Origin of the sequence: Bradyrhizobium sp. i1.15.2 (assembly GCF_040548425.1) — a bacterium.
Taxonomy (GTDB): Bacteria; Pseudomonadota; Alphaproteobacteria; order Rhizobiales; family Xanthobacteraceae; genus Bradyrhizobium; species Bradyrhizobium canariense.
Map to the genome: position 1 here is coordinate 1 of NZ_JBEPRQ010000028.1, position 96,074 is coordinate 96,074.

Here is a 96,074-nt window from a genome sequence, read left to right on the forward strand (position 1 = left end):
CGAACATGACGACCACAAGATCGCCCCTCAAGGATGAGCCGGGATGGCCGATACATACGTCAAAACCGAATTTCGGTAAAGTGGAATATTTTTGCGGCGGCGGATTGACAGGGGGAGCGACACAGCAAGATCCGGTAGCCCGGATGGAGCGCAAGCGTAATCCGGGGTTTTCGCTAGCTAGCCGCACTAGCGGCCCCGGATTGCGCTGCGCTCCATCCGGGCTACGAAGCCTCACTCCTTGGTTCGCACTGGCGTTCCGTCCGCCCCACGGGCCGCCTGCGACAATCCGAGTCCGCCGCGGACATAAAGACGCGACAATTGCGAGGCTTGTCGATTGCCCCTGCCCTGCTTCCCCTCCCCGGAGTTCCCATGTCCTCTGCCGATAGGCCGGCGACACGCCTTGCGACCAGGCTTGCCTTTCTCGTCGCGGGCTTCGGCATCGCGTGCTGGGCACCGCTGGTGCCGTTCGCGAAGGCGCGGCTCGCCGTCGACGACGGCATCCTCGGACTGCTCCTGCTCAGCCTCGGCATCGGCTCGGTCGTCGCGATGGTTCTGACCGGCGTGCTGAGCGCGCGCTATGGCAGCAAGCCGATCATCATTGCGGGCGGGCTCGGTCTTGCCCTGGTCCTGCCTCTGCTGACAATCGCGAGCTCGTCCATGACGCTCGCGCTGGCACTCTTCGCATTTGGCGCCGCGCTCGGCTCCGTCGACGTCGCCATGAACATCCACGCGGTTGAGGTGGAGCGCGCCGCAGGACGTCCGCTGATGTCCGGCTTCCACGCGCTGTTCAGCATCGGCGGCTTCGCCGGGGCCGCGCTGATGACCGCACTACTCTCGCTGCAACTCGGCGCGCTCGCTTGCACGCTGATCTGCTCCGTCCTGATGCTGATCGCGATGCTGGCGGCGTGGCCGCGGCTGCTTCGCTCTGTGCAGGTACAGGAGGGGCCGTTGTTCGTGCTGCCGCATGGCGCCGTGCTCCTGCTCGCGCTGCTTTGCGCCATCACCTTCCTGGTCGAAGGCGCGATGCTCGATTGGGGCGCCTTGCTCGTCATCGGCGCGGGTCTCGTTTCCGAAGCGCAAGGCGGGATCGGCTACATCGTGTTCTCGGTAGCCATGACGATCGGGCGGCTCGGCGGCGACGCCGTCGTCGCACGCGTCGGAGACCGCACGACATTGTTCTGGGGCAGCCTGATTGCGATCGCGGGTTTCGTGGTCCTGCTCACGGCTCCCGTCGTGGCGGTCGCCATAGCCGGCTTCCTGCTGATCGGCCTCGGCGCATCGAACGTCGTACCGGTGCTGTTCCGCCGGGCGGCGAGGCAGACGGTGATGCCCACGGGGCTCGCCGTTGCGGCGATCACGACCGCCGGCTATGCTGGCGTTCTCGTCGGCCCCGCCGGTGTCGGCTTCGTCGCACGCTTTGGCGGATTGCCGATGGCGTTCTGGCTCCTGGCCGCGCTGATGGGCCTCGTCACGCTGACGGCGCGCATGGTTACGCGCGCCGACGGCTGAGCGGCCTCACAAATTGCTCAGCCCGATCGATTTGATCAGGGGCGCGAGGCTTGCGGATGTGGCCTCGACGATGCGCTGGAATTTGTCCGGACTTGAATCGTTGTCCGGCTCCATGCCCTGGGCGCGATAGCTCGCCAGAAGCGCCGGTTCGGCCATGGCGAGCCGCGTCGCCTGCGCGATTCGGTCGATGATCGCATCGTCGGTGTCCTTGGGCGCGAACAGACCGAACCATCCCTCATACCGGATGCCGGGCATGCCGGATTCGACGGCGGTCGGGATCTCCGGCGCGCCGCTCAGCCGCGTTTCGGTGGTGACCGCGAGCAGCCTGACTTTCCCCGCTTGAGTCAGCTGCTGCAATTGAACGGACATGACGGCAATGACGAGCGATATCTGGCCGCTGACGAGGTCGTTGGTCGCTTGCGCGATGCCCCGATAGGGCACGTGGACGATGTCCAGCGCGCCGGCCTGCTGCTTGAAGGATTCGCCGACCAGATGGTTTCCGGTGGCGATCCCCGGCGTGCCATAGGACAGCTTTCCCGGATTGGCTTTCGCATAGGCGATCAACTCGCGCAGGTTTGCGGCGGGCACCGAAGGATTGACGGCGAAAACCAGCGCGCTGTTGATCAGCCGGTAGATGGCGCGGAAATCGCCAACCGAATATCCGGGATTCGCCGACGTCATGGGAATGATGACCTGCGTGCTGCCGTTACCGAGCAGCAGCGAATAGCCGTCGGGCTCCTCGCGTGCGACCGCCGCGGTCCCGATGGCGCCGCCCGCACCGCCGATATATTCGACGAAGGTCGGCCCGAGCAGCGACGGCATCCTGTCAACCCAGGGGCGCGCGATCTGGTCACCCGATCCACCGGGTCCGTAGGGAATCACCAGGCGAATGGGACGAGACGGATAGTCGGCGGCTTGTCCGCTGCGGGGAAGCGCGGCGAGCGCCGCTGCGCTTGTCAACGCGTGCACGAATTGTCGCCGCGTGAAAGAGGCCATGCTGGAAATTCCGGAAGTCGGCAGTCGATGTGGTGGCGGGACCGGCTCCCGGACGATGCCATCGCAGCAATCCGGCATCACAGTCAATGCTCCATCCGGGCGAGCCTCGGCGTCATCGCATTGTCACATCGGCCTAACTCTTTACTTTCCAAGCACAATTTCGCGAGCGAGCCGACCCAAGCCGTCCACGCAGGGCTGCCAGCCCTGCCCACTGCTTTCGGCCAGTTTACTGTACGCCTCGTTCTGGTAGACCAAAAAGTAATACCTTTTGACTCCCTTCGAGGGGGCGATGGCGCGTGCCAGATCGTAGCGAAGACTCGGCCATTTCCTTTGGGCCATTTCGACTGTTTCCGAAGTCCCGGCTCTTGGAGAAGGAGGGGGCGCCGCTTCATGTCGGCGGCCGCGCGCTCGACATTCTCATCTTCCTTGCCGGACGCCCCGGAGAAGTCGTCGACAAGAGAGAGCTGGTCAAGCGCATCTGGGCCGGCGTCAATGTCGACGAGGGCAGTCTGCGCTTCCATGTCGCGGCGCTGCGCAAAGCGCTCGGCGATACCGGCAAGTCGGCCCGTTACGTCGTTAACGTGCCGGGCCGCGGCTATTGCTTTGTCGCCTCGTTCGCTCAAGCAGCTGCGCCAGCCGCCCCGCTCGCGGCCGAAACCGCCCCTCCCCGCTCCCTGCCCGCTCAGCTAACCAGGATGGTCGGCCGGGAAGATGTCATCGAGAAGATCTCGAACGGACTTTCCCTCTATCGCTTCATGACGGTCGTCGGCCCGGGCGGCATCGGCAAGACCTCGGTCGCCGTCACCGTCGGGCATCGCCGCTCCCAGGATTTCGGCGGGCGAGTCTTCTTTGTCGATTTCGGTCCGCTGAGGGATGCCAGTCACATCGCGACCACCATTGCTTCGGCGCTCGGACTGACCATCAGCGCGGAAGATCCGACGCCGGCCCTTCTGACTTTCCTCAAGATCGGCCCGGCCCTGCTGATCTTCGACAGTTGCGAACATGTGCTGGATCAATTGGCGCCTCTCGTCGAGCACATCGTTCGCGAAGCACCGCAGCTTCGTGTTCTCGCAACCAGCCGCGAGTCGTTCCGGAGCGAAGGCGAGCGGATTTTCCGGCTGTTCCCACTGGATTGTCCGCCCGAGCGCGAAGGGCTTGCTGTCGACGAGGTTCTTGCCTATCCCGCGGCTCAACTCTTTGTGGACCGCATTGCGCAGAGCTCGGGACCGTTTCAGCTCAGCGCAGAAGAGGCGCCCCTCGTCGCGAGCATCTGCCGGCGCCTCGACGGCATCGCGCTGGCTATCGAGCTCGCGGCGGGCCGCGTCAATGCTTACGGCATCGCCGGCACGGCATCCCTGCTCGACAGCCGCTTTTCGCTGCAATGGCGCGGCCGGCGCACCGCCGTGCCGCGGCACCAGACGCTCGCTGCGGCGCTCGACTGGAGCTACGACCTTCTGCCTCCCGTGGAGAGCGCCACGCTGCGACGCTTGTCGGTCTTTGCCGGGCCTTTCGCGCCGGAGGCGGCGGCAGCGGTCGCGTCCGGTGACGGCCTCAACGCATCCGAGACCCTCGAAGCAATCGACAGCCTGGTGACCAAGTCGCTGATCTCGCCGTCCGGCTCGCGGACGCTGCGCTATCGGCTGCTCGACACCACGCGCACCTATGCATACGGAAAACTCAACGAGCTCGGCGAAGCCAGGCAGTTCGCGCGGCGTCATGCCGAGCATTTTCGCGATTTATTCCAGCGCGCGGAGGCGGATATTTCGACGCCGCTGCCCGAATGGCTGAGCATCTATGGCGCGGAGCTGGACAATGTGCGCGCGGCGTTGGACTGGGCCTTCGGGCCCGACGGCGAGGCGACACTCGGCATCGCGCTGACGGCGGCCGCGATCACGCTGTGGGTACGTCTTTCACTGTTCGCGGAATGCCGTGAGCGCAGCAGAACGGCACTCGCAGCGCTCGGAGACACCGCCGACGATGACCGCATCCGCATGCAGCTCCTGTCGGCACTCGGCTGGTCGCTGATGTATGGCGAGGGCCGCGCGCGCGAGGCGCGGCCGATCCTCGAGACGACCCTCGAGCTGGCTGACAGGCTCGACGACAAGGATTTCCGGCTGCGCGCGCTCTGGGGCTTGTGCATCGACCAGTTCAACAACGGACAGTTCGGCAAGGCCCGTGCGCTCGCCGATCGCTTTGCGAACGCAGCGGCGAACTCGTCCGACAGGACCGACGTCATGCTGGGCGACCGGCTAATGGCCGTGGCGCTGCACTATCTCGGGGATCAGAACGAGGCTCGGCTGCGCATCGACCGGGTCAATGCATCGCTGCATGTGTTGGCGGAGAAGCCGAAGATCTTCCCGCTCGATCTGAGAATCTCGACCCAATATTTTCGAGCTCGCATCCTGTGGCTTCAGGGCCTGGCCGATCAGGCTCAGGCCCTCACCGCCAGGAACATCGAGGAAGGCCGCGCCAATGGCCACGCGCTGACCTTCTGCAGCGTACTCGGACAAGCCGCCTGTCCGATCGCCTTCTGGTCCGGCGATTTCGACGCCGCGCAGCGTCACGGCGCCGAGCTGCTCGAACACACCGAGCGCCACGCGATCCGGCTGTGGGGCCTGTGGGCTAGGGCCTTCAACGCCGCTGTCATGGTCAAACGCGGCGACTCGACCGGCCTTCCGCTGCTGCGCGAGGAGCTCAATCGCGCCGGCGATGCGCGCTTCCTGCCGCGTTTTCTGCCCCTGCTCGGCGAGCTCGCCGCGTGTTCCGGAGAGGCCGACCAGGTCGATCGCGGCCTCGACGTGATCGAGGATGTCCTGACCCGCTGCAACGACCGGCAGGAGCTCTGGTATCTGCCGGAGCTGATCCGCATCAAGGGAGAGTTGATGCTCAGGAGCACCCGGCATTCAGGAGACGCCGAGCCGCGCTTTCGCGAGGCCATGGACATTGCCGGCCAGCAAGGCGCGCGCTTCTGGGAGCTGCGAAGCGCGGTCAGCCTGGCGCGGTACATGATCGGCGCTGGCCAGACCAAGGAGGCCTTGGCAATTCTGGAACGCGCATGCCGGCCGTTCACCGAAGGTGCCGGCATCGCCGAAATCCGCAGCGCCCACGATTTGATCGAGCAGCTCCGAGCTTGACGAGTCGGCTGGCCGGCGCCGATTCATCCGGCGCGCGGAATGAATCCGGGCACGCCGGTCTCGACGACCGTGTTGAACCTGATGTTTGTCGTGATCTCGTCCCTCATCTCTCGCATGGCGTCTTTGGGCAAAGCCGAAATATCGAAGTTCTCCTGGATGCGCCGGGGATTGGTCGAAGTCGTCAGGAAAGCGGTGCCGCGCTGGACGGCCCACGCCAGCGCAATTTGGGCCGGTGTCTTGTGCAAACGCTCCGCGATGGCAGTGATCACCGGATCGGCCAGGACGTTCGGCTTCATCGCGTGCCCCAGCGCTGCAAACGCCTGCAAGACGATCCCGTGCTCTCGACAGAAGTCGAGCAGGTCCCACTCGGGAAGATACGGATGCGATTCGACTTGCACCATGGCGGGCCTGATCCGCGCGACCGAAACGATCTCGCGCAGCTTGTCCAGGGTGATGTCCGACAGACCGATCGACTTGCAGTGCCCCTCGTCGACCAGGCGCTCCAGCGCCCCCCACGTCTCCGCCAGCGTAACCCCTGAATCATAGATGACCCGACCGTGCTCATCTCTCGGATCCTGTTCGTCGCCGGGTTGAAAGGCAAAGGGCGTATGGATGATGTAGCAATCGATCTCGTCGACTTGCAGCCGCCGGCGACTGGCGTCGAAGGCAGGCCTGACCCGTTCCGGTCGATGATTGGTGTTCCATAGCTTCGTCGTAACGAACAGGTCCTTGCGCTGAAGCGTTCCCTCCTTGAACGTCTCCTGCAGCGCATCGCCGACCGCTTCCTCGTTGCGATAGCGCTCCGCGCAATCAAGGTGTCGAAATCCGGCCTCCAATGCAGCCTTGGTGGCCTGCCTGGTCACGAGCGGATCCGGAATGAGCGTGCCAAATCCCACCGCGGGAATCGTCCCGGATTGATGAGTTGGAATCCTCGTATAACGAAGCGTATCTGACGAAGTCATGCTCATACTCCTTTGTTTGTCCTCGGCTCCCTCAAAAGCGAGGGACGAGGTATTCGATGCGATGTCATTCCACGGCTCCAGGCGTTAACCGGTCGGCCGCGGCTTACGGAGAAAAAACACGAGCGGAATCACGACGAGCATGGCGAGCATCAGGATCTCGAACTGGTCGATGACCGCGACGGTCGCCGCCTGACGCGTGACCATGCCGTTGAGGGCGGCAAGGCTTGGCTTCGCGATCGGCCCCCCGACGAATGCAGCGACTCGGTAGGGCGTGAGGTTCTTTGCGAGTGCGACGTGCACAGCCTGCGTGTTGGCGTAGAAGAAGAGCTGGACCACCGCGATGCCGATGGTGCTGCCATAGAGGCGCGACAGGTTGATCAGCGCGCTGCCTTCCGGGCGGAGCTTCGGATCGAGCGTGCCGAACGCGGCCCTGGCGAGCGCGGGCAGCAACATGCCGAGGCCCGCTCCCTGGAGCAGGCCGGCCTCGACCACCGGCCGCCAATCCATCGCCGGTGAATAGCCAAGCATCAGCCAGTTGGCATAGACCACCAGCGTCATTCCACCCACGAGGAACGGCCGGTAGTCGATCTGCGCCGGGACCAGGCTCGTCAGCACCAGCGCTCCCACCAGCGCGACGCCGCGCGGAACGGTCATGTATCCGGTGGTGTCAACGGGGTAGTTGAGCAATTCCTCCAGCATCGGGGACGTCAGGGCCAAGGTCGGCAGCAGCACGAAGCCAACCGCGAAGGAGATGACCGTCGAGAGCACGAGATTGCGGTCCCTGAACAGCGCCGTGCGGAGAAAGTGCTCCTTTGTCGTCATGACGTGCACGACGAAGAGATAGAAGCCGAGCACGGAGGCGCCCGCCTCGATCCAGATTTCCGTCGAGGCAAACCATTCGAGGCGCTCCCCGCGGTCGAGCAACATCTGCAACCCTATCATGCCGACGGAGAACGTCGTCAGGCCGAAGAAGTCGAAGGGCTGGCTCCGCTCCGCCCGCTTCTCGCCGAGCAGCTGAGCCATCGTCAGGAAAATGAAGCCCGTCATCGGCAGGCTGAAATAGAAGATCGCGGGCCAGCCGTAATATTCGCTGAGCCAGCCGCCAATGGCCGGGCCGCTGCTGATGCCGAGCAGGGAGCAGACGGTCCAGGCCAAGTTCATGCGCGCATGTCGCGCCGGCGGTGTCGCCTCGAGCAGGATCGCCAGCGAGAGCGGCGCCAGCGGTCCGCTCGCCGCGCCCTGGAGGATTCGCGCCAGCACGAAGTGGATCGACGTCGTCGCCAGCGTGTCGAGGGCGAGACCCAACACGAAGATCGTGACAGCGGCCTGATAGACCACTTTCCGGCCGTAGCGTCCCGCCAGCCATTGCGTGATCGACATGGTCACGGCGCTCGCCGCGATATAGGAGGAAAACACCCAGCCGACCTCGTCATTCGCCATCGAGAGCGTCGCTTGAATATGGGGTAGCGCCGCGTTCGGTATCGAAATGTTGACGGCCTGCATGTAGGTCGCCATGAGTGCGGCCGCGGCGATCGCGTGATGACCGCCGGGCGCCGTGGTCGATGGAAGGGGCGTACTCATTTGCCCTCCGTTGCAGGCGCCGGTTGGAGCAGATGCGGCCAGCTGCGGCGATGGCCTGTATCGACCCGCGCCGTCACGCTGATGCCCGAGAACAATGGCCGGTTCGGATCGAGATCGTCGAGTTCCAGGCGCACCGGCAATCGCTGCACGACCTTGACCCAGTTTCCCGTCGCATTCTCGGGCGGCAGGAGCGAGAAGTCAGAGCCGGTCCCCGGACTCATGCTGACGATGTGCGCCTTGAACTTGCGATCCGGATAGGCATCGACGTCGATCGTCGCCTCCTGGCCCGGGCGCATGTGGGTCAAGCCGGTCTCGCGGAAATTCGCCTCGACCCAGACGTGCCGGCTCGACAGCAGCGAGAACGTCGTTGCCCCGGCATTGACGAAGCCGCCGATCTGGAGATCGTCCACCTTGGTCACGATGCCGTCGTCCGGCGCCGTCACGGTGGCGTAGGAGAGATCCAGCCGCGCACGGTCGAGCTGTGCCCTGGCCGCGCGAACGGTCGGATGACGGTCGACATCGATATCGGCATCGCCGTTGAGGGCAACGATCGTGTTGGCGATCTGCTGTTCGATCGACGCCATGCGGTGGCGAGCGACCTTCATGTCCGTCTCGGCCCGCTCATACACCGCGCGTGGCGTGAAGTCGGAGGCAACCAGCATCTTCTTGCGATCGAACTCGCGCTCGTCGAAGGTAGCCGTCTCTTTGGCCGACTGCAGCTCCGCCTGCTGCTGACGATGGGTCGCCTTGAGGGACTCGATCTGGAGCCGCGCACTTCCGAGGCGCGCCTCGGCCTGGTCGACGGCAATTTGATAAGGCTCCGGGTCGATGCGAAACAGCACCTGCCCCCGCCGGACGCGCTCGTTGTCGCGCACGGCTATCTCGACCGCCTGGCCGGAAACGCGCGCGTTGACGGTCACCTTGGCGGCACGCACGAAGGCGTCGTCGGTCGAGACATATTGCTCCTGCGCCAGATAGATGAAGGCGCCAACCACGGCCACCGCCATCGGCAGCGCGAGCATCAGCGGCAGCCGCTTGCCGAGCCCTGCCCCAAACCATTGCGCGGCAGCCTCGCTCGGGCGGAAGCTGCTGCCATCGCCGAGCCCGCCGGCGATTGGCGCGAAATCGAAACGCATCGGAAGATCCTCGGGTTCAATCTATTTAATAACGATCGTTACAAATATTGCACTCCAACGCGGCGATCAAGGCTGCGACCCTTGATTTTTATAACGATCCATACAAATATACGTGTAGAACAGGGCAACCGGGGTTCTGACGATATGGCACGGAAAAAGAGCGAAACGAGCCCGGCGCGCCGGGGACGGCCACCGGCCTACGACGCAGAGACCGCCTTGAAGCGGGCAACGGAGACGTTCTGGAGGACGGGCTATTCCGGTACCTCCCTGGACAAGGTCGCTGCCGCGACCGGGATGAGTCCGCCGAGCCTCTACGCGGTGTTCGGCAACAAGCATGCGCTCTACCTCGAGGCGCTCGCGCGTTATTGGGAGATCAGCCTTGCCGCGACGCGTGAGGCTCTCGCCGGGGACCATCCCTTGGACGAAGCGCTGATGCTGGCCTATGACGCGGCGCTGTCGATTTACTTTTCCGGCAAGGGAGCCGCGCGCGGCTGCTTCGTGGTGGGGACGGCGGTGACCGAAGTCGCCGAAGATGCCGCGATCCGGAGCAGCGTCGCGGCGGGACTGCGGATGATAGATGCCGATTTCGAAGCCCGCTTCCGCCTTGCGCAGGACAAGGGCGAGTTGAAGCGCGACGCCGATCCAGCGGCGCTTGCCATTCTCGCTTCAGCCACGATGCACACCATCGCCATTCGCGCCCGTGCCGGCGCCCGCCGCTCCGAGCTGAGGGAGATGGCCCGAAAAGCGGTCGATGTGCTCTGCGGATGCCGGCGGTGATCTCGCGGATTTCGGGCATGGCTCTCCCCGACAATAACGACGACCAGCTCTAGCCTGCCGCTGCAGCCCCGCGCCGCGGCAGTTTCCAGTCGGGGCGGATGAAGTGGCAGGTGTACCCGTCCGGATAGCGTTCGAGATAATCCTGGTGCTCCGGCTCGGCTTCCCAGAACTCGCCCGCGGGCGCGACCTCGGTCACGACCTTGCCAGGCCAGAGACCGGACGCCTCGACGTCTGCAATCGTATCCTTTGCGATGCGCTTCTGTTCGTCGCTGGTATAAAAGATCGCCGAGCGATAGCTCGTGCCCAAATCATTGCCCTGGCGGTTGAGCGTGGTCGGATCGTGGATCTGGAAGAAGAACTCCAGCATGGTCCGAAAGCTGGTCTTGGCGGGATCGAAGGTGATCTCGATCGCTTCGGCATGACCTTCATGATTGCGGTAGGTGGCATTCTTCACAGCGCCGCCGGTGTAGCCGACGCGGGTCGAGATCACGCCCGGCTGCCTGCGGATCAGATCCTGCATGCCCCAGAAGCAGCCTCCGGCTAAAACTGCGCGTTCCGTTGTCATATCTCCACTCCCAATTGATCCGTCTGTCCGTTCTGAATCCGTCGCATCCTATGCTTTTGGCGGCTCAGCCGAAAGCCAGGCATTTGTCCATCCAGCTCCTCTCGCGAGACGCAAGCTTCCAGAACCGGATGGAGACACAATGAGAGCGCGCCCTACGTCAGTTTAGCGTCGAGCGTGATTGCGGCGTTGAGCACTTTCGACACCGGGCAGTTCTTCTCGGCCTCGCCCGCGATGCGGGCAAAGCCGGCATCGTCGAGGTTCGGCACCTTGGCACGCAAGGTCAGCGCCGATTTGCTGATCTTGAAACCCTTGCCTTCCGGCTCGAGCGTGACCGCGGCTTCCGTCGAGAGTTCGTCAGGAGTGAAGCCGGCGAGCTGCAGGCCGAAGGCCAGCGCCATGGTAAAGCAACCGGCATGGGCCGCCGCGATCAACTCCTCGGGATTGGTGCCCTTCTCGTTCTCGAAGCGGGTCTTGAAGGAATAGGGCGTCGCAGCGAGCACGCCGGATTCGCTCGATAGCTGACCGGTCCCGTCCCGACCGGTGCCCTTCCAGACTGCTGTTGCCTTGCGGATCATCTCAATTCTCCTGGTTGATTTTTTGGCACCGGCGCTCGGTACCGAAGGAAAGCGACATTGGCACGACCGCTTGTCGCCAATTCCAACCGGCCGAGCGCCGCAGCGGTTCCGTCAAGTCCCGTTCCGAACGGGACTTGATTCTTGCTTTGACGCGTTTTCTTCACGCGAACCGGTATCCACTTCGCTCGAAAACGCTCTAGTTACCGATCTGTCCGACGTGGAAGCCGAGCCGGTTCTCGACGTCACCGGCGCGGTGGAAGCCGCGCGACATCAGCGCCTTGATGCGGGTCTGGCTCGCGGGGCGGCTGAGCGAGGCCAGGAACGCGTCCCATTCCGGCTTGATCTCGACATCCGGCGGCAGGCTCGCGACGTCGACGAGGCGCTTGGTCTCGGCAATCGCCTCCTTGTCGAAGGACGCGATGCGCATGGCCAGCGCCTCGACGAAGCCGTCGAGCTCGGCATCCGGCAGCGACCGGTTCACATAGCCGTAACGTTCGGCGAGATCACCGTGGATGTCATCGGCGCCGAGCAGAACTTCGAGCGCGCGGCCGCGGCCCATCAGGCGCGGCAACCGCGCCATCGGCCCGCCGCCGGGCACCAGGCCCGCACCGACTTCCCATTGCGACAGTATCGCCTTTTCGCGGCTGGCAAAGCGCATGTCGCTCGCGAGCGCCAGCTCGCTGCCGACGCCGGTCGCGCGGCCCCGGATCGAGGCAATCGAGACAACCGGCGCGCGGCTGAGACGCACCAGCATGTCGGGCAGTGCCTGCAGGCCGGTCGGCCCGGGCGGGATACGAAGCGAATCCTCCAGCGGCGCGAGGAAGTCGTAATGCGTGATGAAGAAGCCTTCCACGGCGCTGTCGAACACCACGACCTTCACCTCAGGATCGGTCTCGATCGCCGTGACGACGTCGTCGAGAAGCGGAAGCTGCTTGGGGCCGAAGATATTGACCGGGGGCATGTCGAAGGTGACACGCCAATACGACGGCAGCCGACGTTCCAGGCGGATTTGGTCGGTCGTGAAGGTGCGTTCGGGGCGGTTCATGATTGCATTCCTGTCTGTGGGGAAAAAAGAGAACGCGCGGAAGTGCGCGTCCCCGCAGGTCTCAGATCGACTGACGCAGCGGTCGGAAGGCGGTGCGCATTTCCGCGCAGAACAGCGCGGGCTGCTCCCAGGCGGCGAAGTGGCCGCCCTTGTCGAGGCGATTGTAGTGCATCAGCTTCGGATAGGCCTTCTCGGTCCAGCTGCGCGGCGCGGCGTAGATCTCGTCCGGGAAGACGCTGACGGCGACCGGGATCTTGATGTGCTTGGGCTCGAAGAACACCAGCTTGTTCTCCCAGTACAGCCGCGCCGAGGACACCGCGGTGTTGGTGAGCCAATAGAGCGTGATGTTGTCGATCACGTCATCGCGCGACAGCCCTTCCGTCTTGCCGTCGAACACCCGGGCGATCATCGCGGTGCTGCGCGCATCGTGGTCGAGCATCCAGGACGTGAGGCCCGCCGGCGAATCCACCAGGCCATAGAGCGTCTGCGGCCGGTTCGACATCTCGATGGCGTAGCCGAGACCGTGCTTGTAGAAATCATCGAGCTGATCGTAAGCGTAGCGCTCGTCGGCCGAGAGGTTCGACGGCCGCGATCCGCCGGGCTGAAGCGCCTTGGCGATGTCGTCCGGAACGGTCGCGGGCATGTTGGTATGGATGCCGAGCAGCTCGGGCGGCGCAATCACTGCCATCTGCTCCGTCACGGCATTGCCCCAATCGCCGCCTTGCGCGACATAGCGGTTGTAGCCGAGCCGCTTCATCAGCACGATCCAGGCGCGCGCGACGCGCTGGGGGTCCCAGCCCAGCTCCGTCGGCTTGCCGGAGAAGCCGTGGCCGGGCAGCGACGGGATCACGAGATCAAAGGCGTCCGCCGCCGTCGCGCCGTGTGCGGTGGGGTCGGTGAGCGGGCCGACGATTTTCATCTGCTCGATGATCGAACCGGGCCAGCCATGCGTGACGATCATCGGCAGCGCGTTTTCGTGACGCGAGCGAACGTGAATGAAGTGGATGTCGACGCCGTCGATCTCGGTGACGAATTGCGGCAAGGCATTCAGCCGCGCCTCCATCTTGCGCCAGTCGTAGTCGTTCTGCCAGTAGTTCACGAGTTGCTGCACCGTCGTCAGCTGCACGCCCTGCGATTGATCGACAACGATCTCACGATCCGGCCAGCGCGTCGCCCCGAGGCGGCGGCGAAGATCGACCAGATCCTGCTCGGGCACGCTGACGTGGAACGGGCGAACCGCCCCACTCACGCCAGCCTTGGCGGAATGCAGCGGCAACAGGCTCGATACGCTTGCGGCAACCGCGGTCATCGCGGCCTGGCTCAACAGTTGACGGCGGTCTGGATTGAGAATGTCGATACGTGCTTGCGTGGTCATGTTCGATCTCCCTGGCTTTGGTCGGTGACGCTGACCGAATTCGACATCAACGCCTCGGTTCGTCATGCAGAGAGATTGGCGCAGGCCCTGGCAATTTGCTCGTTATGGGTTGTTAGACCGCGTTAGCCGTTGCGAGCCGCGCGACGCCGAGCAGAGCAAGCGGCGATCCACGATGGTCGCCGCCAAAGCAACACGGCGCGCGATCAGCTCAGTCATCGCGCGCCGCGTCGGCTTGCATCAGTCGAGAAGCCGCCGTCCAGCTCAGGATGGCAGCGGCTGGCCCGCTTGCTCGCGGACGATATAGTCGGCATACCAATCGGCCCAGTTCTCATCGTGCCCGCCGGTCCCCTTTTCGTGCTCGCCATGTGCCACCGCCGCACGGCGCAGTGCTGCGGCCAGCGCGGCCTGCGAAGCGAATGTCGTGCCGTCGCCCGCGATCCGTCCCGGCAATCGCGTCGTGACCTCCTGGAACAGCCAGCCATTGCCGTCGGGATCGCTGAACGAGGCAAATGAGCCGTAGCTGCCACGCTTCGGGTCAGCACCGCTAACCCGAACGCTGCCGGAGAGATAAGGCTCGTCGGTTCCGGCGTGGACATCGCCGGCACCATGGAATGGAGCGCTGACCTCGATGCCGCGGCCGAGCAGATCCTTTCGCGCCGCCTCCAGATCGGAGACGATCAGGTACAAGCCTCGCGCCGAGCCCGGCGCTGCCGCGGTCACGTTCCTGCCGAAGATCACCGAGCAGGCCGAGCCTGGCGGCGTGAACTGGATCACGCGCCAGTCATTGCCGGAGGCAAAATCGGCGTCAAGTCGCCAACCGAGACGCGCGTAGAAGGCCTTGGCGCGATCGACATCGGACACGGGGATCACGATCACCTCGAGCCTCTGATCAATTCTAGGCGATGTCGAAGGCTTGCTCGCAGACTTGTTGGAAGGGTTCTTAGAAGACTTGGCCGCGGCGTCGCGGTCGATTTCGGTAGTGGCCATGTCGAACTCCCTGGGTTGGATCGAAGACGAACTTCAAGCAGCTGCGATCGGCATCACGATCGTTACACGTGTGCCGTCGTCTCCCGCCTCGCCCTGCAGCCGGGCGCGAATGCTGCGTGCGAGTCCTTCGAGAATCCGGCTGCCTGTGCCCTGAAGCGGCCCGGTCGCGCCGATCCCGTTGTCTAATACCGTGCAGAACCAGGCGCCGTCACGATTGGCTATCTCGATGCGGATCATTGCATCATTCCTGTTCGGGAAGGCGTGCTTGGCCGCATTCGTCACCAGCTCCGTCAGCATCAGCGCGAGCCGATGGCATTGCGATGCCGGTAGGGTCCCGTTTTCGATCGCCGCCTCGCAGCGGATGCCCGCGGGCTCCAGCACGGCCTCGGAAATCGCTCCGCACAAATTTTCGAAGAAGGCCGCCACCGGGATCGCCGTATGATCGTCATTGTCGGACAAGAGTTGATAGAGCCTGCCGAAGGCGACGATGCGCCGCTCGAGCCGGTCCGCGGCAAGCGACACGTCCCTGGTGCCTGCCCGGGTGAAATCGCGGCGGACTGACGCACCCAGTATCGTCAGCGTGTTCTTCATCCGATGGTGGGATTCCCGCAGCACGAGCTGCCAGTCACGCGACTGATCGTCTAAACTGGCCACAAGCTGAGATCGAACGACGTCGTCATTCGGCCGAGCGTTGATACCGGACATCGTCGCCTCCCCGTTGGAATTAACGTCAAACTCGGAACGGATACTGGATGCAGTTCGCGTGCATTGCTCGTTAGACGTTGCAAGATTTTGTTATGATGAGGGTGCGACGACCGGGACTCCAAGCCGTGAGCTGGGCGGTCAAGCACGCCGCCGGGCTGCCCCTATCGCTTCGCAAGATGCTCGCGTTTGAGTACAATTTGCGACGGATCGTCGCGCGCGACGGCCAATTGCCGGCGCCCCACGCGATTTCGCCACTTTCGGCCAGTTTACTCGGGGTTCCCTTCTGCTAAATCAAAGTGCAGAGTTCAGCTCTCACTGGAATGATTGGCCCGTGCCGGACACTAACGACCAGGAGTCGGCCATTGCTTTCGGGCCATTCCGGCTGTTCGCAAAGACGCGGCTGCTCGAGAAGGACGGCGCCCCGGTTCACCTCGGCGGCCGTGCGCTCGATATTCTCGTTTTTCTGGCCGAGCGCGCCGGGGAGGTCGTGGACAAGCGTGAGTTGATCCGGCGCGTCTGGGCCGACGTGAATGTGGACGAAGGCAGCCTGCGCTTTCACATCACGACACTGCGCAAGGCCTTGGGCGATCCGGGCGAAGGCTCCCGCTACGTCGTCAACGTCCCCGGGCGGGGTTATTGCTTCACGGCCGCGCTGCTCCGGGCTGCCCCATCGGAGAACCGGACCAGCCTGCCCGTCGCTGCGCCGCGCTCGCTGCCCTCGCCGCTCGCGAAGATGATCGGGCGGGACGATGCGGTCGCGAGAATTTCCGCCGAGCTTGCCTTGCATCGCTTCGTCACGATCGTCGGCCCCGGCGGGATCGGCAAGACTTCGGTCGCACTGGCGGTGGCGCATGGCGAACTCCAGGCCTTCGACGGCCAGGTGTGTTTTGTCGATTTCGGCGCACTCAGGGAGACGCGGCTCGTTGCGGGAACGATTGCGGCCGCGCTGGGCCTTACAGTCAATTCCGACGACCCGATGCCGGGGTTGCTGACATTCCTGCGCAGCCGGCGGATGCTGCTGGTCTTCGACAGTTGCGAGCACATCCTCGACGATCTCGCCCCCCTGGCCGAACGCATCGTCCGGGAAGCGGGCGGGCTGCATATTCTCGCCACCAGCCGCGAATCCTTCCGCGCCGACGGTGAGCGTGTCCATCGGCTGTTTCCACTGGATTGCCCGCCACAGCGCGACGGGCTCGGCATCGCCGACATCCTTGCCTATCCCGCAACTCAGCTCTTCGTGGAACGCATTGCAGAGAGCCTGAGCGAATTCGAGCTCAGCGAAGAGGATGCGCCGCTCGTCGCCGAGATCTGCCGTCGGCTGGACGGCATCGCGCTCGCGATCGAGCTCGCGGCCGGGCGTGTGAACGCCTACGGCATTGCCGGGACCGCCTCGCTGCTCGACAGCCGTTTCTCGCTGCTATGGCGCGGTCGGCGCACCGCTGTGCCGCGGCACCACACCCTGAGTGCGGCGCTCGCCTGGAGCTATGATTTGCTGCCGGCAAACGAAAGCGCAACGCTGCGCGGATTATCAACGTTCGTCGGGCCGTTCACCCTGGAAGCCGCGCTAGCGGTCGCGTCCTGTCAGGGAATTGGCGAGGCAGAAGCCGCCGAGGCGATCTCCAATCTGCTTTCCAAATCGCTGATCGCGACCTCGCCTGCGGAGCGGCGGCTGCGCTATCGCCTGCTCGACACCACACGTGCCTTCGTCGCGGACAAGCTCGTCGAGAACGGCGAAGCGGACCGCGTCGCACGCGCCCACGCCGAATATTTCCGCGATTTCCTGCGCGACATTGCGCTCAAATCCACGGGCATGCAGAGTGCCGGCGGCTTTCTTCCCTATGCCGACCACCTGCCCAATGTTCGGGCCGCGCTGACCTGGAGCTTTTCGGACGGCGGGGACCGAACGATCGGCGTGGATCTCGCGGCTTCGGCAGCCCAGTTCTTCCTTGAGCTGACATTGCTGACGGAATGCTACCGCTGGACCCAGCAGGCGCTGGCGTCCCTCGACGCGAGCGCGGTGGATGGCCGCAATGAAATGATCCTGCACGCCGCGCTCGGCGTCTCCGCGATGTTCACGCAGGGCAATACCGAAGCGGTCCGCTCGGCGTTCACGCGCAGTCTCCAGCTTGCCCGAGAGCTCCAGGATCTGCACTGGCAGCTCTGGCTGCTGCGCGGATTACACATCTACCTGACCAGGGTCGGGGATTTTCACGGAGCACTCGGAACCGGCGAACAGGGCGAGAGCGTCGCGCGGAAGCTGAACGATCCCGCCAGCACGCTGAACGTCGAATGGATGCTGGGCGTCGCCCATCATTTAATCGGCAACCAGGACAAGGCGGTGCAGCTCTGCGAGAGCGCGATGTTGCATAATCCCGGCTCGCAGCGGCTGAATATCGGGCATCTCGGCTATGACGACCGCATCGTCGCACTGGTGGCGCTCGCGCGCGGGCTTTGGCTCACCGGCCGGCCCGATCGTGCGATCGAGGCGTCCCGATACACCATTCGCGAAGCCGAGCTGCTCGAGCAACCGCTCACTCTCGGTATTTCCTTGATCTGGACCATCTACGTGTTCCTCTGGGTCGGCGACCTGGCGAATGCGGAAATCCTGATCGAGCGGCTGATCGATCATTCGGCGCGGCACTTCCTCGGCCCCTATCATGCGGTCGGCATCGGCCAGAAGGGTGAGCTGCTGCTTCGCCGCGGCGACGTCACCGCCAGCATCGAGCACCTCCGCCGCAGCCAGGCCACGCTGTACGCAACGCGACACCGGATCATGACGACGGTGTTTGCGACCGCGCTCGCGGAGGGACTCGTGGCGCAGAACCAGGCCGACGAAGCCTTGCAGACCATCAATGATGCCATCGCAGAGATCCCCGATCATGGCGAATCCTTCGACATGCCCGAGATGCTGAGGGTCAAGGGCGATATCCTCGCCCGATCGGGCAATGCCGCGGAGGCCGAAAGCTGCTTCCGGGACTCGCTTGATCTGTCACGCCGCCAATGTGCGCTCGGCTGGGAGCTGCGGGGGGCAATCAGTCTCGGCCGGTTCTGGCGCCAGGCCGGAAAAGCCGGAGACGCGCGCGCCCTGATCGCCCCTCTCGTCGCGCGGTACCAGGAGGGCTTCCAGACCCGTGATCTCGTCGCAGCCAGGGAGCTCCTTGCGGCGCTGAATTGAGTGTATCTTCAACGGGATACCGCAAGAATTTCCGCTCGCAACTCCTAACAACTTCTAACACGCCAAGCCGCATCCGCCCCGCCATGGTGCTGGCACTTCACGGTGGATATGGCGGGACATGGCGCTTCTTGACGATGTAATTGATGCCAGCGGCGGAATGGCCCGCTGGAATAGCTTGAGCCGGTTCACGCTTCACCTCTCCGTTGCCGGAACGCTGTTCTCCAGCACCGGACATGCCAGCGAATTCAAGGACGTGACGGCGGAGGGCTCGACCCGCACGCAGTCGGTCCGCTTCACCGGCATCACCGGAGGGGAACATTCCGGCTCGTTTCAGCCGGACGCGATCACGATCGAAAGCCTCGAGGGTGAGGTCCTCAGGACCTGGCGCAATCCAAGCCTTGCGTTCACCGAGGCCGGTTCGCCTACGCTGGCGGACGAACTGCATCTCGTCTTCTTCTGCGGCGTCGCGATCTGGAATTATCTGACCAATCCATTCCTGCTCGCCCATCCCGACGTGGTGGTGGAGGAACTGCCGCCGTGGCAGGAGAACAACGAGTCATGGCGGCGGTTGCGGGCGCAGTTCCCGCCGGGCCTGATCACGCTCGCGCCCGAGCAGATCTTTTATTTCGACGACAACGCGTTGCAACGGCGGGCCGATCACGATCTGTTCGGGATGAAGGTCGCACACTACTCCTGGGCCCATGACAGCTTCGGCGGCATCGTGGTGCCGACGCTCCGACGCGCGCAGACGCTGCGGCCCGACGGAACAGTGGTCGCCAAGCCCGTACTGATGGACGTCGAGATCTTTGACGCCGTCTTCGAGTAGCGGCCCGCGCGATTCGCTTCGAACTTCACCGGGCCGCCGGCTCGTTCAGCATGCGCCGTGCTGCAATGAGATCGGCGGTCTCGAACCCCTCCGTGAACCGGGCATAGGTTTGAGCGAGCTGTTCGAGCGGATTTTGCACACGCTGCCGGACTCGAAGCCGCGCCAGCGACATCTCGGCTCGCAGCCGCCAGGACAACGCGCCCTGCTGTTCGGAGAGCGAGATCGATGCGACAAGATCCGCCTCGGCCGCGTCGGGATTGCCGCCATGGGCCTCCAGCTCTCCCCGCAGACGGAGCAGCTCGGGCATGTCGAAGGCGCCGCCTTCCTGCTCGACCCGCAGAATGGTTTCGTGAAGAACCTGAATGCCTTCCGTCAATTGTCCCAACGTGACCAAGCCTCGAGACAGGTCCGCGGCGAACGCTGAGGCGTAGAGCTCGTAGCGATCGGCACGCAGGCGGGGAAGCGCGCTCCGCAACAGGTCGACGCCGTCGGCGATCTCGCCCCGAGCGATCATGCTCTGCGCTCGAAAACCCGTCGCGACGGCTTCGTAGGGCCCGAGTCCGTGCATGCTCGCATGCGCGGCCAGACGACCGATCATGGCCTCGACCGACGACCAATCGCCAAGCCAGCCGAACACCGAAGCGGACCAGCATAATGCGATACAATGCATGACCACGTCATGCGGCGCTGAAGCGCCGACCAGCGGCCGGATGCATTCAAGCGCACGATCGGGAAAGCCGCGCAGCCATAGCACGCGCGCAAGCGGAATCTGCGGTGTGCGTGAATAGGCGAAATGCCCGGGTTGGGTCCCGCGGAGCGCAGCGTCGTCGCGCAGGCCCTGGTCGAGATGGGCTTGCGCCGCGGCCTGGTCTCCGGCGAGGTGATATGACACGCCGAGCAGCGCTTTGCTCCCGGCGATCCCCGCGGTATCGCCGATGACGCGGGCAATCCGCTCGGCGTGAAGCGCAGTCGGCAACAGATGCCGATAGCGACCGGTCCGGCGGTAGAACATGTTGAGCCGGGACAACAACCTGAATGTGTTGGCGTGATCGGAAAGCGCTTCCGCTATTTCCAGCCCGCGCCTGAGCGCCGCTTCCGCCTGCTCGCTGTTGCGCTCGGTGAACATCAAGGCGTGACCGAGCGTCGACTGAAGTTCGAGCTCCCATGCGCCGCCCCGGTCGGCCTCGTCGAGCATTGCGAGGGCGCGATCGGACCAGATGCGCGCCTCGTTGAGCAAATTGAGTTCGACGAAGAGCCTTGTGCAGCTGCCGGCGAGCGGCACGCGCAAGCCGGCGCCCTCGTCGTTGGCATAAGCCCATTGCAGCGCCGCGCGGGCATCGGCGAGCAGGCTCGCGCGTTCCTGCAAACGTGAGGCATGATTGCTGCCCTCCTTATCCCTCATGCCCGCTTCGAGCGTGCATTGAACATAGAGAGCGTGACGGTGCGCGATCTCGGCCAGCTGTCCGCCGTCGGCCAGTTTCTGCAGGGCATAGGCGCGCGTTGCGTCGAGCAGCCGATAGCGCCGCGATGCGCCGTCCGGCTGGGTGGAAACCAGCGACTTCACCACGAGCTGCTCCAGCGCCTCGACTACGCGGTCCTCCGGCATCGCCGCCCCGGCCGCGATCGCTATCGCGCCCCTCAACGTGAAGTGACCTGCGAAGACGGCGAGGCGCTGAAATACGATCCGCTCGCTCTCGCCGATCAGACCGAAACTCCAGTCGAGCGTAGCGCCGAGCGTCTGCTGCCGCGGCGGCGCCGTTCGCCGCCCGCGCCATTCGAGCTGCAACCGGTTGTCGAGCAGTGCCGCCATCTCGCGCAGTCCATAGAGACCGACGCGCGCGGCAGCCAGCTCAATCGCCAGCGCGATGCCATCGAGCTTGCCGCAAATCCGGGCCAGGACTTCGGCATCCTCGTCGGTGATGTCGTCGCGATGCCCGGCCGCGACGGCGCGATCGACGAACAGGCGCACAGCGGGATAAGCCAGCACCTCGCCGGCGCTGAGGCGGGTGCCCTGCGGCGGACCAGGAAGCGAAACGAGCTCGAAAATCTGCTCGCCTTCCACCAGCAGCGACTCGCGGCTGGTTGCGAGGATGACGATGCCGGGCGCCGCCCGGTAGATGTTTTCTGCAAGACGCGCGACCTCCTCGATGACGTGCTCGCAGCTGTCGAGCACGAGAAGCAGCCGGCGGCCCCGCAGGAAATTGACGATGCTGGCCGAGGGATCATCATGGTGCACGACGAGGCCCAAGGCGGCGGCAACCGTGCTCGCGACCAGGGCCGCGTCCTTGAGCGGACCGAATTCGAGAAAATGGACATTGCCGTCGAAGCTATCGCACATCTCGTGCGCGAGCGCGGTCGCAACAGTGGTCTTGCCGATGCCGCCCGGCCCCCGCAGCGTGACGAAGCGATCGCGGAGCAAGCGCGCCGCCAACTCGGCCACGGCGTCCTCCCGCCCCACCATCCGGTCCAATCGGCGCGGCAGCGACGGTGGCGGCGCGGCCCTTTCAGGCACACGCGACGCCGGTGTAGCCACCTCCGCGCGCTCGCCACGCCGCACGGGCGCCACAAAGCAATAGCCCCGGCCCGGGATGTTGGTGATGTAGCGGGCACCATCCTTTCCATCGCCGAGCACCTTGCGCAGCTCCGCGACATGGACCCGCAGGCTGACCTCCTCGACGGAAAGTCCGGACCACGCATAGCCGAGAATTTCGTCCTTCGGGACCACTTCGCCGGCGCGACTGACCAGCAGGCGCAAAATATCCGTCGCGCGGCTGCCGAGCCTGACCGGCAAGCCATCCTTCTCCAGCAGCCGCGACCGAAGCGAAAATGGCCCGAACGCGACGGCATCGAGATCCAGAATCGCCGCGGTGTCGCTGCTGCGGGGGCCATGTCCTGCCGAGAGCTCGGTCACTTCTGACTCATCCTGACGGCCGCTCCATCGAAATGCGGCGCGACTATACCCCGCGCCAGTGCGAGGTCCAGCGAGGGCAAACCACGGAACTCACGCCGCCGCGTCGATCTCCACGCGATGTCCGGCGCTCTCCTATGTCGGGCCGGGGATGCGCAAATATCTGATAAATTGTACAAAAAGGACGCTTCCTGAGACGGGATGCCGCACCTGATGCGCTCCCACAAAAACTAACACATCCTAATCACCACTAACGAGCTTGCAGGTCAGCTCACGCCTATCCTCTCAACATGGAAAGCAGGGCTTTGTGCGTTTGCTGGTTGCAAACAGCGGAGAACGCCCGGAGAGGACGAACGATGTTGACCAATTTGCAGGCAAGTGATGCCTGGATTGAATTTCCGGGCGCCTCGGGGGATTGCGAGATACCTCAGGCAACACAAGCGATCATTCGCGAGCGTCAATGGCGTCAGGTCGATCCGCGCGCGGGGGTGGCCGCCAAGGACATCGCGATCTCGCGATGGGAAGACCCGCGGAGCACCTCGTCGCACGAAGCGACGACCCCTGAGGATCGCTATTTCGTCGGCATCGCCCTCAAGACCACGCGCGCGAAACTGACCCGGGATCGCCAGGTCATTTTCGACGGGACCATGCCCGCGGGCACACTGTATCTCACCGCGCCGTCGAAGCCCCTCGCCGTGCAATTCCAGTCGCCATGCGCCTTCTTGCACTTTTACATCTCCGCGGATCAATTTCCGGCACAATTTTCCGGGACCGAGGGATTGAATGACCTCGTCCTGTTGCGCGATCCGCTCGCAGCCGAGCTTGCCAAGGCGCTGATCGAACTTGGCGACGCCGCGGACCACGAGTTCACGCGCTGCATCGGCCAGACCCTTGCGATGCATCTCGCACGTCTGGAATTGCCACGCGCCAGGGTCAATGCCTTGCCGAAATGGCGGCTGCGGCGGGTCGAGCAATATGTCGCCGATCATTTCCACCGCTGCATTAGCCTGTCCGAACTCGCCAATGTCGCCGGCCTGTCCAGAATGCACTTTGCGGCGCAATTCCGCGCCGCGACCGGTTACCGGCCCCGAGAATATCTGCTCAATCACCGGATCGAGCACGCCAAGACGCTGCTGGCCACCACCGAACGGCCGCTGGCGGAGATTGCGCTTGCGGTCGGCTTCAGCACGCAGGCGCATTTTTCGACCGTCTTCAAGCGCATCAGCGATCAATCCCCGGCACGCTGGCGCCTCGCCAGCAAGGGCGAACGGCGAGAGGTGCAAGCACTCCCGCCGCGTCATCCTTTGACGGAGAGGGACTGGATCAGCGCAGCCGCGTAAGCATCCGCTCGCGCCCTCATCCTCCCGGGCCTGCGAGCCACTCGGGGCCGTCCCTGCCCCCACACAGGACGGCCCCTTTTTTTCTACACCGGATCGAAAGCCCGGATCGGCGGCAGATTGCCGGTGAACTTCTCGACCTCGACTGTCGTGAGCTGGCCGGTGCAGCCCTGCGCAAAGGACGAGGTGCCGACGTCGCGGGTCAGCACGTTCGGATTGCCGTGCACGCAGAGCGGCGCGTCGTCTTCGGGGTCCATCGGGTCGTACCAGGCGCCGGTCGGGAGCTGGACCACGCCGGGCGCGATACCGTCGGTGACGTGGACCGCGGCAAGACAGGCACCGCGCGCGTTGAACAGCCGGATGATGTCGCCGTCCTTGATCCCGCGCGCGTCAGCATCCCGCGGGTTCATGCGCGCGACCTCGCGGCCGCGATGCTTGGCGGCGAGCGAATGTCCACCGAAATCGAGCTGGCTATGCAGACGCGTCACCGGCTGGTTTGCGACCAGGAAGCACGGCGCCCCCGGCTTGGGCATGTCGGACTTCTCCAGCCAGACCGGATGGCCCGGACAATCCGCATCGCCATGACCTGCGATCTTGGCGGAGAATATCTCGATGCGACCGCTCGGCGTCGGCAAAGCGTGATTGACGGGATCGTCGCGGAAGCGGCGCAGCCGGCCGCCGTCGTCAGGCTGCTGCGGCACGACCAGGCTGCCGCGCCGCCAGAACTCTTCGAAGCTCGGCGCCTCCAAACCGCGCGCTTCGAGCGAGGCGCGGGTCGGCTCATAAAGATGTTCCAGCCACTGCCGTGACGTCCGCCCCTCGGTGAAGGGTTCGCGCGCGCCGAGACGGTCGGCGAGATCGGCAAAGATCTCGTAGTCGTCGCGCGCAAGGCCGAACGGCTCGGCGATCCGGTGCATGGCGACCATGAGGGGATCGTTGCTGGAATAGCCGATGTCTTCGCGTTCGAGCGTCATCGTCGAGGGCAGCACGATGTCGGCATGCCGGGCCGTAGCAGTCCATGCGAGTTCGTGCACGACCAGCGTGTCGACTTTCGCAAACGCCTTGCGCAGGCGATTGATGTCCTGGTGGTGATGGAAGGGATTGCCGCCGGCCCAGTAGACGAGGCGGATATCCGGATAGGTGCGCGTCTCGCCGTTGTAGCGATAGGTGCCGCAGGGCTTGAGCAGCATGTCGGCGATGCGCGCCACCGGAATGAAATCGCGGACAGCGTTGCGGCCCTGCCCCAATGTCGGCCCCGGCACGTCGTTGACGCGGCGGCCGTAATAGCCGATCGCCCCCAACGAATAGGCGTAGCCGCCGCCGGAGAGGCCGATCTGGCCGAGCGCTGCCGCCAGCACCATGCCCATCCACACCGGCTGCTCGCCATGCTCGGCGCGCTGGAGCGAATGGGAGACAGTAATGAGCGCACGCTTGCCGGCGAGCCGGCGCGCAAGTGTGCGGATCGTATTTGCGTCGACGCCGCAGATCGCTGCGGCCCATTCGGCGTGCTTGGGTTGGCCGTCGCTCTCGCCTGTGAGATAGCGCAGGAAGACGGGCCATCCCTCGGTGTAGCGATCGAGGAAAGCCTGGTCGTGCAGGTTTTCCGCGACCAGCGTATGAACGATGCCGAGCATCAGCGCGGTGTCGGTGCCGGGCACGCACGTCATCCATTCGGCGCCGGCCTCGACGGGCAGGTCTTCGCGCAGTGGGCTGACCAGGACGAACTCGCAGCCGCGGCGGCGCGCAGCTTCCATCGCGCCGCGCTCGACATGCTTGCTGATCGAGCCGCCTGCGACCATCGAGTTCTTCAGCGCCATGCCGCCGAACGCCAGCACGATGTCGGTATCGGCCGCGATCTGCTCCCAGGTGACGTTACGCTTGGTGATGTCCTCGTAGCCCGCCAGGATCTGCGGCAGCAGCACCGAGGACGCGCCGGAGGAATAGGAGTTCACCGAGCGCACATAGCCGCCCAAAGCGATGTTGAGGAAGCGATGCACCTGGCTCTGGGCGTGGTGGAAGCGGCCCGCGCTCGACCAGCCATAGGAGCCGCCGAACACCGCGCCGGGGCCGCGCGTCTCACGGATGCGTGCCAGCTCGTCGCCGAGCAGATCGAGCGCCTTCTCCCAGCTGACGGAGACGAATTCGTCGCGGCCGCGGCGATCGTCCGGACCGGGACCGCGTTCGAGCCAGCCGCGGCGGATCGCAGGTTGGGTGATGCGCGCCTGATGGCGCAGCGCGCCGGGAAAATTGCCGATGATGCCGTTCGGATCGGGATCGCCCGCATAGGCCCTGACCTCGAGCCCGGCCTCGCCTTGACGTGCCGAGAACACGCCCCAATGCGAGGTGTGCGGCTTGAAGCCGTCGGACAGGTCGAGGCCGGGGTCGGGGAAGCCAATCGTATCGTCCATCGTCGCATTCCTTGTTCCGGTCGCGGCACTGTCCCGGCCGCACCGATAACCCGGGTCGCAGTATAGCGATCCGCGCTTCGATGTCGTCGGGTCAGGGCCGGCGAAAATGCCGGGCGCTCGTGCAAAGATAGATTGGCGAACGTTCGCAGGGACGACCGGCGGCGATTTTTCGACCAATTTGTGCTTTTATTTTCAACGTCTTAGCCGTCTGCATTCGGGGCCGTGCGGTCCGTTTTCCGGTAAGACTTGGCGCGAGATCTCTTGCAACGACACTGACATTGAAATGTGCGATATGCCGCCCGTCACACACAACATCGGTCCCGTCATGATCAAGCGCGAATTGCCCTACGAAGGTCTGCTCCACGAAGTGGTCGAGCACAATGGCGTGCTTTACATCGGTGGAATCGTCCCCGAGGACACGAGCCTCGACATGTCGGGCCAGGCCAACGACGTCCTCGGGCAGTTGGCGCAGTTACTCAAGACCCTCGGATCCGATCTGAGCAACGTCTTGCAGGTGACCATCTACATGGCGAGCCTCAAGGAAAAGGCAGAGTTCAATGCGGCCTGGAAGGCGCATTTTGCAGAGGCTCATCTGCCGGCGCGCGCGGCAATCGGCGTGGCCGATCTCGGTCCTGGCGTCAAACTCGAGATCACGGCCATCGCCGCTCGACAATAGTGGCACGGAATCCGCTGATCGAGAGGTCCCGACGATCATCAAGCCTAGATGCGCGACGTGGTGCGGTTGAGGCAAGTCGAATCAGGAGGCGGCCGCTTGGTACAGGCACTCACGTAACCAAGCATGAGCTCCGTCCTCCTGATTGCGCGGATGCCACAGCGCAACGATGCGCGCCGGCGGCAGATCGAGCGGCGGCGATGTAAGATCGAGCTCGTGGGAAAATCGCATCAGAAAGCGTCGCGGAAGGGTGCAGATGCAGTCGCTGTGGGCAAGGATGACCGGCGCCAGCGCATAGGTTTGAATCGAGACGGCGACGCGTCGGGAACGGCCTAGCCCGGCGAGTGCGTCGTCGACCAGACCAGAAAAGCCGCCACCGTCGGCGGAGATCAACAGATGGTCGAGCGCGCAAAAACGATCGAGATCAAGCGGCCCGTGGCCGCGCGGGTGACCTTTGCGCTGCGCGGAGAGGAAGCTGTCCTCGAAAAGCGGGCGCTGCATCAGATCGCCGTGTGCCCCATCAGCCCCCGTCACCAGAATGTCGATCTCGCCCCGTTCAAGCCGATCGACAACGTCGCGCGTCGGATGGACGAAGGCTAGCCGCGCCCGTGCGGCCGTGGAGGTCAACCGCGCGACGAATCCGGGCGCCAGCGTCACGGCTGGATTCTCGTGGATGGCAACGACAAAGGTGCGCTGGCTGTGGACCGGGTCGAATACGGCCGGTCCCTCGACCATGCGACGGAGCTTGCCGAGCACGTCTGCCAGCTCCGCCTGCAGCTCCACCGCTCTCGTCGTCGGCACCACGCCGCGGCCCGCCGCCGCGGGCACGAACAAGGGGTCGGCAAAGACCTGTCGCAGCCGGTTCAATCGAGCCGATAGCGCGGGCTGACCGATGTTCAGGCGCGACGCCGCGCGCGTGACGTTCCGCTCGCGCAGCAGAGCCTCCAGGGCGAGCAATAGGCCGAGGTCGATCTCGGCGAGATCGGTGTCGTCGGCCAGCCGACCTGGACCGTGTTCCGCATCCGGCATCGGTCCTCCTCCGTTCAAAGCACATGATCGCGGCCGAACGAGCCGCGATGAGAGAGGTAGAGCCAAAATGGCGGTCTGAAAAGCTGGGCTGACCGCCTTTCGATATCGACGTCGTCGATGGGACCTATCGAGCCCACGGCCCTCCCGGCGGCGTGGTGCGCTTCGTACTTCCCGGTCACCGCGGCGCTGGCAATCAGGCCGGCTCAGCCACGACCTGGAGTGGAGGACCTTGATGACGCAAGCGACGAAAACCTATCGCGTTGGCGATGCAGCCGTCACGCGGATCGATGAATTGCGGCTTGCCGCATTCAAGTTCGGCGCCCTCTATCCTGACGCCGAACCGGATGCGCTTGAGCGCCATCGCGACCGGCTCGAGGCGGGCTCGTTCGATCCTGCAACCGGCACCTTCATTCAAAGCATTCACAGCTGGCTGGTCAAAACCCCGCACCACACGATCCTGATCGACACGGCGACCGGCAACGACAAGAACAGGCCCGACATCCCGCCGCTGCATCGTCTGAACGAGCCGTTCCTGGCGCGGCTGGCGGCGGCGGGCGTCACCCCGGAACAGGTGGACTACGTTCTGCTCACGCACGTCCATGCCGACCACGTCGGCTGGAACACGCGCCTGGTCAACGGTCGCTGGATTCCGACATTCCCGAACGCAACCTACGTCTTCTCCGGGATCGAGCAGGCCTATGGCGAGAGCCTCGCGGCGGGCACGGAGCCCACAGGGGCAGCCCGCCCCGACCCGGCGCTCGGCCCGGCGGCGCGCAAGCCGGCCGACCGCGTCTATGACGACAGTGTGCGGCCGGTGATCGAGGCCGGCCTTGCCAAGCTCATCGCAGTGAATGGCGACGAGCTCCTTGAGGGCATCTCTTTCATCCCGACTCCCGGCCACAGCATCGATCACGCGTCGATCCGTCTCGTATCCCGCGGCGAGCAGGCGCTTTTTGCCGGCGACGTGATGCACCATCCACTGCAGGTGTATGAGCCTTCGCTCAATTCCTGCTTCTGCGAATTCCCTGAGGCCGCCTCGCGCTCTCGCGCCGCCGTCCTCGAGGACGCAGCCGAGCTTGGCGCAACCGTCTTCACCACCCATTTCGCACAATCGTCCGTCGGGCGCATCGACTGCCGCGGCGATCGCTTCGCCTGGCAATTCGTCTGATAAAGGAGACCGATCATGGACCAGCAAACTTACGCGCAGGCAGACGGATCCGACATCGTGGTCGAGGATCTCATGATCCCGAGCGACACGGCCGGCATCTCGCTTCACTTGCGCAACAAGCGAACAGCGGCGCTCAAGACGTTTTCCGCCGAGCGAACCATCCTGATGATGCACGGCGCGACCTATTCGTCGGAAAGCCTGTTCGATGTGCCGCTCGATGGCATCTCCTTCATGGATTATCTCGCCGGGCACGGCTACGACGTCTTTGCACTCGACGTGCGCGGCTATGGCGGATCGACGCGTCCGCCCCAAATGGACGCGCCGCCGGAGGATTCTGAGCCGATTGTGCGCACGGAAGTCGGCGTGCGTGACCTCGCCAGCGCAGTCCAATACATCCTGAAGCAGCGCAACATCACGCGGCTCAATCTGGTCGCGATGTCCTGGGGCGGCTCTGTGGCCGGTGCCTACACGGTAAGCAATAACGATAAGATCGTAAAGCTGGCGCTCGTCGCGCCACTGTGGTTGCTGAAGGGCCCGGCTCCGATCGATGCGGGCGGCCGCCTCGGGGCCTATCGCCACGTCCCTGTTCTGGACTTCAGGGAGCGCTGGCTTTCGGCAGCACCGGAAGCAGCGCGATCAAGTCTCATCCCGGAAGGTGGGTTCGAACTCTGGGCGGACATCTCGCTCGCAACAGACCCACAGGCCAGCGCAGGAGCTCGTCCGCTCATGCGTGCCGTGAACGGCCCGATCCTGGACATCCGCGAGTACTGGGCCGCCGGCAAGGCCCTTTACGAGCCCAGCGAGATTCGCGTGCCGGTGTTTCTGGTCCACGCCGAATGGGACCGCGACGTGCCCATCGGCTCGGCACAGGACCTCTTCCTCTCACTGAAACAGGCGCGATATCGGCGATGGGTCGAGATCGGCGAAGGCACGCACATGGTTCTGCTGGAGAAGAACCGGTTGCAGGCGTTCGACGCGATCAACCAGTTTCTCTCGGAACAGTATGAGCATGACTAGCGCGATCTTCGCGCGGATCCCGCCGCGAGAACACAGGTGCCTCGCCCGAATCAAACCGACACGAGATCTCCGGTTTCCGCTGCGCGCTTGACCGCGTCGATCACCCTGAGCGTTTTTAGCCCTTCGTGCCCACTCACCACAGGCGTGGCCGTGCCGCAGATAACACCACAGAAATTTGCGATCTGCAGGCCAAGCGGGTCTTCCTTCTCATATCTTAGCTGCTCGCGCTCAATCGGCGCCCACCAACTGGCCTTGCTCGGATGATGCCATAAATCGAGTTGCGGAATAGCCAGCGATGCCCGCGTGCCGCCGATCTGGTAACACGCCTCCTGCGTACGACTGTAGGCTGGGTTCTCACCGGCGGTGAATTCCCAGCTCCAAGGCGACTGGATGGTATCGGAGACATTGACCGTTCCCAGCGCGCCGGAGGCGAAATGCAGGATCACCACCGCGGTCTCTTCAACGCCATTTCCGCGCAGCCGATTGGATTGGGCAGCCTGCACCGCGACGATATCGCCGCACAGATACCGCAACAGGTCGATATCGTGGATGAGATTCAGGAAAATGGGGCCCGCTCCTTTCTCGCGGCGCCAGGACACTTCAAAATAATCGTCCGGCTTGATCAACCAGAACATGCCATGCACCGATACGATCTGACCGAGCCCGCCACTATCGATCTCCGCCTTGGCGCGTTGGATCATCGGGCTGTGGCGGCGGTGGTGGCCGGTTAGCAACGGCACGCCCGCCCGGTCGGAGGCTTCGACCAACGCCTGTGCAGCAACGACATCATCCGCTAACGGTTTCTCGATCAGCGCCGGGATGCCCGCAGCGATACAATCCATGCCGTTCGCCACGTGCATCTGGTTGGGGGTGGCGACGACCACCCCGTCGGGCCGACTTTCGGAGAGCATGTCCCGAAAGGACGGAAACCAGTTCACGTTCAGCGAAACCGCCAACTCTCGTGCTGCCGGCGTCGGATCGACGATCGACGACAGCACCGCCTCCGGCCGCGCGAGAATATGTTCAATATGTCGCTTGCCGATGAGACCCGCTCCCATGACCGTCAGGCGGATGGGTGCACTCATGCGATTCTATACCTTCTTCTCATCGAGCAGCTTGGCCACGCGACGCAAGCCGAGCAGATAACCCTGAGTGCCGAAGCCTGCAATAACGCCATCAGCTCGTTTGGAAACGAACGAGTGGTGGCGGAATTCCTCGCGCTTGTGCACATTGGAAATGTGCACCTCGATCACTGTCCCCTCGAACGTGTTCAAAGCATCCAGGATGGCGACTGACGTATGGGTGAAAGCCGCGGGATTCATCACGACGCCGACAGCCGTCTCGCGTGCCTCGTGGATCCAATCGATCAACTCGTATTCTCTGTTCGACTGGTGAAAGCGTAGCTCCAGAGCGAGCTCCGTGGCTAGCCCCCGACAATCTCGCTCCACATCCGCAAGCGTCTCGTGGCCATAGATGTGGGGCTGACGCTTGCCGAGCAAATTGAGATTTGGCCCGTTGAGGACGTAGACAAGACGACTCATGGAATAACTCCGTTCAGTGATGGGCTAGGATCTCGCCAAGGAACTGCTTGGTGCGAGCGTGCTGCGGATTGCGGAAGAAAGCGTCGGGCACACCTTCTTCGATGATCTGCCCTTCAGCCATGAAGATGACGCGGTCGGCGACCTGGCGGGCAAAACCCATCTCGTGGGTGACGCAAATCATGGTCATGCCGTCGTTGGCGAGACCGATCATCGTGTCGAGCACTTCCTTGACCATTTCCGGATCGAGAGCCGAGGTCGGTTCATCAAACAGCATGACCTTGGGCTGCATGCAGAGAGCACGCGCGATCGCAACACGTTGCTGCTGACCGCCCGAGAGTTGAGCCGGATACTTCTCGGCCTGCTCACCAATGCGCACCCGCTCGAGATATTTTCGCGCGGTCGCCTCCGCATCGGTCTTGCCGATGCGGCGCGCGCGAATGGGCGCGAGCATGCAGTTCTGCAAGACCGTCATATGCGGAAAAAGGTTGAAGCTCTGAAAGACCATGCCGACATCCTGACGCACGACATCGATGGCCTTGATGCTGTCGTCCAGCCGATGACCGTTCACCACGATACTGCCCTGCTGGATCGCCTCCAGGCGGTTGATACAGCGTATCAGCGTCGACTTGCCCGAACCGGAAGGACCGCAGAGCACGATCTTTTCACCTCGGCGCACAGTGAGATCAACGTTGCGGAGAGCCTGGTACCCGCCGTACCATTTCTGCACGCCCTTCATTTCGATCAGGATCTGGTCCTGCATGGATTCGACCTCCGTTATCGGACGACGGCCAACGCGCCCAGCGCGTCGGCCGCTTGCAGTGACTATTGAACTGTGAACGGAACTCCGGGGACTGAGTCGGGGAAGATTGGCACGGGCGCCTTCATCCACTTGGCGTAGAAACCGGCCAATTTGCCATTGGACTTGATCTGGTCGATGAATTTGTTCGCCGTCTCGTTCCACTCCTTCTCTCCCAGGCGCGTGCAGGCCCCGTTGTACAAGGCGGTGAAGTGAAGCTTGGGCTCGAACCCAAGTTCCGGCTTTGCAGCGTTCAGACGCTGCGGGTAGAAACTGTTTGCGCCGACCGCCTGCACCTGACCCGAGAGCAGCGCCTGGATCGTGGCCGCGTCATCATCAAACCTGCGGATTTCGGCGCCCGCAGGAGCATTATTGGTGACTTGGGTGTCCTGCGTGGAGGAGCGTGGGACGCCGATAACGTACTTCCCCATATCGGCATTACTGTTGATCGGAGTTGCCTGGGCAGCGACCAGTGTAATCTCATTGGCAACATACGGTTTGGAATATTGTACCGCCTTCGCGCGCTCGGGCAGCATGGCCATGGTCGCGAACAGAATGTCCACCCGGCCTGTGGTCAGCGCCGGAATACGGTTGGCCACCGCCAGCGGGACGAACTCGGCCTTCACGCCGAGATATTCAGCGAAGGCGCGCCCCATGTCGGCATCGATCCCATCCTGCTTTCCCGAGCTATCGACATAGCCCCAGGGCGGATTATCGCCCTGAATGCCGATGACGACGACGCCCTTCTTCTTCACGTCCTCCAGCGTGCCCGCCTGCGAGCCGCCTGCGACAACGATGGCCGCGAGCGTCAGCAGCGCAATGCCGAGCTGGCGACGATTGAGCGAAAACAACATGAGTATCTCCTCCTGGTGATGGCTGTGTTTGATTGAGTAGGTGCGCCGAACCTACCTTTGACCGGCCAGGGCGAGCCTGGCCTCCACCCGACTGCCCCACCATGAGAGTGGCCAGCAGAGGATGAAATACATTGCGCCGACCACACCGAAGACGAGCAACGGCTGGTAGGTCTGGTTCGATACGATTTGACCGGCGCGGGCGAGTTCGATGAAGCCGACGATGGCAGCGAGCGAGGTGCCCTTGATGAGCTGCACGAGATAGCCGATGGTCGCCGGCAGCGCGATGCGAATGGCTTGCGGCAGCACGATGTCGCGCATGCGCGCGGAATAATGCAGACCGAGCGCCATTGCGGCCTCGGTCTGACCGCGAGGCACGGCCTGGATTGCGCCGCGCCAGATCTCGCCGAGAAAAGCCGAGGCGTTGACGGTGAACCCGATCGCGACCGCAACGAATGCCGACAGCTTCAATCCGAGGAGCGCCAAGCCGTAGTACACCACGAACAGTTGCAGCAGCAGCGGTGTCCCCTGGAAGATTCCGATATAGATCCGGACTATCCATTCCACACTCGTGCGACCGCAGGTGCGCAACAGTGCGACGACCAGGCCGGCGGTACAGCCACCGACGAATGCAACCAGCGTCAGGAGTACCGTCCATTGCAGACCACGCAGGAGGAAGCCGAACTCGGGAAGGCCGAAATGCGGTGTCATGATCTGTGCTCCTCAGCGCGTCGGATATGAGAAGAAGCGGTGAGAGATGATTGCGAAGCCCGCCATCAGCAGCCAGGAGATCGCGAGGTAGAGGAAAGTGACGAAGAAATAGACCTCGAAGCTGCGGAATGTGTCGCTTTCGATGCGCTGCGCCACCGACGTCAATTCATAGGCGGACACAGCCGAACAGATCGACGAGGTCAGCGTCAGCATGATGAACTGTCCCGTGAGCGAGGGATAGATCGCGCGAAGCGCGGGCTTGAGTACGATGGAACGGAATACCTGCCCTTTGTGCAGTCCGAGCGCGTAGCCGGCCTCGATTTGCCCTTTGTGAATCGATTGCACGCCGCCGCGGATGATCTCGATGGCGTATGCCCCTCCGTTCACACCGAGCGCAATAATGGCGGTGGCAGTCGGATTGAGCTTTACCCCGACGAGTGGCAGTGCAAAGAACAGAAAGAAGATCTGCACCAGGAACGGCGTGTTGCGCACGATTTCGACGAAGCCGATCACGATGGCGCGCAACCAGGCCGCCTTCGCATCGCGGGCTGCGACGCCCGCGACGCCGATGATCATTGCGAGCGTCATGCCAGCAAGCGCCAACCCCAACGTCCCCACGCAACCCCACAGCAACGCGGGCATTGCGTGCCAAACCACCGAGAAATCGAGCGTGTAGCCCATCTTGCGTTTCCTCTCGGGCGTTGTGCGTACCGCTCGCCCATCGGCCGGATGTCATCCTCCCAGGGATGCGAAAGTTGCGAAGAAGACGTCTGGATCAGGCGAGACGCCCGTGAACAGGCGGAATGCTTCGGTGCCCTGGAAGATTGCCATTCCGCCACCATCGACGGTGCGGCAGCCGAGGGTACGCGCCGCGCGCAGCAGCGCGGTCTCCAGCGGGAAGTAGATGATCTCAGCGACCCAGAGACCGGAACAGAGCATTGCCAGCGGCAGCGGCGTTCCCGGATACTTGTCCATGCCAATGGGCGTCGCGTTTACAATTCCGTCTGCGGCAGCCACGGCCGCTGCGACATCCCGGCCGACCCTCAAGCGCCCTTTGACAAATCGAGAGGACAAGCCGTCGACCACGCTCTGCGCCTTGGCCAAGTCGACGTCTATGATGGTCAGTTCCTGCACGCCAAGCTTCATGAGCGCGAAAGCAACCGCCGCGCCCGCGCCGCCTGCGCCGAATTGCACGACACGACCGAGTGGTGCACCTTGCATGCTGCGGCGAAAATTCTCGGCAAAGCCGAACCAGTCCGTGTTATGGCCGGTCATCCGGCCCTTTCTGACGACCACGGTGTTCACAGCGGCAAGCGCCTCCGCGTCGGGCGAAAGCTCGTCCAACAGTGGAAGGATCGCCTGCTTACAGGGATGGGTCACGTTCAATCCGTCAAAGCCCATCCGCCTTGCGGCCGTGAGCAATTCCGGTAACGCTTCGACCCCGAGGTTCAACTCGACCAGATCGATCTTCTTGTAGAGATAGCGGATGCCAGCGGCGTCTGCGGCCGCTTCGTGCATGGGCGGCGTGCGAGACGCCGAGATGCCGCTGCCGATCAGGCCGACGAGAAAACTGGGTTTGGGATGCATTGTCGGCGTCGTCCGTCAGCTCAATGGGACAGTCAATTCGGCGATGATCTGGGCCGTGCTCGGTCGGACGCCACGCCACCAGACAAAGGCTTCCGCCGCCTGCTCGACCAGCATGCCGACGCCGTCAGCCAACTTGGCCACGCCTTCAGTGCGGGCCGCTTGCAGAAAGGGAGTCAATCCTTTGCCATAGGCAAGTTCGTACGCCAGCTCCGCGCCCTGGAAGACATTGCTCGGAAGCGGCGGCATTTCACCTCGCAGGCTGGCAGAAGTCGCGTTGACCACGACGTCATAGCCCTCGGCAAGGTCGGCCAGTTCAGCGTAGCCGCTCACGATCAGGGGACCACAGCCGGCAAACTCTTCGGCCAATGCCACGGCTTTGGACAGCGTTCGATTGACGAGAACCAGCTCGGACGGTTGCTGGCGCAGAAACGGCAGTAACGCGCCACGTGCCGCTCCCCCAGCGCCGAGCATCAGGACGCGCCGGCCAACCATTTTGACGCCGAGATTGGCAGTGATGTCACGCGCCAGGCCGATTCCGTCGAAATTCTCGGCAATGATCCGATCGCCCTCGAACTTCAGGCAGTTTGCGGCACCTGCGCGTTGGGCGCTCTCTGAGAGCTCATTTGCATAAGCGAAGGCATCGAGCTTGAACGGGGCGGTGATGTTCAGCCCCTTGGCGCCCTCCGTCCGGAATTGATCAACCCGTGCGCTGAAGCCATCGATGGGCCCCTCGATCGCCTCATAGACGAGATCCTGTCCCATCATTTTGGCGAAAGTGCCATGGATGAAAGGTGACTTGCTGAAGCCGATCGGATTGCCAATCACCGCATAGCGATCGCTCATCGCTCACTCCTGCACTGCAGCTTCGTTGTAGAGCACGCCGTCGCGCACCATCGCGTCGACGGCTTCGGCCGACAGTCCCAGCGAGACAGCAATGCGACGATTGTCCTGTCCAAGCAGTGGCGCCGGAGTGCGCACCGTGGTGTCGCAATCGGAAAACCGGAACGGCAGGTTCGGCAGCGTTACCTTGCCGAGCACCGGATGCTCCTGCTCGACCAGCATGCCGCGCGCATGGATCTGCGGATCCCTCACGACCTCTTCGATGGTCTGCACGGGAGCGGACGGCACACCTGCTTCCTCGAGTGCCGCAAGACACGCATCTCGAGACGGCTGCGATAGCGTCCAATTGCGCACAATCTCCATGGCTTCAGCATAATGGGCGTTCCGCGCGGCGGGCTTGGCGAAACGCTCGTCCAATGCCAGCGTGTCTCCTCCAATCAGGCTCGCCAATCGTCGCCACGCATCATCGACTTGCGCAGCGATGACAAGATTGCCGTCCTTGGCCGGAAAGACGCCGTAAACTGTCGAATCCGGCTGTCCGCTGCCGGTTTGCTTCGGCAGGTCAGCGCCGCCCGAGAGGAAGTAACGCTGAACCGCATAGTCGTGCATCGAGACCATGCAATCGTACAGCGCCAGATCGATATGTTGGCCGCGCCCGGACGACGCACGGCCAACCAGCGCCGCATTGATAGCAGCGACGCCATGAATGCCAGTGTACATATCGGCCAGCGGCATCCGCAGCAGCGGCGGCGGTTCGCCGGGATTGCCCAGTTGCGCCAGCGCACCCGACATCGCCTCTGCGATCAGGCCGAAGCCCGGACGATCGGCATAGGGACCGGTATGGCCATAGGCGGAGACCGAGCAATAGATCAGCCTCGGATTCCGCGCTGATAGTGCTTTGTAACCGAGACCGAGACGTTCGAGTGCGCCGGGTCGGTAATTCTCGATGAAGACATCGGCCGTGTCGACCAGCTTCATCATCATGTCGAGACCACGCTCGTCGCGCAGGTCGATGCAAAGTCCCTGCTTCCCCATATTCTGCTGCAGGAAGTAGCCGGATTGTCCGTCCTTGAAATATCCATGGGCCCGGCCTGCGTCGCCCCCCTTTGGGCGCTCCACCTTGATGACCTCCGCGCCCATCGCGGCGAGGCAACGGCCCATGAACGGGCCGGCCAGGAAATGGCTGTAGTCGATGACGCGAATGCCTTTGAGCGGCAGATCTTGCGCGGTCATGCCTGCTCTCCTGCAGCGCTGGTCTTCGGGCGCATCGGGATCATCAGCCGATGCTCACCTAGCTGAACGACCTCGCCGCGCTGATTGATGAGTTCCGAAGGCAGCACAACGATGCCCCACCCATCCCTCTTTGTGCCGCGCATTGAACCAACGCGGAACTTCACATGCACGGTGTCCCCGAGCTTGATCGGCAGCTTGAAATCCCATGTCCAGCCCAGCGACATTCCCGGGAGGAACCGGTAGGCGGCACGCGTTTTCAATCCGTCAGCGAGCGACAGACCAAACAACCCATGCGCGACGCGGGTGCCGAACGGCGTTGTCTTCGCGTACTCCTCGTCGACATGGACCGGCGTGAAATCGCCCGTCAGTTCGGCATAGGCATTCACCATTGCTTCGGTGACCGTCACCGAGGGGGTTACGCATTCATCGCCGACCTTGGCATCGTCCCAGTAGCGCTCATCTGTCATGTCGCGTCTTCCTCTAGGCACGGGGATTGATCGCCAGGGCGGCTTCCACGGCGCCTGCGCTGGCTTGCAAGATTTCGACGTTGAGCCCGCCCGGCAGCTCGAGCCAGTTCGGCCCGGCGGGCAACGCTTTGGCGGCCCAGGCGGCGGCACGGGTGAGCACACCCTCGTAATCGTCGACCATGATGCCGAGATGGGCGAGACGCCCCTCTGGTCCGACGAAATTCGGATCTTCGATGAGTTGCACGCTTCCGAGCACCCAAACCTGACGCGGGCGCGTACCATCGGCGGGTTGCTCATCGCGAATGGCGAGACCAAGCACCTCACGAAAGAAGTCGACGTGACGATCAACGTCCGGCACGCGGATCGCGACGTGTTCGACATAAGCGCGGGGCAATGACATCTCAGGACTTTCCAGGATAGTCGCTGCGGGCGTATTCGATGCCCTTGACCAGCGCGACGAGGGTGGAATTGACGGGGGTCGGCACGCTGAGCTTGGCGCCCCAGCGCACGACGGAGCCGTGGATGTAGTCAACCTCGGTGAGATTGCCGGACTGCAAACTCTGCAACATCGACGTCTTGAACTCGGGCGGCAGTCCAGCGGACGCCATCGACCAGGCGCGTCGCGGATCGGTAATCGAGATCTTCACGCCAGCAGCTTGCGCGACCGAGATGCCCTCCGAGATTGCGGCCAGCGCGCAATCTTCCAGAACCGGCAGCGAATACAGGCCGCCATAAGTCAGCCCGGTCACGGCGGTAATTCCTCCTCCGGCGACGTTGATGAACAACTTGTCCCACATCGTGCCCAAGATGTTGTCGCTGAGCAGCGTGAGAATGCCGGCGCGATTAAAGGTCTCGGAGATTCGCTGCGCACGTTCTGTCAAGCGCCCATCAAGCTCGCCGATGATGGTCTCCTTGCCGATGACCCCGGAACGAACATGACCAGGGCCGAGCAGCACACCGCCGACGTAGGTCTTGCCCGCCACGACCCGGTCACGACCAACCTCCTCCGACAGGATGTCCTCGTGACCAAGACCGTTCTGAAGCGACATCACGACCGTCCGCGGCCCGATGATCGGCGCCGCGGCACGGATGGCATCCCGCGTGTGGTAGGATTTGACGAGGATAATGACGAGGTCCGCTTCTACGCCGACCTGAGCCGCGGAGGTGCAAGCAGTGACCTTCACGACGGTCTCGGCGCCATCTTCGAGTATTCGCAGGCCACCGGCATTGATTGCGCCGACATGAGCCTGGAACGGATCGATCAGCCAGACCTCGGCCCCGCCGCGCGCCAACGTACCGCCGATGGTCGAGCCCAAGGCTCCCGCTCCGATAAAGCAGATCCTCATCCGAACGCTTCTCCCGCGCCATTCTCGGCGTTGGAAGCATCGTAGCTGGCGGCTCGATATTTATATATGTTATGATTCTTATATCCGTTATTGTGAATTGCAATGAAGCACCAGGATCACACCGAGACCAACCTGCTGGACCCGCGCCTTCTCAGGCTCTTCGATGCATTGTTCACCACTGGCAGCGTCACCAGGGCAGCCGAAAAGCTCGGCCAAAGTCAGCCGACCATCTCGATCTGGCTGGCCCGCCTGCGTGCGGAACTGGACGATCCGCTCTTCATCCGGTCAGCGAAGGGCATGCTGCCGACGCCGCGCGCCGAGGCTCTCATCGGCACCGCGAGGCAGGCGCTGGAAATGCTGCGTCGCCTTGCCGAGCTTCGCACCGATTTCGATCCGACAACCGCAAAGCGCCGTTTTGCCATCTGCATGACGGACGGAAGCCACGTCACGCTGCTTCCGTCCATTCTCGCCCACGTCCGCCGCGTTGCCCCAGGCGTTCGTATCGAGGCGACACAGATTGGCGCCGACACTCCACGCATGCTGCAATCCGGTGAAGCCGACATGGCGCTCGGCTACATCTCGGATCTCGATGCTGGACACTTCCAACAGGCGCTGTTTCCGCAGGATTGGGTCTGCCTCGCGAACGCAAAACATGCTCGGATCCGCGACCGCATCACGGCAAAGGATTTCAGGCGTGAGGCTCACGTCCTCATTCGCTCCGGCACTGGACATCAGTTGCTCGCGGGCGCGCTGCAGGAGCAGAAGATAGTCCTCGACGTTGCACTGGAGTTGCCCGGCTTTTTGGGGCTACCCGCAATCGTCGGAACGACTGACCTGCTTGCTACCCTGCCAAGGCACATCGGCGAAACCCTGGCTCACTATTACGGACTGCGCGTGCTCAACTGCCCGCTGCCGATTGCCGGCTTCACGGTGAAGCAATATTGGCACGCCCGCTTCCATCACGACCCGGCAAGCCAATGGCTGCGTGGCCTCTGCGCGGAGCTTTTTCAACAGCAGGAAGTACGCGGTCTGCATCGTTCCGGTCGGCCGAAGAAACGAGTGCCTCGCGATTTGCAGTCGCAATGAGCTTGTTGAGATCGGCTTTCGGGTAACTTGCCCTACGACCGAAGCTTAACGCCCGGCTCTGCGCACCATGTCGAATGGGGTGAGATACAGGACAAAGGAAACTTCACCCGCAGCGATCTGCCCGTGCACCGTCCCGCCACGAAAGATATCGCGCGAGACCCGTTCTATTCTCGGCCACCATTTCGCGAAGGTATTGGGAAGCAAGAACTCTTATTTGGTGGACGCACCAGGGCTCGAACCTGGGACCCGCTGATTAAGAGTCAGCCACGGGTCAAATACAATCAATGACTTATGGATCGCACTGCTGCCCTTATCCGACCGCAAATGGGCATTCGTCGCACACCACATTCCACTCCCACCTACAGGATTGGAGCCGGTCGAGATCCCTTGACGAACCTAAGAGCTGATCCGGTTCGGCTGGAATCGCAATCGCGCCAGCGGATTTACCGCCGCGCCAGATCGGTGGCGTTGCGATGCGTCGGGGGTTCGAGTCAGGAGGCCGCTACCGCTTTTCCCCACATGACGCCAATCTGCGATATTTCCTCCGATCGTCCGCCTAAACGGTGGGTTAGATCAGGGTAGGTGCTCGCGCACGGGCAAGGCCTTCCGTCATGAGACGGCGGAACCTCGGAAAACCCCAAATGCAGAGCTGCCTGGTGGGGTTTCATCACGTCACTCATTGATCCTAGTTGCTCAATAAACGATTCCCAGCTTTGCAAGCGACAGCGTCCGCGACGAGCGTGGCTCAATTCTTTGGTGCAAACGCTTCGGTCGCCGCCTTCATGGCAGACTCGCTCATGCTTTTGCTTTGCTCGGTGAGCAATCGCATTTGCGCCTGGAAAAAATCAGATTGAATCTCGAGCGCGTCATGCATGTCCTTGGCCTGCATGAGTTTGTCGCCGAGGCCGAACGTCGCCGTGACGTTGCGTTGCATGTAGCCGCAGAACTCCTTGGCGTGGTTTGCTATCGGCAGCTTCGAGGCGTTCAGTCCCATTTCCAGCTGCTCGAAATACTCCGCGTTGGCCTTACGCAGGCGAAGAAGCGTCTCGGCGAGCATGGTGCGGATATCCGCTGCGGATGGATTGATATCGGCCATGGTGTCATTCCTCCTTGTTATGCCGCAAGTCCCCCGAACCACGCACCAAAATAGCCGGCGTAGAGCGCGGGCATTTCGAGATTCATCGAATGTCCGATACCGGGCACGACGACGAGGCGGCAGTCCGGCATTGCCGCGGCCATCGCATGAAGATCCGCGGGAGGGATCCAGCCGTCCCGTTCGCCCCACAATACCAGGTGCGAATGCCCGATCTCCGGCATGCGGCTCTCCAATTCCCGACTCTCCCGCTCGCGCGTGAGATTGACGGGCGTCCCGATCCAGATCCCTTCGGAGACGCCGAAGGTTTGTTCGATGATCCGGTCGAACAGCGCCTGGATGTCCGCGCCCCCTGGACGGAATTGCGGGACCTTATTCGGCGCCATGCTTTCCGGCACGAACAGCGATGAGGCCGCGGTCGCCATCACCGACCGGGTCACCTCCTTGCTCGCCATCATGGCGCGGAACAGCCCGATCTGGTCGGCATTAAAAGCCATGCCGAGCGGCGTGACCGGATCAAGCGCAAATACCCGCCCGAATCGCCGTGGCTGCATCAGGAGCATGCGGGCCGCGATGATGCCGCCGGTTGAATGCGTTGCAAGATGGCAGTAGTTGATGTCCAGGGTATCGAGCGCAGCCAGCATGTCCTTTGCGTGCTGCTGCATCGTGTAGTTGGTGTAGTCAACCGCAGGTTTCGGCCGGTCGCTGTCGCCGCAGCCGCGCCAGTCAATGCCGATGACGCGAAGACCAGAAGGAAACAGCGGCGCAGCGAGTTCGATCCAGTCCTTGCTGGCGAGATTGCCGTGGATGAAGACGACGGTAATGTCGCCTTTGCCCCACTCTCGCCAGCCCAGCTGGACTTCGCCCGCTTGCACCATCGGCATGGACCGGTCCTACTTGTTCAGGCCGGCGGTGGGCGCGGCGCCGGCCGGCGTCGGTGCCACCGGCAAAGCAGAAGCCACCGAGCCCTTGATCATACGATCGGTTCCAACCGGCGACGACGTGTCGACGCTTCCGCGCGTCACGAAATCCACTACATCTACCGGGTATTCAACCGGGTTGTCCGTGTGGATGAAGTGCCCGGTCTCCGGATAAATCTTGAGGATCGGCCGGTTGCCCGCATTGGTCATGCGTGTCATGAAGGGCGTGATGGCATCGCGTCCGAGATCCGTCAGTCCATTGAACGCCGGCGTCGGGATGAACGGCTCCTTGTCGCCGAAGACGAGAAAGATCGGAGCCTTGATCTGCGTGAGCCGCTCGTACAGGTTTTTCGGATCATCCTGCTGGAGCTCCGCTCCGATCGTGTAGACGTCGTAGATGAACACGTTGCACCACTGCTCGAGCTCCTTCGGATTGCCTTTAGTCAGCCCAACGCGCTGCTCGGTGTGGAAGCGGGCATATTCGCTGTCGCTGAAGAAATAGCCGCTCTTCGCCGCAGACACCGCGCCAGTCTCCGGATCGCGTTTCTTGAAATAGAAGAAGTCGCGGATGTTCTGCTCGTCACGCGCCTTCTCGGCGGCCAGAATGCCGGTCTGGTCCCAGGTCGCCCTCCACTTGTCGAAGTCATGATCGAAGGCCGGGTCGAACAGCGGCGCCTTTTTGCCCTTGGCGATGGTGATCTCGCGAGGATATTCCTCGAGACCTGATGGCGCCTCCAGCGCGAGACCCTGCACTGCATCCGGCCAGGTCAGGGCATAACCCATCACGAACTGACCGCCGAGCGAATGGCCGAGATAATACGCCTTCTTGACGCCGAGCTGGTTGACGACGAGATCGTAGATGACCTCGCGCATGTCCTGCATGGTGCGCGCCGGACTCTTGTCGAGATTGCCGGGTCCGGACATACCGTAATGCGGCAGGTCGGGCACGATCACGCGCAAGCCGCTACGCAGCGCATACTGCATGATGTTGCCGTAGTGCCCGCCGAACGCGCCTTTGCCATGGACGATCACAAGGATCTTCGGATCCTTCTCCGTGCCGGCGTATTCATCCATGTAGCCGATCTGCCAGGAATTTCCGCCCTTGTCTTTGGCATTGGCGTATTTGACCGGATAGGGATAGGTCACGAACTCTTTCCAGAACGACTTTTTGGGGTCGATGTTCTCGGCGACGCCGGGCACGCGATAATTCTTGTCAACGAATTTCTGCGCGCGGTCGAGGCTCGCCACATCATCCATGAAGGCAACGAACTTCGGGTCGTTCTTGCGCTGGTTGATGATCGGAAACACACCATAATGTGCGACCGGGCTTTCCTGAGCGATAAGGTCCGCACCGGGTACACGGTCGACAGCCTTCTGAGCCAACTTGAAGTTCAGCCACAGGTCGTTGGTAATGTGCATCACCAACGTGCGCGCCTGGATCCGGCCGAGATAAGCATTGATGTTGTGGGTCTCGCCGACACGGTTGCGCCAGACCAGGTCGACCGCATCGTAAAGCTTGGCACGGTTGACGACGTTCAAAGCCGCCTTTTCGTTCGGGGGGTCCCAATAAAAAATTTCGGGCTGGACGGCGCCCCAATTCTGGGTCGTACGGAACGCAAAGTCATAGCCGGTCATGCCGAGGATCGACCAGCCGAACGCCACGCCCGGCATCGGATGCTTCTCTTTGGGCAGCTTGTAATAATCACCATTCGTTTCCTGCCACACCGGATCGGATTCGATCGCCGCGGTCATCATCTGGAATGTCCAGTTGCCGACAGGATCTTCCCCATCCGACTGCGTGGTGCCACCGATCGGCATCATTGCGCCGATATATTCGGGATGCATCACGCCCCAGACATAGGTCTGCGTGCCGCCCATGGAAACGCCGGACACTAGGGCCACGCGCGCGACCTTCAGCCCGTCGCGCAGCATGCGATAATTGGCCTGGACCATGTCATAGTAGCTGTACTGCGGAAACTTTACGCCGAGACCGTCCGAAGGTTTGCTGGCGCCCCAGGTTCCGAGCGGATCGACCATGATGACATAATAACGATCCGTATCGATGGGACGGCCGGGACCAATAATTGGCACGGTGCCTGACAAGGCTGCTCCTTTGACCCACTGCTCGTACATGTCGGTGGCATCGCCGGAATAATATGAGTTGATGACGACGGCATTGGTGATCTCACCGGCGGCGTTGCGCCGCGGCGTACCGACCGCGATATAGGCGGTGTGCAATTTCCCGACGCCCAAAGATTCGAGCGTGACGCCGCCCTCGCCGCCATTCTCCCACTTCGAGGGATCGGCCAGATCGTACTTGCCCCCAAGTCGAAAATTCGCGATCTCGTAGGTCTTCTTCAGCCCGTCATGCTGCATCTGCGACGAGCGGCGCGTGAAGGGCTGCGCAACCGCGAGCGATGTCCCGATCAACAGCAACAGCAGGCTGATGAGATATCGCCGCATGACATGTCTCCCGACCATGGCGAATTCCTCCGGCAGGCTTTGATTTTGCCAAACGCTAGGAGAGGACGCGGCGCGACCCTTGATCTAGCGCAAGGGAATTCGCACTGCCCGCGCGAGTGTCTTGGCACCGAATTACATGCCGGACGCCGCAATGCCTTTCCTCACGCACGGCTCCTACCGGATCCGGTATGAGCTCGACGGTCCTGTGACGGCGCCGGCCTACGTGCTGGTCAATGGACTGACTCAATACTCCGAACTGTGGACCGCTTACCGAGACGCGCTCATCGCACGGGGATTTCGCGTTGCGACATTCGATCTGCTCGGCCAGGGCGCCTCCGACAAGCCGACGCTCTTCATCAATCAGGACGACCATGTCCTTGCGCTGCATCGCCTGATCGAAATGCTCGGTGAAGGTCCGGTCTTCCTCAGTGGAATCAGCTTCGGTGGCCTGATCGCGCTGCGCTACGCGATCGAGCATTGGAGGCGCCTCTCGGGTCTGGTGCCAATGAGTTGCTTTGCCGAGCTTTCGCCTCAACTTCTCCTGATCGGCAACGCACTACGCACCGGCCTAATTCTGGGTGGAACCGGCTATCTCCAGGATCTGCTGCTGCCGATGAATCTGTCCGATGAATGGTTGAAGCCGCTGTTGGATAAGCTCGACGGTGTCAAGCGGCAGGGCTGGCTGGTCAATGACCTCTACGCGCTGCAGAACCTGATGGAGTCGTTCCTCGACTTCCAGCCGCTGACGCCGCAACTCGCCTCGATCGCCGTCCCAACCATGATCCTGAACGGAGAGTTCGACTTCCTGACGCCGCGTGCCCTCCACGAGACGCTGCGAGTCGGAATCCCCAACAGCGCGCTCGTGATCATCCCGGGCGCCTATCACGCTTTCACGTTGGAAAAGGGTGCGCTCACAGCCGACCTGCTCGCGCGCTTCGCCGATGACGTGCTGGCCGGACGCTGGCAAGGTAACAAAGCGGTCTGGATTGCGCCCGAAGACCCTGGTGGTGAGCTCACTCCATTTCCCGCCAGCTACGACCATCTGCGTGCCATCCCCGTCCAGAGGACCCGGGCATGAGCGGACTTCTCGGACCACTCGACTCCGAAGGCCGAGTGCCGCACAGCCAGCAGACTCGCGTCGCCGCTTTCCTGATCTCGGCCCATGGCGCTCTCGCAAGGCAATTCGCCCTCGCCCTGCCGGCGAAGTTCGAGGCCGGCTGGCAGACAGAATTGAACGCTCAGTTCTACCGAGAGAGCGAGATCGTGTCGCTTCTGATGCGCGCAACCACATGGGTGCCGGACCTCGCCCTTGGCTATATGGCCATATCCTGGGAGGCCGCCTGGCTTCCGACGCCGAACGAAGGCATTGCCGATCGCATTCTTTGGCAAGCAGTCCACCTCGCCACGCTCGCGCATGCCGTCCACGCCGGGATCCGGCCAGCGGCGTTACTACCGCTTGAGGCAAACCCGAATGACCCCTTCGTGATGGCGCTACGCCGCATCGAGTTCGAGAGCGGACGTCTGTTGCAGGCGCAAATCCTGTTCCTGAAAGGTCCCGACCTGTTACCCTTCCGTGGCACCGTCAGCACAGTCCTGGAAAGCCGACACACCGAACTGCGCAAGCTCTGGCACGACGCGCTCGCGAGCGTGGGAATCGTCCGCGAATGATGCGGAGCCTTGACGCAGATCAAAGCAGCGCGATTTCCGCCCTCCAGCATTCATCGACGCCCTGCACGCGCCGACCGGAGTTCTCCCTCATGAAGGCCATCTCCCTCGAAGAAGCCGTCGCAATGATCCCGGTCGGCGCGAGTGTCATGGTCGGCGGATTCATGGGTGTCGGAACACCGGAGCGCCTGCTCGACGAGGTGGTGCGGCAGAAGAAGGGCGGTCTGTCGCTGATCTGCAATGATGCGGCGATCCCCGGCAAGGGCGTCGGCAAGCTGTTCGATGCTGCGCTGGTCGCGCGATTGACCGCAACGCATATCGGTCTCAATGCGAAGGCACAGCAGCAGATGCTGGCAAACCAGATCACCGTCGATCTGGTACCCCAGGGAACCTTCGTCGAGCGCATTCGTGCGGGTGGATGCGGGCTAGGTGGAGTTCTGACGCCAACCGGCGTCGGCACGCTGGTTGCGCAGGGCAAGCGCGAGATCGAAGTCGACGGAAAGCCTTTTCTGCTGGAGACAGCCTTGCGTGCACAGTTTGCGCTAGTGCACGCCTTCCTTGCCGACTACCTCGGCAACTTGGCGTACGCACTGACCTCGCGCAACTTCAATCCAGTCATGGCGATGGCCGCCGACACCGTGATCGTCACCGCGGAGAACATTGTGCCAATCGGCGTGATCGCGCCCGACCACGTCGTGACCCCGGCGCCGCTCGTCGACTACCTCATTACAAACGGGTGACGACATGGATCCGCAGATCATCATCGCCCGGCGCGTCGCCAAGGAGCTTCGGAGCGGCGACCTCGTCAATCTCGGCATCGGTATCCCGACGCTCGTCGCGAACTACGTTCCAACGGACCTGAAGGTATTCTTCCAGTCGGAAAACGGCCTGATCGGAACGGGGCCTATCCCCGAGCAAGGCCTGGCGCATCCGACGCTAACGGACGCAGGGGGGCGCCCGATTAGCGCGCTGCCCGGGGCCTCGACCTTCGACAGCGCGATGTCGTTCGGACTGATCCGCGGCGGCCATGTCGACGTCACGGTGCTTGGCGGCCTTCAAGTCGATGCCCATGGCCATCTCGCCAACTGGATGATCCCGGGCAAGATGGTTCCCGGCATGGGCGGCGCCATGGATCTCGTGAGCGGCGCGAAGCGGGTCATCGTCGCCATGCAGCACGCAGCAAAGGGCAAGTCGAAGATTGTTGCGAAATGCAGCTTGCCGCTCACCTCGGCGCGGCCAGTGAATCTAGTCGTCACCGACATGGCTGTGATCGGCTTTGCCGATGGCACGGCGACGCTTCTTGAGACCGCGCCGGGCGTCACGATCGGCGAAGTGATGGCTGCGACTGAAGCCGACCTTCTCGTCGGCGACCATGTCCCGGAGATGATGATCTGAAGGTGAAGGACATGCGGATATTCGGCAATTTTGATGAGATAAGATCTGCGGTCGGTACCGAAATCGGCGCTAGCGACTGGATCGAGGTAACGCAGGACCGGATCAACAAGTTTGCGGAAGCGACCTGCGATGAACAGTGGATCCATGTCGACCAGGAGCGCGCGAGGAAAGAAATGCCCGGCGGCACCACCATCGCCCATGGCATGCTGTCCCTGGCGCTGGCACCGATGTTCATCCGCTCGGTGATGGGGTTAAAAGGCCTCCGAAACACCCTGAACTACGGCGCCGACAGGATCAGGTACCTTTCGCCGGTCCCGGCGGGCTCAAAGCTGCGTGGCCGCGTCAGCGTTGCTGAGACGGAGGATGTCCCTCCCGACGGGCTGCGCGTGAACTATCATCTGGTCATCGAGATCGAAGGCGGCAATCGACCGGCCTGCGTGGCCGAGCTAATCGCCCTGCACTATCGCTGAGTCGCATCCCGTCCCCTTCAGTCGATGATGTGATAACCACCATCAATATAAAGAACGCTTCCTGTAATGAGCTTGGCGCCGTCGAGCGCGAGAAATGCCGTGGCGTTGCCGACGTCTTCAATGCTGACCAGGCTGCGCGACGGGGCCTTGGATTGCGCCTTGTCCATCAGTTCGTCGAACTCTGGAATGCCTGATGCCGCTCGCGTAGCCAGCGGCCCGGGCGAAATCGCGTGCACGCGGATGCCCTTCGGCCCAAGCTCGGCGGCGATGTAGCGGACGGAGGCTTCGAGCGCCGCCTTGGCCACACCCATCACATTGTAGTTTTCGACCACCATCTGGCTGCCGTAATAGGTCATCGTGAACATGGTGCCGCCGTTCTTCATCAGCGGCTCGGCCAAATGCGCCATGCGCATGAAGGACCAGCAGGAGACCTCCATCGTCTTCAGGAAGCCGTCGCGACCGACGTCCACCACACGTCCGTGCAAGGCTTCCTTCGGTGAGAATGCGATCGAGTGCAGCAGGAAATCGAGCTGGCCCCAGTCCCTCTCGACCCGGGCAAATACTTCTTCGGTCTGCCCCTCCGTCATTACATCGAGTGGCATGAAAATAGACGCCTCAAGTGCCTGGGCAAGAGGCTCGACGTGCTTCTTCGCGCGGTCGTTCAGGTAAGTGACGGCTAGATCGGCACCAAGCGCACGAAAGGCCTTGGCGCATCCCCATGCGATCGACTGGTCGTTGGCGATGCCCACGACGAGGCCTTTTTTCCCCTTCAGGGCAATCTTGGTATCCGGAAATACGGGAATCATGATGCCCTCTCCTGTCTTTGATTGGTCGATGTTCTGTTCATCAGCACTGAGAGAGTGTGCTGCGCGATCATCAGCTCCTCGTCGGTCGGCACCACATAGACTGGAATGCGACTGTCGGGACCCGAGATCAGCTGTGAGTGGCGCGTATTCTCGGCTTGATTGAGGGTGACGCCCAGCCACGCAAGCTGGCCAGCGACATGCGCGCGAATTGTTGCGGAGTTTTCGCCGATACCAGCCGTAAACACAAAGGCGTCCAGCCCCTGCAGCGCTGCGGCAAGCATGCCGGCACTGAGGCCTATGCGATAGCAGAAATATTCGACGGCCAGTCTGGCTCTCGGATCGTCACTGCTCTCCAGCACGCGCATATCGTTGCTGACGCCGGATAACCCCTTCAAGCCGCAATCGCGGTAAAGGAAGTTCTGGATGTTGGAGGCAGACATCCCCTTCTCGGAAATGAGATAGAGCACCACCCCAGGGTCGATCTGACCAGGGCGGGTTCCCATCGGAAGCCCGTCGAGAGCGGTGAAGCCCATAGTGCTTTCGACGCTTCGTCCCACGCTGAGAGCGCACATCGAGGCGCCGCTTCCGAGGTGAGCGACGATAATCCGCCCATTCGCAACTTTCGGCGCGACCTTTGGCAAGGTCTTCGCAATGTACTCGTAAGAGAGACCGTGAAAGCCGTAGCGGCGCACGCCCTCGGCATAAAGATGATGTGGAATCGCATAATGATCGGCCACCGCGCTATGTGTGCGATGAAATGCGGTATCGAAACAGGCGACCTGCGGAAGCTCCGGGAAATTGCCGAGAATCGAGCGGATCGGCGCCAGATTATGGGGTTGATGCAGCGGCGCGAGCGCGATGTACCGCTCCAGCCGGGTCACGACACCATGATCGAGCTGGATCGGCCGATCGTAGTCCGGGCCACCGTGAACGACGCGATGACCGACCGCGATCGGGTGAATGCGTTGCTCGTCCCGCAACCAGGCGCCGGCAATGTCCATCGCGGCCGGAACATCCGGCACCGCCTCGATCGGATAGGCGCGATCCGCAACCGGATCGCCGGTGGAGCCACTCGCGCGCAAACGCGGGCGGCTGCCGATCCCATCCATCTGCCCTTTCAGCTGTCGCCGCAATATTCCGTCCCCCTCGATCGAGTAGACCTGGAACTTGACGCTGGAGGAGCCGGCATTGACCACAAGGATGGTGTCCATGGCGTTCACGCGGCAATCGTTGGAGCACGCCGGCGCCGGGCATGGGCATACAGCGCTGCGACCGCGCACGAGGCCATCCGCGCACGCGCCGAATCCGCGCGTGAGGTCAGGACGACCGGGACCCGGGCTCCGAGCACGATGCCCGCGCCGTCCGCCTTGGCGAAATAGGCGAGGTTCTTTGCCAGCATGTTGCCGGCCTCCAGGTCGGGAACGACGAGGATCTGCGCGCGACCGGCGACCTCGGACTTGATCCCCTTGATGCGCGCCGCCTCCAGGTCGATGGCGTTGTCGAAAGCCAGCGGTCCGTCGAGGATCCCTCCGGTGATCTGCCCGCGATCCGCCATCTTGCAGAGTGCTGCCGCCTCGATCGTAGACGGAATTTTCGAGGTCACGGTTTCAACCGCTGACAGGATTGCCACGCGCGGTGACTTGCCGAATCCAGCTTCCACGTAAAGATCGATCGCGTTCTGGATGATGTCGCGTTTGGCGTCCAGATCAGGGAAGATGTTGATGGCCGCGTCCGTCACGAAGATGGTCTCGGCATAGGCCGGCACGTCCATCACGAAGACGTGGCTGATACGGCGGTCGGTGCGCAGGCCTCCGGCCTTCGCGGTGACCGCGCGCATCAATTCGTCGGTGTGCAAGCTGCCTTTCATCAACAGCTCACCTCGGCCGGCGTGGATCAGCTCTACCGCCTTTGCAGCGGCTTCATCGCTATGCGCTGCGTCAACGAGCTCGAAGGCCGCGATGTCGAGACCATGCCTGGCGGCCGTATCCCGGATCTTCCTTTCAGGTCCGACCAGGAGCGGCCGGATGATGCCGGCCTGTGCACTATCGACAGCGCCGCGCAATGAGCTTTCATCGCAGGGATGCACGACGATGGTTGGGGCCGGCGGCACGGCCTGCGCGGCCGCTATCAGACGGTCGTACTTGCTCGGGGACTGTGCCTGCGATGTGTCGGCTGACATGAGCCGGTTCCTTCCAGACAGCGTTACGATGCCTTCGCCTTGGGGTCGAAAGGGGCAACGTTCGACGCCCTCCCCGACGTTTCGGCGTCGAGACCGAACAGCTGCGCGACACGCTGCAGGCGGCTGGCGCGCTCGCCTGTGATGTCCTCGCTGGCCGACAGCACCTCGCTCATCGTCGTGAAAGCCGCGCGGCGCTGATTGACATCGTCGGGAAGCAACTTCGGGATAACGGCCAGCGCCGCCTCGCGATCGAGCAGCAGCATGAAGAACTGCTCGCGAACCAGCATCTTAAATTCGGCAAGCGCTAATCGCGCTCCGCTGTTGTCGTGACGAGCCTGACGCAACGCCTCGATGCTGCGTTCATCCACCATTCCTCTCGCCGAGCCGATATAAAGCAGGGCACGGATGGCCGCCTCGCGAAGCCCGCCTTCGCCAATCCTGGATCGGAGCTCGGCGATCCGTTTGTCGAGCATGGCACGGTGTTCGGCCGGCATCTCGCGCCCGCGCGACGGTTCAGCTTTCGGATCTATGCCGACCGCCGCCTGTAGCGCCGGGGAGCCGTAGACGTTGAGGAAGATCGCCTCGCTCATCGCTTCCTGCGAATCGCGCCAGCTGTCCAGCGCATGAACGATCTGCTTAGAGACCTGCTCCTGAAATGCCAGGAACGGATTGTCGTTCGAAACCGGCTTGCGGTTCTCTTCTAGCCCTTCCGCTGCCGATTTCACCGCCGTCATCCATGGATTCTGACTGCTGAAGGCCTCATACTGCGTCCGCAGCGGGTGCAGGTTACGCATCAAATCTGCCGTCTGCGGCGCCACCATGCCCTTGATCCAGGGCTGCACGAACTTGCGATAGGCGGCAAGATTAAGCTCCGAGACGCGTTTGGCCGCGGCAAAGCGCCGCTCGTCCTCAGGCGAATTGCCGCCCATGGCACGAATATCCTCGAGCGTTCGGGCCTCGCAGCGCATCACCCATTGGCCAACAACGAGATCGGAACTGGTGGTTTCCTCGTCCTTGGCTTCGAACGTCGCTTCGTAAAGGCCGGGCGGTAGTACATCGATCAGATCGATGTTGCTGGAAAATTCAGCGTGCTCCTTCTTGGCGACGCCGCCCGAGACGAAGATGCCGAGATGGCCGACGCTCTCGTGAACGGTATAGACGATCGTTTGCCCATAGGCCCTGATGTCATCCACGTCGGCGTAGCATTCGAGGATCCAACCCAGCGCCTGCTGCGGCGGAGTGATGTTGTCGCCCTTGGAGCAGAACACCACGATCGGCGAACTGATGTTGCGCAGGTCTACCTTCTGCCCGTCGGATAGGGTGATATTGCCAGCGGCCAAGTTGTTGCCAACGAAGAGTTCGTCGACAATGAACTGAATCTCCTCGGCGTTGAGATTGACGTGCCCACCCCACCAGCGCTCGAACTCGAGGTAGCGATCGGCTTCGGTATCCACCTTCGAATAGACATTGTACTGCTTGGTCCAGAGCGTGTTCGACGGATTTTGGCCTTCGAAGTTCTGGACCAGCCAGGCACCATCGAACTTCCCACCGCCGAGATCGCTAACAAGCGCAGTTAGCCAGCTTCCGCCCAGCAGGCCGCCCGAATATCGCATCGGATTTTTACCATGCACGCCGGCCCAGTACGCGAGCGGGGCTCCGGCGATGATCAGTGGACCGAACAGATCCGGCCGAACCGAAGCCAGGATCATGACCGCCCATCCGGCTTGGCAATTGCCTATGACGCAGGGTTTCCCGTCAGCGTCCGGATGGAGACTGATCACCTTTTCGATGAACAGTGCCTCGGCACGCGCGATACGCTCGATCGTCTGGCCCGGCACCGGCTCCGGCAGGAAGCCGATGAAGTAGCAGGGATGTCCCGCCTTCATCGCGACGCCGATCTCGCTGTCGGCCTTGAACCCGCCGATCCCTGGACCGTGCCCGGCGCGTGGATCAATCACGATGAACGGCCGCCGTGTGGAATCGATCTCGACGCCGGCTGGCGGGATAATGCGGACAAGCGCGTAATTGACGGGTTCGTCCAACTTGCGGCCATCAATGATCAGTTCGGCCGCATATTGCAGAACGTGTGGCGCGGTTTGGGCGACGTGCTCCCGATATTGGTCGCCGCGCCGGCGCATCACATCGAGAAAGAGTATGCTCCGTTGCCCCGCATCGACCATGTATTCAACGGCCGAGGCGACGAGACCGGACATCGAACCGCCGGGCGTTCCAGGCACTTCCATCTGCATGCTCCGACCTCAATGTCGTATGAATGCATCCAAAGCCCGCCGCAACTGCAGGCCTTTGATATAGGTCAATGCTGGACGGCGAGTACGCCGACCCAGTCGTGTCACGTCGGTCCTCCCGCCGGAATGTGTCGAGCTGACTGCCGAGATTCAGGCCGCCCGCTTTTTTGCGAGGTCCCTTGATACAAATCAAACGGGCAGCCGACCGCCCCATTCATAGACGAGCCTCAGGCCGACGTGTTTTCCGGCCGCCTGAGCCGAGACCTCGCATGCCGGACATCGCTAAATACAGCGCGACGGAACCCTTGCGGGACGGCAGCATGTCCGAAATCCGAGCGCTGCGGCCGGCCGACGAGACGGCCGTCCTCGACGCGCTGGATCAGACCAGCAAGCAGTCGTTGCAGCGCCGTTTTTTTGGGATCAAGCGTCATTTCTCGGACAAGGAGCGCGCGTTCTTCATGGATGTCGACTTCATGAATCACGTCGCGCTGGTGTGCGAGGTCGGGCAATCCGAGCGTACAATGATTGTCGGAGGCGCTCGATATGTCGTGTTTGAGCCCGGACGAGCCGAGTTGGCGTTCGTCGTCATCGACGCTTGGCAGGGCCGAGGCATCGGCTCCATCTTGATGCGCCACCTTGGCGAGATCGCCTCCAATAACGGATTGCGTGAGCTGACTGCGGAGGTCCTGCCCGAAAACAAGTCAATGCTGGCGGTGCTCGGCAAGTTTGGCTTCAGGCGGGACGGGAACCGCGACCCCCACACGATGCATTTGGCGCTACGCCTGGACAATGAGGGGCGGTGATCAATGAGCGGTAAATGGTTCGGGCCCGCGCGCTCAAACTCAACGCTGGTTCATTGACCACAAGAACTCCAGCAGGATTATGCCGCGAGGTGCATCCGTCGGCGTTACGGAAAGCGTGGGCCGCACGTACGAGCAACGTGTTGCTGTAAGGCCGATCCGAGAATGCCGGACTTACCACCAGAGAACACGCTCTCGCGCATCGCCAAGCCGCGAGTTCTCTCGCGCACGAGCCGTCATGAACCTTGCTGATGTCGCAGTCGAAGAGGCACATTATGAAACCCTTTACTCTGCTGCTCGCTTCAGCATCTATGTTCGCATGCGCTGACGATAGCCACGCAGTCGTGAGAATTGCCAATGACCGCGGTGGCTTGATTCAACGTTACCTTGATCGATATGAGGAGTTGAATGAGACTGGCCAAACCGTGGTAATCGATGGCCTCTGCGCGTCCGCCTGCACGATCGTACTAGCAAAACTCCCAACAGATAGAGTTTGCGTGACGGAAAGGGCAAACCTTGCTTTCCACGCAGCTTGGGATCTCGGCCCTGGTGGACGCCATATTACAAATCGAGAAGCTACACGGATGATCTATTCCATGTACCCGGCTCCAGTTCGGAGTTGGATCTCAGGCCGGGGTGGTTTGTCGCCTCACACAATCTTCCTTCGCGGTGCGCAGTTGCAGACGATATTTGCGCGCTGCTATTTGGACTCTGCAGTCTTCCTGCGGTCATAGTCCTTCGCCGGCGTCTGGCCTGCTATGTACAGCGATTGCCGCATGGGAAGTCGAAAAAGACGCTTTGATCTATCTCAATTCTCTGACAGCAGCGGGCCTCAGTTTGAGGGAGTCGCGTCCATCGCTCCGCCGCGCCGGCCGGGCGGTTGGGCGCTTCCAGGGAGCTCGATATGATCAAGTCGCTCGGAATTGCCACGTTCGCCTTCTTCTTCGCAGTATCCGCTCAGGCGATGACACCTGCCCCGATTGCACAGCCCGAAAGCCTGATTACGGAAGTTGCTGCTGCCTGCGGCGTCGGTAGAACACGTATCAACGGCGTGTGCGTCGCACGGACGACGGTCCGTCAAACCCGTCGGGCGGTCCGCAGATGTGTTAGAGGGACAACGTGCTGATTGGTTGTCCTCAAGGACAATACGCAAAGTGGTTCGTCGTGATTAGATTTAGCAAGTACCGACCCCAACGGTACACCGACGCCCCCACCGGCCTCAGCCTTTCCAGACTGAGGCCGTCTTGCGCCTGAAAGGTTGGACGGACCGGTCACCTTGTGGGATTTAGCGACGCGGCGAACAACTCCAACCGCAACGCTGATGCCGGCACGCCAACAATCAGCCTCAAGAGCAAGCTGTCATCGTCAACTGACGAAGCCAACGCTGCAGTTGAATAGCGCAGACACAAAAAGCAAATGTTTACGCAATTTACCACTCGACCATCAACGTGATGGTCTTCATTTTCCCGTCTGATAATTGCCTTGCGCGCCTTGTTTGGTCGGATGCTCGGAATGGTGCTGTCGTAGCGGAGGTGGCCGGCATGTCCGAAATGATGGAAGTGCTCGCCGGAACGAGTTTATTTCTACTCGCCTTCTCGCTGCTGATATTCGACATCCCCCGCTACACCTTGTCGCTGGTGTCTCTTGCTCTGTTCAGCTCGAAGCGGCGAAGCGTCGGCGGGACGGTTTGCCAGGCGACGGTAAGCGTGATTATCCCGACATTCAACGGCGGCTCCGGGCTTGCTCCTTCGATCAGCTCGCTGCGCCGGCAAACCCTCCGACCTGTCGAAATCATCGTCGTCGACGACGGCTCCACCGACGCAACACGCGCGGTCGCGGAGCGGGCGAAAGCGCAGGGCCTGGTTGACATGGTCATCTGCCATGGGACCCGCTGCGGCCGCAGCGCTGCCATCAACGCTGCAGCACGGTTTGCCCGCGGCGATCTTCTTTTGACCGTAGATGCCGACACTGTCTTCGAACCGAACGCGGTTGAGCGCCTCGCGGCTGCCTTCGACGATCCGCTCGTCGCCGGCGCAAGTTGCAACATCGCGATCAGTAACGAGCGCGACTCGATATGGACAGGACTTCAAAGCGTCGAATACCTGATGTCGATCACCGCGGGGCGGTCGATCCTCGACGTGGTGGATGCGATCGCGTGTCTGTCCGGAGCCTGTTCCATGTATCGCCGGGATATTTTCGCGCAGCAGGGCGGGCTCGACGTCGGCCCGGGAGAGGATATGGAGTACACCTTGCGGCTCCGCAGACTCGGCTATGTCATTCGGTTCGTGTCCGACGCCTGGGCGGAAACAGCCGGCCCCGCAAGCGGCGTAAGTCTATTGCGACAGCGCGCGCGCTGGGATCGCGATGCTCTGCGCATCCGCTTCATGATGTATGGCGAGCTGAGTTTTCGCCATCCGCTGGAGCGTTTACCGGACACGATCCAACGGCTTGACTTCATCGTCTTTGATCTCGTCCCGACGCTCAGCCTGCCGTTCTACTTGGCCTACATTGTGCTGTTGTTCGGCTCGGATGCCGTGCTGTTTCTGTCGGCGGTCTACCTGTTGTTGCTCTGGATCTCGGTCTTCAATATGGCACTTGTGTTCGCCCTGTTCCATCGATCCGTCGGAACGTTTGGCTGGAAGATGGCTCTGATCTTTCCCTTTTACCAGGGTGTCTATCTGAAGTGCGCGCGGTTCTTTTCCTACTCTTCGGAAATCATCTTTGCCTCGTCGCGGAACGATGATTTCGTGCCGCCGCGCGTTCGCCGTGCACTATTCGGCGATCGGACGAAGGAAGTGGCCAAATGACCGTCACCCTAACACGACTCGATCCCCATATCCCCGATCCCATCGAGAGCCGTCGGCGTGCGGCCGGACGGGCCGTCCGCGCCGCCTATGCGACAATCGTATTCGGCATACTCGCATTCTTTGTCGTCTATTTCGGGAGGCCAATTCTTTATCTCGGCGGCCCGGGCAGCGTGTCCTCACCGAGATATTTGGTTTCACTGCCTTACATCGTGCAGATCAACAGCATCACCGTGCTGAGAGGTGCATCGGTCAAGGCCGGCGACGAAATCGGAAGGGTTCGGTCTCCGCAGCACGATGAGATTGTCGCCACCTATATGCGCTCGCTCGCGGACATCGCCGGTCGCAAAGCGGAACTGCGTGTTAAGCCCCGGGTTGCGCGCGAATCTCTCGACGCGGCGCGCTCACATCTGCGGCTTGCTGAGGAAGCTGTCGAACTTATCGCAAACTCATCGGCCGCGAGCCTGAATTACCGCATAGACATGTCCCGGGAGCGCGCCTTGGCGAACAAAGCCGTGGTCTCGCAGGAGGCGGAAGCCGCCGAAGCCAGCACTCAATTGGCCGCTCTCGACGAATTCAGCCGGCAACTCGGTGATCGCCTCGAAAAGGTTGAAAGCAGCTTTGCAGACGGGAGAGTCTTCGCGCCCATAGCTGGCATAGTCGCGAACAATCCTGCGCGCGCCGGCCAATCCCTGGTGGCGGGCACGCCGATTGCAGAAATTCTCGACCCCACGGATGTCTTTGTCGACTGGTACGTTCCTAACGAACGCCTGTCCGATCCAAAAGTCGGCAACGAAGTCTTTGTGCTGTTCGGCAACCGACGAATTCTGGGCAAGATCGCGGAAATCCTCCCGGTGTCAGATGTGTACCCCGGGGCGGGTTCGTCGGCGGCGCGCGAGCGTACCGCCTCGCAAATCGCGCGAATTCGGTTCAACCCAGGCGCTCATCGCCCGGCGCTGAACTCGGCCGTCGACGTTCACATGCACTACACACAACTGAGCGCGCGGATCGCTTCAGTGCTGGTGAGATTATTCGGGCTCGACGAGCTGTGAGAGTGAGCGAGGTGCAGCATGCAGGTCGAAGCGAACCAAACGGGTTGCCCGGCTTGCGGCTCCTCCACGCTAGAATTGTTTCCAGTATTCCACCACATGATGTGCGCCTATGTTGGTCCGGAGTATGACTTCACGCCAAACATCGCGGGATATACGTGCCCGAAGTGCTGCCGGGGCATTGTGCCAGCTGACCCAGCTTGCGAGATCGTGGGGACTAGCGCGCGCTGCACCCGATGTCGGGGTGAGATGGTCATGGCGCCAGAGTGTGCCGGCTAGCGCGTAAGGGTCAGCGGTCCGTCTTGTATGCCGACAGCCCGAAAAGCTATTTCCGGCCGGGGCGTTCATCCATTGGCACAAAGTGCACTGGCCAACCACTGCGCATCTGCTTGTCTAGAGTGCGCCTTGCCGATTCTTTCCAGCCCCCAAGCTTCCAGGATTGGCAAGATCGTACAGGCCCCGGCGCGGCATCAGCTTCGCCGGGGCCACGGACGCCGGGATGGTCCAGGACTATGGACACAGAGACAGATCGGCAACGAGGTTTGGAGTTGGGTCGCCGCTGGGCAGAGCATGCTTCGGCGCACGAGCTTGCCACCATGGTGAGCGGGTCGTTTGATGATCTCAGCGAAATTCTGCCAGCGGACGCATCTGATGAGTTCGTCGGCGGCTTCCGCGAAGGCGTGTTGCACGTCTGCGCGGGGCCTAGGATCTCAGCATAAGGGTGCGGAGATGAGACCAAGCGCCCTTGCCCCCCATCGCGGAAAATTCCAGGCGGCCAGTTGACTGGTCAACATTCCTGACACAACTCAAACGCGCAAATTGCTCAATTTTCCCAACTGTTGCCACGTAAGCACACCGAATTCCAGGCGGCTCAGCTAGCTTCGAGCTGGAATGCGGGACTGCCAAGAAAAGAGCCGGCATCGTTAGGGTGAAACGTGGATGGAGCAAAAAGAATGAAGAAGATTTGGTTGAGTGGCATGGCCTTGCTGGCCGTGAGCATGGCGGCACCCGCGTCAGCGGCTGATCTGGCTGCTAAACCTTATGTCAAGGCCCCGCCCCCGGTGATCGCGCCGATCTATGATTGGACCGGGTTCTACATCGGCGCCAACGGCGGTTGGGGACAAAGCCACGGCTGTGTGGATTTCGTGACGCCAGCAGGGACGGTCGCAGGTGGTTGCGCCGATCGCTCCGGCGGCCTCGCTGGCGGACAGATCGGGTACCGCTGGCAAACCAATCAGTTTGTGCTCGGCCTGGAAGCGCAGGGAGATTGGGCAGAAATCAAGAATACGCGCGTCAGTCTGATCGACCCGCTGATTTCGACAACCGGTAAGATTGACGCCATCGGCCTCTTCACGGCGCAGCTCGGCTGGGCGTGGAATGCCTCGCTGTTTTACGTGAAGGGCGGCGCCGCCGTGACGCGCAACCGATTCGATATATTCAACAACGTCACCGGGGTCGGCCTGGCATCGGCGGGCCACACGCGCTGGGGCGGCGCCCTTGGCGTGGGCTGGGAGTACGGCTTCACGCCCAATTGGTCGTTCGGTATCGAATACGACCATCTCTGGATGGGCCGTGATAATGCCGGCTTCGCAGGCGTAGTCACTCCCGGAGGGTTCGTCCTCACCGGCAGCGGCGTCAGCCAAGATGTGGATATGGTCACGCTTCGGTTGAACTACCGCTTCGGTGGATACGGCGCACCGGTCGCGGCAAGATATTGATCGCACCCACCTTGGCAAACCAAAGCCCCGGCATGCCGGGGCTTTTTTTGTGCTTATGAATCTTGGCGCTCGAGAAGCCGAGCATCTCCAGCGCAAGCACCTTGAGGGCTGCAACTGCGTCATCGCCCAAGACAATTGTCTCGAGCTGTTACCATTCTGTGACGCATTTTGACGTTGCTTGTGCCTAGTAGTGAAGGCCGTCGTAACCTGGGTCCTGCAGTTCGCGGAGCGCTTTGCTGTAACAGCGCTTGCTGCAAGTACTGCCCAGAGGTTTGCAAATGGGATCAAACAAACAGGGAAGCTGCGTCATCGACTATCTGGCGGTGGCCGCTCTCGTGCTTTGCGCTGATGTTTCGCATGCCGACCAGGGCGGTAGCTCATTCTGGTTTCCGGGTCAGTTTGCAAGTCTCTCCGCGGTGCAGCAGACACCGGGCTGGGCGCTCAGTGTCATCGATTACCATTCCAGCGTCGCCGCCGCGGGGAGTGCTGCTGCGGCCAAAGAGATCCTGGCCGGCAAAATCCCCGCGAACGTCAACGTTAATTTGAATCTGCGTCTGAACGGGCGGGCCGATCTGGTCGCCCTTACGCCATCGTATACTTTCGCTACGGCGGAGCTTGGCGGTCAGTTGGTCGTAGGTATATCGGGCCAGTACGGCAGAGCCGCCACTAGTATCGCCGGAACACTGACAGCGATAGCCGGACCGATTGTGGTGACGCGTACCGGAATGCTCGAAGGCTCGCTTACCTCCTACGGCGACCTCGCGCCCTTCGCGCAACTACTATGGAACCTTGGCGTCGACAATTACATGGCTTACGTCACAGGCAATGTTCCCGTCGGCGACTATGATCCGACGCGGATTCCCAATATCGGGCTCGGGCACGGCGCGATCGACATTGGGGGCGGCTACACCTATTTCGACCCGGCGGCAGGAAACGAAATCTCGGGCGTCGCCGGCCTGACCTACAATTTCAGGAATCCCGACACCCAGTACCGGAGCGGCATCGATTTCCACTTCGACTGGGGCGCATCGCACTCCCTCACTAAGCAGCTTTTCGTCGGCATTGTCGGATACGCCTACCAGCAAGTCACCGACGATTCCGGCCAGAACCCGATCCTCGGTAGTTTCAGGTCACGCGTTTTCGGTGTCGGTCCGCAAATCGGGTACAGCTTCCCGGTCGCAGACATGCAGGGCTTCCTTGGTCTGAGGGGATACGGCGAATTTGGTGCAGCGAACCGTCCGTCGGGATGGAACACCTGGCTAACGTTCACTATTTCCCCGTCCGCTCCCGCCGCCGTAGCCGCCAGGAAGCATTTGGTTGTGAAATAAATCGGTTCCGAACTGGAAGGTCGGCTGCGGTCGGCCGAGGTCTCAAATGAGTCAAACTGCGAAGAACTCCAAGCTTCGCAAATCTTGTCCGACATGCGTCACTGAGCGAACCTCGATGAAATGCGCCGCTACTTGGCTGACGGCCATCAACAGGAGTCAAACTAATACACGGCGCGCTCTGTTGCTCGCAAGCGGCGGGAGACTGGTCCAGCTAACTAGCTCTATTCTGAATGGCCGTTGGTAAAGTGCGGGATTTGTTCTTCTTGCAGTATGCGACGACCGCACTGGAGTTCCTCTGCAGGCGCTCGTAGTCCAATACACTGTTGCTTGCTGCTGCGTTGTAGTAGCCGCTCATGAAGTATCTTACAAAATCTTGATCCGCTGGACCGTATGCCAACCAAGTTCCGCAGGTGATCTTGTTAAAATCCAGCGTAGCGTTAGGCACCGCAGTTACGCCTATCGATTTTTCCAGCCCTACCATCACACTGGCATTCGGGTTGGACTGGCACCACCCTCTTACGTTTGTGACATTTGCCCGATGCAGGTCAAAATCAACAAACGTCCTCCGACTTTCATAACTAAACCAGCCGGTCATCCAAGCCGAAAATTTGCCCGACGGTGTAGCCGGCATGGCGAGATATTCGCTACAGGTGATGCTGCGAATGTCCGTCGTTGTGCCAAGCGCCTCACTGGCGAACGTTGGGGCGATTAGGACGAACGTAACGATACTGAACCTGCACCTCATTGTGATGACTCCCGTAACGAGTGACCGACAGACTAATCGCGATTTGCTGTCACAGGACCTGCATCCCGCGGCTCCAAAGAGTAATCACCCATAGTGGCAAGTGCCCGATTTGATCTAGATCAACCCACCAGGTAAGGAGGAGAGTCAGCCCGCTGCGCGGGACGCGATAAACTGCAAATCGTGTCACCGTTGTGACTGATGTCACGTGGAATACCGTCTTGCCAAACACGTTGCAATGCTGTGCTTCGGTGTGCTCCCTGCCAGCGGGTCCCCGCGGCATGTGCAGGTCGCTCATTGATATTTGCCGATCGGACATTGACTTGGCGATCGGTTTTGCAAGGGGCTTTGCTAAACATAAGCATGCCGCGTTAGGCCGCGTTTGTCCGTGCGCGGTGGCTCTGTCCACCGCCCAGGGAGCGGCTTTTCTCGCGATGCGACGACAATTGCGATCTGTTCTCATTCGCCGGCGGTAACTGGCCTAATGTAGCCGGTAATGGCAAAAATCGATTTGCGAGCTGCCTGCTTGATCTGCTTCAATTCTCTTCTGGCTATCGGACGTAAGCTAAGCTTCTTGACAGGAGCAACAGCAGTGCCAAGCGCAGAAAAGTGCCGAGAGTATGCTGCCGAATGCAACGCCAAAGCAAAGGAGGGGCGGATTTCTGCCCGCCGGTGCTCGGTACTAATGAATGTCGCCCGTAGCTGGACAGCGCTGGCCCACCAGCTTGAGAGCCTGACAGACATCGTCAAGGACGAAGCCAAGTGAAGGCTGCCTCGCTGGCCCGCACTGCGCCTCAATAACGAGCGACGACCGCATCCCCACCAAATTTGTACGATAGACGGGCGCGTACCACATCCAGTGTCTGACTTCCGCCCCTGTCCGCCGAACTAGGAGGGCTGGTGGAGATGGCAGTGAACTGGAGGTGTGCGCTACCGAAGTCGTAGTGCTGGTACTCAAAGCGACCGATCCAGTTGCTGCCAAGCAGCTTCGCCTTGACGCCCGCGGAAGGCGCCAAGTTGATCCCGCCGCCCTCGGCCACAAATATCTGGGCGCGGCGCTCGTGACCTCCGGCATTGCGCTACTGATCGGGTTGCACTGGCTAGGTGGCTTCCTTCAGCCGGTCTTTCCATGGTCGGCCTGGATTCTGAGCTACCTCGGCATCGCCACAGCGCTGATTGCTTTTTTCATGAACTATCTGAAGATCGCGCCATCTTGCCCGGTTATGGATTCTGGAAGCGCCTGCAGACGGTGCATTTCGCTCCGCCGAATCACAAATTCTACGACACGACCCTCAATCCGAGGGTGGGCTACGCTAAACATGCGATCTCGATCGACGAGAGCCGCGCCGATTTCAAGCGTGTCACCTGGTCGCCCACGGCCGAGAAGCAGGACAAACGAGACGTGCACGACAACCTTTTCTTCGAACAGGTCTGGTTTTCGGGCGTGCACGCCGATGTCGGCGGCGGCTATCTCGAGAACGAGGCTCGGCTCTCAGACGTCGCGCTCAACTGGTTGCTCGCCGGAGCTTCGCTCATCCCTGGCGGCCTGAAACGCGACGGCAGTATGCTACGGCTGTCCGCCCAATCCGGCGGGTGCACAATGAGCAGGCGGGAGGCTTCCTCAAGGCCGGGTTCGTGACCTGCCGATCGACCCGGAGACGGAAGACTCGAGATCACCGATGCACAAATCGGTCTATCGGCGTTCGGAGCAGCGTCCGTTCTTCTCTACGATCGCATGGCGGCCTACCGCCCGGACAACATGAGGGTGCACGTCGACTTCAACCACTACTTCGATGGGAGCGCGGCGCAGCTGCCCCAATGCGCCGCCGATGACATTGAAAGGAAGTGGGAAGATGCCGCCCATGTCTCGGGCGGCTCTGACCCAGATGCAACATTGATGGAGCAGTTCTGTCGGGCGGCCTTCGAGACGCCTTTGGCCTCCGCGGAGACGAGGAGAGCACATCACAATGCCGAGAGTCGCCGCCCGGCCGTCAAAAAACACCGTTTGAAAAACCGTTTTAGTTCGGCCTTCTCAAACGGTTTCTCTCGCTAAGGTCTTGATTTAAATGGTGGGCGCACCAGGGCTCGAACCTGGGACCCGCTGATTAAGAGACACGCTACCGCCATTGGTTTCTCAAGCGAATTTTTCCAACTGGCCCAATATCCGATCATTGCAGATCAACGGCTTACAGCGAAAACCCCAACCGCGAGTGCGCTTGGGGTGGCGCATCACCCCGCTATCGTTCGCGTCATTCGAGGGTGGGTTCAGCATTTTGGAATTCGAGGTGCTTCCGCGCCGAAAGATGCGCACGCGCAATCAACGGTCGATTCCGACAGAAGCGTAGGCCTGCCGGTTGCACAATGATCAATCTAGAGTTCGCCGCGTTGAACATTCGAGCTTCTATGCTGGCTGATCAATCGGTCCAATCCATCATGGGCAAGTTTGAGCTAGCTCCGGCTAATACGGTCCATGCTCACAGTGCCGACAACCACGCCTGCGCACCTTCGGCCCACACTGGCCGATCGGCACCTGAGAATCGCTGGTTAATCGCAGACAAGACGAGGACTCGCTGCCCGCCAGCTTCCGCTTCTGGAGGCGTGCTCCAGCTTGGGACGCCGTCCGACTTCAGTTGCTTGAGCACGGCATCGAGATCGGTGGTCCGCGCTCCCGCCACTTTGCCGGCCGCCTCACGGATCCGATCCGCGGCCACGCGCCACGCCTCGCCCTGCGCCACTGCGGTGTCCTTACGCGTAGCCTGCTGCTGCTGGATCTGCTTGCCGGCGCTCGCGAAATGGGCCTTGATCTGCGCTTCGAAGCCGCTCCAGTGCTTTTCCAGATCCGACTTTCTGGTAGCGCTCTTTCGTCTGTCAATCGTCTGGTCGAGCCGTTACGGTTCCTGTTCAGTCGGAGAACGGAGCACTATGCGCTTGGCGGTACCATGGCGACCTTTTTTTGCGCGGATATTCACCGCTGCGCTGGCCATTGCATGGTTGCTGGCGACCCCGTGTCAAAGTCAAGCGGCTGGTCCAACGCCGAAACGGATTCTGATGCTGCATTCATACGGTCTTCGCTTCCAACCGTGGACCGACTATTCCGAGGCCCTTCGCGCCGGAATAAGCCAACGTCCTTTCGTGACCTTTCAGGACCATTCGCTTCTGAATGCCCGGGCGGCCAGCGACAAATCAGACGCAGCATTTGTCGACTACCTTCGTGCGCTCAACCATGATCAGCAGCCCGACCTTATCATCGCTATCGGCTCGCCCGCCGCGAATTTCGTGCAGGCGCACCGGAAGGACCTTTTTCCAACAACCCCTATGCTCTTCACGTTGGTAGAGCGTCGCCGGGTGGACCTCGACAAACTGACCGAATACGACACGGTGGTGGCGGTTGCCAACAATGACGTCGCTTTTTTTGATAACGTCGTGCGCGTCCTGCCCCAAACAAAGACTATCGCCATTGTTGTGGGAGCTTCGCCGGGCGAAACATTTTGGCGGAACGAATTGGCCAAATCCACCGCGCTGTTTGCCGACCGCGTGCAGTTTCGGTGGTACGATGAGCTTTCCTTTGAGGATATGCTCAAAGACGCGGCCAACCTCCCGCCACACAGCGCCATTTTTTGGCTTGGATTGACCGTCGATGCGGCGGGAGTGACCCATGAAGGCAACAGCGCGTTCTCACGGCTTTTTGACGCGGCCAATGCACCGATCTTTTTCCACGACGCGACCTTTTTCGGTAGAGGCATCGTCGGCGGTCCAATGCAGGTCATTGCCGGACAGGGCAAGAAGGCCGCGGAGGTCGCCCTGCGCATTCTTGACGGCGAAAGGGCCGGCGACATTAAGCCGACATTCGTCGTCCCGGCAGCGCCCATGTTCGACTGGCGACAAATGCAGCGCTGGGGAATTTCCGAGAGCCGTCTGCCGCCTGGCAGCACCATCTACTTCCGCGAGCCGTCAGTGTGGGAACGGTATTGGTGGCAGATCTCGTTGATCACCGGCGTTATACTTTTGCAAGGCGGGCTGATATCGACCCTGCTTCGGGAGCATCATCGACGTCATTTGGCGGAAGTGCAGTCCCGGCAACGCATGGCCGAACTGGCCCATGTTAATCGCTTCTCGACAGCTGGCGAACTGACCGCAACAATCGCGCATGAAATCAACCAGCCGCTCGGGTCCATTCTGACTAATGCCGAGACCGCGCAGTTAATCTTAAAATCTCAGAACCCTGACATTGCGGGGCTGGCCGAGATTGTTGACGATATCTTGCGGGATGACCGGCGCGCCAGCGAAGTCATCCGGAGGATGAGGAGCCTCCTTAAGAAGGCACCTTTCGAGCTGAAAAAACTGGATCTCAATGATCTTGTTCGTGAGACCATCGAATTTCTTTCGATGCTGGCCGTTGGACGAAAAGTGGAGCTGATTGAACAGATCATGCCGGAGGCGCTTCCGATCCTGGGCGACCGCATCCAACTTCAACAAGTCATTCTGAACCTTGTCGTGAACGCGATCGAGGCGATGAAGGACACTCCGAGCGAAAGCCGCATCATCAGCATCCAGACCTCGCGCGCCGAGGGCTCTGCCGAGCTGTCCGTGTCGGATTGCGGATCGGGCATTCCAAAAGACCAATTAAAGGAAGTCTTCGAACCCTTCTTTACTAGCAAAGCGGAAGGCATGGGCATGGGCCTGTCCATCGCCCACACTATTGTTGAAGCGCACCAAGGGACGATAGCCGCAAAAAATCGAGATCACGGCGGCGCAACGTTCACGATCAGACTTCCTCTTGTTTAATGGGCAGGATCTTCCCCGATCTGAAGTCAACGTCAGCGGTCCACGAGGCTCATGCAATTGTTCAGCTGCGCCTGATGCGGCTCCCGTTATCGGCAGCGCCGAGGAGGTTCGCCATGCATCCGAGGAAGCGTCTTTGGATCAAGTCAGCGACAGTTGCCGGGATTGCCACTGGCGTCCTGTTGGAGCTTGCGGGTCTCGCATTCAATCCCACGCCAGCAAAGGCGGGGCGTGTACTGCCAGTAAGTTGATATCCAGCAGGTTGCGTTGCCCGCGCAGGCGCCGTGCTCAGGCCACGGCCGCTGGCCGGCTCACATTGGATTAGCCCGCGAATGGAACAGCACAAGGCAGCCCAAGCCGACAGCCACCCACCGCTCGGGCATTCAGGACAACGGCGGAATCCCTCAGGGCGCCACGAGCTTCTTCCGAATGGCATAGCGGACCAGTTCGGCGGTGGATGACATCCCGAGCTTGCGCATGGCCGACGCCCGATGGGTCTCCACCGTCTTCACACTCAAGTTCAAGAGATTACATATCGATCTGTTGGTATGCCCCTCCGCAATCAGCTGGACGACGCTCTGCTCGCGTGACGTCAGCAGCATCTCCGACCTGCCCTGCTTGTTGAGCTGGTAATCACTCAGCAGCTTCTCTATCAAGGCGCTGGTGAAATAAGGCCTGCCGTCGAGCAGCGCCTCGATCGCCGAAATCAGATGCTTCTTGGCATCCGACTTGAACAGGAAGCCGCGGACACCCGCCAGAATAGCGTCCCTCAGCAGTTCCTCGTCTTCATGCATCGTCAGGATCAGTACTTCCGTATGCTGATCAAGTGCCTTTAGCCGACGGCTGACCTCCAACCCGTTCATCAGGGGCATCGAGTAGTCGACGATGACGACGTCCGACCTCGTTTCCAGAGCCAATCCGATGGCTTGTTCACCATTGATCGCTTCGCCGGCGACGATCCAGTTGGACTGCGTTTCGACGATCGCGCGAAGTCCCGAACGTACGACCGCATGATCATCCGCAATCAAGATGCGTTTCATGGCGCCGTTCTCGATTCCGGCCGCACCCCTGGAGACGCTCAGTGCGGCAAGGTCAGACGATCATGCCACTCATGGTTCTAAGCGCCATCCTGCAAAACCCTGAGCCTGCCACCGCGAATGTACCGACGTGGCGGTCCTCAAGAACATCATATGCTGTCATGCCTCGACCAGATGCGAACGAACAGCGTACCGAACCAAACCTGCGGTTGAGTTCACCTCCAGCTTGCGCATCGCGGCCGCTCGATGAGCTTCAGTCGTCTTGACGCTGAGGTTCAGGATCGCGCCAATGCCTTTGTTGCTGTAACCCTCCGCCACCAATTTGACCACAAGCTGCTCGCGTGGCGTAAGCCTCCGGCGCCCATCTGCGCCCTCGCCGCCGTGATCGAGCTCGTCTCGACAGCTTTCGCTGCAGAACCGCTTGTGCGCCAGAAGTGCGTCGACGGCCGCCAACAGCAATCTGTTAGCATCCGATTTCGCCAGAAACGCGCGGGCGCCTGCCTCAAACGCCTGCTGCGCCAGCAGACCCGACTTGTAGACCGTGAAGATCAACACCTCCGTCTGCAACGGATAATCCCTGATCTGCCGCGCGACCTCCACGCCGGTCATCCGCGGCATGGAGAAGTCGATGATAGCCACATGCGGCCGGCTTTCGATTGCCGCCGTAAGTGCCTTGCTGCCGTCGTTCGCCTCGGCAACGACTTCCCAATCCGCCCGCTGTTCGAGGACCGCTCGCAGGCCCGATCGCACCGCTTCGTGATCATCCGCGATAAGAATGTGTTTCATGGCAGAGCACTCCAATATCGTTACGCGGCAGCCACCCGCCACCGGTAACCTCTTCTTCTTCTTCCTCAGTGGGTGCCTGCTGGGGGCCTCACGGAGGTCGTCACCTTACGCCGGCTGCGCGCGCTCTTCGCCAGCCCACGCGGAAGCACTGCGCGCAGGATGGTGCCCGAGGGCCATGTTGCCTGATCGGAGCTGATGTCCAGCGCTCCTCCAATCTGCTCGAGCCTTGCCCTCATCGCCGGAATTCCAACGCCGATCGATGTTGCCTTTGCACGATGTTTGCCATAGTCAGCGCGGAGCCCCCGCCCATTGTCGTTGACCGTGAGCCGAAACTGGCTGTCGGTCGCGTCAATGACGATGCTGACTTTGGTCGCTTGCGCATGACGAAATACGTTCGTGAGCGCTTCCTGGACGATCCGGAGCAAGGTGCGCTGCTTCTCGTAAGGCAGCAGATCGACCTCGGGCACGATCCTCGTCGCTACGTGCAACGAAGTGCGAGCCGCAAATCCATCCGCGTAATTCTCAATTGCGGCTTTGAGCTTATCGTGCGTCAGATTGCGGGGATGCAGCAGATAGGAAAAGGCACGAATTTCCCTAAGCGCCTCGTCAATCGACGCATCGATCTCATCGCAGAGCCGCTCGGCGCTGGGCGGGTCGCTCATGCTGCGTCGGATCCGCATGAGGCCGAGGCTCGCCGCAATCAAATGCTGACACGTCGAATCATGGAGATCAGACGCAATCCGCTGCTGGATTTCCTCCTGAATGGATGCCAAGTCGACGTGGGCGTGGGTATCGTCCAGCGGTCTAGACGCTTCCTCGAACGGACCAGTGTGGGCCATACGATGGCTGCCGACTAGCCGGACCGCACGACCGGCCGCGGGGTCCATGACGGGAACGATCGTCGTCTCCATATTCTGACGTTGGCCACCAAACGCCAGACGATGGCGAACCCTGACCTCCTTCTCTTCGGCGAGACAGGCGCGTAGGGCTTGGCAGACGGGTTCGATGTCGTCGCTGCTCAAGCAATCAGAGACATCCAGCTCCCGGATAGCGTCGGCCGAGATGCCGAGACGCGACTCGAAAGCCGGATTAACCGTCTCATAGACGAAGCGTCCGCCAAGCGAAGCGCGCACCACGAAGAGAAACTCGGCTGAGCACATCCAGTAAAGGCGGTCGCTGGCTTCTTCGAAACCTAGCTGCAACCACCCCGTGCCGCTGGTTCGAACTGAGTCGGAGGCGGGAAAACTATGGGGCTTCACGGTACGCGCTCACTCTGCTGCGGGGCCTCCGACATTGAAGATCAATATCGGGAGTCGCCGTCCTGCCCTTCGGGCGAGTTCCATTGCTGGTTCAGAGTGCGGATGCCCTAAGGGTCTTCCAATTATACACTGTCTGGTTGATAGCACCACAAGTAGTATTCTCCTCAGATTGAAATCGCGAATCCGTGCGTGGATCTCAATAAGGGGTGCAGTATGCAACTTGTGCCAGACTGGGCAGCACTGGATTCAAATGAAATGCAACAGATGCTAAAGTATCGTAGAAAGCCTTCACGAGCTGCTTGTGTCGACAACAGCTCCCCAATGCGCAATCAGCGGCTTCCGAGACTCGTGAAGTCGTTCTCGGGTACCGCCACGGCAATCCGGCCGCACCTGCGTCCGTGCGCTACCGGGCTCCAACTCCGCTCGCGCTGGATTTCTTTTTCTTTCCTGCCTTCGCGCTCGGAGCGGGTTGTTGAGGCGGCGAAAGCACCAGCGGATGAGACGGCACCTGGAGGCGGTTAACGCCGACATCATCCCTCAGTGCATCGGTATCCAGGCGCTGGCTCCGGTCAGCAGAATCGCGGGGATCCGCAGAAGCCACGGAGGCGGCCGTTAGACCAACGATGATTCCCACCAATACACACCCGCATCTCGTCATCTTCCAAGCCCTTCAAAACGCGAAATCAAGTCGGGGACCAACCCTGAGATCCCTGTATCGCCGCTCCGGAACGTTCGATGTTCGCGCCTCGTACAATACGCTGGTCGTGATCGACACGTTGCTGGCGAAACTATACCTCAGCCCGACGTCCGCTGAGTAGATCTGATCCTGTCGGCCCCTGTTCAGCCCGTCCGTGAACCAAAAGGCTTCTAACAATGGCGTGCTCACAATCGACCATTTCGGGTCCAGCTTGACTTCGATACCCAGCACCGCGTCAAAGCGCCAGCGGCGGGCTTCCGCAAGATCGGAAAACCGGTAGGTCAGGAGCAACAGTGGCGACAGCGTGACATTGTTCACGCGGAAGTCGCGCGCTACCGAGCCCATCACGTCGTGGGACGTGAAAGCAAGATCGCGATAGACACCGTCGAAATCGTACCGGTTCTCGTAAATAGCGGAGAAGCGCCAGCCGTCCCAATTCTCGGTCAAGCGCGCTCCCATTCGCGCCACTGCGGCGTTGCCGTCCTTCTCGGTCGCAAAGGCCTCGTATTGGGCGCGAGCATAGAGCCGGTACGACAGGTCGCTTGTGAGGTTCCCATCCAACCTGAGACTGACGTCGGGCTCATAATAAAAATCCGACCTGCGGTTGTTCCGGCTGAACAAAGCATTGTCAGTGAAGGTTGGCGCGACGGAGCCAACGACACTCCATGACGGAGCGGAATAATACGGCACAGGACCGCTCGCCTTCAGTTCGGTGAGATCAACATCCGCCGCCCAAGCGGTGTCTGCTCCAAACCATCCAACGACCAGCCAAAGAATCGTCAGCGCGCGCATGGTGTCCCCCGATGGCTTCTGCGTACACCTGGAATCAGCTGAGCGTGGGTGCTGATTATGGCGTGTTAATGGTCAGGAATTAAATCTGTGATTGAGGCGGCAGACGCCGTCTGGCTGGAACTCCCCGGATGCTACCCAGCAACGGCCGAATGCCACGCGGCCGTGAACGCCCTCCTTCAGGGCCGGAGCGCCCGCAGGTCGGCTAATAATCCACCGCGTCCCTAGTGATCGGGCAGGTCATGCAATGACCGCCTCCCCGGCCGCGTCCCAGCTCTGCACCGACAATGGTGATCACCTCGATCCCCTCCTTGCGCAGCAAGGTGTTGGTGTATGTGTTGCGGTCATAAGCGAACACCACGCCCGGAGAGGCGCAGACCAGGTTCGCGCCGCTATCCCACTGGGTCCGCTCGCGCATATACGCGTTGCCGCCGGTCTCAATCACGCGCAACTTCTTCAGGCCGAGCGCTTCGGCCACGACATCCACGAACGGCTTTTCATCCCTGCGTAGATCGAGGCCGGCGGAATTGTCGGCCGGCCGGTAGGAAAAGGCCGCGATGTTGTTGACGATGTCCGGATAGAGCAGGACACAATCCCGATCTGCGAACGTGAAGACAGTATCGAGATGCATCGCCGCGCGCAGCTTCGGCATAGCCGCCACAATCACACGTTCGGCCGCTTTTCTCTTGAACAAGGCTGCGGCAACCTGGCTGATCGCCTGCCGCGAGGTGCGCTCACTCAATCCGATCAGAACGTTGCCCTTGCCGATCGGCATCACGTCGCCGCCTTCCAGCGTCGCGAGGCCGTGATCGCGCGTCGGATCGCCCCACCAGACGTTGACCTTGCCGGCGAAATCCGGATGGAACTTGTAGATGGCTGTGGCGAGGATCGGCTCTTCGTGCCGCGCTGGCCAGTAGAGCGAATTCAGCGTGACGCCGCCGTAGATCCAGCATGTGGTGTCCCGCGTGTACAAGGTGTTGGGAAGCGGCGGTAGCAAATACTCGGTCATCCCGGCTGCTTCGCGCACCAGCTTGAGCATCTCGCCGCCATGGGCATCCGGAAAGTCGTGAGTCGATACTCCGCCGATCAGCGTTTCCGCCAACTCGCGCGGATTGAGACCTTCCAAATAACCGCGCAGCTCGTCGATCAGACCGAGACCGACCTGATCGGCAACAACCTGGTTGTCCAGGATCCACTTCCTGGCCTCGGGGATCGCGACCGTCTCGGCGAGCAGATTGTGCATCTCGACGACTTCGATCCCGCGGTCACGCATTTTTTGAACAAAGTCGAAATGGTCGCGCTTGGCATTGTCCACCCACAGCACGTCATCGAACAACAGAGTATCGCAATTGGAGGGCGTAAGGCGCTGATGAGCCCGCCCTGGCGAGCAGACCATCACCTTCCTCAGCTGGCCGACCTCTGAATGGACGCCGAAGGGAGCCGAGGTGTCCGATGTCTGCTTTGCCATGGGAGTTCTCCCGGGAGTTGCCTGCCTAGATGGTGATGTAGCCGGTGGCCAGTCCGTGTATTCCAACAGCAGCGCCGAGGGCGGCTGCAATGAAGAGGCCCCACTCGATGGCTGTAAAGACCCGCGCCTTCTGTTCCAGGCGCGCCCAGAAATAGAGTGCAGTGCCTGGCGCGTAGAGGATCAAGGACAGCAGCAGGAACTTCATCCCGGCGGCATAGATCAGGAACAGCGTATAGACCAAGGCGACGCCGGCAAAGATCATGTCGCGCTTGCGATCACGGCTGCTTTTCTCATAGGTCTCGCCGCGACGGACGAGCAGGAGCCCGTAGGCTGCGACGAGGAAGAACGGAATGAGTGACATCACGCTCGTGAGATTGAGCATCAGCGCGAATGCATCCTGCGACCAATAGGTGCTGATGACGAAGAGCTGAACGATCACATTGGTGAGCCAGAGCGCCGCAGCCGGCACCTTGTTCGCATTTTCGGTGCCGAACAAAGCTGGCATATCCTTCGTTCGTCCGGCGGCGGAGAGCACCTCAGCGCAGATTAGCGACCAGGCGAGATAGGCCCCCAATACCGAAACCAGGAGTCCGATGCTGACGAAGATCGCGCCCCAATGCCCGACCACCGCCTCCAATACCGTTGCCATGGACGGCTGTCGCATGCCGGCGATCTCGGCGCGGGGCAACGCGGCATATGGCAGCATGGTCACGAGCACCATCAGGGTCGTAACGATCGCAAACCCCAAAATGGTCGCCGCGCCGACATGCGCCCGTTCCTTGGCATAGCGCGAATAGACGCTGGCGCCCTCGATGCCGAGAAAGACAAACACCGTCACCAGCATGGTCGCGCGAATCTGGTCGAACAGACTCTTGTCCGGCATCCCCTCGCCGCCCCAGAAATTGGCGCGGAAAAGATCGGCTTTGAACGCAAAAATCAGGATAGCAATGAAGACCAGGATCGGCACGATCTTCGCAATCGTGACGATGGTGTTGATCGCCGCGGCCTGCTGCACGCCGCGAAGAATCATGAAGTGAAACAGCCAGATTCCTATCGAGGCGACGATGATGGCTGTGACCGTGTTCCCGTCTCCAAAGACAGGAAAGAAGGCGCCCAAGGTCGACTTGATAAGGACCCAATAGGATACGTTGCCGATGCAGCTGCCGATCCAGTACCCGAACGCCGATAGAAAACCAGGATAATCACCAAATCCCTCCTTCGCATAGGCGTAGACACCAGCATCGAGCTCTGGCTTTCGTTCAGCCAGCGTTTGGAACACCCGGGCGAGCGCGTACATGCCGCCGCCGGCTATACACCAGGCGAAGACCGCTCCGAACGGACCAGTGGCGATGCCGAATGTTCTCGGGAGCGAGAAGATGCCCGAGCCGACCATCGATCCGACCACCATCGCGGTCAACGCGAACAGGGAGAGCTTCTGGACTGACGGCGTCCCAGTCATGTGAAGACCTCGCGATAGCGCGGGTGCGCAACATCCTGGCCGATCGACTTGCCGGCACTTCACCATGCACCTCGGGCGGCGCCCGGAATATCAGGTGAACTCCTAATCCCGAGACAGGATTCCCCTCGCCGGAAACCAGCGGCTTAGCCGACCGATTGAGCGGAAGTCCCTACCCGCCCCTTCTCTCCGAACCAGCTCACATACAATGTCGGCAGCAAGACCAGCGTCAAAACGGTTGCAACCAGCAGACCGCCCATGATTGCGACGGCCATCGGGCCCCAGAATACGGTGGGAGCGATCGGGATCATGCCGAGCACGGTCGACACCGCCGTCAACATGATGGGACGAAACCGGGAGCTGCTGGCATCGACCGCTGCGTCCCACGGGCTCTTGCCCTGTGCCCGTTCGGCGTCGATCTGGCTGATCAGAATCACCGCGTTCTTGCTGATCATGCCGAGCAACGCGAGAATTCCGAGGATAGTGACAAAGCCCATCGGTCTGCCGGAAAGCAACAGTGCGGCGACAACACCGATCATCCCGAGTGGCGCCACGCTTATGACCATCAGCAGTCTCGGAAAGCTCTGCAACTGGATCATCAGGACCGTGAGCATGACGAACAGCATCATCGGCACCACAGCAAGCACCGACGCCTGCGAGTTCCGGCTCTCTTCAACGGTTCCGCCCACGGCCACCTCGTAGGACGCCGGTAGCGTCTTCCTCAACTCGCCTATTGCGGGCGACAGAGCGTCCACCAGCGCAGCCGGCAGTGATCCGCCGCCAATATCGGCGCGCACCGTCAGCGTTGGAATGCGGTCGCGCCGCCAGATCAGCGGATGCTCCTGGTGATACGCGAATGTCGCAAACTGACTGAGAGATACCGTCCTGCCGCTGGGCAAAGGCACCTGAAGCGTACGCAGGTTGGACAGCGAGATGCGCTGCTCATCGACCGCCCGGGCCACCACATTGACCAGATAGATGTCGTCGCGGACCTGCGTGACGATTGCGCCGGATATCACCGTGTTCAGCACGCTCGATATCGCTTGCGAGCTCAGTCCGAGACGTCGCGCTTCGTCCTGATCGACCTGGATGCGGAGCTGGCGTTCCGGCTCCATCCAATCGAAATTGACGCCCTTGGCCCTGGGCTCGGAGGCAATGATTTGCCCAAGCTTGAGCGCAATCTCACGTACCCGTTCGACATCCGGTCCGCTGACGCGATATTGCAGCGGCCATCCCACAGGTGGGCCAAGACCGAGCGGCGAAACCGACGAGACGGCGGCGGGAACTTCCTCCGCGAGCAAACGTTCCAGCCTCACGCGCAGACGCTCGCGCGCCGCGACGTCCTTCGCCACGACAACCGCCTGCGTGAACGAATCGTTTGGAAGCTCGACATTGAGCGGAAGATAGAAACGGATGGCACCGCGCCCCACGTTGGTACTCCAATGATCGACGTCCGGATCGCCGGTCAATGCGGCATCCAAGCGCCTGGCTGCCAGCTCGCTCGCATGGATCGATGCATTCTGGGGCAAACTGAGGTCCACCAGCAGTTCAGGTCGATCTGACGATGGGAAGAACTGCTGCGGAATCAGCGGAAGCGCAAGAACCGACGCGATAAAGAGCACCAGCGAGGTGGCGATCGTGAGCCACTTGGCGCGCATCGCCAGCGTAAGAAACGTGCGATAGAAGCGGAATATCCTGCCTGGCGCGTCCGAGCTCTCCTGTCCCGGCGGAACGAGAATGATCACACCCAGCAATGGCGTAAAGATCACAGCAACGAGCCATGACACCAGGAGAGCGATCGCGACTACCGCAAACAGCGAAAATGTATACTCGCCGGCCGAACTCGCGGCGAAGCCAACCGGGATGAAGCCTGCGATCGTCACCAGAGTCCCTGCAAGCATAGCAAAGGCGTGGCTGCGGTAGGCGAAGGTCGCTGCATCGATTTTGCTGTCGCCTTGGGCCAGCCGGTTGAGGGTGGCGTCCGTGGTCGTCATCGCATCATCGACCAAGAGTGCGAGCGCGATGATCAGCGCGCCCAACGATATTCGTTGCATGTCGATGCGGGCGATCTCCATGATCGGGAACACGACGGTTAGGGTCAGCGGAATGGCAAGCGCGATGATGAGGCCTGGACGAATTCCGAGGCTGATGAAACTCACCACTAGAATGATTGCGACGGCCTGTAGTAGCGAGGTCATGAATTCGCTGATCGCACTATCGACCACCGTAGCCTGGTCGGCGACGAGCGCGGGCTCGATTCCAATCGGGAGATTGGCGGTCATCTGGGCCATCGCCGCCTTGATATTTCTGCCAAGCGCAAGAATGTCGCCGCCATCACGCATTGCGATAGCAAGCCCGATTGCCGGCTGGCCGTTGACCCGGAACATCGGCTGCGGCGGATCCACGTAGCCACGCCGCACTTTCGCAATGTCGCTCAGCCGGATCGTGCGACCGCCTGCGACGAAATTGACACCGGCGATGTCCTGCTCCGACCCAAAGCCGCCGGACACTCGAACGGAAATGGTTTCCTTGCCCGTCTGGATTGTCCCCGCCGGCCGGACAATATTCTGAGCTTGCAGCGCACCGAGCAGAGCCGCCCGATCGACCTGCAAGGTCGCAAGGTCCTGCTTGGAGAACTCGACGAAGATCACCTCGTCCTGGGCACCCAGTAGCTCGATCTTCGACACGTCAGGAACCTGAAGCAAGCGCGCACGGACATTCTCGACGTAATCTCGCAACTCTCGCTGCGTGAAGCCGTCGCTGCTAAAGCCGTAGACGATCCCGAACGTGTCACCAAAATCGTCGTTGAAGCCGGGGCCGACAACGCCAGCGGGAAGCGTGTGGCGCATGTCGCCGATGTTCTTCCTCACCTCATACCAGGTATCGGCGACCTCCCTGCTGTTCGCGCTTCCCTTCAGGTTGACGAAGATAGTGACGAGACCGGCGCGAGTGAAGCTGCGCAGGAACTCAAGATGGGGCGTTTCCTGCAATCGCCGCTCGAGTCGCTCGGTCACCTGTTTCATCGTCTCTTCGGCCGTTGCCCCCGGCCAGGCAGCCTGCACGACCATCGTCTTGATCGTAAACGAAGGATCCTCGCTCCGGCCAAGGCGGAAAAACGCGAGATAACCTGCGATCGCGGCAACGATCATCACATAGACGACGAGCGAGCGGTGCCTGAGCGCCCATCCGGAGAGGTTAAACCCGGTCATGGCTCTGATCCGAGCACGCGCACCTTCTGGCCCGGATGGAGCGCTTGGACGCCCGCGGTGACAACGATGTCGCCGGCATTCAGTCCCTGCGAGACGATGACGTCGGTCTGGTCGAAACGCAGGATGTCGACATTACGCGCCGATATGATGTTCGTCTGGGGATCGAGGATCCAGACGGCCGGCTGCTGATTTATTCTTGTTAAGGCGGTAGCGGGTACATCGATCACCGGTCCGGAACCCAACTCGACGCGGCCGTTTACGGTGGCGCCGAGCCGCATGGCTGGTGGCGGATCCGTTAGACCGACCTTGACCTCGAACGTGCGGGTGACGGGGTCGGCCTGCGCCGCGACCTGGCGGACGCGGCCCTGTGCCGTGATCTTCGCGTCATCTGTCAGGCTGACCATGACCTGCACGTCGGCCGGCGTCGATCTGATCATTTGAGCCGGAACGTCGAAGACTGCGTCACGGCCGTCCTGCCTCGCGATCCTCGCGATCATTTGCCCGGCCTGAACGACCTCGCCATCAGAGGGACCTGTCGCGGTGATTTTGCCGGGCGCATCGGCCCGCAGCTCCGTAAAGCTGACGAGGTCGTGCGCGGAGTCGACTTGCGCCTCCGCCGCCTCGACCTGCGACTGCGCGGCCTGTCGTGCCTGCGTCGCCGCCTCGAAATTGGCACGCGTGGTCCACCCCTGCGCCAACAGCGTTTCCTGACGTTCGTAGTGGTTGCGTGCCTGCGTCAACTGGCCCTGCGCAGCGGAAAGAGCCGCTTTTGCCTGCCGCAATGTGCTCAGCTCGTTCTGGGACTCCAGTTGTGCCAGCAACTGTCCGGCCTCGACCCTGTCTCCGAGTTTCGCATGGCTCGCCCGCAAGCGTCCGGATATCCGAAAGGCGACGGCCACTTCGTCCTCGGCCTCGATGCGGCCTGTAAAAATCAACGGCACCAGGCTATCGCGCTTCTCGATGGTCGTGGTCCGAACCGGACGCGGGGGCAGCTCCTTCGTTTCCGCTTGGCGGCCGCAGGCTACCAGAAACGGTGCGAACACGGAGGCGATCAACGTCACTGCGAAGACTTGCCGAGATGTGGTTCGCCTACCGCGCATCGCCATGCCCTCCTCGATTCCAGACGTTAGATCAGGCAGGTCGCCCTTTCACATCTCGCGATCTACGGTATCGTCCCTGGTATTCTTGCCCAAAGGAGGGGCCACACACATCGGCAAATCTACTTGGTGCGTCCGGATGCAATCGCGACCGCGGGCCGCAGTCGCAGGCGAAACGCCGGCGATATATGAAACGGCGCCTCATGGAGCGCTCCGGGGAATTCCTGCCGCCTAATCGGGCAAAGACCCAATATCGCAGGTCGTATCAAGAGCGCATCGTCAGGGTCAGCTAAAGCGATCGGGCCTGTCAGACCGATGAACCCGGAGGATTTTCGAATGCGGAGATTTATCCTAGTTGCAATGGCGGTCTCGGGAATGCTGGCCATCATGCCACAGACTGCATCAGCGCAGACCGAGCAAAACCAATGGTGCTCCAAGTTCAAGGGGCATGTGAACTGCAGGTACTCCACCCAAGATCAGTGCCAGGCGTCCCGAAGCGGGAGGGGCGGCACCTGCTTCCCCCGGCAGGCGTCGCGCTAGTTGCGTAGCAGGGCAGCGAAGGGCCATCCAAAACGATGGCGTCGAACGATCCGCTCGTGGACGCCATTCGAGCCGGTGTGGATGCTGCTGTATCGCTACGCCAACTCACGCATCCGCACGTCGAAGGATACCCGGCTGCAGACACCGACAGTCGTGCCGCCGGACACCCGCCAGTCAATACACGATGCCGGATTTTCGAAGCACCGCACGGGACGGCGCCATCCGTCGCCAATCGAGGAATCGCCTGTGAGAGGGTCCGCGGGAAAGCCAGATGCGCTCACGGGCGCCACAGCCGGCGCGTCCTGGTGGAGCGCGACGTCCCGCGCGGCTTCGTTCCTCTGCCTCTGGTTGGTACTTTCCGGCGCCGCTCTCGATGACGTTCCTGCCGCGGCAGTCGCCGTCGCGGCGGCAACGTGGACGAGCTTGCATTGGCTGGAACCTGGCAGATCGCGGCGCTCACCTGGCGCCATCTCGCGACTGACATTGCTCTTCTTATATCACTCCATTGTTGCCGGAGTGGACGTCGCGAGGCGGGCACTCGACCCCCCGGCTGCCGCTGCACTCGGGGTTTATCGCATATTCAACCCGTCTTCCCCGCGGCTTTCGTCGTAACGTGTTTGCAACGCTGACGAGCCTGCTACCAGGCACCGTGCCGGCCGCAGAGGATGACGCGCATATCCTCTATCACTGTCTGAATATCGAAAATCCCGCGGTCGCCGAGCTTGCCGAAGAGGAGGCTGCTCTGGTCCGAGCGCTGTACAATGACTGAGTTCCTGACGGCCGCAGTCGGCTTCATCCTGGCGATGCTGCCGTCTCCCATGCCACGGCCAAAGCAGCAATGTTCATGGCTGCCGGATCGATCTATGCGAGGCTGGGTCATGATCGCCTCACAGACTTGCGTGGTCTGGTGAGAACGATGCCATTGAGCGTCTTAGCTTTTGCTCTCGCCGGCATCGCGTTGGTAGGCGTACAGCCGAGCGGTGCGTCGCTGGCAAAAGAGCTGTTGCTTCGTGCCGCAGCCGAAAGGGGGCAGTGGTGGTGGGCGGTCGTGCTCGAGGCGGGCGGAATGCTTACAGCGGCCTACGTTATCTTGGTCCTGGCTCACGCGCTGGTGCCTACGGTCGAGCGGATTGCATCGACCGGTCCTGCACTACACGTCCGGAACATCGCGGCGCTTGTGCTGGCCCTGTGCTCGCTATCGCTCGGCCTGTTGCCTTGGGATTCCTATCTAGCCGTCTCGCACGGTTCGGTGTCCGGTTTCTTTGCGGTCGAGACTCTCACCAAAACACTCTCCTCCGTCCTGGGTGGCGTTGTGCTGGCGATCCTGGTCGCTCCCTGGCCGCATCCGGATGCCTATTCGACGCGCTGGAAAATGGTCGCCAGCATACTCGGTCTTTTTCAACGCAGCTGCCATAGGTCCGTTGGCTGCCTAGAGAAGGCCAATCGCGTTCTCTGCCAGTGGCCTGCGGCCAGCATGTTCCTCCTCATCCTGGCGCTGCTGTTTGGCGCGCTGATGGCTGGGGCGCATACCTCTCGGCCGGGATAAGGTCAGCCTCAGGCGACCCTCCAGCAACAACGATCAGGAACATTCATCCCCACGCCTCAGGGTTTTCTCCGATCCCAAGCCGACCGATCGAAAGCTAGTGTTCGACAGCGCGTTCCGCCAGTGGCACGGTTGCACCGGTCGGCGCATCGTCTTGGTCGCGGCGGAGCTTGATCCAGCAGGAGGTTTGCATGTCCGATCTAGTAGCGATCGTGTATCCATCCGAGGCGAAGGCCGAGGAAGTGCGTCAGCGGCTGCTCAAGCTGCAGAAGGAATATCTGATCACAATCAGCGACGCAGTGATCGCCGTGAAGACGGATTCCGGCGGCATCAAGCTCAATCAGCTCGTCAACACGACGTCGATGGGGGCGGTGACCGGCGGTTTCTGGGGACTTCTGATCGGCATGATCTTCCTCAATCCGATCCTCGGTGTCGCCGTCGGAGCAGCTTCCGGCGCACTTGGCGGCGCACTGTCCGATTTCGGCATCGACGACTCCTTCATGAAGGAATTATCAGTATCACTTCACACGGGCAACGCCGCCTTGTTCGTGCTGATCAAGAATATGACTGCGGACAAGGTCTTGAAGGAGATCAAGGACGCCGGAGGGACCGTGCTGAAGACGTCCCTGGACGACGCCAAAGAACAGGCTCTGCGCGACGCACTCGCAAGCGCCGCGGAGCGGCCGGCGGCCTGAAGCCACTTAGCGGCGGTTGCCGACCAGACGCAGCAGCATCATGAACAGGTTGATAAAGTTGAGATACAGCGACAGCGCTGAAATCACCGACTTGCGGTCTCTGGTTGTTTCGTCGTCCCGGCTGTCATGCATCGCCTTGATCCGTTGCGTGTCGTAGGCCGTCAGCCCGGCAAACACGCCGACGCCCACAATCGAGATCAGCCAGTCAAGCCCGCTGGATTGCAGGAACAGATTCACCAGGGTGGCGATGATGATCCCGATAAGGCCCATGAACAGGAAGGTGCCGAGACCGGATAGGTCGCGCCTTGTGGTATAGCCAAAGACGCTGAGCGCCCCGAACGTCGCCGCGGTGATGAAGAAGACGCGCGAAATCGAGGCGCTGGTGTAGATGTGGAGCAGCGTCGAGAGCGACACGCCGACCAGCGCCGCATAGATGAAGAACAGCAGACGCGCGGTCGACACCGACAGCGTATTGATCCGCGAGCCGATGAAGAAGACCAAACCCAGCGGCGCCAGTATGAAGACCCACATCAACGGGCTCTGCAGCAGTGCAGGACTAGTGAGCTGATAGGTGAGCCACGCAACAACGGCCGTTAGGCCGATGCCGGCAGCCATATAGTTGTAGATGCGCAGCATGTAGCTACGCAGTCCAGCATTGACCGCGATTGCCTCGCCGCCGCCCGCTCCCGCCGTCGTCACGTTCGGATCATAGTTCGACATTGCCTGTCTCCTGCCAGAGCTCGCTAATCAGGTCATGCTATCTCTGGGTATCAGTAGACGGCATCGGACAATCACCCGAGAGTTGGCAAGGACAATCACCCTATCGCACAGCTTTTTACTGCGCACCTGAGCACGGTGATTACGAACCGGTAATCGAAACCGCCGGAAGTGTCCTCCTTTGGGCGGAGACGCATTACGCGTTTGGGGAAAACGGCCGCGATCCGGCCTAATCCGGCCGGTATGCGCTTCTACTTTCATATCGTCGACAAATACGGTCTCTCGCCCGATGGGACCGGATGCGAGCTCGCCAATCAGGACGCAGCGTCCCTGCACGCCCGATGCATAGCGGCTGAGCTCGCGAAGGCCGGCGAGTTCTGCCGTTTCAGCGTCGTGCTTTTGGCGGCCGCTTCCGGGCCATCATCCGGTCCCGGTCAAATCGCGACTGCCCCTCCCCCAAAAACTTGAGGGCGATGCCCAACCTTACAGTACGTCAATTTCCTGCCCTCGCTGCCTACAGAGAATCCCGGATGTGCGAAGGGGAAAGCCACGTCTAATGTCCTCTCCAATGCGGCGGGCATCAATGCCCGTCGCATCCCGGATTGGAAGGCCATCCCGTCATGGCTCCCCCGCCGAATGCGGCCGACCAGAAACTCTCGCGGAATGCTCTCATCGCGCTCGTGATCGGCTCGATGGTGGGGTCCGGCATTTTCGCACTACCTGCGGCGTTCGGACGAACCACGGGTGCGCTTGGAGCAATGATCGCCTGGGCTATCGCGGGCAGCGGCATGCTGATGCTGGCTTTCGTGTTCCAGACGTTGTCACACCGCAAGCCCGACCTTGATGCCGGGATCTATGCCTATGCCAGAGCCGGATTTGGCGACTACATCGGCTTTGCTTCAGCCGTCGGGTACTGGATCGGTTGCTGTCTTGCAGACGTCGCCTGTCTCGTCTTGATCAAGGCAACGCTCGGGCAGTTTTTTCCCGTGTTCGGCGACGGGACAACTCCGGTGGCGATCGCTTCGGCGTCTGTCCTGCTGTGGGGAGTGCACATTTTGCTGCTGCGCGGCATCAAGAGCGCAGCCACCCTCAATACGATTGCGACCTACACAAAGATCATCCCGATTTTGCTGTTCATTGGCACCGCCGTCATTGCTTTTAACGGCGATCTGTTCGCCGTTAATTTCCACGGAACGGAGCAGTCGGATGCGTCGAGTGTGTCTTCTCAGGTTCGCGGCACGATGCTGCTAACCGTGTTCGTGTTCGTCGGAATTGAAGGCGCGAGCGTCTACTCCCGCTACGCCCGGAGCCGTGCCGACATCGGCTTCGCAACCATTGCCGGATTTCTGACGGTGCTCGGCCTGCTCGTTCTCGTGACGCTCTTGTCCTACGGCGTGTTGCCGAGGGCTGAACTGGCGGATCTTCCGACGCCATCCATGGCTGGCGTGATGGAAGCGATTGTCGGCCGCTGGGGCGGCGTATTCATCAGCCTGGCGCTCCTGATCTCGGTTCTCGGCAACTACCTATCTTGGTCACTGCTGGCGGCCGAGATCCTGCATTCCGCGGCGATCCACCGCACCATGCCTTCCTTTCTTGCCAGGGTGAATGCGCACAAGGTCCCTGCCGGCGCGCTCTGGCTCACAAATTGCGTCATCCAGATCTTTCTGCTGGTCGCCTGGTTTGCGGAGTACGCGTTCACACTCGCGTTGAAGATGACGAGCGCGATGACGCTGATCCCGTATTTCATTGTCGCGGCGTACGGCTTAAAGCTTGCCTGGTCGGGCGAGACCTACCGCGCGGGCGAGCGCGCTCGCACCACCGACTGGATCCGATCGGCTATCGCAACGATCTATGCAGCTGGCATGATCTACGCCGGCGGACCGAAATTTCTCTTGCTGTCGTCCATCCTCTATGCACCCGGCACTCTGCTGTTCCTGCTTGCGAAACGCGAGCGCAAGGAAACGATCTTCGGGCCATTCGAAGCTATGCTTTTTGCAGCGATCACGATTGCCGCGTGCGCCGGCGTTTACGCACTCGCAACCGGAGCCATATCGATTTGAATCTTTGTCCCTAGTTGCATGGAGGCGAATATGAGCACACGGGCCATCTGTGGCGCCTTGATCATATACGGATCGATGGCGGTCTGCGCCTTTCCAACCGTGTCGCTGGCCCAATCGACTGAGACCGGCGTGTCTGCCCAAAGCGGCGCCGGCGCGTCGCCACCGGAGAAAGCAGCTCCAAACACCAATACGAACCCGACGAAGCACCGCTACTGGCGTCATCGCGGAGGAAAGCATCCGCACTTTGGCAGCCGGCGCGTCCGGGCCTAGGTACCACAGGCGACGGCGATTGAACCGATACCATGAACGAGTCCAGGACAGCACCGGAGAGACTCTGCGAGATCGCTCCACGCGATGGCTCCGCCGTCGTGCCGGAGAACGGCACACGACGCGGCATTCTCGCAACCGGGCTCGGCCTGGTGGCTGCCTGCGTCTTGCTGTTTCTGGTGTGGCAGACGGTCTCGAGTCTCCTGCTGATCTTTGCAGGCGTGTTATTCGCCGCGTTTCTGGATGCTTGCGCAAGGGCCCTGGCGGCCGTCCTCCCGCTCAATCGCGCCTCGCGGCTGACGCTGGTTCTGTTGCTGTTCTCCGCTCTGTCGGGATTTGGACTGATCTGGGGCGCGGGCAAGCTGCCGGAGCAGACGCGCCTCTTGCTGAAGGTCATGGACAACCAGCTCGACATCCTGCAGGAGCATCTTCTGTCATATGGCGTGGATCTGCTCGGTCCGGAATGGGGCCGCGACTTTGCGCAGTGGCTGTTCTCGGACCAAGGCCGGTTTCTCAGCCATGCTCAGTTCCTGCTTGGCGGAGCGTCGAGCCTTCTGACCGGTGTCCTAGTGGTCCTGTTCCTCGGGATCCTCTTTGGTCTAGACCCAACCAGCCACCGTGAAAGCCTGGTCATGCTGGTGAAGCCCTCCCAGCGCCAGCGGGCGAGAACGGTCATGGACGAGATGGGCAATGTCATGCGGCTGTGGCTCGTCGGGCAGTTCATCCGCGTCATACTCATGACGTTGTGGGTCTGGGCCGCGCTCTACCTCATTGGGTTGCCTGGACCCTTCGTGCTCGGACTGCAGGCGGGCCTGTCGAATTTCATTCCCTATGTCGGACCAATCGTAGCCGCAATACCGATCGCGCTGGTCGCAATGCCGCTCGGCAGTTCCCTGCTGATCTGGGCCGTCCTCATTTACTCGATCATCCAGTCTGTCGAAGGCTATGTGATCGGTCCGCTGATCCAGCGCCAGGCCGTCGAGATCCCTCCTGCCTGGACGTTGGTCGCCATCGTCCTGCTCGGTGCGCTGTTCGGCGTCCTGGGCATCGCGCTCGCCATGCCGCTGGTGGCGATCGGCCGTGTCGCAATCATCCGATTCTATGTCGAGGACTACCTCGGCGACGAGTTCAAGCAGACGTTCAACAGCGGTGAATCGTGAGTGAGGACCCCATGAACCAGAGCGGGGCGCCACGGCAGGAGGGTACCGATCCTCCCTCGCCTCAATCGACAATGGCTCAATTCCTGTGGCAGCAGCTTCCTTATGTCGTGGCGCTGGTGCTTGCCATCGCGGGCGTCGCCTATACTAACGTTTCCCACCAACCTCTCGTCGGCTACTGGGAATTCCTGGCGCTTGCCATCTGCATCGTGTGCGTCGTCACCAAATGGCCGGAAACCCAAGGCAAGGAGGCCCGGCTCCGCTTGATCTGGACCCAGGCGCTGCACTGGGTCGCCGTGCTGGTCACGATGAACATCATTCTGGTCTCGGGCGTTCAGCAATTGCTTCCGACCCCGGCGACCGGCCTTGTCCTGCTGACTTTGCTTGCGCTCGGCACGTTCCTCGCGGGCGTCAACCTTCTATCGCTGCAGATCTCTTTCCTCGGCCTTGCCATGGGCATTGCCGTCCCGGCGATATCCTGGCTGAAGCAGTCCGTCTTTTTCTTCCTGCTGGGCGCAGTGCTGCTGATCGGACTCGGCATCACATTCTGGTTCCGCCAGGACAGCCGACCGAGGAGCGCGCTCTCCGATACCAACAGTCAAGTGGAGGCCTGAATGCGAATGATGCGGTTTGTGGCAGTCTTCGGCACGTCCGCGTTGCTATGCGTCGCAGCCCTGCCGGCGCGCGCCGAAACGTTCAGGGTCGGCCGGCTCCTGTGCTTCAGCAACCCGCGCGTCGGGCTTGTGCTCGGATCGGTGCAGTCGTTGCGCTGCACATTCTTTGCAAGAAATCCGCCGAGGCAGTTCATCTATGAGGGACGAATCCGGCGTGTCGGCCTTGATATCGGCGTGACCAGCGCAGGCACCTTGTCTTGGGCCGTGCTCGCCAAAAACTCGCGGATCGGATCCGCCACCTTGCGCGGCAACTATGTCGGCGCGAGCGGCAGCTTTGCGTTCGGCCCCGGGCTCGGCGCGAACGTCCTGATCGGTGGCTCGCGACGGAGCGTGATGTTGCAACCCCTGTCGATCGAGCGATCGATCGGGATCAACCTGGCCGCCGGCGTCACTAACCTGACGCTGGGTCCGCGCGGCCCGCGATAGCTTGCAAAGGCGATCGAGCACACAATCGCTCCGCTCGTGGCCCACGAGAACATTCCCGCCCCATCGCTCAGGGTTTCGTCGGATGTCGATAGCGGAGGTTCGACGCTAGCGTCCCAAGCGTGCCGACCATCACGCAGACCAGGAGGATGGGATGACAGTTTATGACGACCGCTCCGATATCGAGGCTTTGGGCGGCCCTCCGCTGTGGGTCTGTGCCCTTCTCGGAATCGTGATGATCGCCGCCGGTTTCGCAGCTCTCAGCGACGTGGCGTTCGCAACCATCATCAGCGTCAAGTTCATCGGGCTGATGGCCATCGCGGCCGGCGCGTTCGAGATCATCCATGCATTCTGGACCAAGGGATGGGGTGGGTTCCTATGGCAGATCCTGCTCGGCGCGCTCTACGCCGCCTTCGGCCTTGTGCTGCTTACCCAGCCCGCCTCGGGTGCCCTGATCCTCACCTACCTCCTCGGCGCGGTGCTGTTCGCCTCAGGCGTCATTCGATGCGTGCTGAGCTTCGCCCATTGGCGGCAGAACGGATGGATGATGCTGATCTCGGGCATTTTTGGGCTGCTCGCCGGCGTGCTGATTCTATTCGGCTTTCCGGCCATCAGCGTCTGGGCCCTCGGATTTCTGCTTGGCGTCGACCTGATTTCGCACGGCCTCGCCTGGCTGCTTTACGCGCTTCAGGCGGCGCGGCGAACCGCCTAACAAAGGAGAAGAAACATGATGGACACACCGAGCCGTCGGGCTTTCCTTGGCTTTGCTCAGAATGCCGTCGCTGCCGTGGCGATCGGCGCCATCGGGGTTCGTTTCATTGAGGCCGCGGAAGCAATGCCTATTGCTCACGATCTCGGCCGGCCGAGCGAGCAACCAGACCTCCCGACGCAAGCACAATGGGGACCGCCGTCTCGTCGTCGGGGATGGGGCCGGCCGCGCCGGCGTCGCTGGGTGTGCTGGTGGCATCGCGGTCGTCGCCGTTGCGGATGGCGGTGGCGCTAACAACGCGTCCTCGCGCAATCCGCGGTCGACAGATACTCCGCGAAGCCGGCACCAGTCCCAATCAGACGAAGGAGGCAGCCTTGCGCATCACGAAACGATGGGTCGTTGGGACCTTCCTGGCAGCTCTTCTCGTTGCGGCAACCTGGTATTGCGTGGCGGTATGGCAGGCAACGCCGTCCATGCCGCTTTACCGCAACGTCATCCTGGGAGGCGCTGCAATCCTGATGCTGGTCACCGGCTGCGGACTGATCGGGCTGATGTTCCACAGCCGCCGCAAGGGCTACGACGAACCCGCGCGCAGCAATCGCATGCGGCGGGAGTAGCGAGGCGCCGGTGAAGCACTGACCCGGCTCCGGATCCGTTGCAAGGAGCGGACAATGACCTTTGCTGGCGTCGAGGCGATTAATCGGGTCAACCTCGTTGCTCGCGTCACTGCATTTCTGGAACGGCGCCTGTTCGAGGAAGGCGCCGAAATCAGCAAAGGCGATGAGCTCTATCGGCTCGAGCGTGGCCCTTTCGAATCGGATCTCGCATCGAAACAGGCGCAGGTGTCCCAGCTTGAGGCCACACTCGAGAATGCCAAGCTGACGACCGAACGCGCGCGGACCTTGCTCGGAGGCCCTGCCGGGCAACAGTCCACCTACGACGCAGCAATCGCGAACCAGCGCAGCCTCGAAGCCCAGGTGCGAGCCGCGCAAGCCGGGGTCCAGGCCTCTCAGATCAATCTCGATTACACAGTGATCAGCGCGCCGATCGCCGGCAAGATCGGACGAACGGCGGTGACGGTGGGCAACGTCGTCAGTCCAAGCTCGGGGGTACTGACCAGCATCGTCAGCCAAGACCCGATGTATGTCACCTTTCCCGTGCCGGTGCGTCAGGGACTGGAGCTGCGCGAACGATACGCGCCGCAAGGCGGTCTGGAAGCCGTGGTCATCAGGCTGCGACTGCCGAACGGGCGAATGTACGGAAAAACCGGCAAGCTGAACTTTGTCGACAATACCATCGCCCAGAGCACTGATACGATCACCGTGCGTGGCGAGATCGCCAATCCGATCCTGCGGGCGCCCTCGGCGGCCGGCGTCTCCGTTCACGAGTTGACCGATGGCGAGTTCGTGACCGTAGTGCTTGAGGGCGTTCAGCCGGTCGAGGTGCTGGTGATCCCTCGCTCGGCCGTGCTCTCCGATCAGCAGGGCAACTATGTTCTCGCTGTCGGCGCCGACAACGAAGCCGAACAGCGTCGCATCCAGCTCGGGCAATCGACCCCGACTGTCGCGGCGGTGATCGCCGGACTTGCGGCCGGCGACAAGGTGATTGTCGAAGGCCTGCAGCGGGTTCGTCCCGGCCAGACCGTGTCGCCAGGACCAGCCAGCGCGCGGATCCTGTCGAGCATGAAAGCCGCCGCAGATGGCACGGCTCCGCAAACGGATCACGGCCCCTCCGGCAAGGCTGGTCCGGCGGATAACAAACCATGATGTCCGCCCTCTTCATCGATCGTCCGCGGCTTTCGATGGTGATCGCATTCATCATCACGATTGCCGGCGCACTGGCGCTGGCGCAAATCCCGGTGGCACAATTTCCAGACATCGTGCCGCCACAGGTCACGGTCGCCGGCATCTTCCCTGGCGCGTCCGCCGAGGTTGTAGAGAGCAGTGTCGCCCAGCCGCTGGAGGCGCAGATCATTGGAAGCGACCGCGCACTCTACATGAAGTCGACTAGCGCCAATGACGGCAGCTACACACTGACGGTTTCGTTCGCGCTCGGTACCAACCCCGACATCAACACCGTCAACGTCAACAACCGCGTGCAGAGTGCTCTGTCGCAATTGCCCACCGAAGTACAGCAGCAGGGCGTGACGGTGCACAAGCGCTCCTCGTCGATCCTGCAGTTCCTCGTACTCTACAGCGGAAATGGCCAACAGGACCCGCTCTTCATCACCAACTATGCAATCATCAACGTGCTTGATGCGATCGCCAGCACGCCGGGGGTCGGCCAGGCGAACCTGTTCGCGAAGATGAACTACTCGATGCGGATCTGGTTTGACACGCAGCGGCTCACCAGCCTCAATCTCACGCCGTCGGACGTCATTGCCGCGATCCGTACGCAAAGCGTCCAGGCCCCGGTCGGCCGCATCGGCGCGCGCCCGATCAGCGACGACCAGCAGTTCCAGTTCAATGTGCAGACCCTGGGCAGGCTCGCCACCGTCGATCAATTCACCCAAATCGTGCTGCGCGCCAATCCGGACGGTTCATCGCTGCTCGTGGGCGACGTTGCCCGCGTCGAGATGGGCGCGCAAAATCTCGACAGCGAAGCGCGGATCGACGGACGTGCGGCCGTGCCGATCGCGATCTATCTGTCACCAGGTGCCAATGCGGTGACCACCGCACAGGCGGTGACAGCGACGATGCAGCGGCTGTCGCAGCATTTTCCCACCGGGCTGAGCTACCTCGTCCAATACGACTCAACGAGCTTCGTGCGTGCCACCATCGCGGAAGTGTTACAGACGCTAGGCGAGGCCTTCCTGCTGGTCGTGATCGTGGTGTACCTGTTCCTCGGCAATCTCCGGGCCACCGTGATCCCGGCCGTTGCCGTTCCGGTGAGCCTGATCGGCACCTTCGCCGTGCTGCTGGTGCTCGGATATTCGGCCAACACGGTGTCCCTGCTCGCCATGGTGCTCGCCATCGGCATCGTGGTCGATGACGCCATCGTCGTCGTTGAGAATGTTGAGCGGATCATGGAGGAGGAGCCCTCGCTTTCTCCCGCCGAGGCCAGCAAGAAGGCTATGGTACAGATCACGGCGCCGATCATCGCGATCACGCTGGTACTGCTCTCCGTCTTCGTGCCGATCGCTTTCATTCCCGGCATATCCGGCACGCTGTTTCGCCAGTTTGCAGTGACAATCAGCGCCGCGATGATGATTTCGGCACTGAATGCACTGACGATGTCGCCGGCGCTATGCGCGCTGTTCCTGCGCCACACCGGGCCGCGGCGTGGCCTGATCGGTCGTGTGCTTGGCGGCATCGACTGGTTGCGGGACCGCTACAGCAGCGGCGTGCGCCGCTTGGTGCGGAAGGCGGGGCTCTCGCTCCTGCTGATTGCCCTATTCGGCGCCGGCATCTTCGGCATGTCGCTGATCACGCCGACGGGTTTCTTGCCCGAGGAAGATCAGGGAGCCTTCTTCACCTCGGTACAACTGCCGGACGGCGCGTCGGTGGCACGAACCAGCGAAATCACCCAACAGGTCGAACGCATCCTGAAGCAGATGCCCGCGGTCGATCATGTTCTTGCCATCATCGGCTTTTCCCTGCTCGACGGCGCATCCGAACCGAACAGCGCGCTGGTGGTCACGCGCCTGAAGCCGTTTGCCGATCGCAAGGCAGCAACAGATTCTGCGCGAGCGCTGATCGGCCAAACCTTCGCCGCTGGCGCGCAGATCCGCCAAGCCAATGTCCTGCCGTTCAATCTGCCGCCGATCATCGGGCTCTCCACCGGCGGCGGGTTCGAATACCAACTCCAAGCATTGGAAGGACAGAACCCGGCCGAAATCTCCAGTGTCACGGGTGCGCTGATCGGCGCCGCCAACGCCGACCCACGGCTCTCGCGCGTCTTTTCGACCTTCACTGCAACCAATCCGTCGATCTATCTCGATATCGACCGCCGCAAGTCTCAGGCGCTCGGAGTGACAATCAGCGACATCTTCACGGCCCTACAAGCGACGCTCGGCGGCATCTACGTCAACAACTTCAATCGGTTTGGCCGCACCTGGCAGGTCAACGTTCAGGGCGAAGCGCTCGATCGCGCCGATATTTCGGACATCTGGCAAATCTTCGTGCGCAACGCCAACGGCCAAATGGTGCCGATCAGATCGCTCGCCGGGATCAAGATCGTGACCGGACCTCAGGTGATCACCCGCTACAACAATTATCGCTCAGTGACGGTGAACGGTAGCCCGGCGCCCGGTGTCTCATCAGGCACCGCGCTCACAGCGATGGCCGACGTTTCTCATGCCGTACTGCCTGCGGGCTACAGTTTTGAGTGGACCGGTACCGCCTATCAGGAGCAACAGGCCGCTGGCCAGACCGGCATTGTGCTCACGCTTGCCGTGCTGTTCGCGTATTTGTTCCTGGTCGCGCTCTATGAGAGCACGATTATCCCGATCCCGGTCCTGTTGTCGGTCCTGGTCGGCGTGCTCGGCTCCTATGTCGGCATCAAGGTCGCTGGCGTCAATCTCGATCTGTACGGTCAGATCGGACTCGTGGTGCTGATCGCACTCGCCGCCAAAAACGGCATCCTGATCGTCGAGTTTGCGAAGGAGCAGCGTGAGGCGGGCGTGGCGCTCGAGCAAGCCGCGATCCAGGGCGCATATATGCGTTTCCGCGCAGTGATGATGACTTCCGTTGCCTTCATCCTTGGTCTCCTGCCGCTTGTGATTGCGACCGGCGCCGCCGAGCTCAGCCGCAGGGCCGTCGGCACAGCCGTGTTCGCAGGCATGCTTGCAGCGAGCTCTGTTGGGATCTTCCTGGTGCCGATGCTCTACGTGACGTTCCAGCGCCTGCGCGAGCGCGTGAAGACGGGCGCCCTTGGCCATTGACATGCCGCAGCAAGCTCCAGAAGCGCGGATCCCCATGCAGCTGGTACCGGGCTCCTCATCCTGGCTACTTCAAGGGCACGGTTCTGTTCGCATCCAGCATCATTCAGTCCATGGCACGCATCCAAATCCATCCGGAGATCGCGCAAGCAAAGGAAGACGATAATGAACGTGCGAACCCGTGATGGTTTCCTTGCACTCCTAGGATGCCGGTGCTGCTGGCACTGCCGACGGGATGTGTTATCGATTTTGAAGGCACAAAAAGGATTCCGGTCGCGTTGGATCCAAGCGAGTTCCGAAAGGGCTCGACCTCGTGAGAGAAACCGGTGTACCGCCGCCTGCTGCCACTTGGGGCTGCGGCTACGCGGTGCCCGCGCAGCTGTCCTCGATTGTGGTATCCGCGGCGTCGCGCGGCCGGCAACCAATGTAGTTGGCGTTGGAATGCAATCGTCCGCGGTAAGGTTTACCGGTCCGACAAGCTCTGGAGCATGCGATGCGCAACAGAGATCGGTGTAAGCCACACGACGAGGCTGTGCGCACCAAAAGAGACCGGAAGATAAAGCCAACAAAACGTGACGTGCCCACCTCGACTAGTCTCGTGCAAGTCGCACTCGCGATGGTACTGGGGGTTGCGCCAATGCTCAGAATGGCTGTGACGCATCCCGCCTCCGCACTCTGAGGCTGCTCGTCAGCGCTCGCCTACGCGCCGGTATTTCGATGTCTGCGGTTGCGTCAACGTGCGAGGCTCGTCAGGAGAGGCCCACATAGCTTTTAATGAGATATTTCTTGATCTCCCGGTGCACACATCGTGCACACGTGGCCTTCTAACCGCTTGTAAAGCTTGAACTCTCGATCCAATCCATCATGGCGAAGTTTGAGCTAGTCCATCCAGTGATCGCTATCGAAATCTAAGTTCGTATATCCCATCGACCACTTTGCGCCAGAAGCAGCCATTCGAGAATGGAAGGGCTTCAACGGGTATCAGGTGGTATCCCTTTTCTGCACCTTAGCTTGGTTTGCCGAAGTTGGTGTCCGTTGACTTAGCCTAACCTGGGCTTGCCCATGCCTTGGTCGATAATGCTCTCGATAGGAATGGGGAGGCTGCGAACTCGTTTGCCAATCGCGTGATAAACCGCGTTCGCGATGGCAGCCTCGCCGCGCTTTGTCGGTGCCTAGGCCTGATAGGCGGCGAGGTCTTTCCTCAGGCCCACCACAATAGTGGGGGATACATGGTAGCGGGAGACCGCTACCGCTTTTCCTCACATGGCGCAAATCTGCGATATTTCCTCCGATCTTCCGCTTAAACGGTAGGTCAAATCGGCGTAGGTCCTCGCCCACCAGGGAAGCCATCCTTCATGAAGACGGCGGAACGTCGGATAAACCCCAAATGCAGAGCTGCCTAGCCGACGTGCCGGAGGGATGATGCGCGAACTAGGCGCCTTCAATATCCGCTTCGTCAAAAGTGCCAATTCTCATCCGCAAATTTCCGGTCTGTCCCTATCAGCCGACATTTGGCAGCGTGGGATCAAGGCAGCCACGGGCCAGGAGGAGACATGGCTCTGGCACATTGGCCTGGCCAGATAACGGGCAACGCCTGAGACATTCGTTTCAACTCAGATGGCAGCACCGGCCAGCAAAAAAGCGCCGCCAAGCGCGACCATCACAAGTCCAGGCCAGTTCGATTTGATGCCGAAGCCGCTACCCGGTCTTTCAGGCTCCAGCGTATCACGCCCGGAGCGAAGCCGCCTTCCACCGCTGAGTCGGCCTCGCCAAATGGGCTGAAACGCCATTTGGAGCACGCCGCCGAAAACAAGGAGCACACCAAGCCATATGAGGGTCATGCTCGCCTCCTCTACCCGCGAACGCCGAGAGTGTGCGCCGAGAACCCGTGGTCCATTCAGCGCCTGTCCGCTGCTCTCTCGGAATTAGACCGACCTTGAAAGCCGCCGGACGCACGAGCGCGCCGGCACGCAGGCTGGGGATCACGCTCTCCGAAGCTCAGGCTACGTATAAGGACCCTGCTTAGTCTTCATCCGGCTCGCGCACGACCGGCGGTTCGTCGGTTTTGTCTTCCTCTTCCTCTTCCTCTTCCTCTTCCTCTTCCTCTTCCTCTTCCTCTTCCTCTTCCTCTTCCTCTTCCTCTTCCTCTTCCTCTTCGTCGTCTTCCTCTTCGTCATCATCAGGATCTTGGGGCGGCATCGTGTTGCCCATGATCGCGAAGGCACGCCGGTCGATCGCACGAATTAACTTGGGGAGTAGGGTCATGTTGTTACTCCTCAGATGTGACCCTGGAGCACTTTACCCCTTTTTTGGCGGGGCAGACACGGAGTTGGCGGCCGGCGCGGACGAGGTCCGGTTATCCCTGTCAGCCAAGCCAGAGGTAAGTGTCGAGTTTCTCAGATTCGGGCCAATAAGGGACCTCACGCCGATCGCTGCTTGAGATCGGTTTCATCTGGAGTCCGCTTCATTCTGTCACTCCGTCTTCGTCTTCGGACGTTCAATAAGTTGGTAACTGGGAACGTGGGTGCTTTCCTGCCACGATTCCAGAGCAGCTCCGCAGATTGCGCAGACCGCGTCACCTGTATGCGGTACCAGGAACTTCTCTTCGGTGCGTCTGTACTCAGCACCGCAAGTGCATTGCACAATTGTCACCATGCCGATGATATGTGCTTCGGATCGCGGAATTTCCAGTCCAAGCAACTTTCGTTGTTCTCTCGCGAGTCGGCCGTCACTTTGTTGCCGCCGGTCGAGTCGGTGAACGGAGGGAAGTCCGCTAATGGGATGGTCCGGCCGTGCTCCTGCCCCGCCAGCGATAAGCTGGCCAGGGGCTCCAAAGACAAGGAGCATGGCATCGATCTCGCGCGAGATCGCCCCGGTGAGCTCGACATGCTCGCGCTCGCGAAGAACATCCCTCGCCTGCTGAAGGCGCTGCTCGGTCTCGGTCTGCACGACCCGGGCGATCACCTGATCGCGGCGCACCTCGTCGCCGATGCCCACGTCGAGCGAGGGCAGTTTTCCGCTGCCGCGGACACGGCATCGACCAGGCGACCACCGCTGCTCAACAAAATGCCGTCAGCGTAATGGCAAGATGCTGCCATGTCCCTGCACATCGGATCGTGCACTTGCCCGGCGCCACGCATTTCTATCCCCGAACGTCGCCCGTTACGCAAGAAGATGGAAGCACCACGGATCTTGAAAGCGCGATCGCGCTATTCCTGAGCGAAACGCTGACCGAGAAGTAGTCGTCATCCTAATATCAGGGACGCGATCACGCCCTACGTGAAAAGCTCTACCACGGTTTCCCCAAATGCCGAGCCGTCGCTGAGGCAATGGAATCGAGGGCCACATTCTTTGGACTCCACCGCTTTTCGGCTCCACATTCTTCGGTAGGGCCGGTTTCAAGCACTCGATACGAGGGGCCGGACAGCACAACCACGGACCCGCAACCATCTCAAATCGCTAGGTGGCCTGAACGGGCGGATCGGTCGGCCGATCCGTCGGCAATACGAGAACCGAACCGCCAGCGACGACATTGTTTGTGGATATGGGCGGAAGGTCGGCATCGTCCTGCGAACCCGGCGTCCCGAACGCAGTGAACATCTCCTAAGTTATTGATTTTTATTGAGATGACAGGCGTTTCCGTCCCGCTTTGTTCACGGTCCCTTCACCCAATTCGTTGCGATTTCGTTGCGGAGTTCTGAGAGAACGGCCGCCACTGTTGCTTGACGGGTCTCTTGGAGGCTTTCCCAAGCACCAGCGGGAAGAGATGGCCAACACCGCCCGCCTCAGTGTCGCGGTTGCGAGTC

The 96,074-nt window shown here is 61.7% G+C and carries 85 protein-coding genes; 40 read left to right on the forward strand and 45 right to left on the reverse strand.

Features of this window, described 5'->3' with window-relative positions:
- The first annotated feature begins 369 nt into the window (after positions 1–369).
- Positions 370–1,509, forward strand: a complete 1,140-nt coding sequence (locus ABIB80_RS32375) for an MFS transporter (protein ID WP_007601306.1) — start codon at positions 370–372, stop codon at positions 1,507–1,509.
- 6 nt (positions 1,510–1,515) lie between these two features.
- Here the strand turns inward: ABIB80_RS32375 and ABIB80_RS32380 are convergent, their stop codons facing one another.
- Complete coding sequence (locus ABIB80_RS32380; protein WP_354128975.1) at positions 1,516–2,505, reverse strand: Bug family tripartite tricarboxylate transporter substrate binding protein; 990 nt, start codon at positions 2,503–2,505, stop codon at positions 1,516–1,518.
- Positions 2,506–2,801: 296 nt separating this feature from the next.
- On the opposite strand from ABIB80_RS32380, the gene ABIB80_RS32385 reads away from it, so the two are divergent.
- Positions 2,802–5,639: an ATP-binding protein gene (locus ABIB80_RS32385; RefSeq protein WP_007601302.1), complete on the forward strand. Its 2,838-nt coding sequence runs from the start codon at positions 2,802–2,804 to the stop codon at positions 5,637–5,639.
- 23 nt (positions 5,640–5,662) lie between these two features.
- On the opposite strand, the gene ABIB80_RS32390 is transcribed toward ABIB80_RS32385, so the two are convergent.
- The 3 genes from ABIB80_RS32390 to ABIB80_RS32400 form a co-directional block, all read right to left on the reverse strand.
- Positions 5,663–6,601, reverse strand: coding sequence for an aldo/keto reductase (locus ABIB80_RS32390; protein ID WP_007601300.1), 939 nt, complete (start codon positions 6,599–6,601; stop codon positions 5,663–5,665).
- Positions 6,602–6,685: 84 nt separating this feature from the next.
- The gene (locus ABIB80_RS32395) at positions 6,686–8,182 is read right to left on the reverse strand and encodes an MDR family MFS transporter (protein WP_007601298.1); all 1,497 of its coding nucleotides are present in this window, start codon (positions 8,180–8,182) and stop codon (positions 6,686–6,688) included.
- The gene (locus ABIB80_RS32400; protein ID WP_007601296.1) at positions 8,179–9,318 is read right to left on the reverse strand and encodes an HlyD family secretion protein; all 1,140 of its coding nucleotides are present in this window, start codon (positions 9,316–9,318) and stop codon (positions 8,179–8,181) included. Before ABIB80_RS32400 ends, ABIB80_RS32395 begins: the two co-directional genes overlap by 4 nt.
- 216 nt (positions 9,319–9,534) lie before the next feature.
- Here ABIB80_RS32400 and ABIB80_RS32405 point away from each other — a divergent pair, with 216 nt between their 5' ends.
- On the forward strand, positions 9,535–10,095 hold the full coding sequence (locus ABIB80_RS32405; protein ID WP_245286012.1) for a TetR/AcrR family transcriptional regulator: 561 nt from the start codon (positions 9,535–9,537) through the stop codon (positions 10,093–10,095).
- A 49-nt stretch (positions 10,096–10,144) separates the two neighbouring features.
- On the opposite strand, the gene msrA is transcribed toward ABIB80_RS32405, so the two are convergent.
- The 6 genes from msrA to ABIB80_RS32435 all read right to left on the reverse strand — a co-directional run bounded on the left by msrA (position 10,145) and on the right by ABIB80_RS32435 (position 15,347).
- Positions 10,145–10,660 carry a peptide-methionine (S)-S-oxide reductase MsrA gene (msrA, locus tag ABIB80_RS32410; protein WP_007601292.1) on the reverse strand — a complete coding sequence of 172 codons (516 nt, stop codon included), beginning with the start codon at positions 10,658–10,660 and terminating at the stop codon, positions 10,145–10,147.
- 152 nt (positions 10,661–10,812) lie between these two features.
- Positions 10,813–11,235, reverse strand: coding sequence for an OsmC family protein (locus ABIB80_RS32415; RefSeq protein WP_007601290.1), 423 nt, complete (start codon positions 11,233–11,235; stop codon positions 10,813–10,815).
- Positions 11,236–11,431: 196 nt separating this feature from the next.
- Positions 11,432–12,280, reverse strand: coding sequence for an enoyl-CoA hydratase/isomerase family protein (locus ABIB80_RS32420; RefSeq protein WP_007601288.1), 849 nt, complete (start codon positions 12,278–12,280; stop codon positions 11,432–11,434).
- A gap of 61 nt (positions 12,281–12,341) precedes the next feature.
- On the reverse strand, positions 12,342–13,655 hold the full coding sequence (locus ABIB80_RS32425; RefSeq protein WP_007601287.1) for an epoxide hydrolase family protein: 1,314 nt from the start codon (positions 13,653–13,655) through the stop codon (positions 12,342–12,344).
- Positions 13,656–13,916: 261 nt separating this feature from the next.
- The gene (locus ABIB80_RS32430) at positions 13,917–14,642 is read right to left on the reverse strand and encodes a VOC family protein (protein ID WP_007601285.1); all 726 of its coding nucleotides are present in this window, start codon (positions 14,640–14,642) and stop codon (positions 13,917–13,919) included.
- Between the two features lie 33 nt (positions 14,643–14,675).
- Positions 14,676–15,347 (reverse strand): sensor histidine kinase, encoded by a 672-nt coding sequence (locus ABIB80_RS32435; protein WP_354128976.1) that lies wholly within the window; start codon positions 15,345–15,347, stop codon positions 14,676–14,678.
- 331 nt (positions 15,348–15,678) lie between these two features.
- Here ABIB80_RS32435 and ABIB80_RS32440 point away from each other — a divergent pair, with 331 nt between their 5' ends.
- Both ABIB80_RS32440 and ABIB80_RS32445 read left to right on the forward strand, forming a co-directional pair.
- Positions 15,679–18,522, forward strand: coding sequence for an ATP-binding protein (locus ABIB80_RS32440; RefSeq protein ID WP_354128977.1), 2,844 nt, complete (start codon positions 15,679–15,681; stop codon positions 18,520–18,522).
- Between the two features lie 118 nt (positions 18,523–18,640).
- The gene (locus tag ABIB80_RS32445) at positions 18,641–19,348 is read left to right on the forward strand and encodes a hypothetical protein (protein ID WP_035994359.1); all 708 of its coding nucleotides are present in this window, start codon (positions 18,641–18,643) and stop codon (positions 19,346–19,348) included.
- Positions 19,349–19,373: 25 nt separating this feature from the next.
- Here the strand turns inward: ABIB80_RS32445 and ABIB80_RS32450 are convergent, their stop codons facing one another.
- Complete coding sequence (locus tag ABIB80_RS32450) at positions 19,374–22,259, reverse strand: ATP-binding protein (protein WP_354128978.1); 2,886 nt, start codon at positions 22,257–22,259, stop codon at positions 19,374–19,376.
- A gap of 353 nt (positions 22,260–22,612) precedes the next feature.
- Between ABIB80_RS32450 and ABIB80_RS32455 the strand changes: the two genes are divergently transcribed.
- Positions 22,613–23,596, forward strand: coding sequence for a helix-turn-helix domain-containing protein (locus ABIB80_RS32455; RefSeq protein WP_007601278.1), 984 nt, complete (start codon positions 22,613–22,615; stop codon positions 23,594–23,596).
- A gap of 83 nt (positions 23,597–23,679) precedes the next feature.
- Here ABIB80_RS32455 and ABIB80_RS32460 read toward each other — a convergent pair whose 3' ends face one another.
- Entirely contained in the window at positions 23,680–26,001 is a 2,322-nt protein-coding gene (locus ABIB80_RS32460; protein WP_354128979.1) for a molybdopterin guanine dinucleotide-containing S/N-oxide reductase, read from the reverse strand.
- Between the two features lie 325 nt (positions 26,002–26,326).
- Between ABIB80_RS32460 and ABIB80_RS32465 the strand changes: the two genes are divergently transcribed.
- The gene (locus ABIB80_RS32465) at positions 26,327–26,677 is read left to right on the forward strand and encodes a RidA family protein (RefSeq protein WP_088941402.1); all 351 of its coding nucleotides are present in this window, start codon (positions 26,327–26,329) and stop codon (positions 26,675–26,677) included.
- A gap of 81 nt (positions 26,678–26,758) precedes the next feature.
- Here the strand turns inward: ABIB80_RS32465 and ABIB80_RS32470 are convergent, their stop codons facing one another.
- Positions 26,759–27,703, reverse strand: a complete 945-nt coding sequence (locus ABIB80_RS32470; protein WP_007601275.1) for a LysR family transcriptional regulator — start codon at positions 27,701–27,703, stop codon at positions 26,759–26,761.
- 232 nt (positions 27,704–27,935) lie between these two features.
- On the opposite strand from ABIB80_RS32470, the gene ABIB80_RS32475 reads away from it, so the two are divergent.
- Both ABIB80_RS32475 and ABIB80_RS32480 read left to right on the forward strand, forming a co-directional pair.
- A complete protein-coding gene (locus ABIB80_RS32475) occupies positions 27,936–28,871 on the forward strand; it encodes an MBL fold metallo-hydrolase (protein ID WP_007601274.1) in 936 nt (311 codons plus the stop codon).
- 15 nt (positions 28,872–28,886) lie between these two features.
- The gene (locus ABIB80_RS32480; protein WP_007601273.1) at positions 28,887–29,888 is read left to right on the forward strand and encodes an alpha/beta hydrolase; all 1,002 of its coding nucleotides are present in this window, start codon (positions 28,887–28,889) and stop codon (positions 29,886–29,888) included.
- A 50-nt stretch (positions 29,889–29,938) separates the two neighbouring features.
- Here the strand turns inward: ABIB80_RS32480 and ABIB80_RS32485 are convergent, their stop codons facing one another.
- From ABIB80_RS32485 to ABIB80_RS32540, 12 genes are all read right to left on the reverse strand, one after another.
- Positions 29,939–30,973, reverse strand: a complete 1,035-nt coding sequence (locus ABIB80_RS32485; RefSeq protein WP_219683107.1) for a Gfo/Idh/MocA family protein — start codon at positions 30,971–30,973, stop codon at positions 29,939–29,941.
- 6 nt (positions 30,974–30,979) lie between these two features.
- The gene (aroQ, locus tag ABIB80_RS32490; protein WP_007601266.1) at positions 30,980–31,429 is read right to left on the reverse strand and encodes a type II 3-dehydroquinate dehydratase; all 450 of its coding nucleotides are present in this window, start codon (positions 31,427–31,429) and stop codon (positions 30,980–30,982) included.
- 13 nt (positions 31,430–31,442) lie between these two features.
- Complete coding sequence (locus ABIB80_RS32495; protein WP_354128980.1) at positions 31,443–32,189, reverse strand: amino acid ABC transporter ATP-binding protein; 747 nt, start codon at positions 32,187–32,189, stop codon at positions 31,443–31,445.
- Positions 32,190–32,251: 62 nt separating this feature from the next.
- Entirely contained in the window at positions 32,252–33,079 is an 828-nt protein-coding gene (locus ABIB80_RS32500; protein WP_007601263.1) for a transporter substrate-binding domain-containing protein, read from the reverse strand.
- A 51-nt stretch (positions 33,080–33,130) separates the two neighbouring features.
- Complete coding sequence (locus ABIB80_RS32505) at positions 33,131–33,787, reverse strand: amino acid ABC transporter permease (RefSeq protein WP_007601262.1); 657 nt, start codon at positions 33,785–33,787, stop codon at positions 33,131–33,133.
- Between the two features lie 12 nt (positions 33,788–33,799).
- Positions 33,800–34,468 carry an amino acid ABC transporter permease gene (locus ABIB80_RS32510; protein ID WP_007601261.1) on the reverse strand — a complete coding sequence of 223 codons (669 nt, stop codon included), beginning with the start codon at positions 34,466–34,468 and terminating at the stop codon, positions 33,800–33,802.
- 51 nt (positions 34,469–34,519) lie between these two features.
- Positions 34,520–35,374 (reverse strand): shikimate dehydrogenase, encoded by an 855-nt coding sequence (locus ABIB80_RS32515; protein WP_007601260.1) that lies wholly within the window; start codon positions 35,372–35,374, stop codon positions 34,520–34,522.
- Between the two features lie 15 nt (positions 35,375–35,389).
- A complete protein-coding gene (aroE, locus tag ABIB80_RS32520; RefSeq protein ID WP_007601259.1) occupies positions 35,390–36,217 on the reverse strand; it encodes a shikimate dehydrogenase in 828 nt (275 codons plus the stop codon).
- Positions 36,218–36,220: 3 nt separating this feature from the next.
- Positions 36,221–37,447 (reverse strand): CaiB/BaiF CoA transferase family protein, encoded by a 1,227-nt coding sequence (locus ABIB80_RS32525; RefSeq protein WP_007601258.1) that lies wholly within the window; start codon positions 37,445–37,447, stop codon positions 36,221–36,223.
- Positions 37,444–37,914 (reverse strand): MaoC family dehydratase, encoded by a 471-nt coding sequence (locus ABIB80_RS32530; RefSeq protein ID WP_007601256.1) that lies wholly within the window; start codon positions 37,912–37,914, stop codon positions 37,444–37,446. Before ABIB80_RS32530 ends, ABIB80_RS32525 begins: the two co-directional genes overlap by 4 nt.
- 13 nt (positions 37,915–37,927) lie before the next feature.
- The gene (locus ABIB80_RS32535; RefSeq protein ID WP_007601253.1) at positions 37,928–38,314 is read right to left on the reverse strand and encodes a VOC family protein; all 387 of its coding nucleotides are present in this window, start codon (positions 38,312–38,314) and stop codon (positions 37,928–37,930) included.
- Between the two features lies 1 nt (position 38,315).
- The gene (locus tag ABIB80_RS32540; RefSeq protein WP_007601252.1) at positions 38,316–39,260 is read right to left on the reverse strand and encodes a ketopantoate reductase family protein; all 945 of its coding nucleotides are present in this window, start codon (positions 39,258–39,260) and stop codon (positions 38,316–38,318) included.
- A gap of 102 nt (positions 39,261–39,362) precedes the next feature.
- On the opposite strand from ABIB80_RS32540, the gene ABIB80_RS32545 reads away from it, so the two are divergent.
- Positions 39,363–40,346 carry a LysR family transcriptional regulator gene (locus ABIB80_RS32545; protein ID WP_007601251.1) on the forward strand — a complete coding sequence of 328 codons (984 nt, stop codon included), beginning with the start codon at positions 39,363–39,365 and terminating at the stop codon, positions 40,344–40,346.
- Between the two features lie 745 nt (positions 40,347–41,091).
- Here ABIB80_RS32545 and ABIB80_RS32550 read toward each other — a convergent pair.
- Genes ABIB80_RS32550 through ABIB80_RS32560 form a run of 3 tightly spaced genes read right to left on the reverse strand, consistent with a single transcriptional unit; the run spans position 41,092 to position 44,840 of the window.
- The gene (locus tag ABIB80_RS32550) at positions 41,092–41,442 is read right to left on the reverse strand and encodes a phasin family protein (RefSeq protein ID WP_354128981.1); all 351 of its coding nucleotides are present in this window, start codon (positions 41,440–41,442) and stop codon (positions 41,092–41,094) included.
- Between the two features lie 17 nt (positions 41,443–41,459).
- Entirely contained in the window at positions 41,460–42,323 is an 864-nt protein-coding gene (locus ABIB80_RS32555; protein WP_007601249.1) for an alpha/beta fold hydrolase, read from the reverse strand.
- Positions 42,324–42,332: 9 nt separating this feature from the next.
- The gene (locus tag ABIB80_RS32560; protein WP_007601248.1) at positions 42,333–44,840 is read right to left on the reverse strand and encodes an alpha/beta hydrolase; all 2,508 of its coding nucleotides are present in this window, start codon (positions 44,838–44,840) and stop codon (positions 42,333–42,335) included.
- Positions 44,841–44,973: 133 nt separating this feature from the next.
- On the opposite strand from ABIB80_RS32560, the gene ABIB80_RS32565 reads away from it, so the two are divergent.
- The 5 genes from ABIB80_RS32565 (at position 44,974) to ABIB80_RS32585 (ending at position 48,352) form a co-directional block, all read left to right on the forward strand.
- Complete coding sequence (locus tag ABIB80_RS32565; RefSeq protein WP_007601247.1) at positions 44,974–45,900, forward strand: alpha/beta fold hydrolase; 927 nt, start codon at positions 44,974–44,976, stop codon at positions 45,898–45,900.
- Positions 45,897–46,490, forward strand: a complete 594-nt coding sequence (locus tag ABIB80_RS32570; RefSeq protein ID WP_007601246.1) for a hypothetical protein — start codon at positions 45,897–45,899, stop codon at positions 46,488–46,490. Before ABIB80_RS32565 ends, ABIB80_RS32570 begins: the two co-directional genes overlap by 4 nt.
- Before the next feature lie 89 nt (positions 46,491–46,579).
- Positions 46,580–47,227, forward strand: a complete 648-nt coding sequence (locus ABIB80_RS32575; protein WP_007601245.1) for a CoA transferase subunit A — start codon at positions 46,580–46,582, stop codon at positions 47,225–47,227.
- Positions 47,228–47,231: 4 nt separating this feature from the next.
- Positions 47,232–47,882 carry a 3-oxoacid CoA-transferase subunit B gene (locus ABIB80_RS32580; protein WP_007601244.1) on the forward strand — a complete coding sequence of 217 codons (651 nt, stop codon included), beginning with the start codon at positions 47,232–47,234 and terminating at the stop codon, positions 47,880–47,882.
- A gap of 11 nt (positions 47,883–47,893) precedes the next feature.
- Positions 47,894–48,352, forward strand: coding sequence for a MaoC family dehydratase (locus tag ABIB80_RS32585; RefSeq protein ID WP_007601243.1), 459 nt, complete (start codon positions 47,894–47,896; stop codon positions 48,350–48,352).
- Between the two features lie 17 nt (positions 48,353–48,369).
- On the opposite strand, the gene fabI is transcribed toward ABIB80_RS32585, so the two are convergent.
- Genes fabI through ABIB80_RS32605 form a run of 4 tightly spaced genes read right to left on the reverse strand, consistent with a single transcriptional unit; the run spans position 48,370 to position 53,586 of the window.
- Positions 48,370–49,158, reverse strand: coding sequence for an enoyl-ACP reductase FabI (gene fabI / locus ABIB80_RS32590; RefSeq protein ID WP_007601242.1), 789 nt, complete (start codon positions 49,156–49,158; stop codon positions 48,370–48,372).
- Positions 49,155–50,369 carry an acetate/propionate family kinase gene (locus ABIB80_RS32595; protein ID WP_007601241.1) on the reverse strand — a complete coding sequence of 405 codons (1,215 nt, stop codon included), beginning with the start codon at positions 50,367–50,369 and terminating at the stop codon, positions 49,155–49,157. Before ABIB80_RS32595 ends, fabI begins: the two co-directional genes overlap by 4 nt.
- A 5-nt stretch (positions 50,370–50,374) precedes the next feature.
- A complete protein-coding gene (locus ABIB80_RS32600) occupies positions 50,375–51,337 on the reverse strand; it encodes a phosphate acetyltransferase (protein ID WP_007601240.1) in 963 nt (320 codons plus the stop codon).
- 23 nt (positions 51,338–51,360) lie between these two features.
- Positions 51,361–53,586 carry a DUF3141 domain-containing protein gene (locus tag ABIB80_RS32605; RefSeq protein ID WP_007601239.1) on the reverse strand — a complete coding sequence of 742 codons (2,226 nt, stop codon included), beginning with the start codon at positions 53,584–53,586 and terminating at the stop codon, positions 51,361–51,363.
- A gap of 266 nt (positions 53,587–53,852) precedes the next feature.
- Here ABIB80_RS32605 and ABIB80_RS32610 point away from each other — a divergent pair, with 266 nt between their 5' ends.
- The 5 genes from ABIB80_RS32610 (at position 53,853) to ABIB80_RS32635 (ending at position 61,282) form a co-directional block, all read left to right on the forward strand.
- Positions 53,853–54,386, forward strand: a complete 534-nt coding sequence (locus ABIB80_RS32610) for a GNAT family N-acetyltransferase (protein ID WP_007601238.1) — start codon at positions 53,853–53,855, stop codon at positions 54,384–54,386.
- A 1,538-nt stretch (positions 54,387–55,924) separates the two neighbouring features.
- Positions 55,925–57,190 carry a glycosyltransferase family 2 protein gene (locus ABIB80_RS32615; RefSeq protein WP_007601236.1) on the forward strand — a complete coding sequence of 422 codons (1,266 nt, stop codon included), beginning with the start codon at positions 55,925–55,927 and terminating at the stop codon, positions 57,188–57,190.
- Positions 57,187–58,239, forward strand: coding sequence for an HlyD family secretion protein (locus ABIB80_RS32620; RefSeq protein WP_354128982.1), 1,053 nt, complete (start codon positions 57,187–57,189; stop codon positions 58,237–58,239). The genes ABIB80_RS32615 and ABIB80_RS32620 overlap by 4 nt, the downstream gene beginning before the upstream one ends.
- Before the next feature lie 950 nt (positions 58,240–59,189).
- The gene (locus ABIB80_RS32630; protein ID WP_007601234.1) at positions 59,190–59,954 is read left to right on the forward strand and encodes an outer membrane protein; all 765 of its coding nucleotides are present in this window, start codon (positions 59,190–59,192) and stop codon (positions 59,952–59,954) included.
- A gap of 278 nt (positions 59,955–60,232) precedes the next feature.
- Positions 60,233–61,282, forward strand: coding sequence for a SphA family protein (locus tag ABIB80_RS32635; protein ID WP_007601233.1), 1,050 nt, complete (start codon positions 60,233–60,235; stop codon positions 61,280–61,282).
- 211 nt (positions 61,283–61,493) lie between these two features.
- On the opposite strand, the gene ABIB80_RS32640 is transcribed toward ABIB80_RS32635, so the two are convergent.
- Positions 61,494–62,027, reverse strand: a complete 534-nt coding sequence (locus ABIB80_RS32640; RefSeq protein WP_007601232.1) for an HdeA/HdeB family chaperone — start codon at positions 62,025–62,027, stop codon at positions 61,494–61,496.
- A 493-nt stretch (positions 62,028–62,520) separates the two neighbouring features.
- Here ABIB80_RS32640 and ABIB80_RS32645 point away from each other — a divergent pair, with 493 nt between their 5' ends.
- The 3 genes from ABIB80_RS32645 (at position 62,521) to ABIB80_RS32655 (ending at position 64,077) form a co-directional block, all read left to right on the forward strand.
- On the forward strand, positions 62,521–62,790 hold the full coding sequence (locus ABIB80_RS32645) for a hypothetical protein (protein ID WP_219683126.1): 270 nt from the start codon (positions 62,521–62,523) through the stop codon (positions 62,788–62,790).
- A 363-nt stretch (positions 62,791–63,153) separates the two neighbouring features.
- The gene (locus ABIB80_RS32650; protein ID WP_354128983.1) at positions 63,154–63,663 is read left to right on the forward strand and encodes a phospholipase effector Tle1 domain-containing protein; all 510 of its coding nucleotides are present in this window, start codon (positions 63,154–63,156) and stop codon (positions 63,661–63,663) included.
- A gap of 96 nt (positions 63,664–63,759) precedes the next feature.
- Positions 63,760–64,077: a hypothetical protein gene (locus ABIB80_RS32655; protein ID WP_007601226.1), complete on the forward strand. Its 318-nt coding sequence runs from the start codon at positions 63,760–63,762 to the stop codon at positions 64,075–64,077.
- 421 nt (positions 64,078–64,498) lie between these two features.
- Here ABIB80_RS32655 and ABIB80_RS32660 read toward each other — a convergent pair whose 3' ends face one another.
- Positions 64,499–64,759 carry a hypothetical protein gene (locus ABIB80_RS32660; RefSeq protein ID WP_051058478.1) on the reverse strand — a complete coding sequence of 87 codons (261 nt, stop codon included), beginning with the start codon at positions 64,757–64,759 and terminating at the stop codon, positions 64,499–64,501.
- 313 nt (positions 64,760–65,072) lie between these two features.
- On the opposite strand from ABIB80_RS32660, the gene ABIB80_RS32665 reads away from it, so the two are divergent.
- Complete coding sequence (locus ABIB80_RS32665; protein ID WP_007601225.1) at positions 65,073–66,809, forward strand: sensor histidine kinase; 1,737 nt, start codon at positions 65,073–65,075, stop codon at positions 66,807–66,809.
- A gap of 401 nt (positions 66,810–67,210) precedes the next feature.
- On the opposite strand, the gene ABIB80_RS32670 is transcribed toward ABIB80_RS32665, so the two are convergent.
- From ABIB80_RS32670 to ABIB80_RS32705, 8 genes are all read right to left on the reverse strand, one after another.
- Positions 67,211–67,846, reverse strand: a complete 636-nt coding sequence (locus ABIB80_RS32670) for a response regulator (protein WP_007601223.1) — start codon at positions 67,844–67,846, stop codon at positions 67,211–67,213.
- A 156-nt stretch (positions 67,847–68,002) separates the two neighbouring features.
- Entirely contained in the window at positions 68,003–68,629 is a 627-nt protein-coding gene (locus ABIB80_RS32675) for a response regulator (RefSeq protein ID WP_354128984.1), read from the reverse strand.
- Positions 68,630–68,694: 65 nt separating this feature from the next.
- On the reverse strand, positions 68,695–69,888 hold the full coding sequence (locus ABIB80_RS32680; protein WP_007601218.1) for a sensor histidine kinase: 1,194 nt from the start codon (positions 69,886–69,888) through the stop codon (positions 68,695–68,697).
- A gap of 670 nt (positions 69,889–70,558) precedes the next feature.
- A complete protein-coding gene (locus ABIB80_RS32685; protein ID WP_007601217.1) occupies positions 70,559–71,377 on the reverse strand; it encodes an outer membrane beta-barrel protein in 819 nt (272 codons plus the stop codon).
- A 202-nt stretch (positions 71,378–71,579) separates the two neighbouring features.
- Complete coding sequence (gene arcA, locus ABIB80_RS32690) at positions 71,580–72,842, reverse strand: arginine deiminase (protein WP_007601216.1); 1,263 nt, start codon at positions 72,840–72,842, stop codon at positions 71,580–71,582.
- 25 nt (positions 72,843–72,867) lie between these two features.
- A complete protein-coding gene (locus ABIB80_RS32695) occupies positions 72,868–74,301 on the reverse strand; it encodes a basic amino acid/polyamine antiporter (protein ID WP_007601215.1) in 1,434 nt (477 codons plus the stop codon).
- Positions 74,302–74,444: 143 nt separating this feature from the next.
- The gene (locus ABIB80_RS32700; RefSeq protein ID WP_354128985.1) at positions 74,445–77,507 is read right to left on the reverse strand and encodes an efflux RND transporter permease subunit; all 3,063 of its coding nucleotides are present in this window, start codon (positions 77,505–77,507) and stop codon (positions 74,445–74,447) included.
- Complete coding sequence (locus ABIB80_RS32705; RefSeq protein WP_007601213.1) at positions 77,504–78,607, reverse strand: efflux RND transporter periplasmic adaptor subunit; 1,104 nt, start codon at positions 78,605–78,607, stop codon at positions 77,504–77,506. Before ABIB80_RS32705 ends, ABIB80_RS32700 begins: the two co-directional genes overlap by 4 nt.
- Before the next feature lie 333 nt (positions 78,608–78,940).
- On the opposite strand from ABIB80_RS32705, the gene ABIB80_RS32710 reads away from it, so the two are divergent.
- The 5 genes from ABIB80_RS32710 to ABIB80_RS32730 all read left to right on the forward strand — a co-directional run bounded on the left by ABIB80_RS32710 (position 78,941) and on the right by ABIB80_RS32730 (position 81,382).
- A complete protein-coding gene (locus ABIB80_RS32710) occupies positions 78,941–79,144 on the forward strand; it encodes a DUF3551 domain-containing protein (RefSeq protein WP_007601212.1) in 204 nt (67 codons plus the stop codon).
- Between the two features lie 81 nt (positions 79,145–79,225).
- Entirely contained in the window at positions 79,226–79,756 is a 531-nt protein-coding gene (locus ABIB80_RS32715) for a Na+/H+ antiporter subunit E (RefSeq protein ID WP_245286009.1), read from the forward strand.
- The gene (locus tag ABIB80_RS32720) at positions 79,653–79,913 is read left to right on the forward strand and encodes a Na+/H+ antiporter subunit E (RefSeq protein WP_245286008.1); all 261 of its coding nucleotides are present in this window, start codon (positions 79,653–79,655) and stop codon (positions 79,911–79,913) included. Before ABIB80_RS32715 ends, ABIB80_RS32720 begins: the two co-directional genes overlap by 104 nt.
- A 75-nt stretch (positions 79,914–79,988) precedes the next feature.
- A complete protein-coding gene (locus ABIB80_RS32725; protein WP_245286106.1) occupies positions 79,989–80,690 on the forward strand; it encodes a proton-conducting transporter transmembrane domain-containing protein in 702 nt (233 codons plus the stop codon).
- 188 nt (positions 80,691–80,878) lie between these two features.
- Positions 80,879–81,382: a DUF1269 domain-containing protein gene (locus ABIB80_RS32730; protein ID WP_007601211.1), complete on the forward strand. Its 504-nt coding sequence runs from the start codon at positions 80,879–80,881 to the stop codon at positions 81,380–81,382.
- A 6-nt stretch (positions 81,383–81,388) separates the two neighbouring features.
- Here ABIB80_RS32730 and ABIB80_RS32735 read toward each other — a convergent pair whose 3' ends face one another.
- Complete coding sequence (locus tag ABIB80_RS32735) at positions 81,389–82,102, reverse strand: Bax inhibitor-1/YccA family protein (protein ID WP_007601210.1); 714 nt, start codon at positions 82,100–82,102, stop codon at positions 81,389–81,391.
- A 240-nt stretch (positions 82,103–82,342) separates the two neighbouring features.
- Between ABIB80_RS32735 and ABIB80_RS39465 the strand changes: the two genes are divergently transcribed.
- The 10 genes from ABIB80_RS39465 to ABIB80_RS32780 all read left to right on the forward strand — a co-directional run bounded on the left by ABIB80_RS39465 (position 82,343) and on the right by ABIB80_RS32780 (position 92,271).
- Positions 82,343–82,567: a DUF6894 family protein gene (locus tag ABIB80_RS39465; RefSeq protein ID WP_083869979.1), complete on the forward strand. Its 225-nt coding sequence runs from the start codon at positions 82,343–82,345 to the stop codon at positions 82,565–82,567.
- A 152-nt stretch (positions 82,568–82,719) separates the two neighbouring features.
- The gene (locus ABIB80_RS32740) at positions 82,720–84,159 is read left to right on the forward strand and encodes a basic amino acid/polyamine antiporter (protein ID WP_007601209.1); all 1,440 of its coding nucleotides are present in this window, start codon (positions 82,720–82,722) and stop codon (positions 84,157–84,159) included.
- Positions 84,160–84,461: 302 nt separating this feature from the next.
- The gene (locus tag ABIB80_RS32745; protein ID WP_007601206.1) at positions 84,462–85,586 is read left to right on the forward strand and encodes an AI-2E family transporter; all 1,125 of its coding nucleotides are present in this window, start codon (positions 84,462–84,464) and stop codon (positions 85,584–85,586) included.
- 11 nt (positions 85,587–85,597) lie between these two features.
- Positions 85,598–86,197 carry a hypothetical protein gene (locus ABIB80_RS32750; RefSeq protein ID WP_219683143.1) on the forward strand — a complete coding sequence of 200 codons (600 nt, stop codon included), beginning with the start codon at positions 85,598–85,600 and terminating at the stop codon, positions 86,195–86,197.
- Complete coding sequence (locus tag ABIB80_RS32755) at positions 86,198–86,683, forward strand: DUF992 domain-containing protein (protein WP_007601203.1); 486 nt, start codon at positions 86,198–86,200, stop codon at positions 86,681–86,683. It abuts the gene before it with no gap.
- A 151-nt stretch (positions 86,684–86,834) separates the two neighbouring features.
- Positions 86,835–87,392 carry an HdeD family acid-resistance protein gene (locus ABIB80_RS32760; protein WP_007601201.1) on the forward strand — a complete coding sequence of 186 codons (558 nt, stop codon included), beginning with the start codon at positions 86,835–86,837 and terminating at the stop codon, positions 87,390–87,392.
- Positions 87,393–87,410: 18 nt separating this feature from the next.
- Complete coding sequence (locus tag ABIB80_RS32765) at positions 87,411–87,683, forward strand: twin-arginine translocation signal domain-containing protein (RefSeq protein WP_354128989.1); 273 nt, start codon at positions 87,411–87,413, stop codon at positions 87,681–87,683.
- Positions 87,684–87,763: 80 nt separating this feature from the next.
- Complete coding sequence (locus ABIB80_RS32770) at positions 87,764–88,006, forward strand: hypothetical protein (protein ID WP_007601199.1); 243 nt, start codon at positions 87,764–87,766, stop codon at positions 88,004–88,006.
- 54 nt (positions 88,007–88,060) lie between these two features.
- Positions 88,061–89,155, forward strand: a complete 1,095-nt coding sequence (locus tag ABIB80_RS32775) for an efflux RND transporter periplasmic adaptor subunit (RefSeq protein WP_354128986.1) — start codon at positions 88,061–88,063, stop codon at positions 89,153–89,155.
- The gene (locus tag ABIB80_RS32780; protein WP_354128987.1) at positions 89,152–92,271 is read left to right on the forward strand and encodes an efflux RND transporter permease subunit; all 3,120 of its coding nucleotides are present in this window, start codon (positions 89,152–89,154) and stop codon (positions 92,269–92,271) included. The genes ABIB80_RS32775 and ABIB80_RS32780 overlap by 4 nt, the downstream gene beginning before the upstream one ends.
- Before the next feature lie 1,610 nt (positions 92,272–93,881).
- On the opposite strand, the gene ABIB80_RS32785 is transcribed toward ABIB80_RS32780, so the two are convergent.
- Positions 93,882–94,109 carry a hypothetical protein gene (locus ABIB80_RS32785; protein WP_007601192.1) on the reverse strand — a complete coding sequence of 76 codons (228 nt, stop codon included), beginning with the start codon at positions 94,107–94,109 and terminating at the stop codon, positions 93,882–93,884.
- 181 nt (positions 94,110–94,290) lie between these two features.
- Positions 94,291–94,533 carry a hypothetical protein gene (locus ABIB80_RS32790; RefSeq protein WP_354128988.1) on the reverse strand — a complete coding sequence of 81 codons (243 nt, stop codon included), beginning with the start codon at positions 94,531–94,533 and terminating at the stop codon, positions 94,291–94,293.
- Between the two features lie 318 nt (positions 94,534–94,851).
- Here ABIB80_RS32790 and ABIB80_RS32795 point away from each other — a divergent pair, with 318 nt between their 5' ends.
- The gene (locus tag ABIB80_RS32795; protein ID WP_035994331.1) at positions 94,852–95,349 is read left to right on the forward strand and encodes a hypothetical protein; all 498 of its coding nucleotides are present in this window, start codon (positions 94,852–94,854) and stop codon (positions 95,347–95,349) included.
- The last annotated feature ends 725 nt before the right edge of the window (positions 95,350–96,074 follow it).

Coding starts and splice junctions, on each gene's coding strand:
- ABIB80_RS32375 (WP_007601306.1), top strand. CDS start 370: ATGTCCTCTGCCGATAGGCCGGCGACACGCCTTGCGACCAGGCTTGCC.
- ABIB80_RS32380 (WP_354128975.1), bottom strand. CDS start 2,505: ATGGCCTCTTTCACGCGGCGACAATTCGTGCACGCGTTGACAAGCGCA.
- ABIB80_RS32390 (WP_007601300.1), bottom strand. CDS start 6,601: ATGACTTCGTCAGATACGCTTCGTTATACGAGGATTCCAACTCATCAA.
- ABIB80_RS32395 (WP_007601298.1), bottom strand. CDS start 8,182: ATGAGTACGCCCCTTCCATCGACCACGGCGCCCGGCGGTCATCACGCG.
- ABIB80_RS32400 (WP_007601296.1), bottom strand. CDS start 9,318: ATGCGTTTCGATTTCGCGCCAATCGCCGGCGGGCTCGGCGATGGCAGC.
- msrA (WP_007601292.1), bottom strand. CDS start 10,660: ATGACAACGGAACGCGCAGTTTTAGCCGGAGGCTGCTTCTGGGGCATG.
- ABIB80_RS32415 (WP_007601290.1), bottom strand. CDS start 11,235: ATGATCCGCAAGGCAACAGCAGTCTGGAAGGGCACCGGTCGGGACGGG.
- ABIB80_RS32420 (WP_007601288.1), bottom strand. CDS start 12,280: ATGAACCGCCCCGAACGCACCTTCACGACCGACCAAATCCGCCTGGAA.
- ABIB80_RS32425 (WP_007601287.1), bottom strand. CDS start 13,655: ATGACCACGCAAGCACGTATCGACATTCTCAATCCAGACCGCCGTCAA.
- ABIB80_RS32430 (WP_007601285.1), bottom strand. CDS start 14,642: ATGGCCACTACCGAAATCGACCGCGACGCCGCGGCCAAGTCTTCTAAG.
- ABIB80_RS32435 (WP_354128976.1), bottom strand. CDS start 15,347: ATGTCCGGTATCAACGCTCGGCCGAATGACGACGTCGTTCGATCTCAG.
- ABIB80_RS32445 (WP_035994359.1), top strand. CDS start 18,641: ATGGCGCTTCTTGACGATGTAATTGATGCCAGCGGCGGAATGGCCCGC.
- ABIB80_RS32455 (WP_007601278.1), top strand. CDS start 22,613: ATGTTGACCAATTTGCAGGCAAGTGATGCCTGGATTGAATTTCCGGGC.
- ABIB80_RS32460 (WP_354128979.1), bottom strand. CDS start 26,001: ATGGACGATACGATTGGCTTCCCCGACCCCGGCCTCGACCTGTCCGAC.
- ABIB80_RS32465 (WP_088941402.1), top strand. CDS start 26,327: ATGATCAAGCGCGAATTGCCCTACGAAGGTCTGCTCCACGAAGTGGTC.
- ABIB80_RS32470 (WP_007601275.1), bottom strand. CDS start 27,703: ATGCCGGATGCGGAACACGGTCCAGGTCGGCTGGCCGACGACACCGAT.
- ABIB80_RS32475 (WP_007601274.1), top strand. CDS start 27,936: ATGACGCAAGCGACGAAAACCTATCGCGTTGGCGATGCAGCCGTCACG.
- ABIB80_RS32480 (WP_007601273.1), top strand. CDS start 28,887: ATGGACCAGCAAACTTACGCGCAGGCAGACGGATCCGACATCGTGGTC.
- ABIB80_RS32485 (WP_219683107.1), bottom strand. CDS start 30,973: ATGAGTGCACCCATCCGCCTGACGGTCATGGGAGCGGGTCTCATCGGC.
- aroQ (WP_007601266.1), bottom strand. CDS start 31,429: ATGAGTCGTCTTGTCTACGTCCTCAACGGGCCAAATCTCAATTTGCTC.
- ABIB80_RS32495 (WP_354128980.1), bottom strand. CDS start 32,189: ATGCAGGACCAGATCCTGATCGAAATGAAGGGCGTGCAGAAATGGTAC.
- ABIB80_RS32500 (WP_007601263.1), bottom strand. CDS start 33,079: ATGTTGTTTTCGCTCAATCGTCGCCAGCTCGGCATTGCGCTGCTGACG.
- ABIB80_RS32505 (WP_007601262.1), bottom strand. CDS start 33,787: ATGACACCGCATTTCGGCCTTCCCGAGTTCGGCTTCCTCCTGCGTGGT.
- ABIB80_RS32510 (WP_007601261.1), bottom strand. CDS start 34,468: ATGGGCTACACGCTCGATTTCTCGGTGGTTTGGCACGCAATGCCCGCG.
- ABIB80_RS32515 (WP_007601260.1), bottom strand. CDS start 35,374: ATGCATCCCAAACCCAGTTTTCTCGTCGGCCTGATCGGCAGCGGCATC.
- aroE (WP_007601259.1), bottom strand. CDS start 36,217: ATGAGCGATCGCTATGCGGTGATTGGCAATCCGATCGGCTTCAGCAAG.
- ABIB80_RS32525 (WP_007601258.1), bottom strand. CDS start 37,447: ATGACCGCGCAAGATCTGCCGCTCAAAGGCATTCGCGTCATCGACTAC.
- ABIB80_RS32530 (WP_007601256.1), bottom strand. CDS start 37,914: ATGACAGATGAGCGCTACTGGGACGATGCCAAGGTCGGCGATGAATGC.
- ABIB80_RS32535 (WP_007601253.1), bottom strand. CDS start 38,314: ATGTCATTGCCCCGCGCTTATGTCGAACACGTCGCGATCCGCGTGCCG.
- ABIB80_RS32540 (WP_007601252.1), bottom strand. CDS start 39,260: ATGAGGATCTGCTTTATCGGAGCGGGAGCCTTGGGCTCGACCATCGGC.
- ABIB80_RS32545 (WP_007601251.1), top strand. CDS start 39,363: ATGAAGCACCAGGATCACACCGAGACCAACCTGCTGGACCCGCGCCTT.
- ABIB80_RS32550 (WP_354128981.1), bottom strand. CDS start 41,442: ATGGCCGATATCAATCCATCCGCAGCGGATATCCGCACCATGCTCGCC.
- ABIB80_RS32555 (WP_007601249.1), bottom strand. CDS start 42,323: ATGCCGATGGTGCAAGCGGGCGAAGTCCAGCTGGGCTGGCGAGAGTGG.
- ABIB80_RS32560 (WP_007601248.1), bottom strand. CDS start 44,840: ATGGTCGGGAGACATGTCATGCGGCGATATCTCATCAGCCTGCTGTTG.
- ABIB80_RS32565 (WP_007601247.1), top strand. CDS start 44,974: ATGCCTTTCCTCACGCACGGCTCCTACCGGATCCGGTATGAGCTCGAC.
- ABIB80_RS32570 (WP_007601246.1), top strand. CDS start 45,897: ATGAGCGGACTTCTCGGACCACTCGACTCCGAAGGCCGAGTGCCGCAC.
- ABIB80_RS32575 (WP_007601245.1), top strand. CDS start 46,580: ATGAAGGCCATCTCCCTCGAAGAAGCCGTCGCAATGATCCCGGTCGGC.
- ABIB80_RS32580 (WP_007601244.1), top strand. CDS start 47,232: ATGGATCCGCAGATCATCATCGCCCGGCGCGTCGCCAAGGAGCTTCGG.
- ABIB80_RS32585 (WP_007601243.1), top strand. CDS start 47,894: ATGCGGATATTCGGCAATTTTGATGAGATAAGATCTGCGGTCGGTACC.
- fabI (WP_007601242.1), bottom strand. CDS start 49,158: ATGATTCCCGTATTTCCGGATACCAAGATTGCCCTGAAGGGGAAAAAA.
- ABIB80_RS32595 (WP_007601241.1), bottom strand. CDS start 50,369: ATGGACACCATCCTTGTGGTCAATGCCGGCTCCTCCAGCGTCAAGTTC.
- ABIB80_RS32600 (WP_007601240.1), bottom strand. CDS start 51,337: ATGTCAGCCGACACATCGCAGGCACAGTCCCCGAGCAAGTACGACCGT.
- ABIB80_RS32605 (WP_007601239.1), bottom strand. CDS start 53,586: ATGCAGATGGAAGTGCCTGGAACGCCCGGCGGTTCGATGTCCGGTCTC.
- ABIB80_RS32610 (WP_007601238.1), top strand. CDS start 53,853: ATGCCGGACATCGCTAAATACAGCGCGACGGAACCCTTGCGGGACGGC.
- ABIB80_RS32615 (WP_007601236.1), top strand. CDS start 55,925: ATGTCCGAAATGATGGAAGTGCTCGCCGGAACGAGTTTATTTCTACTC.
- ABIB80_RS32620 (WP_354128982.1), top strand. CDS start 57,187: ATGACCGTCACCCTAACACGACTCGATCCCCATATCCCCGATCCCATC.
- ABIB80_RS32630 (WP_007601234.1), top strand. CDS start 59,190: ATGAAGAAGATTTGGTTGAGTGGCATGGCCTTGCTGGCCGTGAGCATG.
- ABIB80_RS32635 (WP_007601233.1), top strand. CDS start 60,233: ATGGGATCAAACAAACAGGGAAGCTGCGTCATCGACTATCTGGCGGTG.
- ABIB80_RS32640 (WP_007601232.1), bottom strand. CDS start 62,027: ATGAGGTGCAGGTTCAGTATCGTTACGTTCGTCCTAATCGCCCCAACG.
- ABIB80_RS32645 (WP_219683126.1), top strand. CDS start 62,521: ATGGCAAAAATCGATTTGCGAGCTGCCTGCTTGATCTGCTTCAATTCT.
- ABIB80_RS32650 (WP_354128983.1), top strand. CDS start 63,154: ATGGTCGGCCTGGATTCTGAGCTACCTCGGCATCGCCACAGCGCTGAT.
- ABIB80_RS32655 (WP_007601226.1), top strand. CDS start 63,760: ATGGCGGCCTACCGCCCGGACAACATGAGGGTGCACGTCGACTTCAAC.
- ABIB80_RS32665 (WP_007601225.1), top strand. CDS start 65,073: ATGCTGCATTCATACGGTCTTCGCTTCCAACCGTGGACCGACTATTCC.
- ABIB80_RS32670 (WP_007601223.1), bottom strand. CDS start 67,846: ATGAAACGCATCTTGATTGCGGATGATCATGCGGTCGTACGTTCGGGA.
- ABIB80_RS32675 (WP_354128984.1), bottom strand. CDS start 68,629: ATGAAACACATTCTTATCGCGGATGATCACGAAGCGGTGCGATCGGGC.
- ABIB80_RS32685 (WP_007601217.1), bottom strand. CDS start 71,377: ATGCGCGCGCTGACGATTCTTTGGCTGGTCGTTGGATGGTTTGGAGCA.
- arcA (WP_007601216.1), bottom strand. CDS start 72,842: ATGGCAAAGCAGACATCGGACACCTCGGCTCCCTTCGGCGTCCATTCA.
- ABIB80_RS32695 (WP_007601215.1), bottom strand. CDS start 74,301: ATGACTGGGACGCCGTCAGTCCAGAAGCTCTCCCTGTTCGCGTTGACC.
- ABIB80_RS32700 (WP_354128985.1), bottom strand. CDS start 77,507: ATGACCGGGTTTAACCTCTCCGGATGGGCGCTCAGGCACCGCTCGCTC.
- ABIB80_RS32705 (WP_007601213.1), bottom strand. CDS start 78,607: ATGCGCGGTAGGCGAACCACATCTCGGCAAGTCTTCGCAGTGACGTTG.
- ABIB80_RS32710 (WP_007601212.1), top strand. CDS start 78,941: ATGCGGAGATTTATCCTAGTTGCAATGGCGGTCTCGGGAATGCTGGCC.
- ABIB80_RS32715 (WP_245286009.1), top strand. CDS start 79,226: ATGCTGCTGTATCGCTACGCCAACTCACGCATCCGCACGTCGAAGGAT.
- ABIB80_RS32725 (WP_245286106.1), top strand. CDS start 79,989: ATGGCTGCCGGATCGATCTATGCGAGGCTGGGTCATGATCGCCTCACA.
- ABIB80_RS32730 (WP_007601211.1), top strand. CDS start 80,879: ATGTCCGATCTAGTAGCGATCGTGTATCCATCCGAGGCGAAGGCCGAG.
- ABIB80_RS32735 (WP_007601210.1), bottom strand. CDS start 82,102: ATGTCGAACTATGATCCGAACGTGACGACGGCGGGAGCGGGCGGCGGC.
- ABIB80_RS39465 (WP_083869979.1), top strand. CDS start 82,343: ATGCGCTTCTACTTTCATATCGTCGACAAATACGGTCTCTCGCCCGAT.
- ABIB80_RS32740 (WP_007601209.1), top strand. CDS start 82,720: ATGGCTCCCCCGCCGAATGCGGCCGACCAGAAACTCTCGCGGAATGCT.
- ABIB80_RS32745 (WP_007601206.1), top strand. CDS start 84,462: ATGAACGAGTCCAGGACAGCACCGGAGAGACTCTGCGAGATCGCTCCA.
- ABIB80_RS32750 (WP_219683143.1), top strand. CDS start 85,598: ATGAACCAGAGCGGGGCGCCACGGCAGGAGGGTACCGATCCTCCCTCG.
- ABIB80_RS32755 (WP_007601203.1), top strand. CDS start 86,198: ATGCGAATGATGCGGTTTGTGGCAGTCTTCGGCACGTCCGCGTTGCTA.
- ABIB80_RS32760 (WP_007601201.1), top strand. CDS start 86,835: ATGACAGTTTATGACGACCGCTCCGATATCGAGGCTTTGGGCGGCCCT.
- ABIB80_RS32765 (WP_354128989.1), top strand. CDS start 87,411: ATGGACACACCGAGCCGTCGGGCTTTCCTTGGCTTTGCTCAGAATGCC.
- ABIB80_RS32775 (WP_354128986.1), top strand. CDS start 88,061: ATGACCTTTGCTGGCGTCGAGGCGATTAATCGGGTCAACCTCGTTGCT.
- ABIB80_RS32780 (WP_354128987.1), top strand. CDS start 89,152: ATGATGTCCGCCCTCTTCATCGATCGTCCGCGGCTTTCGATGGTGATC.
- ABIB80_RS32785 (WP_007601192.1), bottom strand. CDS start 94,109: ATGACCCTCATATGGCTTGGTGTGCTCCTTGTTTTCGGCGGCGTGCTC.
- ABIB80_RS32790 (WP_354128988.1), bottom strand. CDS start 94,533: ATGACCCTACTCCCCAAGTTAATTCGTGCGATCGACCGGCGTGCCTTC.
- ABIB80_RS32795 (WP_035994331.1), top strand. CDS start 94,852: ATGCGGTACCAGGAACTTCTCTTCGGTGCGTCTGTACTCAGCACCGCA.